Source organism: Acidithiobacillus thiooxidans ATCC 19377, from assembly GCF_009662475.1.
In the GTDB taxonomy this organism is placed as follows: domain Bacteria; phylum Pseudomonadota; class Gammaproteobacteria; order Acidithiobacillales; family Acidithiobacillaceae; genus Acidithiobacillus; species Acidithiobacillus thiooxidans.
Genome location: NZ_CP045571.1, coordinates 1,974,278 through 2,087,716, shown reverse-complemented (window position 1 = coordinate 2,087,716; position 113,439 = coordinate 1,974,278). Strand labels below are relative to the sequence as shown.

The following is a 113,439-nucleotide window of genomic DNA, read 5'->3' as shown; positions in this document are numbered from 1 at the left end:
ATTACGTTTGTAGTCGTGGGTCATCGTTTCTGCGTGGTCAATTCTACCAGACGGGCCACATCCACTTTCACCTCGCAAGGCTCGACTCAATTCATACCCTCAACATGGAGCTATTTTATCCTCATTAACCTTAAGTTTCATCAAGAATGCAACACTACACCAGGTAAAGCGATGCCCCTCTTATCCGAACTGGTTTTTGCGCATGGCCCAACTCATGATCAGCATGCCTAATCCAAAGGCGGCCGAGAAACCGATGATGATCCAACTGTATATGGACGAACCGGCTTGTGGAGCCAGTGCGAACAGAAACTGGAGGGCTACCGCCAGAGCCAGATAAGCGCCAGAGCCTATAATCAGCACGAGTTCCTTGTTTTTAATGTTGCGGATCACCCAGACTCCTTCGAGAATACCCGACAAGGCCACCCAGACGAATACGGTCAGAAGAATGTAGAGGGTGGAGCCTGCACTCATATCCCAATAGATGACGATGATGCCTGCGGCAATGCCTAACAGACCTTTAAAAATCACGGCCAGACGGGTCCATAGCCCATCAATTTGCTGACCGGCGGCCACCCGGAGGGCGTAAGCACCATCAAACAGAACGTAAATGGCAAAAAACCAGACCAGTAATGGAATGGTTGCCTTGAAATCGGCCAGGGCCACCAGCGCATACACCAATGCGGCTACTCCGCGAATGGCCAGCAGTGGCCAGGAATAAAAACCGCCACTTTTTTTGATAATCTGTACTGAAGAAGTTGCTGTAGTCATATTTCACCTCCTGGATGTAACTTGTTAGATCAAAATCAAAGCCGACCGCCGTCGGTCATCCATAAAACATAGCAGACCTAATCCTCGCTGGAATGAATGTGATCACCCACCCAAAGGGCCGCCATCAGTACAATGACGGCGATACTCATGGTCAATACGGACATCGCTTTGAGATGATCGACATCCACCACCAGATAGCGGGCGATGGCCGTCACGGCGACGTAGATCAGAAAGCGCACGGGCAGTTTTCCGGTTTTGAAATAAATGCCGGTCATGGCCCCGATTTCCAGATACACAAAAAGCAGCAGTAAATCCTGCAAGGTCGCATAGCCACGATGAATCAGGTGGACATAAAAATGCGTAGCAGACCAGATGATGCTGGCACCAATGATGAACAAGGACAGCGATTTGAAAACCTCGACCATGGTGCCACCCGTGCGATGTGCCCGTTTGAACATTTCCAGTATGCCGGCATTGCGAGTCATCACCCGGCCGTCTTTTTTTTACCGGATGCATTCATGGTTTTGAGGACCCGGTAAGCGATGGAGATGACATTGCGGAGCACATAGATCGTTTTTCCGGACAGCACGAGGCGTATTAGGGCAAAAATCCCGCCACTGCCTGACCCGCCTTTCTGCTCCGCATCGTCCAGGCCATCACGGATGGAGCAGACCAGAGCCCGCGCACCTGATGCCATGTTGCCTCCCCCACAGCGGGCGACCATCGTCCGGGCTTCAATGGCGACCGAGGCCCAGACACCAATCGCTTTTTGCAAATCATTCAGGTTCTTGTGAAGCATCTCATCCTGCATGACCTCCGGCAGGGTCGCAGCCAGGGTTTCCCAGGCGACTACCAGTTCTCCCGACCAGCGGCTGGCATCGTCTACCAGTCCCGAAACGCGTGCCGTCAGGGAAGGTGAGGCACCCTGGATAAGGCTGGTTATCCGTTTCAGGATATCGGTCCATTCTACGGTGGCCATGCCCAGCTGCTGCATGGTGCCGGATTTGGCCAGATCGCCGAGCACTTCCGGCAGGGTTTCCATCAGCGTACTCATGGCGACCAGCAGGGGTTCCAGCATGCGGACGCCGGATTCGACCCGCGCCTCCAGGTCGGCGGCAGAATGCACACCGGTGACCTGCGCCAGTTTTTGGGTGGCCGACCAGAGGTGGCCTGCTTCACAGGCGATATGCAGGGCAGCACTGCGGACATCGGTATCGGCAGTTACCTCGTCCAGCATGGCGTATAGTAAACGCAACTGATCCTCGATGGCATGGCTGAGGTCCAGCACCTGCGACCAATCCGGCGTTTCCGTCGGGTTATTGACGGCTTGACTCATTTCGGCAGCACTCATCACATTTGTCCTCCTTTGAAAAGATAACGGCCCCTGGCGCAGATCTGCAGACAATCTGCGCCAGGGGAGTGCCCTCAGCCCACTTTGCGGAGATGGGCGGGTTCGTCACTTTTCAGACGGGAAATGCCGAGCATCTGGAAGACCAGTTTTTCATAAAAAGGCTCGGAAACCCCGGCTTTCATTTTGGCGAGGAAGTATTTTTCAAAGGCAATCTTGGACCAATGCACCCAGGGCCCTTCTCCGAACCAGTCAACACGCCGGGGCTTGAATTGGGGTAAGGCCACAAAAGCAGCGCCGCTCGTGCCCATGTCAGCCAGGCAGATGGCGTTCCAGGTGCCCATTTCGGCAGTGGGTGCCTTGCCCTGAATTTCTGCCTGAATGTTGTGGACGAGGGCGGTGACCATGGATTCGATCATATAGCCGGTTTTGGGCGCCCCGGTGGGTACCGGAGTCTGTTCTACCGGAGGAATGGCAATACAAACGCCCGCCGAGTAAATGTTGGGATATTTGGGGCTGCGTTGATGTTCGTCGACGATGACAAAGCCCTTGGGATTACAGAGTTCCGGCACCTTGGCTACGGCATCTACGCCCTTGAAAGAAGGCAGCATCATCGAAAAACCGAAGTCATGGGTGCCGACGCCGATTTTTTCGCCTTTTGCATTCAGGTGCTCGCAGAACATTTTGCCATCATCCACTTTGGTGGTGTTCATGTTGGTGTGTACCTGAACCCCCATTTCCCCAAGGCCCCGGGTCAGAATTTCCTGGGAGTCCCCGACGCCACCCAGACCCAGATGGCCGACATAAGGCTCGGAAGTGATGAAGTGGAATTCCTTGATTTTGTTGCGCGCCCCGCGTTTTTCCAGATCACTGAGGACAATCATGGCGTATTCATAGGCGGGTCCAAAGCAGCTGGCACCGGGCATGGCGCCGATGATAATCGGGTCGGGATTGTTGGAGTCCAGCAGGTTCATGTAAGCCGCATAGGCTTTCTCGGCATGATCGACCGTACAAATGGAATGGGTCGGCTTCTGATGTCTGGCATGGGGACCGGATCCGGGAACGGCATCGAAAGCCAGAGCGGGTCCCGTGGTGATGATCAGATAGTCATAATGGACACTGGAACCATTGGCGAGATCAATGTTGTTGCGTTCCGGATCAATGCGGTCTGCGCGCTGGGCAATAAAATTGATGCGCTTGCGACTGGTATGCGGCTCAATATCAAACACGATTTGCTCCCGCTGCCGCCAGCCCACACCGACCCAGGGATTGGAGGGAACGAACTGAAAATAAGGATTTTCGCTGATCAGCGTCACCTCATGTTTGGGGCCGAGCAGATCCCGCATTTCATAGGCGGCGGGCATGCCGCCAGTTCCTGCGCCTAAAATCACTACATGTGCCATGGTCAATACTCCTTTATTCAAAGCGAAAACGAACAGCTGACGAACGACGGATCAACATCCGCTAAAGATAGATTTTCAATGCCCACCGTATGCGGCTTTTTTGCTTAACCTCCCCCGAAAGACCCAAATCTGATACCAGTTGTACATGATCATGACCGGCACAAATCCCGTCATGAACAAGGTGAAGACCGCCAGGGAGTTGGCTGGATTGCCGGATAGGGCGATGGGCCAGGTTTCTGGCACGACATAGGGATACATGGTGGCGAACATGGCCATCCAGAGAAGTGCCACCACACCCTCGCCCCAGAGCAGGGCGGCAATATCCCGCTGCAGGGAATGATTGATCATCGATTTGTAGGCAAAGAACAGCACAATGACCAGCCAGATCGCCCAGATCCACCAATGGGCACCGCTCCATTTGGCCGCTGCCCAGGGGAAAATCGCGTAGGACCAGATTAAGGTGACGAGAATGGCGATCAGCGCCAGAAAGGAAAATACGGTAGTCCACTTGCGGGCGCGTTCATGAATGGGGTCTCCCGGTATGAAGCGGGCACATAAATACAGTCCACCGGCAAGGCCTGCCGCAATGACGGCCCCGCAACCGACCCATATACTGAAAGGACTTAAGAAGGTGAAGGCCTGTCCGGAATAATGGAGTACCGGATCCGTGGAAGCAGGGAGACCGTGTCCCTGTATTTCCAGGGCCCGTCCGGCTTTCAGGGGGAAACCCTGCAAGGTGGCACCCAGGGATACGCCAGCAAAAAAGGGAGCGATCAGACTGCCGAGAGCAAAGGCCCAGCCCCAGAATCGTTTGCTGCTGCGCGCATGAATATGAAATTCAAAAGCGACAGCGCGGGAAATAATCCCCCACAAGGCCAGCATCAACGGGATCATGAGATAGTTCAAAGCAGAGCCGTAGACCACCGGGAAAGCCCCGAAGAGGACCCCGCCGGCAACCACCAGCCAGGTTTCGTTTCCGTCCCAGAATCCGGCCATGGAAGCCATGACCGCCCCGCGTTCTTCCTCGTCGTGCGAAAACAGGGTGTAAATGCCAGCCCCCAGATCGGCGCCATCCAGCATCACGTAAAGCATAAAAAACAAGGCGAGAATCAACCACCACCAGGTGGACAGGGACACGGCAATTCTACCCATGAGATCGGTCATGATGGGTTCTCCTCAATCTCGGTGTGGCAATGCTTTGGTAAAATGGGGGGACACATGGCCACCTCCACTGTCGATGGTTTCCGGTTTGTCCCAGAGATGGGTGGAATCCGGAATGTCATTCACGCCTTTTTGGATGACGCGGCTGAAGAAGTACCAGGCGCCCGACCAGACGGCCAACTCAAAAATAATGTAGCCCACGAACCAGACCACTTCCTGGCCCAGCGACATGTGGCTGACTCCTTCGTAGGTGCGCATCATGCCAAAGACTACCCAGGGTTGCCGACCGATTTCGCGCACCCACCAGCCCGTCCAGATCGCCAGATAGGGTAAAAATGCCGAGAAAACGACGGCCCGGAGAAACCACGGGTGTTGGCGTAGAGCCGTCGCATTCAGCTTGCCCCGCAGGCGTAGCCAGTTACCCCAAAGAGCGACGAGGAACAGGAAAAAGCCAATGGCGACCATGATCCGGAACGCATAGAAAGGCACCCAGACATCCGGACGATCACGGGCAGGGAAGCTGTCCATGATCGTCACCTTGCCGGTCAAGGTATGGGTTTCCAGCAGGCTCAGGACGTAAGGAATGGTAATCGCAAATCGGGTACCGTCATTCTGGCTGTTGGGTATGGCAATCAGGTGCCAGCCGGTATTGACCTGGCCATTGGGGAGATACGTATGGTAATGCCCTTCCATGGCGGCCAGAGAGGTGGGCTGTGTCTGGGCGACGTCCCGCCCCAGCGTATCCCCCAGATAAATCTGCAAAGGGGTCACAATCAGCAGTGCCAGGAGCGCTGGTTTGAGCAGCTTTACAAAAAGTTCAGTGTTGCGGTTCTTAAGGATGAACCAGGCACTGACGCCGGCAAAAACAAAAAGAGCCAGCTCTACGCAGGCGATCCACATATGCGGAAATCCCCAATGAAAATTGTCGTTATAAATGGCGCTCCACCAGTTGCTGACCTGAAACAGCCCATTTTTAAAGACGACTCCGTCGGGCGTTTGCATCCAGGAATTCGCCACCAGAATCCAGCCGGCCGATAAAGTGGAAGAAATGCCGACATTGAAGGTGGCAAAAAGATGCATGGTTTTACTGATTTTTCCCCAGCCGAAAACCATCAGACCAATAAATCCCGCTTCATACATGAATGCGGTGATGGTTTCAAAGCCGAGAATGTTGCCGAAAAAGGGGCCGACTGCCTGAGAAAATGGCCCATACAGAATCCCGAAGGCCATTTCCATGGTGACACCCGTCGCCACCCCGGCACCGAAATTGATAATGAATATTTTTTCAAAAAAACGATTGAGTTTGTACCAGCGCTCATCCCCGGTGCGGAGCCAGAGGACTTCTATTCCGAAAAGCAGCCACGACATGCCAATCGTCATGGGCGTCCAGAGAATATGCAGCGAGGTAATCCAGGCAAAATCGAGACGGCTGAGTAAAACGGGTAACGTATTTTCGATCAACATAAGGTTGACTCCTGGTTGTTAGTTATTCCGTATAAAGTGAAGAAGGATGAAGTCCTGCTCATCAAAATTTGAGAGTATATAAGCATTTTATGTGCCAAAATCGAGTTCTCTGATTTTTAAATGATTTTTAATTTATGGAAATGCACTGTGAAACGGTTGATGATAATGAAATTATTTATCCATTTGTTATTTAATAATTTTTTAATGCAACAATACCGGTGAGCGCGTGCAACCCTAGAATAATAAGATATTTATTTAATAATAATAATCTGAAAATTCTGGAATTGTTGTGGCTTCATGCGTTGCTGATGCAACAGGTTGATGCATTATTCATCCTATTGTTTTTATTGAATATGAAATAAAAAGCGTTGCATTGACAGAAAGTATCATTACGGTGATTTCATTGTAATCAACCAATTACAAATTGGCATGATTTATGCCCACCTAGTGTAGTGTTGCATTCTGTTTGCTGCTTAAATGGCTGTTGGCGCGAATGACTTTTTGCAGGATGTCGCGGGCGGTTTTGGTCCAGATGAAAGGTTTGGGATGGGTGTTGTGGTGGTCGATGTACCCCTCAATGGCCTGGATGAGTTCAGGCACACTGGTGAACACCCCACGACGTAACCGCTGGGTCGTGATATCCCGAAAGAAACGCTCGACCATGTTGAGCCAGGATGCCGAAGTGGGCGTGAAGTGCATGTGAATACGCGGGTGCTTGTCGAGCCACGCCTGTACTACCGGGTGTTTATGGGTCGCATAGTTGTCGGCAATCAGATGCAGAGCCTTGTCCCTGGGCGTCTGCCGATCAATTTTCTTCAGGAACTTCAGCCATTCCACATGGGTATGGCGCTGTTGACACTGTCCGATGACCTGACCATCCAGCACGTTGAGGGCGGCAAACAAGGTCGTAGTGCCATTACGTTTGTAGTCGTGGGTCATCGTTTCTGCGCGGCCCTTTTTGAGGGGGAGTCCCGGTTGGGTCCGGTCCAGGGCCTGTACCTGACTTTTTTCATCCACGCAGAGCACCAAGGCATGCTCCGGGGGAGACATATACAACCCCACAATATCTTCCAGCTTTTCCACAAAATGCGGGTCACGTGACACCTTGAAACCACGCAGCAGATGAGGCTTGAGGCCATGCTTGCGCCAATGCCGTGACACACTGGCGGCACTGACACCCAGTTCTGCCGCCATCCTACGCGTACTCCAATGCGTCATCGCTTCCGGCTTACTCTGCGTGGTCAATTCTACCAGACGGGCCACATCCACTTTCACCGGAGGGGCGCCGCGCGGTAAATCGCGTTCAATGCCCGACAAGCGGTGTTCCAGATAACGCTTGCGCCAACGTGCGACTTGCAGGCGATCCACCCCCAGGCGCTCCGCAATTTCTTTGTTCTGCAAGCCCTCTGCCGCCAGCAATATCATCCGTGCCCGTAATGACAAGCGGACACTGCTTAATCGGGAGGCGACTATACGGGACAACTCGGACCGCTCTTCGCTGGTTAAAGTGACTGTGGGCGCAACTCGCAAGGCTCGACTCCATTCATACCCTCAACATGGAGCTATTTTATCATCATTAACCTTAAGGTTCACCAAGAATGCAACACTACACTAGATGGTTATCGGATTCACTTTTTTGAAGGAGATAGTCCTCATGGATAGTCATTTTCTCGATGAAGCACGGGAGTTACCTTCAAAGGTGCACGCATCCCGGTCTGGAAAATCTGGTATGACCCCCACGGAGCGGGTCGTTGCCTGGTCAGTTTTTCGGACCCGCGCGGAAGCGGAGCATCTGGTTGCCCATGTGCATTTGGCCCCCGGCCAGCATCTGGTCGGTGGACATGGCCAGGATAGCGTGGCCCCTTTCTGGTGGGTCGGAGTACAAGTGAGTGATCTGGGGGAATGGGGACATAGTGCTGCCATCAATAAGCGAGGGCGGCATGGAGACTGATCTGCGTACACCTTTGGCGGATGTTCTCGAAAAATATCGCCACTGGAATTGTCAATCCTGCCAGGACTTGAAGTCACAATTTTTGACGAGGGACCCGACATCCTGAGAACCGCTTTTTGGTGCGGGCGTGCGCCCGCAAATTTTTGTTCACCTGTATTAGGAGGTATTACCCGTGGCAGATTTATTTTCACCCGCCTGGATGGCTCGTTTTGTTGAGGAATGGAACAAGGATCCCGAGCTTTCTGACGCTCTTGCCCAGATTGGCTTTAATTCGGTCATTGCTTATGGTTATCCGGAAGAAGAAAAACCCCGTGCTTTTCTGGTGGTACAAAACGGCAAGGCAACGGCTTCCGGTGTTTATACGGACCAGCCTTTAAACTGGGATATTCGCGCCCAGCATCCGCAGTGGCTGAAGTGGATAGAGAAGTCTCCGGGTATGACGGGCCTGGGCATGGCGTTTACCACCGGAAAAATCAAATTCAAGGTAGGAGACTACGCGAGTATGCTCAAAGATCCACGGATGGCAGGACCTTTTGTCAAAAGTTTTTCTGCGATGTCAAAAATCTAGTCCGCAAGGTAACGACGCTGGGGCTTCTGGGTTATTCAGAAGCCCTGTGTCCGTCAATGCCCGAGATGACTGCTACCCTCTTTTCCGGAAATGCCCAGGCGGGACAAATGCCGCCACAGGGTTACGCGATCAATCCCCAATTCACGAGCGGCGGCGGCACGGTTGCCCCCGTGTTTATCCAATAACTGCAAAAGACTTTCCCGATCATAAATGGCTTCCGGATCGTTTTCTGATCGGCTGGAAGTAACGGCCGACCCCAAGTGCATTCTGTCCAGGAAGTCTTTGGGAAAATCACTGTCACTGATTTCCGGTCCGGCACTGCAGATGGCCACATATTCCATCACGTTGCGGAGTTCACGCACATTTCCCGGCCAGGGGTAATCCAGGAGTAGATGTTTGGCCGCCGAGCCCAGCCTTTTCTTGTGTCCTCCTGTAGTAATTTTCAAAAAATGTTCGGCCAGGAGCATGATGTCCGAGGGCCTTTCCCGCAGTGCCGGAATGCGGATAGGGATCACATTCAACCGATAAAACAAGTCACTGCGAAAATCTCCATTTTCTACCAGTTCCTTGAGATTGCGATTGCTGGCAGCAACCACGCGCACATCGACCTGATGGGTTTTGGTGCTGCCGACCGGTTCATAGCGCATGTCTTCCAGCACCTTCAGCAGTTTGGCCTGATGATGTTTGGGCAGTTCGCTGACTTCATCGAGGAAGAGTGTGCCACCATCTGCTGCCGCAAAACGGCCAATGCGATCTGTCACTGCTCCCGTAAATGCTCCCCTTACTGAACCGAAAAACTCGGCTTCAAATAAATTATCGGGTATAGCGGCACAATTCACTTCCACCAGGGATTTTTTGGAGCGGTTACTTTGTTGATGCAGCAGGCGGACCATCAAGCCTTTGCCAGACCCCGATTCGCCTTGAAAAATGACGCTGGCATCGGTGGCTGCGACCTGCTCAATCAATTCGAGGGCATCGCGCATGTGCGGATCATCCGTAATAAAACCCACACTGCGGGTGCCACCCAGAATCCGCTCGGCATGACGCAATTCAGAGACATCTTCGATGAAAAAAATGCGGCGTTTATGTTGTTTGCGCTCTACCAGTCGGGTTCTGATCTGCAGGACCTTGTGCTCGCCTTCGGCAACGGGAAGCAGATGATCCCAGCGGACGCAGCCGGTTTGCGGACGACTCACCGCATCTTCCTGACCGGCGGCAATGGCCGCTCGCACCAGTTCTTTCTGGACGCTACCTCCAGGTATGCTGCGCAGGTGCTCCAGTGGGTGCGTGTTCAACAGGATTTTGGCGGCGGCGTTGCAGAATTCAATTTTTCCCTGAATGTCGGTCAGCAGAATGCCGGCGTCCATGGAATCCAGTAATTCTGGCAAAACCTCGCAGAGGGTTTCCAGTTCAGTGCTCAGCGATGCCATTTTTTTCTCCTTGGCCAGCACCTCGACATCAGCCTCAGTGGTTGCCATAAGCATTCCCCTGATACGGATAGCCACTTTGATATTGCGGATTATATCCCGGTGGAACTCCATCATAGGCTTCTTGGCGGGGAGGGGGTAGAGGGGCTTTGGGCCCATAGTCCGGATCATTGTGATTGAAGGGCAACATGCCACTCAGAAAAGAAAAGGGTGGGGTGATGTTACGGTTCAGGCTCCAGAATTCAGCCTGCATTTGTCCGGTGGCCCGGGCCATGTAGTTGGTCGAATGGGTCATCTCTGCCATGTTTTGTGACATGCTGTTCATGTTGCGTTGAATGTTGGGACTCATTTTCTGGAACTGTTTGGTCATTTCATGAAGGTCATGCGACATTTCCACGGCCAGATAAAACTCATAAGCGGCGAGGACCAGAAATGCGACGAGGGCCGCGTAGACGATCAGTCTGAGCTGGCGGTCAGAAAGGCCGGCGATATGATGCTGAGACTGCGAGTGTGTTTGCGTAGTCGGTTGTTCCGCCATGATGGTTTGTCTCCTGATGATTTAATTGGATCGTCAGCTGATAGGCTGCATTTGGATTGATTTGTGCGACGATGGGAATCAGTGTGCGGGCACCACGCAAGTTTTTCTCCCGGATCAGATTTCTAACACTATGAATGTAATCATTTCCCGCCGCGTAAAATGCGCCTATCCGGTAATAAACGTTGCCCTGTTCTCCATAGAGATCTGCCAGATACCGCTGGGGGGCATGATGAATTAATTGCGCATATTCCTGAATGGCGCGCAATGGGTTGCCTTGCCAGTAGGCTTGGCGTGCCTGCATCAGCTGCTGAATGTAATGATGGTTCCATCCGGATTTTGGACGCGACAAAGCGGATGTAACCCCGGCTTGTGCAGCCGCCATGCAGACTGTAAACCCGACAGATAGCAGTGTTACTGTCCATCGGGTGGGTTTTGTGCAGCTTACCATCAGGCCGGTGGCATCCCGGTTTCGGCTTCGGGTGAATGGGACAGCGCCTCCTGCACTTTTTGTGCTTCCGCAGGATCCAGACGTCCAAGAATAGGAATCAGCGCGGCACCATCGGCATAACGTCCGGCATGAATCAGTTGCATGGCTGCCTGGCCATAAGCGTTGCCCGCCTGGTGATAGTGACCGGTCATGTACAACACATTACCCATTTCGCCATAGGCAGCAGGGGAGTCAGGCGCTTCCTGAATCAAATGATGATAATCCGCAATAGCACCGGCATAGTCGTGATGCCAGAAAGCTCCGCGTGCCTGCATGAGCAACTTGGTCTGATCGGCGGTCAACGGTTTGCTGTTTTGGGTGATGGCCGCAATGCTGGGGGCACTGGTGACATGCAGGACTTTTTGCGCGGGTTTGGCGGCAACTGCTACGTGGGTATTATCGGGCTGATTGGCGGTGATGGCCCAAATAAACAGAATCACAATGATGATCAGCAAGATCAAAATGATCAGTGGGTATCCCCAAAAGCGGCTCAAAAATCCTGCTTTTTGTGCAGGAGGGGGAGGGGGTGGAGCGTAACTGCTATAACTGGAACTTGACGCCGCAGCGGCTGCTGCAGCGGCGGCCGCTGCTGCCGCTGCAGCTGTGTCCGCATCCGAATGGATTTCAGGCCGGTCAGCTTCATGATGGCTTTGCGCAGTCTCGCTATATGTAGTTTCCGTTGTGCCGTGCAAGTTGGCTTTTGTTTCTGCGGCATATTCTGTGCCGCTGGTCGGGGCATCTTCTGAATGTAACTGCGGTTCTTCTCGGATGTCACTCATAATTCATTACTCCTTATGGTTAACGTGCCAGTGCCTGGCGGATGATGGTGGCCTGATTCGGGTCCAGAGAACTGATCAGGGGTAATAATGCTGCGGCAGAAGGATATTGATGCGTTGCAATTAGCGTTCGGGCAGCACCGGAATAGGCCTTGCCAGCAGATAAAGGATGACCAGTCTGGTAATAAATGTTGCCTAATTCGCCATACAGTTGCGGTACTTCAGGCAGTTGATCAATTAATGCCTGATAATCGGCAATGGCGGCTTTCACGTCATGTTCCCAAAACGCCCGTCTTGCAGCCATTAACAGAGCATACTGAGACCCGGTAAGGTTTTTCGGAAAGACGATTTTAACGTGCGGGGTAACCGGGGTTGCTTGCTGCACAGCCACGCCCGGCTGTAGTTTTGGTGCGGTGGCTGTGATCGGCACTGTTGCAGGATGTGCTACCGGAGTGGGTTTGCTTTCCTGTTTTTCCCACCAATGATGCATTGCCTGCCATTTTTGCACCGTATATTGCCGTGTCGTCTGCCAGTCATGACGCCAGAGTTGCGGATCCTGGATGGCAGCAATCACTACCAGCACAATGATCACCAGAATAATAAACCCAATGATTCTACCCAAAGTTCGTTTCATGGTTGGCCTCTTTTGGCACCTGTATTTTTGATTTCACGGCAATATTGGAACCCTGCAGGCATCGCGGTGCATCTGCAGCCCGCAGGATTTTCGTCCATCATGGATATCCGTAACCGGGACGGTAGGGTCCGGGTGGCGGGGCATATTGCTGGCTGTTGTTAGCGTATTGCGGTGGTGCTGAAGGAGCGTTGTAAGCATTATTATCGGCATTGTTATAATTGCCGTATTGAGGATATCCGGATTCTGCGGGTGGAAAGGCATTTTCAGGGGCTGAATCCCGATAGCCGTAACCATTGTAGGCTCCGCGACCATAACCACCGCCGTAATACCCGTTATATGGCTGGCTGTAGCCACCCCAGCGACCACTACTGAATTGCATGGGGCCGCCGTGCGGTCCATTAAAACTCATGCTGCCCATGTCCCAGGGCCCACTATTGCCCGTAAAGGGGCCTCCATAACCACTGAAAGGGCCGCTGTCGCCGGAAAACGGGCTACTGTAACCACTCCAGGGCATGTCATTCCAGGGTGCCCATCCCCAGGCAAAAGCAGGCGAAGCTGTCAGTAAACCTGCACATCCGAGTGTTGCTGCCAAAGCGGCTACTTTTCCAAAATGTTTTGCATTCATCACATCTGCTCCTTGATCATTTTGCGCCACAAGCCTTGCAGTTGGCGCCACTGCAATGTCACTCCCCAAACTTGGGAATTATGGTGTTACCAGGTACTCCAGGGGCTCATGGGACCCATTGGCGACATGGGGTTCATGGAGGACATGGGACTCCAGGGCATGCCGCCATCACCCCAGGGCATGCCACCACCACCCCAGGGCATGCCGCCACCACTCCAGGGCATACCGCCACCACCCCAGGGCATACCGCCACCACCCCAGGGCATACCGCCACCCCCGCCCCAAGGCATACCGCCACCACCCCAGGGCATCGCATCTCCGGACCAGGGGCGTCCGTAGCCGCCAAAGGGACTGCCATTGAAATTCATCGGACCCCAATGGGGAAAAGTCATACGGAAACTACCCATACTCCAGGGACCACTATTACCTTGCCAAGGACCTCCATAACCGGACCATGGTCCGGAATTCCCTTGCCAGGGATTGGAATAACCGCTCCAGGGCATGCGGTTTTGCCAGCCGGACCAAGGCATTTCGCCTCCCCAGGGCCCCCAGGCATAAGCAGCAACAGGTATGGAAAGTGTTCCCATTGCGGCAGAGAGAATGGCTACCTTTAACCATTTTGCTTTTTGCATTGCGTTCTCCTTTTTTCAGGCGGATCTATATCCCGATATTTCCGTTTATGGATAACCATAACCAGGCTGCGGGCCATAAGACTGAGGTGGCCGGGCTTCGGGAGGGGGTCCATAGGGTGATGGCCCGTAGGCTGGTGCCCCATAATCTGGCCCAGCATATTGTGGGCCGTATTGAGGCGGGCGGGCGTAAGGATTAGGCCCGTAAGGTGATGGTCCGAAAGCCGGTGCACCATAACCGGGTCTGGGCGCGTTTTGCCAAGGCATGTTGGGGCCTTGCCAGGGCATGGGTCCCATAGGGCCAAAGTTTGGTCGGCCATAAGAGGGCGCACCATAACCGGGTCTCGGCGCGTTTTGCCAGGGCATGTTGGGGCCCCGGTAGGGCATGGACTCCATGGGGCCAGCATTCGGACCACCATAAGCTGGTCCTGGGGTATATTGGGGTGCGTATCCTTGCTGGGGGGCATATCCCTGTGGCGCCATCGCCATCGGGGAAGAGCTTGGCGGCGTAGTATCTATGGCGCCTTCGTCAGGCCCATTGGGGTAGGGACCCGGAGGTGGGGGAACCCAGTCCGCTACTTCGTTGAATGTGGCTGTAGGCATGGCAGCTTCATGGTTGCTCCAGCCTGGAGCGGGTGGCGTGCTCTGGGGGGCTTGTTGTTCTGCGCTGTTCCAGGCGCTGTCTGCATTTTCAGTTGGTGCAGGCCAGCCGTTGGTCTCGTAGGGATAGCTGGATGTACGGTGCGGGGCATATCCATGCCACTCGGCATAGGTGGAGTCTGCTGGCATTGGCGCTGGCAGTGCTTGATCTGGACGGGTCTCCGACCAGCCGGAAGACGTTGCGCTATTGGCCATGTCAGGACCCGGCATTCCCGAATATGGGCTGGAGTAGGGCGTGTCCACGGACGCCAGGGCCTGGGCTTGCATGCCCAGTGCCGTACAGACCGCCACCCCCAGCCAGAACAGGCGCTTGTGGCTACGGGGGGAAAGGGTTGTTGGGCTTGTCATGGGATTAATCCTCCTTTTTCGGTTTGGAACCGGATGACCGTAAATGAATGCCACGCGCTTTGGCGCGGGGTGAAGGTGACGCAGTGGTTTCAGCGGCTTTGGTTGCGACGGGATTGCTCTGCCCGCTGACCGGACTTTTGGCCGATCCGCTGGTACTTTCTGAAGTTGAGGCGTGAGGATTCGTTGGCCCTTGCGATGATCCATCCGGCCCCTGAGGGGGGCTCACGGGCCCTGAAGGCGACTGCGGACCCGGCGCTTCAGGCTTGTTGTGGGCGGCCGGGCGCTTCATCAGCCAGGTCCAGAGTTGTCCGAGCAAAGCCAGCAGGATTTTGGTAGTGGCCCGGAAAAAGGCGCGAATATCCTGTCCGATCATTTCCAGGGTCATGGTCAGGGGACCAGCATCTTTGGGTGGCGTATCCTGAACCAGTGCTGCAGATTGAATATCGCTTCGCGCCAGACTATCCCGGGGAGACAGGGAGACCTGCATGCTGGCGGGCGCAAACGGGAAGGGGGGCGGATTGTTCGGCTGCGTGTCACCCAGATCCATCCCCGCCGGGCAGAACGCAGCACGACCGCTGACACAGCCTAAAGGAATGACCAGCAGGGTAAGAATGGTCGAAATCATGACCCCGAAGAGCAGGGAAATACCCATCCCCCGGAAAATCGGGGAGGTGATGATTTCTGCGGAACCGAGCATGAGTGCCAGCGCCGTAATCACAATGGGCCGGGTACGGGTCGCGCACGCTTCAATCAGGGCATCCATGACCGGCATGCCTTCGGCTACTCTTTGCTGGGAGTAATCCACCAGCAGAATGGAATTGCGCACGATGATGCCGGCCAGAGCAATGAAACCGATCATGGATGTGGCCGTAAAGCTCGCCCCAAACAGCCAGTGACCGGGTAAAATCCCGATCAGGGTCAGGGGAATGGGCACCATGATAATGGCGGGGATGACAAAATTCCCGAATTCCCAGACTACCAGCATGTAGATGAGGACAATGGCCACGGCAAAGGCAATGCCCATATCCCGGAAGGTCTTGTAGGTCACGGTCCAGGCACCGCCCCACTTGATCGTGGCATGATTACCGCTGGGAACGCTGATCCAGTCGATGCCCAGCGGGTGTCCGTCGGGGGTCAGATAACCGGACAGGGCATCTTCGACTTCCAGCATGCCGTACAGCGGGGCGTCCAGACGTCCCCTGCTGCCTGCCGTCACATATTCAACGGGTTTGAGATCCTGCTGGTAGATGGGTTGTTCCGCTCTCTCACGATTAAAATGCCCCAGCGTATAAAGAGGTACGGCGCCATAACTGACGGAGGGTACGGGAAGTGCCGCCAGACTATAGACATTACTGCGCAGGGCCAGAGGGGCCTGCAGTACGGCCGGTACCGCAAGATTCTGACCATAGGGCGTAAAGTTACCCAGCTTGTAGCCACCGAGGGTCATCGCCAGGGTTTCGTTGAGGGCGCTGGGCCGCACACCGGCCATGCCCGCCTTGATGGCATTCAGATGAAAGTGCCAGTAGTCATGGGGGGCTTCCAGGGTGTTATCCACCTCGGTGAGGTTTTTGGCCCGGGCAAATTCGGCCGTCACCTGCCGGGTGACCGCGTCGCGGATGGCGGCAGAAGGGCCATAAACTTCGGCCACCACCGGCGCCAAAACCGGTGGCCCCGGTGGACTTTGCACGACGACAATATGGGCCTGGTGTTGTGCCGCGATGGGCGTAATCAGCCGCCGCGCGACGACAGCGAGTTCGGAACTGGAGGCGCTGCGTTCGGCTTTGTCCAGTAACTGCACATGAATCATGGCCTGCCAGGGCTGGTTGCGCAGGTAGTAATGCCGCACCATGCCATTGAAATCATACGGTTCCGGCGTGCCCACATAACTTTGCAGCGCCCGGACATCCTTCATCCCCTGTAAGCTCTGTACCACCTCGGCCGTCACATTGGCGGTTACCGGCATGGCGGTACCCGCCGGCATGTTGATGACGACGTTAAAGGCACTGGAATTACCATGGGGCAGCATGGTGAAAGGCACCCACTCGACCAGAAACAGCGCCAGACTGGCAAAAAACGCGACCACAATGCCACCCAGAAACAGGCGACCATAAAATTTGCGGCGAATCAGCGGAATCAGGGTGTTCCGGAAAAATTTGCGCAACCAGGTGGCCTGCCGGTGTTCGCCCTTATGCATACGTTCCAGGGTTTTCAGGCTGGGTTTGAAGCGCAGCATCAACCAGGGGGCCAGAGCGAAGGCCGTGAACAGGGAGAAAAGCATGGCCACGGAACCCAATACCGGAATGGGAGCCATGTAAGGGCCCATCATCCCGCCCACAAAACCCATGGGCAGCAAGGCGGCAATGACCGTAAAAGTCGCCAGAATGGTGGGATTACCCACTTCGCGCACGGCATCAATGAGGGTTTCGGTGGACGTTGTTCCTTCCTGCAGCCAGCGGCGATAAACGTTCTCGACAATCACGATGGAGTCGTCGACGAGAATACCGATGGAGAAAATCAATCCGAACAAACTGACCCGATTGATGGTGATCCCCAATAACCAGGCCGAGAACACGGTAATCAGCAAAATCAGCGGGATGGTGATGACCACGACAGCCGCCGCCCGCCATCCCAGGGCCAGTAGAATCAGCAGGGTGACGGCTGCCGTGGCGACAAAAAGCTTGAAGAGCAGGGAATCGACCTTGGCGTTGGCTTTTTTGCCGTTATCACGGGTGATGCTGACATGCACATTACCGGGAATGACCGTTCCTTCCAGGCTGTGCATTTTCTGGATGAGTGCCCGGGCGACCGTCACGCCGTTGCTGCCGGCAATTTTGGCCAGGGCAATGGTGACCGCCGGAGCGCCATCCACTTCGGGCTGATTTTTGCCAGCCTTCTGGTAATAAGTCACCAGACTGTGGGGATCGCTGGGGCCGAGTCGGACCTGCGCCACCTGAAACAGATACACCGGTTCTCCTTCATACACCCCGACCACCAGATTGCGGACTTCTGCCGGCGTGCGCAGAAACTGTCCGGTGACAATGCGCATCTGCATGTTTTGCACATCGGTCCGCCCGGTTTCCGTCTGGGCATTGGAAGCCTTGATCGTTTGTGCGACCTGCTGCGGGGTGATGCCATAAGCGGCCAGGCGGCCCGGATGAATATCGACGGTCAGTGTTTCCTGAGGACCGTGGACAATAAAACTCTCCCCGGTCTGGGGAACCTGCTTGAGATGCTGCAACGCGGTGCGGGCAATTTCGTTGAGGGTGGCGGGACCGACCTCCCGGGACCAGAGCGTAAAGGTCATGAAGGGGACGCTGTTGATGCCCTTGGCACGGACCAGAGGATGGGTGGCTCCCGGCGGAATCCGGTTCATGTTGGCGGCGAGTTTGTTGTAGACCTCCACCAGGGAGGGACCCATCCGTCTGCCCACCTGAAAGCGCACGGTGACCATGGATTCGCCGCGATTCGACACCGAATACACGTGGCGCACGCCGGGCAGCTCGCTCATCATGCGTTCCAGAGGATCACTGACCATGCGCGAGACTTCGGCAGGGGAGTGCCCCGGATAACCCACAAAAATATCAATCATGGGCACGGAGATTTGCGGGTTGGAAGCTCTGGGCGTGGAAATCAGGCCGAGAATGCCCGCCGCGAGCAGCACGATCAGGAGCAGGGGCGCCAGCGGCGAACTGACAAAAATCTTCGCGATAGAACCGGCCAATCCCAGACTGCGCGAGGGTCTGGTTTCCGGGGTTTCCGGCTCAGGGGTTTGGCAACCGTTATGCATGGCGCTTACTCCCCGGAAGACGCGCTGGTCTGGAGCTGATAACCGGACCCGATTCCGGCGGGGGGATCATTGACGATGATCTGACCCACGCGCAGTCCGGCCAGCACCTGAATCTGCCCATCCGGCAAGGGTCCACCCAGGCGCAGCACATGCATTTCAGTCACTCCGTGATGATCCACCAGCACCGAGGGCAAAGAAGTCCCGGGAATGAGGGCGCTACGGGGAATGGCCGGTTCATTCTGGGCAGAGCTGCCGTAACTGGGCAGACTGATGGTCGCGTACGCCCCGACGCGGATGGCGGCATTGCGGGGCAGACTGACCTTGACGGCCACCGTATGGGTTTGGGGATTGGCCTGGGGGGCGACATGAACGACCCTGCCACTCACCATGCCCGCGTTATCGCCCAGATGGACGGGCAGGGATTGTCCGGGGTTCAGATTGCCAGCCAGACTTTCCGGCACCTTGACCAGCAGTTGCTTGGGTCCACCACTGCCCAGCACCATGAGCGGCTGACCGGGCTGCACAATATCCCCCGGATTAACCTCTTTTGCGAGGACTACGCCCTGAAAGGGGGCGATGGAAACCGAGTTGTTCATCTCCGCCTCAATCTGACGGATTCTCCAGGCTGAAGCCTCCAGCTGGGTTTGCGCCTTGAGGGCGGTAGCTTTCCGGTTTTCCAGATTGGATTGATAGGTGGCCCAGGGATTCTGGCTGTTGCCCATCATGGCCTTGAAGCCCTGGCCCATCCAGGTAAAAGGGTTCATGAAGGAGGGGGGGTCATAACTGTACAGCTGATATCCGTACTGGGAATAACCGTTGTGCAGGGCGACTTCATCGGCCTGATAGGCCGCAATGGCCTGGGCTTTCTGGGCAAGCAGCTGATCGTCATCCAAAGCCACCAAAGGCTGGCCCGGTGCAATGGGCATTCCGGCTTCACCCGCCACAAATTTGACCCGGCCTGGCAACTGGGCACGCAGGGTGACCGTAAACGCCGGGATGACCCGGCCCCCCAGTACGGGGCCAATGCCGGGCGCTGTTTGCACCGTTACGAGGCTCGGCGCGGCCGCCAGGGCCGTGCCAAAACCCATGCCCAAAAGGAGCGGGCCGCAAACTAATGCATAACGCCAGGTGTTTGTTTTCATGGACAGGTTCCTTGCAGGTTTGATGAGCTTAAGCAACGCCCAAAGTGTTTGCCTGTCTATTAGCAGAAACTGTGCCAAATAATAAGCGCATGTAAAATATGGTTTTTATAAAATCCCTAAAAATCACTGCAACAATTTAATTTTTTATCTAATTGTTAAATATGTATTTTATTATGTTGAATCGTTGCAACGGAGTGTTGCAGTGCTATGCGGCGGTCAGGTCGTCCTTTTGCTGATCAGAGGATGCACTGGCTTTGATAGCGATGGGCAGGAAAAGGCTAGGACTGGTCGGGCGACCCCACCGCCTGATATGGTTGACGATTAACAGGCAATGATTACGGGAATCCAAAACGTGACGAATAACCTATCCTCCAGCACCTTGAGAATCGGGCGAACCGTACAACATGCACCAGCCGTGGATATGGCAGCTATTCAGGCAGATTTTTCACCGTGCCGTACCTGGCGGTATGGATTGAGCTTGCCATTTCGTGAGCGTAAAGGCGCTATGATGACGGTTTTTCTCAAAAACCCTTCCAGTGCCAGTGAGCTCTCCGCAGATAAAACCGTACGCACGGCCTCGGAATATGTATGGCGCAATTTCCCGGAAAGTGGTGGGGTCCACATTTTGAATCTTTTTGCGCTCAGGGGTACAGACAGTAAAGAAGTGGGGAAAGCGTTGCTTGCGAAGGGTGCGGCGCATGTAGTCGGCCCGCAGAATGACAAGGTCATCAAAACAACGCTTACGGCAAGTTCGGGAGTGATTATCGCCTGGGGAGGGCATGCCGGTATTCCGGCCTCTGCCTATGATCAGCGGGTGTGCAGTTGCCTGGAGTTACTGGTAGAAAGCGGATTGCCGGTATGGCGTAATGCTCGCAAAGGATCCGAAAAATACCCCTTTCATGCCTGTTATTGGGCTTATCAGGATGCATTGATTCCGCTTTCCTGATTTTACAGGGAAACCCGAATAATCATGACCGCCAGTGCGACGGTAATACCAAATAAAATAACGCCATAAAGACCATACAGGAATTTATGGACATGGTAGCAGCCTTCATCTACCTTCTTGACGGTGCGAATGAAATTGATACCACCGATCATCAGGTTGGTGATTCCCAGGACAATAAATATAATGCCCATTCCTGAGAACCCTTCTCCCATAACCAGCTTGGTGTGGAGCATGATAGAAAGCTGTTCCAGAAAAAAATCGAACTTTTCGATGACAAAGCCAAAAGCAATCAGACCGATACCCGTTCGTACCCATGCCAGAAAAGTACGTTCGGCGGCCATATAAATACGCGGATCAATAATCTCTTTTGCTGCCACGGGGGGTCCTTTTTCAATATGTTGCAGATCAAACATAAAATTCAAGCCTACCACAAAAACCAGAGCAATGGCTGGCCAGGTCAGTACATTGAAAAGCTCGGTAAAAAAATGGCCCAGTTTTGCGTAATGTAATGCCAAAAACAGTACGGCAAGACGGGCTGAAACCAATCCTGTTCCGATCGATACAAACAGTAGCTTAAAGTAACCTAGATACGTGCGTTCCAGCGCCATGTACAATCGTGGTTCTTGTACGGTTGGCAGGCGTTTCAGGAACATCATGGCTGGGTTCACCGAATGATTGGATGGGCAGGATCAGGACGTTAAATTATGGCGTGGGGCAGTCTATCGCGAAATACTCCGACCGTGAAGCGGTGTTGAAACATCATCCTGAAAATGCCCCACAGTTCTTGACGCGAAGCAAAGGGAAGGCTAGGATACGCCCACTTTTCCCCGGTAGCTCAGTCGGTAGAGCGGGTGACTGTTAATCACTAGGTCGGCAGTTCGAGCCTGTCCCGGGGAGCCAAAAGAATCAAGCATCCAGGTTATAGCCTGGGTGCTTTTTTTGTTTTATTGACTATTGCCCATATAATTCCCAAGCTGTGCCCATTTTAGGCATCAGAAATGGGGGAAAAATGGTTGCGGTTCGTACGGATCAACCTCAATTGGCAAACAATAACGGTAAAGACAAATCCCTCGAATCTTGGATCTGGGACGCCGCGTGTTCCATCCGTGGTGCCAAGGACGCGCCGAAATACAAGGACTACATCCTCCCCCTCATTTTCACTAAGCGCCTTTGCGACGTCTTTGACGATGAGCTGAATCGCATTGCCGCTTAGGTTGGCTCGCGCAAGAAGGCCTTCCAGCTCGCCAGGGCCGACCACAAGCTCGTCCGCTTCTATCTTCCCCTTGTCCCTGACGATCCCGAGCAGCCCGTCTGGTCTGTCATCCGCAAGCTCGCCGACAAGATCGGCGAAGGCGTCACCACCCACATGCGGGCCATCGCCCGGGAAAACCCGCTCTTGCAGGGCATCATCGACCGCGTCGATTTCAACGCCACCACCCACGGCCAGCGCGACCTCGACGACGACCGCCTCTCCAACCTCATCGAAGCCATCAGCACCAAGCGCCTCGGGCTCGACGACGTCGAGGCCGACATCATCGGGTCGGCAGTTATGGCGTGGGCGGTTTGGGCGAGATGGTCGCGATCAACGGTAATACCATCGAGCTGATCAAGAACAAGCAGGGCGGGGATGGCACCAAAGTCATCAACTTGATCAAAAGCATCGAAAAGCTGGCCGAGGAAAACAGCGACGACCCTTACCTTATCGCCATGGCGGAACGCGCGCGGGCGGTGCAGGAAAGTTTCGAGGCGCGCCAGACCAGCACGGCCGAAGCCCTGGCCGAATTGCTGCGTGAAGTGGAAGGCAACGAAACGCGGAAGAAGGAACAGGCCGAGAAGTCTTTCGATGGCCTGACCTATTTTGTCTACCGCAGTCTGCTCGACGCGAAGGTTCAGAACGCCGAGACGGTCAGCCGGAAGATTCGCCACGCCTTCACCGAGTTTCCGAACTGGAAGCGCAGCGAAAACGCCCTGCGTGAACTCCGCAAAAAAGTGACCTTCGCCCTCTTCGCCGAAACGGAGGACCTGGACCGGGTGACGGCGATGGTGGATGAGTTGTTTACGCTGCTGGAAAAGGCGGATCGGATTTAGCGCAATGATGGCAATCGATCACAAAGGCCAGTTCAAGCAGCGCGTCCGCCACTGGGCCGACAAGCTGGACGTCAAGATTGTCTGGCTGGGGGTGCGGCCGATGCGCAACAAATGGGCCTCGTGTTCCACCGCAGGTCATTTGAATTTCAGCGACGAACTGCCCGCCCTGAAACCCGAGCTATGGGACTACGTGATCGTTCACGAGCTGCTCCACTTCTCGGTTCCCAACCACGGAAAACTTTGGAAAAGCCTGATGCGTGTGCATCTGGGAGAATATGAGGTACAAGAGGGAGAGTTAAGGCGCATCGCGGGCAACCAAGCCCCGCAGCATACGCGCTTCGATTGAATTTCTATGGCATCTTCAAAATGCACAAATCTGCGCCCAAATTTTGCCCAAGTGAACATCTTTCAGTTCATCTGCCTGGAATCATGATGAGATGTTCCTCACGGGCGGAGTGCAAAACCTTATGCTGAATGCGCCGGTCGAAGGTCGCAAAGCATCCATCATGGTCCACCGCGAGTGCGAGCAGATAGACATCAGTAATTTGGCGGTGACCGATTACCTTAGTCCAGTCCAGTGAATTGTTGTGGAGCAGGTCGAGACTGTCGGGCCAGAAAGCGTGAGACCGGGAATCGGTGGCATCGGTTAGCCGCCCGGCGATATCCGCAATAGGCAAAGCTCCAGGATAGCCGGGTTGTGAGAGGATGCGCAGGCAGCCGTTGACGGTGATCGGGCAGGTGGCCCAGCCATCACTCTGCTGTGCGAGCCAATGATGGGCAGCGCGGTGGTGGATGTGGGCGGCGTCGAGCAGAGCAATCAGTACATTGACGTCGAGCAGGGCGCGCATCAGAGGCCAGATTCATCGCGCAGCCGGTCGATAAGACTATCGGTGACGAGCCGGTTATTAGCTGGAATGGGGCGGAAGCCATTCACTACAGTGGTTTCTGGCGGCGTTGTGGATATGGGGAAATGGCCGGTAAACGCGACACGCAAAAGTCGGGATACTGCTGCACCTGCACTGATATGCTCACGCCGCGCCAGTTCACGTGCGGCTTCAAGCACATCGTCTTCGATATCCAGTGTAGTACGCATGAGACAGTCCTTCGTCGTGTTGGATGATATGATGTTTTGATGCTATATCATCGCCTCCGAAGTCGTCAATAATAATCATTAAACACTTCAGAGCGACACCGGCATCAATATCCCGGTTCAATGCGGTTACTTTCCCTCTGCCTTCTGGCGCTCGGCCGCACGCAATGTCGGCGCGATTTTATGACGCTCCAAAATGCAGTTTCAGGCATAATGGAAAAGATATTTCAGACGAGGGCAGCATTTTGACGGATCGTACTCAATCCGTGCAGCGTTGGTTACCCATTTTACTGATTGCTGTTGCATTGATTTGGATATTGCAGGATTTTTGGTCAGCCTTGGCCTGGTCGGCGGTGCTTTCTGTGGTTTTCTGGCCTTTTGTGGCGCGCATACCGGGGCGATGGCGACCTTTGGGCGCATTGTTTTTTGCACTGACTGCGGCCAGTTTGATTCTTTTGCCGCTGGCCTTTGTGATTTTAGAAATGCTGCGCGGTCTGCATTTGCTCGGGCCATGGATTTCTGGGGAAGAACTATCGCACTGGGCTTTACCCGCCTGGATGAGTCAGCATTTGCCGCTGATTTTACTGGATCCGTTGCGGCATTTGTGGCGCGTTGCTACGGGTTGGCTTGGCGCATTTTTACCAGGAATCAGTGCAAAAAGTGTTCTTTTGGCCCCGCATTTTACGGGATTGCAGGTTCTTAGTGGCTCGGATGCGTTGCTGGCGCATGGGCAAATGGTGCTGAATGTTCTTGGGGGTGCCGAAGATACGGCTTTTAATGCCAGTCTGGCGTTGCTGCTCCTGTTTTTCTTTCTGTTGCATGGCGAAACGTTGGCTCAGGGACTGGCCGAACGGGTGACCGGACTGGCTGGTGCTGAAGTGTGGAAAGTCGTTTCCCGTGGTCTCGATATTTTGCGAGGCACTTTCTGGAGTGTCGTGATTACCGGTTTGTTTGAAGCGCTGTTGTTTTGGGCCTTATATGCCGCCTGCGGAGTACCACATGCCTTGATCTGGGGGACGGTATCCGGGGTGTTTTCCGTGATTCCCTTTGGTGCTTCGGCAGTATTTACCGGGGTGACCTTATGGGTCTGGTTGGCCGCATCTGAACCGCTGCTGGCCTTGGTGATATTTATTGCCGGTAACATTATTACCACCTTGGCAGATAATTTATTGAAACCGTTACTCATCGGTGGTCGTTCAAGAATGCCTTTCATGCTGATTTTTATGGGACTTATTGGGGGGCTTTCGGTGCTGGGTATTTTGGGCATTTTTGTGGGCCCGATGCTGATGGGCATGTTGATGGCCTGGTGGCAGGGGTGGAAGCGTGATGACGCAGAGCAATCGAGCTGATATGCAGGACATAAAACCAGACACTACCGATAACGAAAAGAATTTTCAGCTGGATTGGTCGGCGTGGCTGATGTTTGTAGCTATTCTGTCCTCCATTTTTCTCGCGGCGATGGATCAGACTGTTGTTTCGACCGCCTTGCCGACTATTGCTCGTGACCTGAATGGCTTGGCTAAATTGCCCTGGATTGTCACGGCTTATCTGCTGACCTCCACGGTCTGTTTGCCGGTGTATGGCAAACTCGGTGACTTGCTGGGTCGCAAATATTTGCTGCAATCCGCTGTGTTATTATTTCTGGCCGGGTCAGCCCTTTCGGGATTGGCCCAAAATATTGATGAACTCATCCTGTTTCGTGCCTTACAGGGTATTGGTGGTGGCGGTTTACTGGTAACCGCCATTGCCTCTATTTCGGATTTTATACCGGTAACTCAAAGAAGCCGCTATCAGGGGCTAGTCGGTGCTGCTTTTGGTTTAGCTACTTTAATTGGCCCTTTTCTGGGTGGGTTTATTGTGGAGACGTTGAGCTGGCGCTGGATTTTTTATATTAATGTGCCCATTGGCATATTTGCCTTGCTGGTTATTGGCACCGCCTTTCCCAAACCTCTACGTACGGCTGAATGGATTATGGATGTCTGGGGGACCGTTTTGCTGATTACGGGATTAAGTGCGCTGGTATTATTTGCCAGCGTGGCAGGTCCGATATTGGCCTGGAATTCTCCCGAATTATGGTTGATTTTGGCGATAGGCTTGGGTAGTTTCGCCGGATTTTTCATCTTTGAAAAACACCATCCTCAACCATTGCTGCCACTGTCTTTTTTTAACTTCCGGACGTTTACCTTGAGTGTCATCCTGTCTTTTTTTGTGGGCCTGGCCATGTTGGGTTCCATCAGTTTTTTACCCATTTATCTCCAGGATGTTCGCCATTTTTCACCCACCATGTCGGGACTCGAATTGTTATATCTTTTGGTCGGAATGTTGTCCATGTCCATTATGGCCGGGCGGCGGATCAGCCATAAACAGCGCTATCGGGAGTTTCCCATTATCGGTGCGCTGCTGATCACGGTTTCTTTGGGTTGGCTTTCCAGACTCGGTGAGCAGACCCCGATGTGGCATATCGACGCTGCCTTGGTGTTGTTGGGCCTTGGTCTTGGCATGACCATGCAGGTATTGGTGTTGTCCGCACAATTGGCGATTCCGCATAAAAATCTCGGAGTGGCTACTTCGACGGTTACCTTGTTTCGCTCCATGGGCGGAACCTTGGGCGTAGCTGCATTTGGTGCCGTTTTTTCCGGATTAATGGCCGGTGTGGCGTCATCTGCTGAACACGCTGCCATGATTGTTCAGACCTTGCGTACAGATTTTCTGATAGCTGCCAGTTTTAGTCTGGCGGCATTTGTCGGTGCCTGGTTTCTGGAAGACATGCAAATTCTTTTGAAAAAACGTCAGAATTCATAAAACGAAACCGATGATATTTCCAACGTATTTTATCGAATCAATAGTTCCTCTGATGCAATCAGGTTGGCTAATGTGATCCCCGCAATGGCCAGTGTCGCGGTAGTCGGTGGTGCTGCCATGCATGCCGCCTGGAATGTCGGGATTCGTGGTGGTCCGGATCGCCGCAGGGCAACAGCTATGCTCCTTTTGAGCGCGGGTGGCATTGGCGTGATGATGCTTCCTTTTCTGATGCCGCCAGCATCTGCTTCGTGGTGGCATTTGGGTATTTCCATACTTTTGCATGTTTTGTATTTTAATCTAGTAGCCGAGACCTACCTGTTAGGTGAGGTCAGCCTGACTTATCCAGTAATGCGTGGTATGGCACCGGCGTTAGTGGCTATCATCGCTGTTTTCATATTTGGCCGCTACATGGACCAACTTGCTTGGGTTGGCCTGATGCTTATCAGTGGCGGTGTACTTTTACTCGCGCGCCGTAATGGCAAAAGCGGCGAATGGCATGCCATAGGCTTTGCTGTCTTAAATGCGCTGGTAATTGCTTTGTATACGATCAATGATGGCTTTGGGGTACGTTTGTCGCATTCACCCGTTGCTTATGCTCTCTGGACTTTTGTGTTGCCGGCAATACCCGCCGCGTTGATTTTGTTGCGCGGTAAAGTAAGAGCGCTCTGGCAGAGCCATGATGCTCTTGCAGCATGGTTAAAAGGTGCAGGAGGAGCGGTTTTTTCGGTAGCCGCTTATACCCTGGCTTTGTGGGCAATGACGCAAGCACCTATCAGTGCAGTGGCCGCCCTGCGCGAAACCAGTCTGCTTTTCGGATTGATTTTTGCTTGGTGGTTTCTTGCCGAACAGCCCGGAATGCGCAGAATTGCAGGTGCTGTGATTATTTTGCTGGGCGCTGTCCTGATAGAAATCGGTTAAGTTGGACAGCACAGAGATTTATCCTGCAGAGACTTTACTGGCTTTGGGTGCCTGTTCCCAAAGTGAGCGCAGCCTTTTGGTGAATCGTCCCTGGGGATAGTTGGCATGTAATATGGCCGCTGTGGTCCGTGCTTGCTGGTTCAAATCCAAATGCAGGTAGGATTTAGTTAAATAATAGAGCGCTTCTTGACGAGCCGGGCTGAGTTGATAATCAGTGATGACCCTGCTGCAGCGATTGGCGGAAGCCACATAAGCATCGCGAATATAATAAAACTTGCAGATATTCAGATTACGCTGGCCGAGAATGTCGATAATTTTGGCAATGTGTAGTCGGGCACTGACTGCGTATGGTGTCTTGGGAAAGGTTTTGGCCAGATAGGTGAACGTGTTTAATGCTTCATAGTCGGGAGTAGGGGTATATTCCGGACCCTCAATGCCTTCATATTCGGCAAGAGCCTTCAGATAATAAGCATAAACAACATGTGGATTTGCGGGATGTGCCTTGATAAAAGCCGAGGCCGCTGCCGCTGCCGCTTTGGAATCGCCAGACCGGTAATAAGCGTAGGCAGTATCCAGTTGGGACTGCTCTGAATAGGGGCCGTAGGGATATTCTGTCTGCAAATTTTCAAATTGCCGGATGGCTCGATCGTAATCGCCCCGATGCAGAGCTTCCTGGGCCGGTCTGAACATTTGCGCAACGGGTGCTACGTGTATGTGCTCGCCCTTTTTATCGGGTGTGCTGGCGCAACCGGACAAAGACAAGGTCATCAGCGCAGAAATAAAAAGAAATGAAGATAACGTGGTTTTGTAAGTACGAATGGTAAGCGGCGGCATCTCTGGTTCACTATTATTCAGGATCAACCAGTATGACGCCGACAATCTGCCAGAAGTTCCCCGGCTGCCTTAAATGGGTGCAGGCTCTTGGGCAGAAGCGGTTACCGGAACCATGGATTCAGCGGCATCAATGACGCCACGTTCGGTTTCGAGTACATCTCCCTTGGCGCGTTCCCGTTCTACCAGATTAATCAGACGCGCCACCTGAGCCGGTTTGACGGCCAGATATTCGGCAATGGCCTTCATGTCTTCTTTCAACTGTGCCTGAATGGAATTGATGCCTTCCCGGCGGTTGATGATGTCTTCAATGGCCTCACGGGCCTTGTGATCAAGTTCCAATGTTTTCCTCTGCAAATGGTGGATGGTAGTCGCGCAGCAGTTTATCACGATCTCATATTTGTGGACGCTGATCTTGGGGCGTGACGGGATCTTGTGCGCTGGCCGGTAGATACTGCACTTGCTGGACTGCGACAGTTTCCATAACTGAACTTGGGCCGGGCTGATAGTGCTTATCCTGATGGCCGAGCCAGACTCCGATGAATGCCCCGAAGACAATGATTCCCATGGTTTTAGTCCAGAGCTGCAGAGTAGAATGATGCGTAATCATGATAAGCCTCCTTACGGTTACTGTATATAAATACAGTAACCCGATAAAAAGGAAAATGCAAGCCTTTCTGATGACGCCAAGAACAACAGGCGAGGAACAACGGAGAAAAATGCACCCACGGTAACTGCTGTTTTTAGGATTATGGACTACAAACTTTTGAAGCAGTCGGTGCTGTGATCATTGACCATGCCGACAGCTTGCATATAGGCATACATGATGGTCGGACCGACGAAACGCATACCGCGTTTTTTGAGATCTTTGGATAGGTCATCCGATATTTCGTTACGGACGGGTACTTCAAGCATACTGCCGGGACGGTTGATCAGGGGTTGACCATCGACAAATCGCCAGACGTACGCATCAAAAGAGTCGAATTCTTTTTGAATGGTGAGGAAAATACGAGCGTTATCGCGTGCTGCATAGACTTTCAGGCGATTGCGGATAATTTCCGGGTTGTTTAAAAGCGTTTCCAGCTCTGTGTCCGGCATCCTGGCCACCGCTTCAGGGTCAAAGTGGTGAAAAGCCTGACGATACGCCGCCCGCTTTTTGAGGATTGTGTACCAATTTAGCCCGGCCTGGCTGCCTTCCAGAATGAGCATTTCAAAAAGTTGCCGGTCATCATGGACGGGAACACCCCATTCCAGATCGTGATATTGCACATAATCTGCTTTGTCGAGAGGTACCCACGCACAGCGTTGCATACAAAAATCCGTTCGGGGAGAAACAAACAGCATCGTCTCCCGCCGAACGGTTCGCGTCAAATGCCTTTAATGAGCGGCGATTTGTGCGCTTACTTCCGCTTTCTGACCATTGATGTTCAGTACTTGCAACTGATAAGGACCGGAACTGGTATTGATAAAGCCCGTACTGCTGACCGGCAGATGCAACATGGCTTCTGCACCCAGACCTGCCTTCAGGCCCAGAATTTTATCTGGAGCAATTTGCTGGTAGGCAAAATCATTGTGAATGTCTTTGGGGTTCAGGTGGGAAAGCTGCTTGCCATCCCAGGACTCTACAACTTTGCCATTATAATCCAGCAGACGGATGGCAATAATATGCGCCGGTACGGAAGCCGTTCCTGCATCAATATACATATGCACATCCACGCGACCATTGGGCAGAACCCGCACATCGGTCATTTTGACATGGTGGGCCTTCACGCCGGTAGGATCGCCATGGAAGGGGGTGATCACTGAGCCACGATAGTAAGAATAGGTGGCGACAATGAAAATAACCGCAATCCAGAACAGGGTCAGGGACAGCTTTTTGAAAGCGCCGTCAGACAGGGGCAGGGGTAAGCTGCCTCCCAGCCAGCGAAACCAGCCTTTCTGGGCCAAGGCCGGATTGCGTTTCATCATCCAGTTGTCAATGGAGTATGCACCACCGCCAACGAGGAGCAGGGTGATGCCCATGCCGAAGTTGGATGCCGCCATGGTCCATTCATCAATACAGGTAGCCCCTTGCCATCCGAACATCAGCATCAGTGAGAAAGAAAGACCCAGGGTTAAAAAAGCCGCGAGGCGGGTCATGAAGCCGGATAACAACATCAATCCGGAAATGAGTTCAACCGCGCTGAAAATGATGACTCCCGCATACAACAGGACAAAGTGGTGTAGTAAAAAGGCTATCAGATGATTCAAGCCAAGAATCGCTCCCGGCATGGCGGTTTGAAACTTATAGGCCATCCAGTGTCCGGCCGGATTGATTTTCTGGGGGCCATAAATGAAGCGGCGGGAGCCACCACCCCAGTAAATCCAGCCCTGGACAAAACGCACGGCGAGCATGCCAATGGCCAGTATGCGCCACGAATGTTGCGTGGCTTGATCGGTTGCTGCAGATTTCATGGTCGTTGCCATTCTTGACTCCTGTTAAGCCTTGTTGGCGTTGAATTGCGGGTTGACGTCCTTGACCGGTACGGCGTTGATCCAGTCCCACGAGTTACCCAGGTACATGGTGCCTCCGACAATGGTGGGATTCACGATGCCGAAGCGACCCCCGACATGATATTCGTGAACCATCTGCCCCGTTTTAGGCTGAATGGCATAAATATCCGGTCCGGTAGAAATATAGAGCATATTTTCATAGTACGTCGGTGCACCACGTCCTGCTCCGGCAGGACCAGGATTGGGTACGTGCCAGGTCCAAGCCACTTTACCGGTATGCAGATTCATGGCCTCATAGGTCGAGGTGACAGGAGAACCGACATAAACCATCCCATCATGAATCATGGGAACCCCGCCTTTGAATGCCGGAATCTTGGGGCCACGTCCCATATTGTTTGTCCACAGAACTTGTCCGGTATTGGCATTAAAAGCCCGAACCAGGGTTTCCATGGTGGGTTTGCCATCTACCATTTTGGGGTTGGCAACGGTGTCCATGACGACAATACCGTTATCCACAACGGGGGATACATCGCCCATGCCGGTGTTGACGGCACCGGGAATTTCACCCTTCCACAACACCTTGCCGTTATTGATATTCAGTGCATAAAGACCGGGGATGACGGACATGGAGACATAGACATGGTTTTTCCAGACTACGGGGCTGGACATGTTGGCTATGCCCCCTACATGGGTTTTCCAGATGGCCTTTCCATCTGTGGAGTGAATCCGGTAAATATTGCCGTCGCCGGTGCTGATGAAAAGCGAGTGGTCTGCATAGGCCGGGGTGGGCATGGCATCACCCTGGGTCTTGAAACTCCAGAGTAGCTTGCCATCTTTACGATCCAGGCAGAAAATCCCGTTATAGCTGATATCCTTGCCGCGTCCGGCCTGCTTGGGATGCTTGGAGTACTCCATGACATTGGCAAAATTGAAAGACACGCTACCCGCTGATAGATATACCTTTTTGCCGACGACCAGAGGATTACCCATGAGGGTATTGGCTACCGGGCTGCTCCGCCAGATCAGCTTGCCAGTTTGAGCATTGACGGCGTAAGCGAACATATCATCGCTTTCCGCATACACGACCCCTTTGACCACCGAAACGCCCAGAGCATTTCCATAAAACTGGGTTTGTACCGGGAGTGCTTCCTTGATGCCATCCACTTTTTCGCCGTAGGGATGGTTATCATTGAGCGGCCAGGCCCGGGCTTCAGGAAAATTCCAGCGGACGCCATCACGAATCCAACGGGGCGCGTTGTGCGCAACAGGGAATCCGGCATTGTGCTGAGGGTTTCCATAGGCGTGGGTCCACTCTGAAGGACCGACCTGATCATTGGCCTGTGGCGCATTTTGCGGTAAATATAGCGTCGCAAAGGGACTTTGGGGGTCCAGGGTATTGTTAATGGGATCCTGGGGAACCTGATTGGTCTGCGCCCAGGCGGTCCCGGAAATCAAGATGCTGACTGCTGACCATATGACTATCTTGCGGAATTTCATCACTTCTCCTCGCGCGTTGAAAATGTGAAACAACCTCGCTGTAAATTCTCTCATGAGGTGTGCTGAATAATTAGAAAATTCTAATTTGTTAATGAATAATTCAGTATCATCATTGAGTTACTGAACCCTAAACCTCTCGATATAAGATATCAATAATATAAATGTAAAAAATTGAAACATGGTTACATATGATTACACTTGATATCTTAAAAATAATTTAACGATGGTGTTTTTTGTGAATTAAAAAAAGGGGTCTTCTTTTGAAGAAAATATGCAAATAAAAAAGCATCACCTTCGGTGGATTAGAAGGTGATGCCATGACCGTTGAACAAAAGGGTCAGTGGGTTTATCAGCCTGCCAGGGCGAGCATTAACTGGTTGAGACGGGCCACAAAACCAGCAGGATCATCCAGTTGTCCGCCCTCGCTCAAAATCGCCTGATCCAGTAACAGAGATGACCACTCCGCAAAGCGTGACGCATCTTTTTCACTTTCTATGCGGGTTAACATAGGATGGGTAGGGTTGATTTCCAGGGTGGGCTTGGTACTGGGTACTTCGTGTCCAGCCTGCTTCAACAATTGCTGCATATACAGGGCCATGTCCCGTTCGCCCAGGACCATGCAAGCAGGAGAACTGGTCAGCCGGTGGGAAACCCGAACCGCTTCAACCCGATCACCCAGCGCATTTTTGATACGCTCCACCAGACCTTCTGCGGTTTTCTCGATTTCTTCCTGAGATTTGCGTTCTTCTTCGGTTTCAATGCTACCCAGATCAAGCGTGCCTTTGGCTACAGAGCTCAGTCCCTTGCCTTCAAATTCATGCAGGTGGCTGGTCAACCATTCATCCACACGGTCACTGAGCAGTAATACTTCAATACCTTTTTTACGGAGAAGTTCCAGCTGCGGGCTGTTTTTGGCAGCAATAAAAGTATCCGCAGTAATGTAATATATTTTGTCCTGACCTTCGCGCATACGGCCAATATAATCAGCCAGGGAAACATTCTGGGTTTCAGTGTCTGAATGGGTGCTCGCAAAACGTAATAATTTCGCGATTTGTTCGCGATTGGCAAAATCTTCACCAGGACCTTCTTTCAGTGCCCGTCCAAACTCATTCCAGAAGTTTTGATATTTTTCGGGTTCTTTTTCAGCCATTTCTTCCAAAAGGCCCAGTACCCGTTTGATGGAGCCCGAGCGCATCTGGTCAATGACCCGGTTGCCCTGAAGAATTTCGCGGGAAACATTCAGGGGGAGATCGCTGGAATCAATGACGCCGCGTACAAAGCGCAAATAACGGGGCAGAATCTGGTGTTCGGTATCATCCATGATGAAAACGCGCTGCACGTAAAGCTTGATGCCGTGCGTTTGATTGGGTTCCCAAAGATCAAAAGGCGCCTTGCCGGGAATGTAGAGCAGAGAAGTATATTCGAGGCGACCTTCCACCCGGTTATGCGCCCAGGCCAGTGGATCAGCATAGTCATGGCTGACGTACTGATAAAATTCCTTGTATTCCGCATCACTGATTTCAGACTTGGAACGTTGCCAAAGTGCAGAGGCTTTATTGACAGTCTCCCAGCTATCGCCGGGCTTACCATCTTCGCCCGCTTTACGCATCAGAATGGGTAGGGGAATATGGTCTGAGTATTTGTTGATAATGCCGCGCAAGCGCCAGAGATTCAGCAGGTCCTGGCGTTCATCTTCGCGGATGTGCAGCACTATCTCGGTACCGCGCTCTGGCAAATCGACGGTTTCGAGGGTGTAGGCACCTGTCCCATCAGACTCCCAGCGCACACCATGTTCTACTTCCATGCCGGCTCGACGGGTACTCAGCGTTACGCGGTCGGCGACAATAAAGGCAGAATAAAAACCGACGCCAAATTGACCAATCAGTTTGGCATCCTTGCTTTGATCGCCACTCAGTCTCTCAAAAAATTCTTTGGTTCCCGACTTGGCAATGGTTCCAATATTGGCAATGACCTCGTCGCGGTTCATCCCGATGCCATTATCGCGGACAGTTAAGGTGCCTTGTTCGGCATCAAAATCTACCTCCACTTTCAGTTCGCTGTCTCCCGCAACCAGACTGGGATCCGCCAAGGCTTCAAAGCGCAGTTTGTCACAGGCATCAGAGGCGTTGGAAATCAGTTCACGCAGAAAAATCTCTTTGTTTGAATACAGAGAATGAATCATCAGATGCATCAGCTGATTGATTTCAGTCTGAAATTGTAGAGTTTCCTTGTTGGTGGTCATTATCTCTCCTTCGTATAGACAAGTAGTCTGAGCAGCTATCATTTCAATAGACAGACTGGAAGTGGGGCCTGCTTCATCGAGAATCAAGAGTACTTATAGACTGTTCTGCCGGGGCTATGGACTTTACGCATTGAGCTTGCCGCCTCGACAGGCATAGGGCCATCCTCTAATATTGATGAAATCTCTCAACATTGTAGGTTGTTTATGTCAGATCCAGTCCTGTTGACGGCTATTGATGGATCACAAAATGCCTTGCTGGCGGCTGCTGTGGCGGCGCGGTTTTCACGTCTTCTTGGAGCACGTCTCGGGCTGGTGACTTCCCTGCATGTGGCCAAGGATCCACTGGGTTTTGGCGGGGGACTGTTTTCTCGTGACCTGACGGATCGACTACTGGCAGAAGCCCGTCTTGAGGCGGAGAGTAATCTGCGCGCTGTTGCCGAACGTATCGAAGAACATTGTGATATTGGGCTGCCAGAATATTTTCTGCTGGAAGGGGATCCCGAACAGGAAATTCCGCATCTGGTCCAGAGTCTTCCGGAAACAATCATGGTGGTGGTAGGGCAGCGTGGTTTTGGCACGGAAAGTAAACCGCGAGGGTTACCCCATCTTCTGGGGGGACTCGGTGCAAAACTGAGTCTGGCATTGGCGGTTCCGGTATTGCTGGTGCCGCCTGATACGAACATCGATCAACTGTGTTCTGCGGTGTTTTGTTCCGATCCGTCGCAGGGAGACCGCTGAGTGGAATTGTTCCTGCCTATCGCGCATATGGACGTGAATATCTGGCTGATTGTCAGCTTTGGTTTGGCGGTGGGTTTCCTGTCAGGATTGACCGGAGTGGGTGGAGGTATTTTGATTACGCCTCTGCTGATTTTTATCGGGGTCCCGCCGCTGGTTGCCGTGGGTACCGGGGCGGCCCAGATTGTCGGTGGGTCGGCCATTGGCAGTTATGCACACTGGCGCATGGGTAATGTCGATATGCGCATGGCTTTTGTCCTGTTGGCAGGGAGCTGGACGGGGGGGCTGATCGGTGTACACATTGCCCGGATTCTGGAAGCGGGTGGCCACTTCAGTCTGGTGGTGACTTTTCTATATGTCATTTTGCTGGGTGTCATCGGTACTTCCATGTTGATTGAATCGCTGCTGGCTTTGCGTGGTCGGCATGGGCATGCATCCCAAAAAAACCGGACAAAAAATCAGTCCATTCTGCAGCGCCTTCCGGGACAAATGGATTTTCCGGTTTCAGGGCTGCGTCTTTCCTTTCTGACCCCGGTTTTACTGGGTTTTGGCGTGGGCTTGCTTACCGCGCTGATGGGGGTTGGAGGTGGTTTTGTGATGGTGCCCATCATGCTTTATGTATTGAAAATGCCCACCAAGGTGGTAGTAGGTACCTCATTGTTTCAATTGCTGTTTACCACGGCTGAAGTAGGTATTTTGCAGGCGGGAATGAATCATGCCGTAGACCCTTATCTGGCTCTGGCTTTGGTTTTAGGTTCTATTTTCGGCACGCAATTCGGGGCGCGGGCCGGAGCGCATATGAAGGGGGAACAGCTGCGTCTGGTGCTGGCCCTGGTGGTCGTGGGAGTGGCTATCAAGATGGGGTTGGGATTATTTATTGCGCCCGAACACATTTTCAGCATGGCGCGGGTTGTTTAGATGCTTTATCTGCGCCTGATGCTCATGCTGCTGACTATGGGTGCTGCCATGCTGGCCGAAGCGTCTACGCCCCTGGTGGTGGCTACCAGTACGGATAAGGTGAACGTGACCAGCCATTTTGTCGGGGAAAATCTGCTGGTGTATGGTGCCATCACGGGTCCGGGGCAGGTCATTGTCATACTGCGTTCGCCCGACAGCACTGAAGCCATGCAGCAAAAAACCCGAACCGGACCAATCTGGCTGAATGGTGCAAAGGTAACGGTGACCAAGGCTCCGGGTATCTGGCAGCGGCTTTCTTCGGCCCCGGTCAGGCACATTCTGCCTGATGATACCCTGCAGAAACTGGGATTAACCCTGTCTTCGCTGGTAGATAAAGCCCGTTTTGATCCCGAACCCGATCATTTGGATACCTGGCAAAGAGCCTTTCTGGATGAGAAAATTCGCTACCGCAATTACGTGGTGGATCCCGCTGGGGTCACTCTGAAGCAGGGGTTATTTTCGGCGAAAATCAGGCTGCCGGCGTCATTGCCTCTGGGTCATTATCAATTGCTGACTTATTTGGTCCGGCAGCAACAGGTGGTTGCAGTCCGCAAGCAGCAGATTGATGTCCGCCAGGTCGGTTTTCAAGCGTGGATTGCCCGTTTTGCCAGAGAGAACAGCTGGGTCTATGGCATTGTTCTGACTATTATTCTGGCAGGATTGGGCTTTGCTCTGGGTATCCTCATGCGTCGCCGTTCAGCTTAATGCTTCAGCCTAAAACGGCAACTGCCGTTTTTAGGGTCAGTTGTCTGCATGTTTTTGCGCCAGAAAAGCCACGCCATCCAGTACCTGATAAAAGTCGTGGGCGAAATAATCCGGCTGAATATCGTTGTAGGATTTGGCCCCCTGGTTGGAATCTACAAAAATGGTTTTCATCCCGGCCTGCTGCGCGCCATAAATATCCCGAAACATGTCGTTACCCACATAAATGGCCTGATGTGGCGCTACTTCGAGTTGTTCGGCAGCCATTTGAAATAATCGGGAATCAGGCTTGCGATATCCGTAATCACCGGAAATGATGCGAATGTCGAAATACTTTTTGATATTCAATGCGCGCATTTCGGGCAGAGCAAAACAGCGTTGGGCATCGGAAATGAGGGCAAGCTGGTACTGTTCCTGCAAGCTTTTGAGCGTTCTTTTGACGCCTTCATAACGTTCCAGGCGGGTTCTGGAAATGCCACGATGCAGCCGCGCCAGTTCCTTGGCCAATTTTTCCCTGCCATTCAGTGGCTTGCTGTTTTCCTGAATAAGAATGGTATGCCAGATGGCTTCTACATCAATTTCCGGATAGCGTTCGGTGGATTGGCGTTTGCGTTCTTTCATGACGGCGAAATAGCGTTCGCGCACTTCCCGACGATTCATGAAAACCCGGTGATACGTCAGATAATGAGAAATTCCTCGATAAATTTCCTCCATGTCTTCATTGGTTTCTATGTTGATCAATGTGCCATACAAGTCAAAACAGACAGCGCGAATAGACATGAGATTACCTCCTTAGAACAGAGAGTGCAGCATGAACCAGAATTTGACTGTAACGCCAGTCCAACCAGGAATTACGGGCGATGCGTAACAAAGTCATGCCCATGTAAAAGGGAATTCTCCGGGTGATGGCTGCAAATGCCGCCTGTCGGTCGGGGAAATGGGTGCTGTATTCCCAGAGAAAATGACCGATGAAGGGCTCGGCCTGCTCACCATGATGGTTGTTGCGCAGGAAATGGTGTTTGATTTCACCGGCAATCATGCCCAGGTCGTAGACGCGGTCAGCGCGCTTCATGCGCTCGAAATCAATGGCAATAATGGTTCTGGGGTGCGCAAACAAAAAATTGGATGGAGTGGCATCGCCATGAATCAAAACCGCCTGATCGCTCCACATACAGGGAGACTTCTGCCACTGATCGCGAAATCCATAAACTTCGCGCATTTGTGCTTCGGTAATGCGGTGGCGACGCTGCAGACGCGCCACGATTTTATCAAAGTAGGGAAACTGGGTATGAAAGTGAACTGTCTCAGCGCCGGCCGTGTGGTTATGTAACTTGGCCAGAAACCAGGCGAGATCAGTGAGACGGGCATAAAGCAAATCTTCATGGTGTTCAGCAAGACTCTGACTCATAACACTCGATAATGATTGACCGGGACAATATTCTTCCACGACCAGACTATTCATGTGGCGGGCGATGCCAAAAGCCTGAGGAATATGAAAATGCTTATGATTAAGACCGATGTTGCGCAAATAATGCAGATTTTGCCATTCATTCCAGGCTCTTTCCCAGGCGTTTTGAGGATCTTTACCCGGACGCTGAAAAAATTTCCCGATCACCTTTTGCTGAGAATGAGTTTCTTCATACAGAAATACTTCATTGGAAGCAGGAAACTGAAATACCCGAAAATTGCGGACCTGATCATTTGGCAGTATTTGCGGATATACATCATCGCGTAAATAGGCAAAAAGTGGATCCTGAGGATTCAGTCGTCCGAGATATTTCACAATATCTGCTCCATTCTATTGCTCTTACAGTTCATGGCGGTGGCTCCTGAAGGGCGGGATGCAGCTCTATGTGTTCAATAGTCCAGCCTGGTTCCAGTCTTGCCAGGGTTGGGGCGATGTTGTCCATGATCTGACGACCCAGATCTTTCTGTACCGTCGGTGAATGTGAAACCTGATTCAAATCTGGAAAGGCCATGAAGGGATTGGCAATCAGGCTCTCAAAATGGTTTTGGGCGTCATGTAGAGGCTGCCAGGGTCCGTGCCCGTGAAGGATGGCAACAGGATGAATGGTCAATGCTTTTTCAGAACCATCAGCACTGCGCACCATCACCCCGAAAGAACCCAAGTCCAGAGTTTTTTTCATCGGCCTGGGGATATTTGTTTTTTCGGGTACCGGTTTTTCAGGAGTTGGACTGACGGCTTGCGTGGATAGCGGAATATTGAGGGCAATGCCAATGACAATGGCTGTGCTTATCAGCGCGATAATGACCACCAGAATCCAGGTTTTTTTCCTGGAAGGGGCGGGTTTGCGTGGGGCCAATGTTCATCACTCCTTTGCGGAATACCCGGATGTTCCAGGCTATCAACTGATTTGTATCATGGTCTGCGGCCTGAGACCAAACCAGACAATACGACGTGCAGCCTAAAGTTGCTGAAAAGTCCCCAGGTCAACCGTAGTTTTTAGTTTTAAGCCTGTATTTATCGTTTCTTTTGGCCCCCCTCAATGATCTGCACGATGGGTATGACATGAAGGGCTATGAACAGTCCTGCGCTGTGTCTGGCTTGGGTAACTGAGACCAGTTACACTGATTCAGGATAATAGTCGCCAAAAAACACTCAGTGCGTGGAGAACCATGATTCCAGAAACTGCCGTTTTGTTACTGTTCGTGGTTGCCTCATTACTTTCGTTAATCGCCAACCGTTTACATTTACCTTATACCGTGGCCCTGGTGCTTGGCGGCCTGGCGTTGGGTGCGTTGCATCTTTTTCATACCCCGGTACTTACCCATGACCTCGTTTTCAATCTTTTTTTGCCCGGTTTGATTTTTGAGTCAGCCTATCATCTTTCTGCCAGTGCGATGTGGCGGGATCGTCTGGCCATTTTTGGTTTGGCTGTACCCGGTGTGTTCCTGTCTATGGTAGTTACTGCCTATGTATTTCTTTGGGCTTCTGAATACTTGCCGCACCTTTCCGGTGCTGTCATCCCTCTGGCCGTAGCCTTGGTGTTCGGTGCGGCTGTAGCCGCTACGGATCCAATTTCCGTAGTGGCCATTTTCCGCAAGTTGATGGCACCAGAACGGCTGACCTTCATGATTGAAAGCGAAAGTCTTCTCAATGATGGAACCGCCATAGTTTTTTTTAGTCTGTTTCTGACCCTTGCCGAGGGAAAATCCATCTCCATCACCCATCTGGGCATTGATTTTGTCAGTGAAGTTGGCGGAGGGGCGCTGCTGGGTTTGATCGTCGGCTGGCTCAGCTCGGAAATCATCAAACGTATTGGCGATGGAATGGTCGAAATCACCATCACTATTTTGGCCGCTTATGGCAGCTTTCTGCTGGCAACCCAGTTGGGTTACTCGGGTGTGATTGCCACAGTCGTCGCGGGACTGATATGTGGGAACTACGGGGCGCAAAAAGGCATGACGGCATCTGTCCGGATGGCTGTCAATACCTTCTGGGAATATATAGGTTTTGCACTAAATTCCCTGATTTTCCTGCTGGTCGGTTTGACCATTAATCTGCTGGATTTAATGCATATCTGGGCGCTTGTGCTGGCAGCCTATGTCGCTGTAACCATTGCCCGAGCTGCCGTGGTCTATGGTATGGGCGCGTTGTTGAGCCGGACCCGCGCAAAAATCCCTCTGAATTGGAATTTTGTACTGATGTGGGGAGGGATTCGTGGAGCCCTTTCTATGGTTTTGGCGCTCAGTCTGCCTGCTGGCCTTCCACACCGGGAGTTGCTCATTAATCTGGTGTTTGGAGTGGTATTATTAACAATCCTCGTGCAGGGATTAAGTATTTCTCCCTTGGCCAGAATGTTGAAGGTGCTGGGCAAAAGCGGGGCAGATCAAAATACGGAAATACAGCGCCTACGGATTTTTTTAGCAAAGTCTGATCTGCTTGAACTCAAAAAGCTGGGAGAGGAGGGGCTTCGGGATCAGCGCGCTCTGAATGTATTGAAAGTCGCCCTTGAAGAAGAGCAGAAAGAAGCTACAGAACAATTACGGCAACTGGACAAACCGGACAACAACATTATGCAAGGCGATTTTGTGCGCTTGTATCGTCGCATTCTCCTTGCCCGTAAGGAAAAAATAAATCAAGCACAGAGAGAAGGATTGTTGAATGAAATCAGTGCAGAACAATTACTTGTCGATATTGATGCGCAGTTGCTGGAAATAGCTTCTCAACCGGAAACAGTATTTGCGCGGATGTCTGTTGTGAAGGAGGAAAGCTCAGTTGCGTGAAGAGTTTTTCGCAATATCGGTAGACGCCCTGCTTATTGCTGCCGGCTATTGCGCCAGGCCAGCCAGAGCAGTGGGATCGCCCATAGGGCGGAAAAAGTATAAATCTGATTCAGTGAAATGAAATGTTGCAGTGGTCCCAGTCCGGTAGAGCCGATGCCTTCGCCAATCATCAGCGCTCCAACCAATAGTCCAGCCATTTGCGTACCTTCCTTGCCGTGTGCGGCCACTCCGAAAGCCATGCTGTAGGGGTAGTATATACCGCAAGCTGCACCGGCGAGGGCAAATGCCAGTAACAGCGCCGTTGCACTGAGCAGATGGGGGATGATGATAAAGCAGGCTGCCATACCGATAGGCGCCAGGCGATAAACCCAGCGTCGGGAAAGAAAGCGGTCGGGAATACTGCCCAAAATGAACCGGGCAACGGTCATGCCTCCCCAGAACAGTGACAGGGCCAGGGCGCCGGTCGCGGCGGGAAGATGGCGGTCGACACTGACCAAAACATTGGCCCAGCTGCCAAAGCTGCCTTCACAGATCGCATAAATCACTACTGCAAAAGCGAAGGGCATCATGGAGCGTCTCCAGGCACGTAAGCCGCCCAGTTCGTGCGTATCTGTATCCTCCGCGAGTGGAAATAAGAGTAGAACGAACCAAAGCAAAAGAATGAGGGCAGGCCAGGCCACCCAGCTCAACCAGCTTTGTGCGCCAGTCAGAATCATGGGCGATACGGCAGTTGCTCCGCCAATGACGGCATTCAGAATGGTGACGGCCGCCGCCGCAGCGCCCGCAAAGAGGAGCGACGCAGCCCGATTGATGGCAGCATTAGTCAAGCCGAACCCGATACCGAGCATCAGTGTTTCAGCCAGCAGTAACAGCACAACGAACAGCCCGGAACTGAAAAAAGCCGCTACCAGAAAAGCCATGGCAACGGCATTGATAAGGGCTCCCAGACGAAACAGCCCCTTGCTGCCCAGGCGTTTATGAATGGCCCCCGCACTCAAAGCCGCCAATATGGCGCCGATGATTTCCGGAAAATACAACATGCCGTAAGTGGCATTACTCATATCGTAAGGTGCGCTGCGCAGGGTGGTACCCAGTGCTGGAATCAGCACAAAAGCAGCTCCCTGCAAAAAACCGGCAATATAAACGGCACTGAGCCCGCGTTTCACAGGCCGCCTTTGGCGTGCTGAATAATATGCGCACTGACACGCAAGGCATTGGCCATGATGGTCAGTGAGGGATTGACCGCACTAATCGAGGGCATAAAGCTGGCATCCACCACATACAAATTGTCCAGATCATGCGCCTTGCAATGAGGATCAAGAACATTGTCGGCAGGATCTTCGCCAAAGCGGCAGGTTCCGACCTGATGGGCGGTGGCAGAAATATCCATGGCCTGAAAAAATACGCCCATGAACCCGGCCTTCTGCAGAATCTCCCGCCATTTCTGGCAGAGGCGGCGATGACTTTCGCGGTTTTTGGGGTTCCAGGCCAGACAAATGTTGCCATCGGTATCCAGAGTCACCCGGTTGTCGGGATCAGGCAGGTCTTCGGTGGTCAGCCACCAATCTACGGAATGACTGGCCGTCCAGGCGCTGATGGGAATCGGCATGAGCGGCCGCTGCGCATGGAGCAGGGCCGGTGTGACCTTTCCCAGCCCCTGAATATGCCCCAGTGGATAAGGATAGTCCGGGTCTCCGGAGTCTTCATAAAAATCGTTCAAAGCCAGGGTTTTCTGAAAAATGCTGCGATTTTCCCGACCCGGTTTAATAGCCATGCAGGCGCTATTGAGATGGCACATATAATTGCGCCCAACCTGATCACTATGGTTAGCCAGTCCGGAAGGATATTTTTCCGATGCAGAAGCCAGCAGGAGAGCCGCACTATTGACCGCTCCTGCAGCCAAAACCACCAGCCGGGCCGTAAAGCTTCCCTGATCAGTCTCGACAGATTCCACCGTTTTGCCATTTTTACCATGGATCAGACGGCGCACCCGATGGCCGGTCAGCATCCGGACATTACTGTGTTGCAATGCGGGGCGGACACCGCACAGTTCCGCATCACCCTTGGCATGGAGCATACAGGGAAAGCCATCACAAGTCGGGCAGCGCACGCAGGGGCTTTGTTCAGGTTCATCGGCCAAACGGTGGAGTGCCAGGGGCAGGGGAAAGGGGTGATAGCCCATCTCGCGCAGAGCCTTATCCACCAAAGCGATATCTTCATCATGGGGAAACGGGGGGTAGGGATAAGCTTTGCGGGGGGCTTCAGTAGGATCGGCACCGGCCTCGCCGTGCGTGAAATACCAGGATTCGGCCTCATCATAAAAGGGTGCCAGATCATTATACGTGATGGGCCAGGCTCGGGTATCGCCACCCTGATGCTGGCGAAGCGCAAAATCCTTGGCGCGGCGACGTAAAACGGCTGCCCCGTAAAACTTGGTGTTGCCACCGACATGATAGCCGGTGACCGGTGAGAAGGCTTTGCCGTCCTGATCATGCCACTGTTCATCGGTATGATAGCGGTGTTCACCGAAAACTGTCTGGGGATCCCAGTTTCCCCATTCACGGGGTAAATAATCGCCGCGTTCAAGAATCAGAATTTGTAAACCAGAGTCCGCCAGGGCACGGGCCAGTGTTCCGCCACCCGCACCGCTGCCGATAATAATGACATCGGCATCCATAGTGTCATCCTCCGTGGCGGAAATCCGGATAAATCAACATGCCCCCATCTACAGCAAGGGTGGTGCCGGTGATGTAACTGGCGAGATCACTCGCCAGAAAAGCCACGACATTACCAATTTCCCGGGGCTTGCCGAGGCGACCCATGGAGATTTTTTTGTCGAGATCTTTCAACGACTGAGGATCGCTCCACACCGATTCGTTGATGGGTGTTTGAATGGCACCCGGGGCAAGGGCCACCACGCGAATGCCTTTGTCTGCGGTTTCCTGGGCCAGGGTTTTGGTGAACATGGATAATCCCGCCTTGGCGCTGGTGTAGGCACTATAGCCTTCCCAGGGAATGAATTCGTGCACCGAAGTAATATTGATGATGACCCCGCCCTGGAGTTTTTCCATGCGCGGAATGGCTGCCCGGGCACAATAATAAGGACCGAGCAGATCAACGCTCAGTACTTTCTCCCAGATTTGCGGGTCATCATCTCCCACCAGGGCACGCGGCCCGTCCATACCAGCATTGTTGACCAGAATATCCAGGCCCCCAAAAGCCTGCTCGATTTGCTGTACCAGTTTTTCCACTGCGGCCGGATCAGAGATGTCGGCCTGGAATGATTGCGCTTTGCCGCCTGCCTTGTTGATGCTGTCGACCACGGCATAGGCCTCATCCTTGCCCTTGCGATAATGGACCGCCACTTCTGCGCCCGCTGCCGCCAGAGTTTCCGCAATAGCTCGTCCCAATCCACCACTGGCACCGGTGACTAAGGCCCGTCGTCCCTGCAAATCAAGATGAATCATGCCAAAGCTCCTGTAATATCCAGATGAAAATTTTCTCCAATCCAGTCTCCGCTTTCCTGCCAACGGATGGTGAACTGAACACTTTCTCCCTCGCTTAACGGTTTCAGGGGTAAAATGGCTACATGGCCCAGTTCCCAGTCTTCCGAGTGGAGATCTTGCACATCCTGCCAGCCGTTAATACCCCAATGAACCGTAAAAGGAGCGCGAAGCAGCACACGTAACTCCTGACCTGCCGGTAATTGCCGGGGCCTTTGCCGCAAGCGCCAAAGGCGGTAGTCAATATCCGGTTTTTTCCCTTGATAGCGTTTCCAGGTGGCTGCAGGCCGGTCTACGGGCTCCCCTTTTATGAAGCTGTGACACAGTTTGATATATTCACCGTGGGCCCAAACCAGTGGCATGGCGGAACCACTGGGGTGGCCCGGTTCCAGGCCTTTTTCCGGAATCGGGTCGGCTTCCCAGATTTGTTCGGGGAGTAGGCCACCTTTCCCGGTCATGGCGGCCATGGCTTCAATGTAGGGCAGGGCGCTTTCTCCAGCGGCCAGCGCGTAATGGCCGCGCTCTCCAACCAGCAATGGCCAGCCACGACCAATACCGGTGCCATCAAAAGGGCTGCCATCCTGGTGTTCTCCGTAGCCATCGCCATTATAACGATGCCATACCGGACCACTGGGGGTGTCGGTTTTGAGCAGGGCATCCATCACCCTGACGGAGGCAACAATGTGAGGATCTGCTGCGCTGCGCAGTCCATAACGCACCAGTTGCAGAAAATCATTGGCTACCTGCTCGCTGGCGGGAAGATGCGGATCATGCGCCCGGTTTTTGATCAACACCCACTCATCTTTGGCGCCATCCTGAACCAGCACATCTTCCGGCGTAATCCGCACAAAATAACCGGGTACCTGATACTGTCTGGCCAGATCCGTATCCTTGACAAAGGTCCAGTCTTCCAGCCGTGCATTCCAGTAGTCCGCCAGCATCAGTGCACATTCAGCGGTTTTACCGCCCATTAATTCGGCACCTTCTACCAGCGCTGCAATGGCGACTGCCAGCGTAAAAGTATTGACCCCGCCATCTTCTTCCCAGCGATCCTGTCCGGTTACCGGGCCTTCGTGGGCAATAAAGTGCAGGGCACGCTGGACCATATCGGTTACGGCAATGTCTTCCAAGGCGTCATGCTGGCGGAGCAGCGCGGCCAGTAAAACGGGAAACCCGGTTTCATCCAGTTGGACACCTTGCCAAAATGGTTTGCCACCGAGCCACTGGTTTTGCAACCAATGACCATCAGTCTGCTGGGTGCTGATGAGATAAGTCAGCACCTGTCGGGCTTCTTGGGTAGCCCCCATGGCGACCAGGGCTCCGGCGCTTTCGACCAGGTCCCGGGACCAGACCAGATGATAGCCGCCGCGACTGGTACTGGCTTCACCCCAAGGCACCGAAAGGCTGGCGACCAGCGCGCCGGGAAAAGTCCGGTCTTCATGGACCTTCAGAATATTTTTGGAACGGGCATAAAGAGTTTTGGCCGTATTGGGAAGTTTGCTGGCGAAATTGCGGGGGCGGGGATGCTTTTTGTGCCAGGCCTGCCACAAATCCGTATAACTGGATGACGTGGCCTGGAAACCATTCGCCAGCGCGCTCCAGGCATTGGTCGCGGCGGCTTCTTTGCTGGAGCCCAGTCCTAAAGCCAGAGTACCCTGACGGGGCATTTGTCCGGCCAGGGCAACTTCACCGGGTCCGGCTTCCCCGTATTCCCAGAGCATGCGTCCATGCTCATGAAAATCCTGCCACAAGTCGCTGGCGCCGACTTCCCCAACGCTGCAGCGTTCCAGCGCCGCGTAACCGGCGGCATTCCGGCAGGCGAGAGCCAGTCCGAACGGACCCTGTTCTGCCCACAGTACCTTGCGACCTTCCCAGTTACCGACCCAGGCCCGATTGTTTTCGGCATCTTCCCCGAGTCGCGCTGAACACAACAGATAGGGGCGGAGACTGGAATCTCCTTCCAGCTGAAAATCGATGAGCAGCACATCGCGGTCAGGATCAGCACAGACCTTGATGGTAAAGTCAAAACGCGCGTGATGATGGCGGATGATCGGTAGCGGTACCTGCGGATCATCCAGTTCCAGAGCCGGCTCTGGCAGGGTTTTCAGTTCCTGCCAAAAGCCTTGATCATCGGCAATGATAAATCCGAGATCACGCACCTGCGGAATATCAATGCGCGGATAAAACACTTCGGTAATGATGCCACTGCCGGTGGTGAACCACAGCTTGCTGGTGCCCAGTGCTGTCCCTACACAGGACTTCCGGGCGGTAGACCATACCGGATGACGCCATTGTGCTGCCGGTGCCTTACTGACTGATTCCATTTAATCACTCCTGGATGGATGAATGTCTGCAGATTTCTAGTACCGGCTGGTGTTATTTAATGATCAAAATGCGTTGTTCTTCCGGTACCCTTTCCTGAAACAATAAAAAGATTAATCTTTGTGCTTGGGCAGAACACCCGCTTTTTCGAGATAAACGGGCAATACAGCGACCACGCGCATACCCCGTTGAACATCGGGATCCTTGAGCATGTGATACAGACCGGATAGTCCTCCGGCTTTGCCGGTGGCCTCATGTTCGGCAGCATCCGCAAGGGCGGCAGCCATTAATTTTCCGCTTTGCATCAGGCTCGCGGCGGAATTGACCAGCGGATTGCCTTGGCTTTTCTGCACGAGTTGCCCCAGTAAGCTTTCCAGATCAATAGTTTCAGCAAAAAGACCGATCTGACGACTGAGGTCTGCAACGCGCTGCAGGTTGCCATCGTCCTGCATCTGTTTCAGCAGGCGCAAAGCTTCGACAATGGTGGTATCAGCTGAGGTTTCCTGCCAGATATCACCCAGTTTCTTGATTTTGGCCACCACAGCACTACCTGCGGGCCCCTGGAGAAAGTCCATAACGGCATTTATTTTCGGGATGATTTCGCCAAACATCTGCAGGGCAGATAACCATTCCGCCAAAGGCATTTCATGGAGTTTACTCAGCAGACCGGGGATGAAAGGCTTCATTAATGCTATGCTTTCGGTCACAAAAGCGGCATTTTCACGAATGAGCGACAAAAGACCGCTTTCACGCAGGACTTTAAGCGTATCAAGCAACTCTTCAATGCTCCCTTCCAGATCATAGCGTTCATTCCATGTGCCGGCTTTGAGCGCCAGGTCCATGGGCAGGTTTCCTGCCGGGCTACCCATAAAGCTTTCGCTACCATGGGCAAGGTCGCCCAAGCGGGCAAGACCTGCCCATTGTTCTGGTGTGAGTTGAGGGGTGAAAGATTCTTGTGCTGCCATAATGCATCTCCCTTGATTTATATCATGCCAATAGTAAAAGAGGGCCTCGCGGCCCTCGTTTTTCAGGCTGCGAAGAGTTTTTCGGCCAGTAATTTAGAAGCATCAAGCCCCCATTCCGGCATTTTACCTTTCGTCTTGAAGAAGAGATTTTTGTACTGCATTTTCAGCAAGAAGGGCATATGGCCCATTTTCAGAACCTGATCAGGACCACCAAACCAGCTGTTGGAACGAATATAAAAGGCCTGATTATTCCCCATGTCACCAATACAATAGACTACGGGTTCCAGAGGCTTGTCGGCTTCCGCCGGAGCCATTTTCCCCAGATCCTTGGCGATTTGCTTGGCGACAATTTCGCTTTGGGCGTGACCAATTCCGCCCAGCTTCGGCACCGTAATGGCAGCCGCGTCACCCGCTGCAAACACATTGGGATACTTGGGATTACGCATGGTCACATCGGTTACCACAAAGCCTTCATTATCACTGATGGGCAGTCCCTTCATGAAATCATGGGGAACCCAGTCCGGGAAAACCAGTTTCAATTCGGCTTCAATATTTTTACCACTGGCCAGTTCAATACCGTCCTTGGTTATCCGGGTAATATCTTTGGCTTCATTGACATAATTAAAACCCATGCCCCCGGCGATTTCGAGAAGCTTGCCCACTACTTTTTCACCAGCATCTTCAGCAATCAGGGAAGCTGGGGTAAACACCGTGACTTTATCGGGACCACCCTTGCCGTGCTGACCTAACCAGGTAGCCATGGACAACATGGTTTCCACGGGCGGGCCTTCACAGGCGGCTTCGGCAGTGGGGAAAGCATGACCACCATATAACTTGATGTCTTTGGTCCCATCGCCTTGATGGAAACGGGCAGAACCAATGGCTACCGGACCACCTTTGTATTCATGGGCCAGGAAGTGACGTAATTTGTTACCGTAGTAAAAATCGCTGACCGTATGGCCGTGTTCGGCAAAGCCTTCGATTTTATCATAGGCCAGACGATTACCTACGGCGACAACCAGATAGTCATAAGACATGCTTTCGGGCGCAGCACCGGGACGCTCATTCGGTACAAAATCCACACGCTTGGCATCCGGATCAATGGCTTTGATTTCGGCCTGAATAAAACCAATATCATCTTCATCCAAAGTGCTCGGGATATCCATCGCCAGGGTTTTACTGGGATCGCGTCCCTCAAATACTTCGGCGGGCACATTAGGCACAAATAACAAGAAATTCTTACGATCAATAACGGTGATACGCACCGATTCTCCACAAAGTTCACGCACTTTTTGTGCTGAAGCGAGACCGGCAAAATTACCACCAAGAACGACAACATGAGGCTTCATAGATGTTCCCTCCGTTTTTTCGTCATGAAATTGCAATAATCAACATCCAAATTGAATGAATGTCTCCTTATTGAGAGTAGTAGATAATCTCAAAAGTTCAACTAAAAACTTTTTGGATGGTTTTCCGGTTAATTATATTAATACGGTTTTATATTTTTATTGGATTATAAATTATCAGATTTTGCCAGATTATTTTTCTTCAGCTTCTCGAAAATATCCAGGGCCTGCTGTCTGGCTTCATGATGATCAATCAGCCGTTGAGGATAATTGCCTCCCAGAACCACCCCTGCCTTTTTAAGAAGGTCCTGATCTGCCGCCCAGGGCTGGTGAATAAAGCGATCGGGCAGAGCGGATAATTCCGGAATCCAACGGCGCAGATATTTGCCTTCGGGATCAAATTTTTCTCCCTGTAATACCGGGTTGAAAATCCGGAAATAGGGAGCTGCATCTGCGCCCGAACCGGCAACCCATTGCCAAGAGGCGCTGTTATTAGCCAGATCCGCATCTACCAGGGTATCCCAAAACCAGGCTTCTCCCTCTTGCCAGGAAACCAGAAGGTCCTTGATAAGAAAGCTTGCGCAAATCATCCGGACCCGATTATGCATCCAGCCACTCTGCCAAAGTTCGCGCATACCTGCATCGACAATCGGATAACCCGTTTGTCCAGACTGCCAACGTTCCAGCAAAAGCGTATCTTTTTGCCAAGGAAAATCGGCAAATTCCGGACGCAGTGGGGTATCCGGCAACTGCGGAAAATGAAACAGTAAATGCCAGGAAAACTCGCGCCAGCCCAGTTCCCGCAAAAAATGCTCCCCTTCATCCGTAAGCTCGGGATGTTGCCGCAAGTGAAAATGCGTTTCCTGCCATATCTGACGAGGACTGATTTCACCATGACTCAGGTGCGGAGAAAGTCGGGATACGGAATTTTGGGCAGGAAAATTCCGCCCCTCACTGTAGTTCACCAGTGATTCATCCAAAAATTGCTGAAGTCTGTTTTTGGCGCCGGTTTCACCAGGGGCCCAGAATTCCGAAAAGCGTTTAGCCCAATTGGGCTTTTGTGGAAGCAGATGCCACTCTGCCAGAGTTTCAGTTACCAGGTCTTGGGTCAGTTGATGCGGTAAAGCCGAAAAATCGGGTTCTGGTAATGCTGGCGCAATGCTGAAGCGAGCCAGGAGGCTTTTCCAGAAAGGTGTAAAAACCTTATAAGGTTTCTCGTCATGATGATGCAGCCAGGGTTCAACCAGGCAATCACCCGTAAAAGAGCGCACAGCAATACCCTGGCTGCGCAACTCGGCCTTGATGGCGGTATCCTGAGCTATTCCAGCAGGATCATAGCGGCGATTCCAGAAAACCGCTCGCGCCGAAGTTTCAGCAATAATTTCCTGCAAAATCTGCAGAGGTTTCCCGCGTCTGAGTATTAAAGGCAAACCATACCGGGCAAGAGATTCCTGTAATTGTTGCAGACTATGATGCCGCCACCAGAGCTCGGCAGCGCCAGCCTGCTCATCCGCATCAAGAATATACAGCGGTATGACTACCCCCTCCTGGGAGGCTTCCCACAAGGCCGGATGATCAGCGAGACGAAGATCCCGGCGCAACCAGACAATCGTAATGGTCATCCTGTAGCCCCATAGAGTAGATAAACCAAGCCGCTAACCAGCAGATAAATTATCGTCTGCTGCAAGCGGCGTTCCTCAGAAAAGGTTCTTGATAGTATCCATCAATTTACTCCCCGTATCCGTTCCTGCACCGCTACTGGTTGAAGCCGTGGAAGAAGTGGGCGCAATGGGGGGGTAACCCGCCAGATAATCACTGACCCCGATGACGTTGCTGCCGCCACTGATAGTGGGCCCGGTGACCGAAGGAGGACGGAAAAAGCCCGTCGCCGGATATCCCGCCATAGCGGTACGCATGTAGTGAATCCAGATCGGCAAGGCTTCACGTGCCCCGGCTGCCCAGCGTCCCATGGTATGGTTGTCGTCATAACCCACCCAGACGCTGGTGGTCATGCGTGGACTGAAACCATTGAACCAGGCGTTGTTTTCATTGTTGGTGGTACCGGTTTTGCCGGCAATATCATTACGTCCGAGGCTTTGCGCTGCCACACCCGTACCAATTTTAATGACCTGCTGCATCATTTGCGTCATCAAATAGGCGACGCCTGGCGGTATGGCTGTCTGTTGGGGTGGGGGAGCATAACCCATGGGGCAGTTCAGTAAGGAAATCTGGGTTCCCCGACCATTGACGATTTTGGTAATAAGATAAGGGTGGGGTAGAAAACCACCGCTGGAAAATACCGAATAGGCTCTGGCCATTTGCAGCGGGCTGTAATCTCCGGCACCCAGAACCATGGAAGGTACCTCTGGAACCTGCTTGGCAGGAAACCCGAAACGCTGCACATACTGGGCGGCGTAGGGGATGCCAATATCCATCAAAATGCGGACACTGGGCACGTTGTGGGAGTACGCCAGATTGGACCATACCGGTATGGGCGTGTTCGAGAACTGCTTGCTGTAGTTGGTCGGCGCATAAACCTGCCCATCGGGCAGGGTGATGGACAGAGGGGTATCCGGTATGGGGGTCTGGGGCGTCATGTAAGTGCTTTGACCGGATGCTAGCAGTGCCGGTGCATCCATGGCTGCTGCATAGACAAAAGGTTTGAAGCCTGAGCCGGGTTGCCGATAGGCAAATACCGCACGATTGAAGTGGCTGAGTTCGTAGCTGAACCCGCCCACCATCGCGTGAATAGCGCCGTTGCGGCTATCGAGACTGACCAGCGCGCCCTGTACCTTTGGAATCTGGGTAAGCTGCCATCCCGGATCCTTTCCAGCGGAAGACCAGACATTGGCACCCCATTCCTGCCCGGCACCAGCGGTCATCGCATGAACGTAGGGACGCAGCCAGATCAGGTCGCCACTATGTAAAACACTATCGACCTGACTGGGCAGGGGACTGTTGAAACGCAGACGGGCCCAGCGCACATCACGCAGGGTCATGTTGATGTTTTTCTTGCCCTCCAGTGAAACCGTAGCCGTTTTGCTATTGGCAGTGATGACTACCCCCCATTTCAGGTTGGCCGGGTCATGAGGCGGGAGGGCATCGGGACGCTTTCCGGTAAGGGCCGTTTGCAGGGCATCGCCACTCAAACGGGCAACAGGCCCACGATAGATTTTCGGGTCCATGCTGGAAAGTCCCATATCGTAGTTTTCCAGTCCTACGGCTACGGCTTCGTTGGCGGCAATCTGATCTTTGGGAATGATGCTGGTATAGACCTTGAGTCCTGAGCGATAGGTGAAATCACTGCCAAATTGCTGGGTCAGCCAGCTTGCGATCCAGTCGGTGACGTAAGGAGCACTATCCGAAGCCTGGGCATGGAAACGGGATAGAACAGGTTCAGCATTGGCCTTGGCGGCTTCAGCCCTGGTAATATAACCGCGATTGACCAGACGTTTCAGAACATAAGCGCGGCGTTTTTTGGCAAGATCCGGATTCATGACTGGATTCAGTACCGAGGGTGCTGGCGGGAGTCCGGCAATGGTGGCCATTTCCCCCAATGTCAGTTGTTCGACACTCTTGCCGTAATACGTGCGGGCGGCAGCCTGAACGCCGTAGGCCCCCTGACCCAGATAAATTTTATTGAGATACAGTTCCAGAATCTGTTTGTGACTGAAGTGGTCCGCCAGTTTGTAAGCCAGTAAAATTTCCGCAATTTTACGGGTGATGGTTTTTTGTGGTGTAAGGTAAAAATTACGGGCAACCTGCTCGGGGATGGTGCTGGCCCCCTGTACAGGAGACATATGGATCAGGTCGACCAGCGCCGCACGTATGATGCCCGGATAGCTGACCGGATAGTACAGTGGATTATTACTGTAAAAACGGGCGTTCTCTGCAGATATGAAAGATTCCTGCAATTTGACCGGAATCTGGTCAATCGGCAGGGCATAGCGCATTTGCGGACCGACTTCCTGGAGCAACGACCCGTCCGCCGCATAAATCCGCAGAGGTTCATCGGGATGCCATTCTTTCAGCTCATGAACGGGCGGCAGGGTTTCCCAGATGCGATACACATAAATGCTGATCCCAATGAAATTATTGATGATGATCAGCGCGATGATTAACAAAATCCAGCGTCCATAACGAGGACGTTTGGGTGCCTTGCCACGCGCACGGGGGCTGCCAGTTTGAGCCATGCTATTTCTTCCATTTCCTGAATGCTTGGCAAAAGAGAGAGGAGACTGCCTTTTACCAAGTATCCTGTTGCCGTTTTGTCATTGCGAGACGGCTTATGGCGCAATACTATACCACCATGAATCTCAAGAGTCGCTTCGCCCCCAGCCCCACCGGCTATCTTCATCTGGGAAACGCCCGCACCGCCTTGTTTGCCTGGTTGGCAGCACGAGCTGTTGCGGGTCGTTTCGTTCTGCGGCTGGAAGATACAGACCAGTCCCGCTCACCGCAAATTTATGAAAAAGCCCTGTTGGAAGACCTGCGCTGGCTGGGTCTGAACTGGGATGAAGGCCCCGACATAGGCGGCCCGGTGGGTCCTTACCGGCAGATGGAACGCCTGGATATTTATCAAAAATACTACGAAGCTCTGCTGGAAACAGGACAGGCTTATCCTTGTTATTGCAGTGCCGAGGATCTGGCCGCAGAACGGGCGGTGCAACGGGCTTCCGGCAAGTCACCGCGCTATGGCGGACGTTGTCGGCATCTGAATGAGGGGCAGCGCAGTGATCTTGAAGCCAGGAGTATTCAGCCGGTGTTGCGCTATCGGGTGCCCGACTCGGGAATGTTGACCGTGCCCGACCGGGTCTGGGGTGAGCGCAGCTATGCCTTGGCTGATCTGGGTGATTTTGTCATTCGCCGCAGTGATGGCAGTCCGGCCTTTTTCTTCGCCAATGCGCTGGATGACGCCCTGATGGGGGTAAATCTGGTGTTGCGCGGAGAGGATCATCTCAGCAATACCCCGCGTCAGATTCTGATTTTGCAGGCGTTGGACTTGCCCGTACCCGAATATGCCCATCTGCCCCTTCTGCTGGGTAGTGATGGTCAGCCGCTGTCCAAACGCCACGGCGCGGCCAGTTTGCGTGATCTGCAATTTTACGGCTATCTTCCGGAGGCGGTGCGCAATTATCTGGCCCGTCTCGGTCATCATTATGCGGAAACTGACTTGCTGGATGATCAGGCTCTGGCTGCGGGCTTTTCGGTGGAAAAAATAAGCCGCGCGCCGGGGCATTTTGATGTCGTTCAGCTTCAGCATTGGCAGCGTCTGGCACTGCAGGCGTTGAGCGACACACAGCTATGGGAGTGGCGGGATCTGCAGTATGCGTTGAACGATGCACAGCTATGGAAGCGTCTGCTTGCCGCCAACCTATCCGATATTGAAAATGGATTACGGGAAAAAATTTTGAAGGCTGTTAGTGAAGATGAAAATCTGCAAATACAGTTTGTCGCCGCAGTGCGCGCCAACGTGCTGTTTCCCGAAGACGCCGTGGATTGGCTAATACGTTGTTTTGCCGATGAGGCATTCGCTGCATTGGAAAAAGAAGACACAGCAATTGCCGCCCTCGCGGAAACCCCGGCGGAATTCTGGCCTTTGGCTGCGATGCTCCTCCAGCAGTCAGCCGGAGATTACCGGATCTGGACCAAAACCCTGCAGCAGGAAAGTGGATTAAAAGGGAAATCCTTGTTTATGCCCCTGCGGGCAGCCTTGACAGGACGCAGTCATGGCCCCGAACTGGCAGCCCTCCTGCCTTTAATCGGTATGGAGCGCGCCCAACAGCGCCTGCATACTGCCGCCAGCGTATTATCTGAAGCGAGAAATTAATGTCGCCATCCCTGCCATCTATTACTCTTTACGACTCCCTGCAGCGTGACAAGACCATTCTGGAACCGGCAACGCCGGGGCAGGTGGGTATTTATGTTTGTGGCATGACAGTCTATGACTACTGTCATCTGGGTCACGCCCGGGTCATGGTCACTTTTGATACGGTGGTGCGTTATTTACGGGCACGGGGCATGAAAGTGACCTATGTACGTAATATTACCGATATTGACGACAAGATTATCCGTCGTGCTCTGGAACAGGGCGAGTCTATTCAGGCGCTGACCGCGCGTTTCATTGAGGCCATGCACGCCGATGAAGCCGCCTTGCTCTGCCAGAAGCCGGACCTGGAGCCGCGTGCTACGGAGCATGTAGGCGCCATGCAAAACATGATTGCCGAGTTGATTGAACGGGGACATGCCTATGCAGCTGCCAACGGCGATGTGTATTACGCCGTGCGCAGTTTTCCGGAATATGGAAAGCTTTCGGGCAAATCCATTGATGAACTCATTTCGGGCGCGCGCGTGGAGTTGGGCGAAGATAAACGCGATCCCCTGGATTTTGCCCTCTGGAAAGCGGTCAAGCCCGATGAACCCTCCTGGTCTTCACCCTGGGGTGAGGGTCGGCCCGGCTGGCATATAGAGTGTTCGGCCATGTCTGCAGATGCCTTGGGCTGCACTTTTGACATTCATGGTGGCGGCGCCGATTTGCAGTTTCCGCACCATGAAAATGAAATTGCCCAATCCCAGGGGGCAGGCTGCGCTTTTGCCCACTATTGGATGCATAACGGCTTTGTGCGCATCAATGACGAAAAAATGTCCAAGTCCTTGAATAACTTTTTAACGGTGCGCGAGCTTCTGCCTCTTTTTTCAGGCGAAGTGCTGCGCTTTTTTATTCTTTCCAGCCAATATCGCAGTCCCTTGCATTACAGTGAAGAAGGGCTGGAGCAGGCCCGTGCCGGATTGACGCGCCTGTACACGGCGCTGCGCGGCATGCCAGCACGTCACATTGTGACTGAATTGGGCAGTGAATGGCGGGAGCGTTTTCATAACGCCATGAGTGATGATTTTCATACGCCGGCGGCGCTCGCCACCCTTTTTGATCTTGCCCGGGAAGTCAATCGCTTGCGAGATGAGCAAAGCGAAGTGGCAGCACCCTTGGCCACCCTCCTGCGCGAACTGGCAGCCATGCTGGGAATATTGCAGGAAGACCCGGAAAGCTATTTCCGGGGTTCCAATGAAAGCGATAATGCCTGGATTGAAGAGCGCATAGCGGCCCGCCTTGCCGCCCGCCAGAAAAAAGATTTCGCGGGTGCAGATGCCATTCGTGCGGAATTGGCTGCTGCAGGGATTATTCTGGAAGATGGCCCTGCCGGCACCAGTTGGCGACGGCAGGGAGCCTGAATTGCCGAGCAGTAGCCGCTTTACGAATTAATCGTCGTTAAGTGGCAGGGACTGCTGACCGGGGTCTTCAACACTTTCTGCAACGTCCCCTACTGAAACAGCCGCTGTTGCTGCCGTTTCAGTAAACAGCGGCAAATGCCAGTCTTCAGGACTGGTTGCCGTCGCTGCTGATGAGGAGCTCCCGGTGGCAGAAGGTTCCGCCAGCGCAGTCACTGGCTCTGCAGAGAGCTCTGCTGCTTCAGAATCAGAGGACTGGACGGACTCTGTTATGGAGCTCGTGGTTTCAGGGGCTGAATCAGGCTGTATCTCCACTGCTTCCAATGTTTCCGCCCGGGTTTCTTCATGAGCTTCCGCTGGCGCTTCCTCGGCAGCTGCAATGCCAGCAGGCTCGGTAGCGAGACTCTCACTAAGCACTGCTGTGCTCACCGGAGTGGCTACCAGCATTTGATGCCAGTCGTCCGTGGCAGGAACCGGCCCGGGATAGATCAGCAGTTCACGCGGCGCCGGCTGTTCAGGCTTTGCCGGCGTTTTGGCTGCTGCTTTAGGCGCTGCATGAGTGGTTTCCGGTGTGGTTTCCCCGGCCTCCATTTCCTGAGCGTTTTCGTTCTCTCCTGGATTACCCTGGGTCGAACGCCGGGCTCTGGCCCGCCGACCTCCGCGCCGCCGACGGCGGCCCCGGTTTTCTTCGCCGGAATTTTCTTCGACTATTTCCTCTTCAGGAGCAGGCGGCGTTTCGCCGCCATTACTTTCTGCCAGAAAGGTAGCTGCGTCCACCGGGACATAACGCGATACCAAAGCGCGTACCAGACGGGCGAGAATCCCCTCTTCGGGCGCGGCAGCCTTGTTGCTGCTGCCAGTATTTTTGCTTTTGGCTGCTGGCGCCGGAGTGCGGAGCGGGGGAAGAACGTCGGGCGGTGGTGGCGCAGTCAGCGGACTGAGCGCCGCAGATTCGGTACCAGGGCGGCTGGGACGTGCGGGTAAAGCATTGTTCAGGTTTTGTGGCAAAGTCCGCGTGGCGCTCGCCTCCATGCGGGTGCGCTCAATGTTGTAGTGCGGGGTTACCAGCTCCGGCTTGGGAATGATGACAATGCGGGTTTCTGTTTTTGCCTCAAGTTCGAGAATCGGCAGACGTTTCTCGTTGAGCAGATAAACGGCCACATCCACCGGTACTTCACACTGCACTTCAGCAGGACCGGGTTTCATGCATTCTTCCTGCAGTAAGCGCAGCACATGCATGCTGGTCGCCTCACAGCCGCGAATCTGGCCCGTACCATTACAACGCGGGCAGGGTTCCGTAGAAGCTTCTTCCAGGCTGGCTCCCAGCCGCTGCCGGGACATTTCCATCAAACCAAAGCGGGAAATACGGCCGAGCTGTACCCGCGCCCGATCCAGCTTGAGGGCTTCCTTGAGCTTGCCTTCCACTTCACGTTGATGTTTAGGAGACTCCATATCAATGAAGTCCACCACAATCAGGCCACCCAGATCCCGCAGACGGATTTGCCGGGCGATTTCTTCCGCCGCTTCCAGATTGGTGCGGAAAGCGGTTTCGGCAATATCCTGACCCTTGGTGGAACGGCCGGAATTGACGTCCACGGCAACCAGCGCCTCGGTATGATCAATGACAATGGCCCCGCCCGACTCCAGCCGCACTTCCCGACTGAATGCCGATTCAATCTGTTGTTCAATTTGATAGCGGCTGAAGAGGGGCACGTCATTATCGTAATGTTTCAGGCGGTGCACCATTTTCGGCATCATGGCGCCCATAAACTGCACGGCAGCGTTATAGGCGCCTTCCTCATCAATGAGGACTTCACCAAAATCTTCCGAAAAGTGATCGCGCAGGGCCCGGACGACCACATTCCCTTCCTGGTAAATCAGAAAAGGGGCGGCACGGGGTGCGGCCGTATCGACAATGGCCTGCCAGATTTGTTTCAGGTATTCGAGATCACGATGCAGCGCCTCAAGTTCTTGACCAATGCCAGCAGTACGGGCAATAACACCCATATTTTCGGGAATGTCGAGAAGTTGAAGGTGCTGACGAATCTGGGTGCGATCATCGCCCTCAATGCGTCGGGAAACGCCGCCCGCCCTGGGATTATTGGGCATCAGGACCAGATAGCGACCAGCCAGACTGACAAAGGTGGTGAGGGCGGCCCCCTTGCTGGAGCGCTCTTCCTTGTCCACCTGAACAATGACTTCCTGACCTTCGCGAATCAGCTCTTGAATACGCTTGCGGCCCTGGCCGGATTCCTGTTGCTGGAAGTATTCCCGGGCAATTTCCTTGAGCGGCAGAAAGCCGTGACGCTCGGCCCCATAATCGACAAAAGCCGCCTCCAGACTGGGCTCTACGCGGGTGATTCTGCCCTTGTAGATGTTGCTCTTTTTTTGTTCCTTGTAGGCGCGTTCAATATCCAGGTCGAGGAGTTTTTGACCATCTACCAAAGCCACCCGCAACTCCTCTGCATGGGTAGCGTTAATCAACATCCTTTTCATAAGTTCTTCTTTCTCCGGCGCTCAACCCACATGCTCAATCAAGCAGGCCGGGGAGCGCAGCGTTTGTAATTGGGACCGAAAGGCTTGCCCTTCGATGCTAAAATGGGGGCCGCACTCTGTTAGCGCAGCGTCCTCAGTCGCAATATATGCCATAAAAGAATAGAATCGCAATCGAAAAAATGCAGGGGCGGTGAAAATATGGCGGAAAACGGAGTGCGACAGTGGCTGGTGACCGATGCGGATGCGGGCCAGCGTCTCGACAATTTCCTCCTGCGGGTCATGAAGGGCGTGCCCCGTTCCCACATCTACAAAATCCTTCGTAGTGGCGAAGTGCGGGTCAATAAAGGCCGGGCGCGGCCGCATTACCACATTGCTGTTGGCGATGTGCTGCGCCTGCCGCCGGTGCGCGTTGCTGAGCCGAGTGATCCGGCCATTCTTCCTGCCCATCTGCGCGGACAACTGGAATCGGCGGTTCTTTTTGAAGACAGCCATGTCCTGGTACTGAACAAACCCAGTGGCCTCGCAGTTCATGGCGGTTCCGGTTTGAGCTGGGGCATTATTGAAGCCCTGCGCCAACTGCGGCCTGAAGCCCGCGAACTGGAACTGGTGCATCGCCTGGATCGCGACACTTCCGGTTGTCTGGTACTCAGCAAAAAGCGCTCGGCACTGCGGGCGCTGCATGAGGCAATGCGTCAGGGGCAGATGGAAAAACAATATCTGGCCCTGACCCTGGGTGACTGGAAAGACAAGACGCGCTCCGTGCGCTTGGCCTTGCGCAAAAATACCCTGCAATCGGGAGAACGCATGGTGCGGGTGGATCCGGTCGAGGGCAAACCCGCACATACGCGGTTTACGTTGCTGGAGCATTTCCCGGGTGCGGCTTTATTGCAGGCCGATCTGGATACCGGGCGCACTCACCAGATCCGGGTTCATCTACAGGCCATAGAACACCCGGTGGCGGGTGATGAAAAATATGGCGACGCGGCTTTCAATCAGCGCATGCGCAGTCTGGGTTTGCGCCGCCTGTTCCTGCACGCGGTCAGCATTCGTTTTACGCATCCTCGTGATCAGCAGCCCATGCATATCCAGGCCCCGTTGCCTGCAGAGCTGGAAGGATTACTTCAGCAATTACGTCAGGAGTCCAAATCATGAATCCCGTGCTGCAGGATCGCCGTCTGATTATTTTCGACTGGGACGGCACTTTGATGGACAGCATTCCCACTATTTGCCGATGCCTCGCCCATGCATTCGCTTATGCCGGACTGGCCGATCGCGGTGAAGAGCAATATAAGGAAATTATTGGCTTAGGCCTTGGTGATGCGCTGGCGGTTCTCGCCCCCGATGCGGACGAAAACTTGCGTTCCCGCATTCTGGAGGGGTACCGGAATTGCTTTTTTGCCACCCCGGCAGTCGATATGCCACTTTTTCCTGGCGTGGAACAGACGGTCATTGCCCTGGCGGATGCCGGTTTTGAAATTGCCGTGGCAACGGGCAAGGCGCGCCGTGGTCTGGACAAGGTGCTGAACGAAAACCCGCACCTGGCGGCACGCATCAGTGCCAGTCGTTGTGCGGACGAAACCCGTTCCAAGCCCGATCCCCTGATGCTCGAACAGCTCCTGGATCATTACGCGTTGCCCCCCGAAGCCGCCGTCATGGTCGGAGATACCGTCCATGATATGGAAATGGCCGTAGCTGCAGGAGTGCTGCCTTTAGGGGTACTTTGCGGCGTTCATGATACCCAACGATTGACTCAGGCAGGTGCGGCGCTTTGCTTGCCTGATCCGAGTTTTTTGCTGCGTGAGGTTGGTTGAAGCTTTATTCATGCTATTCATTAAACGCTTTCAGGTCGGGCAAGATCGTATCAAGCGCAAGCTGGAAGAAGTCGTGACCCGTTTAGGTTCCTTGGAGGTCAGTGTTGCGAGTGTGCGCCGGGACATTGCCCATAACAAAGAGAACACAGCCACCATCAGTGTGCGCGTGGATCGTCTGATTGAACGCTTAGACCGCATCGAGCGCCGCCTGGAGCTGTCTTGAGCCAGCACAAAATGAACGGTTTCTGATTTTGCCTCATAAGGGCCCGGACCAGGCAGCAGGCTGGTCCGGTTCAATCAATGGGTTGAGGACTAGACCAGTCCGGCCCATGAGACACAATGATGCATTGCGTCTGATAAAAAGAGTTAATAATATCAACGGGTAAAAGGGTGGAAAGTGTTTGATAAAAAATTCAAGCATTCATTTTCTCTGGCGATCAGCGCGGGATTACTTTCATCCTTATTTTTCAGTGTGACCTTTGTACTGAATAAAGCTCTGGACAACGCTGGTTACAGTTGGCAATGGTCTGCTTCCCTACGTTATTTGATCACACTGCCCATTCTTTTGGTTATATTCCTGTTTGTAAAAAATAAGCGACCGTTGCTGGATTCACTGAAAAAGCGCCCCATACTTTGGATGCTTTGGGGAACGGTGGGTTTTGGTCTTTTTTATGCACCTTTGACCTTAGCCGCTTTTTATGGGCCAGCTTGGTTAGTTGCGGGATTATGGCAAATTACGATTCTTGCCGGAATGCTCTTGGATGGATTGATCAGTCGGAATCACGATTCGGAAACATGTCCAAGACGCTTTCCCTGGCGTTCTTTTGTCATATCACTGGCAATGCTGTTTGGGGTGCTATTGATTTTGTGGGATCATCTCATGACAACGACTTTTCATGATAGCTTGTTTATTGCTCTACCGGTACTGCTGGCCTGTTTTGCCTATCCCTTGGGTAATCGGATGATTATCAGCAGAATAGATCCGGCTGTGGGTTCCATGGACCGCATGCTGGGGATGACCATCGGCAGTCTGCCATTTTGGTGTGTTTTGGGTATTTGGGGGCAGACTGAGTACGGCTGGCCCCCGTTGCAGCAGGTTGGCCTTGCTGCGCTGATTGCTGTCAGCTCTGGTGTCGTGGCTACGGGGCTGTTCTATTATGCAACCCGCTCAATGTACCCTTGGCCTGATCGTCTTGCTGCCGTGGAGTCTACCCAAGCTGGGGAAGTATTGTTTGCGGTTTTAGGATCGATATTTTGGCTGGGTGAGGCGCTTCCAGGCACATTGGCACAATGGGGTTTAGTATTGATTGTTCTTGCCATGTTGGGTCATGTTCTGCCTTCTGAGTTATTCCGCCTGGGTCGAAACTAATGTCGCAAGCTTTCCAGTAAATCTTCCGCCAGGACGGCTCCGGCTAAATCAATTTCCAGATCGCGGGCGAGGCGGCGGTTCAGGCTTGATTTCATGCTCTACATGGCAGGTTTTGAGAACACGTGACCAGTCGCGCCTTTTCGTTACTCTGTAACGACTATTATTCAGACCATCGGATTGACAACCCGCTGGTCTGATCAACTCAACCTCCAGCAAATAAATGAATTGCAGTGCTGGTTGCACACTGATTTCTGGCACTTTGCCCAAAACTCGCCCAAGTGAACTCCAAAAACCTCCTGTTGGTACCCCGTCACCACAAAGTAATGTATGCAGTCGAGCTAAGGCCCTGTTAGTCTTGCTTCGCGAAATTTTGTTATTCGAGATTCCCTTTACTTAACTTGTCTGTAAGTTGCAATAAAAACGACCAGTCTATATGCTGGTCTGTATTCGCGGGAGGTTTTTCATGAACATCGAAGTCGGATCCTATGAAGCAAAGACAAAACTGCCGGAGTTGCTGCGCGGCGTCCAGGCTGGTAACCGCTACACCATTACTTTACGTGGCGAGGCCGTAGCTGATCTTGTGCCCGCAGAATGCAATTTGCATCAGGATACCGTGACCGCTGTCGATGATATGCTCTCCTTTATGCAGACCAATAACAACCTGGTTGGTGCCGTTGATGTTAAGGCGCTCATCAACGAGGGTCGTGCGTGAGTATTGTTCTGGATGCTTCTGTCGCCATGCTCTGGTTGGTGCCTGAAACTAATCCGGCGGGTGTTGATTATGCCCGTGCGGTTCTCAGGAGACTGAAGGAATCGCAGGCTCTGGTACCCCCATTATGGTCGCTTGAAGTGGCTAATGTCATCGCCAAGTTAGAGTCCAAGGGTATAGTCACCGAGGTGAACTCGCGATATTTCATTGCCATCCTGGAGCGGCTCAACATCGTGACAGATCAAGCGATGGTGACGCACGCTTTGAGCGACACTTTAAATCTAGCCAGACGCTTCAAGTTGTCTTCCTACGACGCCGCCTATTTGGAATTAGCTTTGCGCAAAGGCTTGCCCTTGGCTACGCTGGATAATGATCTGGCGAAGGCAGCGAAAATTGCTGGCCTATCAAATATGGACATCTCCTGAGATGGATTACATCCAAGGGTACTTCTGAAAAAGTGAGTTATGGACTGGGCCAGCAAATCCTACGTCCATCCTGAGGGAGATACGTCCGCATAGACTGATCCGCCCAAAGCGCGCTTCGTCCTGGTATATGACGCTCTGAGGGCGGGCAGTTTTTTGACTGGCGCGGCTAACCCTGAATTTGGTGCGAAAGGGGAGACTCGAACTCCCACGCCGTGCGGCGCTGGAACCTAAATCCAGTTGAGGGTATTTTCCGGACATTTTGAAATATAAGCATTTTTCATACATATGTATTATCAGTAGGTTATGTTTTTTAGTATCCCACGTTACCATAGGGTGTCCCTGCCTATCCCGTTGTTCAGTGCAGCGCTAGTGCAGCGCGAAAGGAAGACTTTTTGTTGAAAACCAAGCCGCCTCCAACTGAAGTGGAATGTGATGTTTTAGGCCCAGCCAGCTGGGATATGGGTGAAAATAGGCCTCTTTGGTAAACTGACTCCCCTCGTCTGAGCTTCCGAATCATGACGAAAAATCCTCCATATTGGAGTCGGTTTCTTCCGTGGCATCCAGAAAAGTCTCATGATCAACATCCTCAGTCCAAGGCTGAGGGTTCGACCCAATGTCCGGCTGCCATCTGTCCCATTCCTTTTTTAGCATGCTGTCGAGGTAAGTCGTAATGCTGTAGGCAATACGTTGGGCAAGCTTTATCCCACCATTTTTAGGGGTTGCCTCCAGCAGTTGGGTGAATTCCTGCACTAAGCGGGCACGCGCCTGCGAACTTAGCCGCAGTTGTCCGTCTGTTAAACAGATACCGTCTTGATGACGCCCATGCAAGAGCTTTTTCAGGGTCGAACGGCTGACCGGATTTGAGGACGCCATAGGTGATATGCAGGAGCTTGCGCATGGCGGCAATGATCACCTGCATAGGACATTTACCCCGTGACAGTAACCGATCGCAAAAGGCGGCGATCGCTGGATTGTAACGCTTGGCCACTACGGCTGGCAGGTACAGCGCCTTGCGTAGAAGAACATTGCCTGCCTTGGCAATATGGCTTTTACCGGCCCACTGGCCCGACTCACGAATACGCGGGTTGAGTCCCGCATAGGCGACGACCTGTTTGGCGGAATGAAAGCGCGTGAGTGGACTGAGGAAAGCCAGTAGCATAGCTGCGGTAGCCTCGCCGATGCCGGGAATACTCAGCAGAAGCGCCTTTTGGGATTTCAGGTCCGGGTGATCATCCATATGATCCTGGATTTGTCGGCGGACGGCGTCAATTTGCTGATGGATGGTAAGCAAAAGGGCTTCAATGGACGCGCGAGCGGCAGGCTCTGCCATTTCGAGGCGATTGTTTTCCATATTCTGCATACCCAGAAGGTCGTCCAGACGCTGCACCAAAGCCTGGAGAGTCACAATGGCTTCTGCCGGTGGCACCCAAGGGGCAGGTCGGTGCATCTGGCAATAGCGGGCAATGAGCCGAGCATCCGCTTTGTCTGTTTTGGCCCGGGAAAGCTCGGTTTTACCAAAGGCGTGAATCAAGGCAGGATTCATCACACTGATAACTAACTGTTGCTGCGCCAGAAAGCGCGCCAGGCTTCGGCCATAGGCGCCAGTCGTTTCCATGCAGAGATGAGCCTTGAGGGCCTCCTGCTTCTCCAACCAATCCAGGAATTGCCGGAACCCCTCAGAATTATTGGAAAAGACCTTGCTGCGATATTTACCATTGGGTTTCAGCAGGGCAACATCGAATTTGGCTTTCGCTACGTCAATACTAACACAGGAAACTGGTTTCACTATAGTGGTCATGGCCCATGACCTCGTCGATTCAAGAGGTCGCGGAGAGCGTTGAGGACCATCAAACGGCAGAGATTCTAAATGCCCTGGGCGTGCAGCATACCCCGGAGTATCTGTTTGATAAACCCACTTATAAATAATGAGTTGCAGAGCCTCAAGCGGACAAATCCGAATGCATCGTCGATAACGCCTTTCGGAATGCTTCGTGCTGCTTTTGCAGTGCTTCGCGCAAGGCCGGCAAATCTGGTGAATCTTCTTGCGTCGCCTGCAGGAGCTGAACAGCTAACTGATGAATCTGCTGATGCGGGACGGCCAAGTCCTGAAAACCACGAAGGGAAGCAAACTGCATCCGGCCGGTACCATCGTACCATTTCCCCAGACGGCAGGCATGAGAATCCATGGGCAGCGGCAGGTGATCTGGAGACAGTGCCTGGGTGCCCTTTTCGGATTCGCGCAAGGCCACCTCGACGAAATGCTGGTGCGTCTCCTGTGTCGCTTCAAACTGTAATCGCGTGGTCATCTTCCGCAAATGATGCGACTTGTCCAATAAGCGCTGCACGACAGAATCGACGCCAGCCGTCTGCTCCTGAACTGCGCTGTTTTTCTGTTGCATGGCTTTTCCGGAATCTGCAATCTGTTCCATGCTCTCCCGGATTTCGACGGTTGCTTCCTGAACATGGGCTGCCAAGCTGCGTACTTCATCAGCCACCACTGCAAACCCCCGCCCATGTTCTCCTGCCCGCGCTGCCTCAATGGCCGCATTCAAGGCGAGCAGATTGGTTTTATAGGAAATATCCTTGATAGTACCCACGACCCGACTAATTTCCTGAATCTTTTTGAGCAGCAACTGCACCGAAGACACATTATCCGTAATGGCCGATTTAACCTGACCAGAACTTTGTTGCACTTCCTGCATGGCTGTTTCAATATCCGCCGCCGCCCCATCCACATTGACGGTAACCGCCCGCAAGTGCTCCACCAGTTGATGGGTTTTTTCCTGTAAACCCAATACTCGGGAAATCATGGGTTGCGCGAGGGCTTCAAAGTCGGGGTGCTCAACAAGGATCTGCTCAATACGCGGCCCATCACCTTCCAATTGGGCCTCCAGATATTCCAGTAATGCCCGTACTGCCTGACTTTCTTCTGCCACAGTTATCTCTCCTCGCTATTTTTTATCCACTGCATTAAGCACGGTCACTGATCTCAGGACCCTGTGGACGGGTAATGTCATGGGTTCTCGCTGCCGACATATCCGGAGCACCAGAGACCCCCGTGCTGCGATCAACGCAATAGCCCAGGAGGGCCTCCATGAGGAGGATATCCAGCATCCGTTCCGCCGACAGGCCAGAATCCCCGATCAATAGGGTGAGTACCCTTTTCTGAAAAGGCGTGATGCTTTCTCCGGACAGGGAATGGATTTTTCTAGCAATCTTCATCTGGCATACCCCCCATGATCGTCCCACGCAGACCGTTTCCTTTGAGGCCCGGTAAAGAGCACCCACCTACCGAACATGGGGATGCCCCAGAAAGCGGTGTAACACATCTATCAGCTGGGCATTGGTTTCCAGCAGCTCCTGAGCTAATTGCCGCGCTTGCGGACTGCCCGGTGGACCGACATGATCTCTTAGCAGTTGGTGCAGGCGGTGATGGAGCTGATCCACGTCGACCGGCAAAGCGGCGCGGTCGGGCAGCTGGTTCAACCACAGGGCCAGATGACAATGTTCTGCATCATCGCGGCCCAAGATCCGCTCCGGCAGACAGCCCTTCCCCTGGAGGTACTGAATGGATTCTTGTACGCGTATCTGGTGCGCGCCCAACAGCCCTGTATCCGTGATACCCATGAGGTGATTGCGTGGTGCAGCAGAATTACCGATGTAATTTATTATGTTAAACGCCTTTACCCAGGCTGGCACGGCCTCTGCGGGCATCGGTTTGGCAAACAGATAGCCCTGCAGGGCCGGGCAGTCCAGAGCCTCCAGCAACTGTAAATGCCCGACGGTTTCCACGCCTTCGGCAATGACCTCCAGACCCAGCATGCGGGCGGTCATTACGACGCCAGCAACAATGGCAAAGTCACGAGGATCATTGAGCATGTCCAGGACAAAACTCTGGTCAATCTTGATGGTCTGGGCAGGCAGTTTCTGCAGATAGCTCAAGGAAGCATTCCCCGTTCCGAAATCATCCAGGGCGATGCGTAGACCCAGGGCATTACAGTGCTGGAGTGTTTCCTGAGCCTTCTGAAAATCCAGCATGGGGGCACTTTCGGTGACTTCAATTTCGCAATACGCCGGGGCTATCCCGGGATGTGCAGCCAGAGCGCACTGCAAGTCATTCAGAAACTCGGGATCCAGCAGATGCCGGGCGCTGATATTCAGCGACAGGCGTAAGGGAAGCCCGGCCTGGTGCCACTGTTCTCCCTGGGACAGGACCGCATCCAATACAAAGCAGCCAATCCGACGGGCCAGGCGGGGATGGTCCAGCGCTTCGGCGAACACAGCGGGCGTGAGCAGCCCCCGTTGGGGATGCTGCAAGCGGATCAGGGCCTCAAAACCAATCACGCCCTGCTCCGGTGACGCAGAAGGGGCAGGCCGGGTCACTACGAGCTATAGTCAAATCTGGTGTATGAGCATTTTCTGACATAGATCAGGCGGCGGTCTGTTGATCATCCGGCAGGGTGAGGTTAGCCGGTAAGCCATCGATAAATTTCACCCCTGCAAAAAGCTGCAGGACTTTCTCTGGAGCATAAATCCCAATCCAGCGTTTTTCAGCCTGCTGCAGCATCTTGAAACCCAATCCCAGAAAGCTGCTGCGTGATACACAGTTCTTCGTCCGGGTAGTCCGGTGGCGTACCGTAGCGAAGGTGGACTCAATGGCATTGGTGGTCCGGATATGCCGCCAGTGTTCGGCTGGAAAATCATAGAAAGCGAGCAATTCAGCCCGATCTTTTTCCAGTTTAGCCACGGCCTTGGGATACTTTGCCTGGTAATTGCGCACAAACACGTCCAGTGCTTTTTCCGCAGCCTGGCGATTGGCGGCCATCCAGATTTCCTGCAACGCTGCCTTGGCTTTGCTCTGTTGGGCTTTGGGAAGTTCGTTGAGAATGTTGGCGGTCTTATGCACCCAGCAGCGTTGCTGACCAGTTTCGGGATAGGCTTCATCCAGTGCGGCCCAAAACCCCATGGCACCATCCCCAATGGCGAGCAAAGGGGCCGCCTCCAGACCGCGCGCCTGCAGGTCACGCAGAATCTCCAGCCAGGAAGCTTTGGATTCGCGCAGGCCGTCACTGACACTGACCAGCTCTTTCTTGCCCTCTGCCGTCACGCCGATAATCACCAGCAGGCAGATACGCGGATCCTCCTCCGCACGGAGGTTCGTATAAATACCGTCTACCCACCAGTAAGCATAGCGCTTTCCCTGTAGGGAGCGGTGTTGCCAATGGGCATACTCTTGCGCCCACTCCGCCTTGAGACGTCCCAACACCGCAGGTGAAAGTCCCTTGGCCTCATCACCCAGCAAAATGGAAAGGGCTTCCTGCATGTGGCCGGAAGACACCCCATGCAGATAGAGCCAAGGTACTGTAGCGGCTACTGTTCGTGATTTGCGTACATACGGAGGCGCCAGTACCGAATTGAATTTGATCCCCGATCCTGAGCGGTCCCGCACCTTGGGTACTTTGACGGGTACCGGACCCAGAGCGGTCATGATCTCGCGCTCCGGCAGATGCCCATTACGCACGACCGCCTGACGCCCATCAACCATCCGCACCGTCGCAAATTCTTCCAGCAATACCGCCACCTCTGCCTCTATGGCCTGCTCAATCAGAGAGCGTGCCGCGCGTCGAAGTATCCCTTCAATGCCCAGACCCAACTCTCCCATCCCACCTGCTATTACGGTATTCTTTTCCACGGCGTACTCCTTATGTTGCTCTTTGAGTCGGAAACCCTTTGTAGCAACAGTACGCCACCTCATTCAAGCCAGTTGTAACGCGCCCGTACACCACTTTCGAGCATAGCTCGGTCACTACCGGCTGGTAGTACATGACCAAGTTCTGGGCTTCAAGCGCTTCCTGGGTCATCGCCAACATCTCCATCAGCTGTTCTTGTTCAACATCCAGGGTTTTTTCATAAAAACAATACTGATTGCGACCCCGGGCTTTGGCCGCGTAAAGCGCGAGATCCGCATGCCGCAATATCTGCGGGGCATCACCCGTATCCCCGGGGAGAATCGTCCATCCGATACTGGCTGAGACGTTCGCCACCTGCGTGTCCATCTCAATAGGCTGGTTCAACGCCTGGATCAGCCGGTGGGCGAGATGCTGGGCGTCTTCCAGATCGTGCATATGGGGCAGCAGCAGCCCGAACTCATCCCCGCCCAGGCGGCTGACGCTATCTTCAGGCCGCAGCGTTTCACGGACCCGTTGTGCTACCGTACAAAGCAGTTGATCCCCTTGGTCGTGTCCCCAGCGATCATTGACCTGTTTGAATCCATCCAGATCGAGAATGCCAACCAGGAGGAGGTCTCCCGGCAGGGGCTGCGTCTCTGTGGCCTGGCGGAGCTGCTCCAGAAACCACTTGCGGTTGGGCAAGCCGGTCAAATCATCGTGATGCGCCTGATAAGCCAGGTGCTCGGTCAAACGACGCCGTTCCGTGACATCATGAAAGACCAGTACGGCGCCCAACACCTGACCATCCCGTCCGTGAATCGGTGCTGCAGAATCTTCAATGGCGATCTCCTGACCATCCGCGCGCAGGAGAACCGTATGGTTGGCCAGCCCCACGATCCGGCCTTCCTGCAAGACTCTGCGGATGGGGTTTTCTACCGGAAGGTGATCCCCCTCATGGGCGATGTGGAAAACCGTTTCGAGCGGTTTCCCCAGAAGGTCTGAGCGTGCAGAACCCAGCATGGATTCAGCTACGGGATTGATATCTGTGACCCGACCTTGGGTGTCGGTCGTTATCACCCCGTCACCAATGGAATGGAGGGTGACTTCCGCCCGCTCCTTGGCCTCCCACAACCTCAGATCATGGGCCGATCTTTCACGCTGCCGGTCTTCGCCGATGCGGCGAAAGGTCCAATAGCCGAAGGTAGAAAGCAGCAGCAGAGCCAGCATGGCCGCGAAAGGTCCGGTCATCCGATTCCACCAGGCGGCCAGCAGAAAGGAACGTGGCAGCCCCACACCGGCTACCAGCGGATAGCCTCGCACCTGGTTCCAGGCCCCGAGACGCCATTGATTGAACGCCGTAGCCAGGCCATAAAAGCTGGCAGAGCGGGCCTGGGGGTGCGCCCGGATGGACTGGACGGCAATGCCGTTTTGGCGTGTACCAAAGGGGCTTTGTGTGGGCAGCGGATAGAGGCTTTCCAGAAAGCCATCCCGGCGCAGCAGAAAGACCGAACTCAAGGCAGGAAGCTGCAGATTGTGCCAAAAAGGGAATTGGCCGTGCTGCAAGGGCAGCAGGGCCACCATGTTGGTCACTACGGAATGTCGGTAGGGGATCCCCTTGTGCCCCCAGGAAAAGCGGTACCACCCAGTGTGGATGTTGGGGGTGTTCCGGATTACGCACCGCCAAAGGAGGACCGACGCAAAGGTCGGAAGCCTGTCTACAACGCTGGATCAGTTGCCGCTGCTGGTCCGTAATCCGGGATCGGGCATCCGGCGATGCCGGAAGTGAAAGCAAGGTCCGCAGCAGTCCCTTGTCCATCCCGGCAGCCACCACTCCGTCACCTGCCGTACGCACACCGACACTGTTGAAATCGGGATTGAGGACCAGGTAGTCCTGCAATTTTTCGTGAATCGCCAGAGGCGTGCCATCGGCTCCTGTGCCCGTGTCCTGACCCAGCATGGCCAATGAAGACTGGGTCCCCTTGAGAAATAAATGCGTGCCATCCGCCACAGCGGCTGCCAGCACCCGCAAGTTGGTGCTGTATTCCTGACAAACATCCTGCCATGTTTCATAAGCCAGGCCTTCTCCAGCCAGCACCACAATGACCACAAACAAAAGCCAGGCACGCAATAACCAGGGTAGCATCGGTATCAATCCACCTTGGAGAAGCGGACATCATGAGTAAGCACTTTCTACGGCATCCTTTCACATGCACGAGTAATGTTTCATAAATAGTACAGGTTGGGGAATTTACCACGAAACCCGCCGCACCTTATCCTGCGTTTCTGCAGTAATTGTCATACAGGCTTTTGCAAAACCAGGGGGGACGCGGTGCTCCACTCGTTGCGGTAACAATAAATCCATACCGGCGCTTAGCGCTTAGTCCGTTATTTCCGTGGCATATAGGTAAAGGGCATGGCGCGCCAGGCGGCCTACCGAACTGGGATGACCACTCAAAAGCCGCCACTGACGCAACGCCCAAAAGCGGTTTTGGGCGATTCCGCGACCCAGGTACAGGGCCTTGCCATAGTAGTAGCGTGACCAGCGACATCCATGAGGAAAGGCGGCACACCAGCAGGCAACTGCCCGTTCCGGCTCTTTCGTGCGAAACCAGTAGACCCCCAGGTAACGCTGGGCATTGACATGCCCAGCGCGCGCCCGTCGCTCAAGGGTGGCTAAGGCCGTCGCATCGCCTTTGCGCGCCTGGTAAAGGAGCCCGCGTATTTCAGTGTCGCTATACTTGGTGATCAAGTTGCTGCTCATGCCATCAGAGTGCCTCCATGAGGTAGCGGTAGCGGTTTCTATAGGCAAAGAGGACGGTCAGTTTGCCCTCTCCGTCTAAAATCCCTTACAGTTCCATGCTATCGGGGTGGAGTGCTTCAGATGACCGTCCTGTTTTTGGCGGTGATAAGCCACAGGCCTAAAGCTTGTCACCCCGACCTTGCCATGGGTGGCTACCCATCAGACGTCGTTCGTGAACGGATTTAAACCGGAGCGAATACCGACAAGCCACGCAGGATGCTGCTGTCGCTCACGGCATGTCCAGATTATCCCATTGATTTTCCCGGATGATACGCACGAGATTGAACAAGGTTCCTCGCAAGAAATCCCTCTGTATGCCCTTTTCGGCCGTTCCATACAAAGTGACCCGGAGGGATTCGCGATCCGGCTCTTGCCGCAATGGGTCCACAGTCTCCAGTAGAGACTCCTGCACGATAGGATACCGCCGGATCTGTAAAACCGGCACCTGCTGACCCGAATGGAGAGTTCTGCATCATTATCAGGCGGAAGGGATCATTCTGGTGTGAGTGCCCGGCCAGTATCTGAGGCTTTTGAAAGACGCCTCAAACTCCACGGGGCCGTCTACCCCGCCTGGGCTGGCCATGTTCTTTCAATAGAGATTCCCCACGCGCCTGCAGAGCCTCCGCATCTTCCTGAAGGGCTTTTTCGATGGCGGCGATAAAGTGTCGAGCGTCCCATTCCGGAGCCAAGGCCTGTGCCGCCCGTATAAAGCGCTTGTCCTGCTCCATTCTGTCCTTACGGGCTGACGGGGATTGCAGCAGTCGTTTTTTCGCGGCCTCAATTCTGGCCAGCGCCGCTTTCTGACGTTCCAGAATCGCTGCCTGTTTTTTCTCCAGATCCGCGATTCGCTGTTCTGGAGTCCGACGCACCCGTTTTTTACTTTCTGTCATGTTCTCTCCTTCAGTGATTTACTTTATCAACAAACTCTTTCCCCGCCTTGAACTTGATACTTTTCTTGGCAGGCACTTCAATTTCTTGCCCCGTAGCCGGGTTCCGCGCTTTACGCGCGGGTTTATCGACGATCTCAACAGAACAAAATCCCGGGAGGGTGATTTTTCCTGCGACCAGCAATTCGGTCTCCAGAGTGTGTCGAAACACCTGATAACATTTTTCTGCGTCCGCTTTGGACATGGCGCCATGCAGGGCCAGTGCGGCGACAAATTCGGATTTATTCATGAGAGACCTCTTTCAAAAATACGCATCTTCGGAATGTAGAGGAATGTCATAAAATGCGCAATGCAGTGTATGGACAGGTGCTGCGTGGTGGATAGTAGTCCCCCGAAGAAGTGATGTCGGTGATCAGTGTCATTTCATCAAAAGCTACGATTGTTCTGATTGACTTTTACGCGCATCGCCGTACCGGGCTTGAAATGCACAGTCCGTTTCTCGGGGACATCCACCGATTTCCCCGTCTTTGGATTACGTCCCGCGCGGGCCGCAATAATGTGCAGGGTAAACGCCCCAAAATCCCGAATCTCAATACGCTCTCCCTCAGCCAAGGCATGGGCACAATGATCGAGGATCAATCCAACGGCCATAATGACATCCTGTCGTGACAATTCTTTGTTTCCCTGATCACGTAACTGTTGATAGATATTCTCCATTATTGTTGATTTATTCATCGTTCTTTCTCTGGCTTTCTGTAGATTGGTTATGCAATCGGATTGCTAGGCTAGATAATATGCCATGCACATAAAAAGTGCTATCCGACTTAATTCACGGCCTACTTTTGCCGACCCGATAGTTGAGGGAAAGATACGAGAGATATGTATTGTTTTAATAAACTGGAACCAAAGCATACCCCTTTTCTTGGTAGGCGATGGTAGAGATGAAGCCATTTTCCACAGGCGTTACGCTCGGAATCAGCATGCTCGGAGATACGTCCATACCGTGTAGCGCCACGCCACAAGCCTGAAACTGGATGCCTTTGTGGCTGAGCTTCAGGATTTCTCCCTGAATCCCCGCGATATCCCTTTCTTCTGTGTAAGGTATGCCCCGACGATCTTTGGTCAGAAATGCGACATCTGGACCGATAAAGACCACGATGAAGTGCGGCGTCACCTTTTGTTGCAGAAGTTGCTTGCGGGTCAAACCGATGACTCTGACCAGGTGATCCACAGCCGCCGGGTTACGCATATTCACTAAAAACACGGCCTTTGCATCATGTAAGCCGGATAGTGCCGGAGTGTCATTGAGCTTTTCAGCCTGGGCAGTGGTGAACAGGCAGCCAAGTGACAGAAACAGAGCGGCCAGAATAAAGCGTTGCATGGGAATATCCTCCTTAATGAGCAGGCTACTGAACGACAGCCCCGGGATGTTTTTGAATCTGTGCCACGTAAGCCGGATTCATTTCCTGCTTGGAGAAAAAAGCCTTCCAAGTGGTGATCGGCAACAATTGCGTCGGCGGCGGAGCAAAAACCAAGTCTTGATGGCGGACCAGTACGTGACAGGCGATACAGCTGCCCACTTTGCCATAAGCCAGGACTTTACCGGTGGGATCATAGGCAGCCATGATCCAGTTGCGGTCTGAAGGATCAAATTTAGCCGCCTTCAGCATGGCGGTAACGCCCACTAACTGCTTGTGGGCATTGTAATTTTCTTTTACTACCAAGCTTCCGTTACTATAGCGGTTCACTTTCAGTATCCCACCGGCTTTTTCTATACTGGATATTGCCAAAGGGTTGGCCAGGTCCACGGTGTAAGGATCCACAGTCCGAGATCCCACTTGATAAGGCACGCTTCCGGGCATGATGGCGTGCGTTTTTTGCAAAATTTGCACTTCTTTCCACAGAGCTTCAGGGCTGGGTCCGGCTGTATACGCCCAAGCTATAGAAGAAAAACAACTGGTTATGGTGAGCAGCATAACAACATTCAGTTTTGGCATGATCCGGCTCCTATAAGTTGAATGCCACCTAGTCAAGGGTGTATGGCAATTTTCTTAAGGAAACTAATCTATCCTAGAATTTTCTCTAATGGTATAGCTTCCATATATCCAGAATTTGAGCCAATAAAATAAGTACCACCTATCATTACCCCGTTTTGAGGCCCAAAGCTACCGAGCTTGTTATGGTATACATGAATTATGGAACCATTCTGGCAATTCAGCGTATAAATATCACCATTACCGATAGGCTGAATTAATTTATTTTGAACTACCATTGGAGCTGCTTTCATTCTTGCTGAAAGTGTTTTATGCCAAAGAATTTTCCCACTTTGCAGCTGTATGGCATATTCTGTATGTGTTACTGGGCTTCCAGTATATATTACGCGGTTCACAATGGTTGGAACCGCATCCTTGTTTCGCGGAGGTGTTTTACCAGAACCCAAATTTCGTGACCAAAGAACTTGTCCAGTTTGTCCATTGAGCGCAAGTTCTTCAGAATCCGATGTTCCTTTTGTCTGATTGGGTTTGCGCACATCTATTTGACCAATCAAAGTATTGCCACGTGCCGCCCAAGTGCCATCACCACCACTGCTGGAAAAAATACCTTCAGGGTGTACAGACCAAAGTAATTTCCCGGAAGAGCTGTTAATAGCATAAATCCGACTTGGGTTGGTACCTCCCATAACAACGATTTTGCCATCGTCTACAGGGGTGGCTGATGACATACTGACAAAAGAGCGGATACCAGTTTTCCAAATTAAAAAACCGTTTTTGGCATTTAAGGCATACACATGGCCATCCCCGTTACCAAAGATCAGTTTACCGTTAATGTAAGTAGATGTGGGCATATCTTCGCCCTTAGTGTGGTATATCCACTCCAGGCGTCCCGTTTTTTCGTGGAAAGCTTCTATAGCTGATACGTCCGTACCACGCGTAACCTTGGCACCTTTAACGTTGAATAATTTGGCATGACTATAGGAAAAAACGGAATTTCCTGCACCCACAAAAACAACCTTATGATTATCTACGGTTGCCACAATCGGAGTTGTCATAATTTGATTGTAGACATTAACACTCCAAAGCAAGCGCCCATTTGTAGCATTGATGGCATATAGATAGCCATTGTCATTGGGCGCAAAAACTATTCCATCAGCTACCGCAACACCAATCGGAAAGCCCACGAGGTCTCTAATAGTTGTTAATTTTCGTACAATCTTACGATTGATTGTGTTTGCTCCTGGTACACTGAATGTCCAGGAGATAGATGGGAAGGCGGACTGATACACAGCATTGTGACCGGCACTCATTGCGTATGTGAGCCATTGATCCGGTGTCTGATCTGGACTGGCCACGGCTGAGATACTACATAAGCCGGTTAAGGCCATTATCAGGGGGAAAAGTAGGCGTGCTTTGTGATTCATGGTTGCTCCTTTATCACTGCTTCCTGTTGCGTTACTTTGTTATACGGCACAATCTTCTTCTGCGAAGTGCGGAAAGATTCCATTTCATTAAAACCAGCCAGCTAGTCCGGAAACCAAAAGCATAAATTGTGCCATTCTAAGGACGATCATGGGTGAGTTGCACGTGAAAGATACTCTGGACGTCCAGAGACTGGATGAAGATTTTTTTGAGGTTGACATCGGAAAGTCCAACAGTATGGTTGCAGAAGATCAACGAAGTGTTTTTCGTGAAAGAGCATCCAGATTGACCCACCTTCTCAGTAATGGAAAGGGCGGGTCGATTGTGTAAACTTTTAATGAGATGAATGACTACTTAGACGCAGCGCCGGGAATGCTTCTCAAAGCCGCTATGACTAGGTGATCAATCTTTGCACCCACCTTGCTAGCAGCAGTACCGTTTGTAAATGCGGCGCGCTCTGGATAAGCAATGGTTGTCTGGTTCCCTTTTCCATAAATCGTCAAATTTAGCGGACATACAGCAGCTGAGCGCCAGTTTGCACTCAGTAGATCACTGAAAAGTACCGGATTGCAAAACACCATGGCCTGTACATCCTGGAATTTCTCGGGATTGAGGTTCTGTATGTGCAAGATGGATTGCTTGGCCTCAATCCGTTTCAGGATATCAATATGCATCACCACCTTGAAATGGTGCGTGGCAAGGGCTTTCTGTATCTCACCTGAGGCTTTGCTCATGGGTACGGGTAGCGTTTCCACGTACATATCAGCGGCGCTTGCGCTCAAAGTTCCAACAACCAGCAAAGCAAAAAGGGAAATAACACGATATAGACGAGTAATCACCAGCTTCTCCTTGGATTTCATAAGTTAAAAATAATATTCATAATAACTGCCGTTCTGAATGGCGCACCTATAGGCTTTAATCTGCGCTTATCTGATCAAGATAGCTGCTTTTTTGGTCTATCGGCGTGGAACAGATTTTGCTTGAAATCTCCACTGAGATCAAACAGTGAGTATACAAAAAAAGGAGACGAGGAAAAATGCCAATAAAAAAATTCCGTAGAGGCAAAAATATTATTAAAGCATTAACTATAGCCTGCTTAGCTGCTTATGTCCCCACGGCCACCGCCGCGAACTGGTTCAAGCTGCAAGATTTAAACCCCAAAAAGGTTTCGCTTTTTTCAGGATTTATAGAGCCCGATCTGTATGTGATGGCAGGAACTCCTGCTGGAATATATAATACTGCGCTCAAACGGTTTATTTATGCTACACCTCATGTGAATCTGATCGGCCCTAATTTTGGGCAAAGCACCACGTTCCTCATCCAGCGAGCACGATTAATGGTGAGAGGATGGTTGAATCCACACATCTCCTATTTTTTTGCGGGTGAATTTGGAAATAATGCAGCCACTAATATTCGTGGCCAATATACCCCGCAACTGCAAGATGCACACGTAGTATTCAGTTACATACCGGCAGCCCGTGTTGAAGTAGGCATTATCCGGGCACCAAGTGCAGAGGATGCCATGAATGGCTACATGGCCTATAACTACGTGGTTTTCCCCACGGTCATTAATCAACTCATGCTTCAACCTTTTTATGCCTCTCAACCCAGCCGGCCGTATGCTGTAGGTCCATCCGGATCCGTCTTGGTGCCCGGGAATGAAAGTTTGGGCGTCAATGCATTCCGATATCCCGGAGTCCAGGTTTTTGATTGGAAAAACTGGGGCCACTGGCAATTTGCCTATGGGGCTATGGTTGGCATGTTTGGGAGCGTATCGGCGGGCAATCAGTCCAGTAGCCCTTTATATGCCGCACGTGTCCAAGAGTCCTACATATTTGGCGGCCATGGCCCCTTCCGTAGTGATCTTACAGGGTGGCTCTGGTATCAGTATGCCCAACCAGACTATCTAGGGCATAGTTATGCAATGCAAAGAGAGGGTCTGGGTTTCCAGTACCTACAAGGTTATATGCACCCTTGGGGTCGACAATTAAAGTTTGAATACATGCGTGGCAACGGATGGATTGATGCCCCCTCCGCATTTAGCCAGCAATTAGGCTTACAACCTGCGCTTTATCAGACGCAGCTTTATCCTAATGTCAACAACTCTGCTTCTGGGTACTATGTTGAGGGTGGTTTATTCTTGACCAAGCACATCGAAGCAAACATCCGATATGACTATTATGATCGCTTGCCTAATCTCGCCTCTGTAGGGCAGCAGCGTATATTCAAGACATGGGCACTGGCGCTCCAGTATCATATCACGCCAATTACCAAAATTATGGCAGGCTATTATTTCCGCACCGTGGATGCACCCCATGTTGCTTCTAATTCGCCGGGTGCGGCAGTTAGCAAGGTGGTGGATAATGAATTTGCCATGCAAGCCATGATTTCATTTTAACCGTAACAAGGAGATTTTTCTGTGTCTATTTGCACTTTACGCCGTATGATTAGTTCTTTTTTGATTCCTTTGGCCATGCTGCTTGGTATGGGCGTTGCCTCAGCCAATGTTTCCATGTTGCATGATTTCAACTTTGCGCATCCCAAATTTATACATGCCTTACCTTTTGCAACGCATAAGTTGGTTGTTCAGGTTAGTCAGGACAACCCGGCACGCTGGACTCTGGTATTGAACACTTCGCAGAACCTGCTTAATTTCTTTGGACAGCAAAAAATTCAGATTGTTGTAGTAGCCTTTGGTCCGGGACTTAAAATGCTTGTTGCAAACAGTCCTGTGGCCAAGACTATTGCTGCTATGAATGCGGAGGGTGTAGAGTTTGATGCCTGTCACAATACCATGTTGCAGATGGCTAAAAAGCTGGGTCATTTACCTAAACTGGTTCCCTCTGCGGTGATCGTTCCGGCTGGCATCGTGCGCATCATGCAGCTAGAATCTCATGGCTTTGATTATGTGAAACCTTGACTATTTTTGGCGGCCCCGTGATCTTTATAAATCGGGCTGCCAAGACTCAGGCTAGGCCTTTCGAGTTAAGGAGAAATTGGTTGATGCGCCTGATAAGCGCTGCTGTGTGCACTTTTTTAAGGTAGACATGAAAACACGAATACGGGTGAATCAACAACATATTCCCCTATAGATTGTGGTTGATGCCTAGAATGATTGTCGCCCACGCCAAGTAGCGGGTATTTAAATATCCTTAATATGCGCGGATTGAATTGGGTCTGATGATATAGATCCCCATTTCTGGTTGAGTGTGGTAAAATCGTATGTACATAGCACTCATCAGGCGCAGTATTTTAATTTGGTTGGATCATAAACTTATAGCAGGAGATTAACTCATGTTACAAGAAGATCAAGAACTCGACGCACGAGGCTTGAATTGTCCATTACCCATTTTACGCACCAAGAAAGTCCTCAGCTTACTTAATTCCGGTCAGGTGTTGAAGATCGCCGCTACTGACCCAGGTGCCGTAAAAGATTTTGAGGCCTTTTCCAAGCAGACGCTAAACCCTCTTCTGGAGCATGCAGAAGTAGACGGTGAATTTATCTTCTTCATTCAAAAGGTTTGACTGAAAAAACTGTGATAAACAATGCCTATCTAGAGTTACAAAGGAGTTGAAATGGACGAGAAAAAGTTAGCTATTGTCGCGACAAAAGGTACCCTGGATTGGGGATATCCACCCTTCATCCTGGCCTCCACTGCTGCAGCCCTGGGTTACAGCGTGGAAATTTTTTTCACCTTTTATGGTCTGCAATTGCTCAAGAAAGATCTGAGTCATCTGCGCGTCAGCCCTCTGGGTAACCCAGCCATGCCGATGCCTGTTCCTATTCCTACCCTGATGATGGTGTTGCCGGGCATGGAAGGACTGGCTACCTCCATGATGAAAAGCAAAATGAAAGCCAAGGGCGTGGCTAGCCTGGATGAATTGCGTGGGCTATGCCTTGAGGCCGAGGTACGGATGATTGCCTGCCAAATGACGGTCGATCTTTTTGAATTTGATACTGCTGACTTTATCGAAGGTATTGAACTGGGTGGTGCCGCCGCCTTTTTTGAATTTGCTGGTGAGTCTGATGTCACACTTTTTATCTAACGTCCATTGCGACTCGCGCCACCTCAGAGAAATATAAAGAGAATCAGGGCGGATGGCAATGGGTTGAGATTACACATGTTTTTGGTGACTGGATCCCGTATCTAACTTCATGACGCCGGCACTTTCCAGGAATAGCCCCCTATGATGTTTCTCATCATACTGCCCAAACCTGAGGCATTAGCCACGGTAAATTTGTTCTAATTGTAACTAACTGATTATCTAGTGTAATGTTGCATTCTGTTTAATAATCCATGGGTTCCGATTCTTGATCTGGCGATTCACGACTGCCCGCGCTCCGTGGGTGAGCAGCTTTCGCAGATAGCTGTCTCCGCGTTTACTGATACCCAGCAACCGGACCTTGCCACCGGTCCCACTTTGGCGGGGAACCAGCCCCAGAAAAGCCGCAAACTCCCGCCCTGACCGAAAGGATTTCATATCGCCCACGGTGGCGATGATGGCGGGCACCTGCGCAAGAAAATCTTCTTTGTGTTGACATAATTGTGCCGCCAATGATTCGGATTTGAAAATCGTCCCATTCATAATCATAGGTGGTTCTCCTCTTCGCTATGATCACAACCCAATCCGGGCTCGGCCTTTTTCAACATATCCCGAATACGTTCTTTGGCCTCGTGACTCAGGTGATAGGTGTTCCATCGGTCGGCGATAAGATGAAACACCTGGTCTATCCACCCGATTTGTCGGGCATAGTTGCGGCAGGAAACGCAGAAAAAAAGATGTATTTTGAGTGCCCAGCGTTCGCGAAAACGCAATGTTTGTTCCTGACCTTTAGACAAGAGCTTTGAGGCATCCTGGCAGGTTAGCATAAGACGCTTCTTCACTGTTGTTCTCCTCCTGCAAATCGAAACTCCAGGCAGCGACTGATCTGGAGTCGTGCGCGATGGAGCAAAACCGAGAGATGATTGGCGGTGACAGCCAGAGTTCTTGCACAAAGAGCAATCTCTTCGCCATACCATTCACGCAACATAAATGCAGAACGCTGCTGCTCTGGGAGCTCATTTAAACAGCCCTGGATAATACGCAGGAAGTCTTTGGACTCCGCAGCCTCTTGGGGGTCACGACCCCATGCGCCGGGTTTATTGGCCCAGGCACCATTACTTTGAAACGCGGACTCTTCAATGTCCGAATCCAGATCATCTACTTCCAGATTGCTGATCTTTGGGGTCCTCGCGTTCAGGCGATAATAATCCTGAATTTTATGTTCCATAATGCCATACAGCCAAGTACGTTCTTGTGCTGCTCCTGAAAATCCTGCGTACCCCAGCCACGCCGCCAGTAATGTTTCCTGCACAATGTCCTCAGCAACCGCCATATTACTTGTACGGAAAAGGGCTTGACGGTAGAGTCCATCTCCATATCGATCCAGCCAGTGTTCGGGCTGACAGGCATGCACCTGATCATTCCGATCTGGTGGCATTTGATGCTTCGTATCGCCTAGATTGGCCGTCATATGTGGTTAAAATTCAGGCAGGGTGATACCCATGCTCATGGTTGGCCAACGGCCTGTTGGCTGAAAACTCCCAACAGATGCTGCATTTTGCGGATTAATCGGACATGGCCGACGACACCACTCTCATGGACCATCTTTTGAGGATTACGATACCCCACCCATACCTGACCATGAGCATCCCTCCACACCAGTATTTTCATCGGTGGTAGGTACAGTCCGGCGGTTTGACGCGATTCAAGTAGCTGGGTACCCAAGCGAGGATTACCAAAAATAAGTAGCTGCGTAGGTCGCAAAGGCATCCCCACCAATTTGGCGCCATGTGCAAAATTAATGTCCGCAAATATGGTGGCACCCTTGGCCACAATAACCTGTTTTAAGCGTTTAACGGTGATAGACACGCTGTGGTGACTCTGAATACGTGTCATCGATTGTGAGGTAGCCGAGGCCATAGGACTGATCCAGAGTGCTGCCAGTCCAACCATACACAGGTACTTTCTCATAATCTTTGATCTCCTGATTCAGGGGAAATTTTTTAAATAATTCCTAGTCATTACTGGATTCTACTATTCTCTTCAGTGCTGCGAGCAATATAGACAGAGAAGGCAGATTACCCATCTTGATCTAGTGACCCTGTGGATACCAACTGGCGTGGAAACCACTTTCGCACATTACCATGACATCAAATTGCTGGGTGTTGTCGCATTTTCCAGCACTTCCGCTATTTACTATGCGTGTCCAAATAGACACAAGCAAACAAAAGAGCTCTTTACATTTGTCCATAATCCGTACCTCCCTCAGGGCTGTTGTATGGATCTGCCTGGCTTCAGCTAGCTGCCTTCATTTTATGAGTCGTAATTTCTCCGGAATTCTTAACAAATTACATGCCTCTTAACCTTTTTCAGCTACCAATCGGACAGGGATATGGTCCATACAGGCATTGAGCAGGCGCAATGGCAACTCAGGCTCCCAAAAGCGTCGGGTGAAGCGATAGATGAACTCATCCAGGTATTCCTGCAGATATTTGCCGGTGACTCCATGGTAAGTTCCCAGCAAGAACGCTTTAAGGTTGCCAATAGCGATGTGTACCCAGGGCAGCCATTCATCTAACTGTTCTGGCGGTGTAACACGGCCTTCATGGTGCTGGGTTTCTCCCAGAACGCGCAATGCCATCAAGCCATCCGTGCGGGTAGTCTGCCAGGGGAGCAAATGACGCTGAACGAACTGACGGATATTTCCAGCGGATACCGAAGGGATGGTTTCCATAGCCATGAAACCCGCCTTCTTATCCCGGCTTTCAATAGCTACCAGGATCGGTGTTTTCCCTTCTGCACCGCGTCCGCTTTTGCCTCCGGATCGACGTCCGCCCACGAAAGCATCATCCAACTCAACCAATCCACCCAGGCGGTAGATACTGTCCCGGTCCGCCATGGCGTGGCGCATCTTGCGCAGCATCAGGTGAGCAGTAATCCAGGAGACCCCGATCTGCTTGGAGAGGCGCAGGGCCGACAAGCCACCTTTGTCGCAGACCATCAGATAGATGGCCAGAAACCACTGCACCAAGGGCAGATTGGTGGAATGAAAGAGGGTGCCAGCCGTTACAGAGGTCTGGCGTCGGCAATGATTGCACTGGTAGACCTTGCGAGACACTACCCAGTGGCCTTGATCGTGCCCACAATGCGGGCATTGAAAGCCATTGGGCCAGCGCTGTTGTTTCAGCGCTTCGGCACATTTCTCTTCCGTACCAAACCGCGCCTGCCATTGCAGCAAATTCATGGCTTCTGCTTTCATTTATGCACCTCCAACCATATGACTTATATGGAATTAGGCAATTAATGATGAGAAAGGTTCAGAGGCATGACAACTTATGAGATGATCTCCATGATTTTATGCAACCCATGGCTCCCCAAACCATGTTGTAGTTCCCACTGCCCATGTTTGTTCCGGTAGAGTAACGTGGGCGTTGCTTCCTCACCCGTACGGATAAGCAGCCGGGTATTATTGCGCACGGCGCGACGTATCAAGGGCGGAGGATTGGGGGCTGGACGGATCCCGCCTTCTTCTGTTTGGGTATTGAAATGCGATTCATCATAGGCCAATGCCTTGGCTGGATTATTCGCCATCAGGATGGATGCGGCCTTGGCCGGACTGGAGGGCTTCAGAAATCCCACCAGAACTACCCGCAACCGCAATTTTTCAGCCCCGATGATGGGCAGAGCTTTCTCATACAATCTATGGCACCAGATACAGTTAGGGTCCATAAATGCCGTTAACTCAGGCCCCTGATGCCCGACCAGAAAAGTGTGTGCGTGGGTTATCGCTGCAGCAATAGCACTTGGAGGAAGCGCCTTGGGATTGGCGTGTTGGGGCTTTGTCATTTCCTGAAAAAGCATGTTCTCCTGGGCAGGTGCAGCCGTGGCCGCCAACGGAAGTGTGATCAGCCATCCAGTCAGCAGCCATCCTGACAACCTTCTTTTCTTCATAGCGCACTCCTCAATAACCCGTAGGTAATGGTCTCTTGGGCGAACAATCTCCGGTGACGCTTCCTGGAAGGGAATGACCCAATAGCCATCCACGTTCCTATAATACTCACCGCAAATGCGGCAGCAGCCCGGAAAGCTGTTTTTCAGAAATCATGCCGGGGATGCGGCCAATATGACCATTTTTGAGACGATACAACATGGCGGGCGTGCCATTGAAACCCAATGCACCCATCATTTCCAGATTATGCTTAAGATCCTGGGTTGTTTTTGCTGTGGGTGTGGCTTTGGGAAGGCTGCGATAGTCACCGCTCTGTAACGCCGGACCAACAATGGATTCAAAATGTTTCAATGTTGTCAGAGGATGGGAAGATTGCAGCCAAGCGGCGGCTTCTGCCGGACTTTGTGGCGTCAGGAAGGCCACGGGGACATAACGGACCGTCAATTTTCCGCCCTTAATCAAGGCGGCCTCATGGTTGTACATCACATGGCAGTAAGGACAATTGGGATCCTGAAAATCATAAATGATGGGACCGTGGTGGCCTTCCTGAATATAAGTGAGGTGATGCGCCAGAATATGCTTCCAAAGAACATTCGCCGTCAGTTTTTTTGGCGGTACCGCTGTAGCCGTTCCCGTTGCTGTCTGCGCTTCAGCGAAAGTCGTGCCAAAAAGTAATAGACTACTGCCGAATAGCCCGATTCCCAGCCATTTCAGCCAGCGGGTTCTCATCCTGTTTTCCATGTCGCGCTATTCTCCTGGTATGCAGATTATTTCAGATTCGGAATGATGGTCAGCAGTTCCCCGCGAGATACCATGCCGGGCATTAATCCTGTTGTGCCATTTTTGCGTTCATACAAAATGGCGGGTACGCCCATCGAGTGGGCACTTTGCAGTACAGCCATGTTCACTTTTAAAGCGTGAAGCGTCTGTGGAAGTGCTTTGGCTTGCGGCAGACCAACAGGCCCCTGGGGTCCCATAGGTGCCGCGAAACTCTTGGCAGCCAATCCCTCAAAATGTTGCAGCGCCTGGACCCGATGCGGGGATTGCAGAATAGCGGCAGCTTCAGGGGTGCTACTGGGCATGAGATAAGCGACCGGCACATAACGTACGGAGAGTTTTCCGGCTTTGATTAGCGGTTGTTCCTCATCGTACATACCGTGGCAATAAGGACAATTCGGATCAAAAAAATCATAAATGACCGGTCCTTTATGCCCTTCCTGGATATAGGTCAGTCGCTGGCCGATGTCCTTCCAATAATTGTTCTGAGCCATTTTGGGTAAAGGCGGAAGTTCTGTGGCTGCCAGGGCAGATCCTATGCCCAAGATGCCGATCAGCATGCCGGTTAAAACGGTCAGTCTTGTGTTGCAGTTCATAGCGATCTCCTCAATATAATTTTTATAACATCAATGATCAGTCATCGTATGGCCCAGCTTCTGCTGCAGGTGCTGCAGGAGCGTTTCGGGTCCTTCATAGCCTTCATATTGGGCAACCAGATGCCCTTGCGCATTGACCAGCAATACTGCCGGTGGCCCAAATAACTGGAAATGATGAAGCAGGTGGCGCGATGCGGCATCACTTGCTGTCACATTCACCCGAATTAGCGTGAGTGGTTGCAAGGCCTTTTCTACATGGGGATTGTCATAGGTTTCGACATCCATACGCTGGCACTCTACACACCAGGTTGCCCAGAAATCCACCAATACCGGGTGCCCTTTTGCTGCGGCCAAAGCCGATTGCAGCTGGGGAAGGCTGCGAACCACGGTAAAATGGAGGGGATGATGCTTTTGAAGTGCATGGTTTTGTAGAGGGGCGACTGAAACCTCTTTTGCCACGAAAGGGGCCAAAGGTTCAAGCACCAGAGAAGCACCCGCCGAGGCACCGACTCCGAGAACCACACCATAGACAACAGCCAGTATGCCGAGTCCCTGGAAGAATCGGGGCCATCCTCCGGAATTGGCTGCAAACGCCCCCAGAAAAATACCTGAGAGGATGGCGAGCGCTGACCATAAGGCCAGCGTAACCGGTCCCGGCACAATTCGTGACAGGAACCAGATGGCCACTCCCAGCAGAACCACGCCAAAGACGGCCTTTACGCCATTCATCCATGCGCCGGATTTGGGCAGAAAATGTCCGGCAGAAGTCCCGATGATCAGCAGGGGGACCCCCATGCCCAACCCCAGAAGGAACAGGGCCACCCCCCCCAGAACTACGTTGCCGGTGTGGGCAATGAACAGCAGAGCCCCCGCTAATGGGGCCGCGACACACGGTCCGACGATCAGGGCGGACAGCACACCCATCACGAAGGCGCTGAGAAAGTGTCCGCCCTTCCCGTAACGGGACAGGCGCGATTGTATGGCATTGGGCATCTGCAATTCGTAGAAACCGAACATGGAGAGCGCCAGTACGACAAACAATGCACTGAATCCACTGAGCACCCAGGGATTTTGAAAAAAGGCCTGCAGATAGGATCCAGTGATCGCTGCAAGAACCCCGGCAACCGTATAGGCCAATGACATACCCAGCACGTAGGCCAGAGAAATCCAGAATGCATGCCTTCTGGACTGTTTCACGGTCAACTGAGTGTTCCCCTGACCGACCACCAGGGAGGACAGAATGGGAATCATGGGGAAAATGCAGGGTGTGAAGGCTAGTCCAAGGCCCGCCAGAAAGAAAAGCAGTAGCGTTAAGAGGACTTGCCCGCCGGCTAATCCCGCTGCGAACTGCCCATATTGACCGGCCACCACAGAAGGTTGAACCGGCTTCTGCAGAGCAGGATGCGTGTCGGCCAAAGCCGGAGCATGCCGTACGGTGCTGGCAATAATTCCCGTCGGGCTTAGCGTATAGCTTTTCGTGATGACTGGGTAGCAGACACCGGCATTGGCACATCCCTGAAAACTGCTGGTGACTCGAAGTTGCTTGGGGGGCGTGCCCGTGAAATGTACGGGCACCCGAATCGTGGTGGTATCGCCCTCATAAACAGCCAGGGTTCCGACCCCCGGTATATCCATCGGTTTGCCCGGTGGCAGGGTATAAGGCGCCAAATGGGCAGAACGAGGGCTTACCTGTAAAGTGATCCGATTGCGGTAGAGGTGATAATGAGGCGCGGCGATCCACTGGAGGACCAGGGTATCGTTTGGTGCCATGCGCGCCTTAAAGAGGAAGGCTTTGGCCGGTGCCAGAAACGGTGAGTGATGCACGCTATTGGTGGACGACATCAATGACGAAGCATTGAGACTCGTTATTGAAACCAATGAACTGGCAAGGGCGGATGGAGAGAGCATCAGCAACAATACGATGAGCGGTGCCCACAGCCCAAAAAAGGCATTTCCCGCTAGTCTGATGAGATGATCTCCTCGTTCCTGAGAGGTGCTGCTCATAACTGGATACTTCATTCGTGTTCGCTACCTCAGTGTTGTTGTTGTAAAACCCCATCACCGACTGCTGTTTCCCCGTACAACATGGGGTCACAGTCCGGTTCAACTGTTCGGGCGGCAGCAGTGGCCTGATCGGGGGTATGTCCTTCCAGTAAGGCCCGATACCAAGCCGCCTCGCCCGGGGACAAGCTGCGCATCAGTACGTCTTCCTGTGGGCGCACAACCAGGACGCTATCACCACCAAGTGCATCCAAATCCAGCGTGCCTTCCTCATTGGGGTGCTGGCACAGTTGCCAGAGCGCCATCAGCGGATAGCTCGACTCCACCAGATGCAGGGAAGCATGCAATCCATTAACGATGAAGTTTTCTGCTGCAGAGTAAGCTTCATGACTGGCCCATTCCAGCCGTGCCATATCGGGTAAATAGGCGAGTTTCCGGGTGAGAGGATGGTGGGCAAGAAAGGCAGGCATGTGCTCGCCATAGGCGTTGCGGTCGCCAGATAATGAGGGAATGGAGCGAGCATAGGAATAAGCGATTTCACGAAAACAATCCTCTCCAATCAGCACGAAGATCGCACCGTAAACATTTTTGAGGCTTTCGCTGAAGCCTTCCAGAATATTGTTGCGATAAATGGCAGTTGCAACAGCCGCAGAAATTGATCCGCTCAGTCCGGGAATAACGCGGCCCTCTTCCGGTGACAGGACGGCAGCTACAAAGGATTTTTGGTAGTCCAGCGCATCATGCATGGATCCCCTCCAAAATATGCTGTGCTTTTTGAGCTTCCTCCAGCAGAATAGCAAGTGGCGGAATGTTCGTATCCCATTCAATAAGTGTGGGGATTGGGCGGCCGATAATCTGCAGGGCCCGTCGATAAAGCGTCCAGACTTCGGGCCAGACTGCCTGGCTGTGCGTATCGATGAACACTTCCTGACCTAAAGCAGTTTCTATCGAAAATCCTGCCAAATGAATCTCATGGATGGCATTGGCTTGGAGATTTACCAAATACTCATCACTATTTATTCCGAGATTCCGGCTGTTGACGTACAGATTGTTGATATCCAGCAATAACCCGCACCCCGTACGTCCTACCAGGGCATTCAAAAAAGCCCATTCTGCCATCTGATTGTCGGCAAAATGCAGATAGGCCGAAACATTCTCGATCAGGATTTGGCGCTGCAGAACATTCTGCACCTGGTCAATCCGATCACTGACATGCTGCAGCATGCCTTCGGTATACGGTATGGGTAATAAATCGTGCAGATAGCGTCCTTCCGATGACACCCAGCAGAGATGTTCGGAAATCAGTCCCGGTTCATAACGGCTGATCACTTGCTGCAGTTGTTGGAGGTGTTCCTTATTCAACGGGTCCGCACTTCCCAGAGACAGACCGACGCCATGCAGACTCACGGGATAATGACTGCGCACCTGGTGCATCACTCTATGAGGCAAGCCACCCGCAGCAAACAGGTTTTCACTATGCGCCTCGACCCAGGCCGTTGGCGGTTTGCCGTTTTGGAAATCGCGATAATGGCAGGCACGTAGGCCAATCCCTGCAGCTACTGGGATCTCCCTGGATAAGGCACCAGTGTGAATTGCTGTAGTGTCCTGGATCATCAGCGTGTTCTCCTGGCTACCAGAATGCTCAAAAAAGGTTTTTTCAGCATTCTAAAAAATATGCCGAGGCCAGTGAGACCTCGGCCCCCCTATTTATTTCTTAGCAGGGGTTTTAGTGGGGGTCTTTCCGGGGGTCAGGCTGCCACCCACGATTTTCAGGCAAACCCCTTTCGGTACGGCCAACCAGGCATCGGGGTTACCATTGGTTTTTGCGGAACCGCGCGTAATACCACCTATGGACATACACTGGTTTTGATGAGCACGGGCAATGCCGTAACACTTGACATAGCCCTGTGGCATCATCCCCGCCATCGCAGTCCCGGCAAAACCCACTCCAGCCATAGCGACAGCCCCAGCAAGCAGTGCACGCTGGAACGTATGTTTGCGATTTGTCATTTCCTTACTCATGATTAACTCCTTTTTCATAACAACCACGTGGTTTTCCCCAAAGGGAAATATGTCTTACACCCCAATGGTGCGAGACAATGCTTGATCAGACAGATTTATGGACGGCAGGTGGCGTACTTTTCCAGATACGACTCAAACCATAATCCAAAGAAAAGAGGCTAGGACCATAAACCGTCGTAAAAAGCAGGAAAATGGCCCAAGGCACCTGATCCATCATTCCAGCAACACCCATTTGCGGATAAGAAAGCACCGTAATGATATTGTAGATGAATAAAAAACCGGCAGCAAAACGACCCGCCAGACCCAACGCCAACAGTATGGGAAAAAAGATTTCAATGCCCGTACCCAGATAGGCTGCCCACACGGGAGGAAGCAATGGCACGTGATACATAATATCTGAACAGGGCGACAGTAGCTGTCATGCTTTGCAGTTTGACCATGCCTGCCATCCAGAATATCCGCGCCACCCAGAGTCGTGCTGACAGATCGGCCACGGGTGCGAGATAATGCAACCAGCGCACAATACGTTCGTACCATTTTTCCATTTTATGGAAAGCAATAGAGCAAGTAGCCATGCAAATTCCTCCTGATGAAAACTTCTCGTTTTTCATTGTTCACCCGCTGCTTGTTGATCCATCAGCTCAAAAGCGGAATGCATGAATAGAATAGCGGTGGATGATCTTGTCTTATTTGCCAGGCGTCAGACTACCTCCGACTATTTTTTGGCACAGCCCTTGAGGGATCAGTAGGAAGGAATATTTGCCCCCATTATGGATAGATTGGCCTGCACAGGAATGGGTGGTGGTGGCACAATCATTCTTGTGCGCTCGGGCAATACCATAACATTTGACCCAAGGGGCATGACTGGCGAATGCCGGAGTTGTCGCCCCGACAGTCCCGGCAAGGGCCAGCATACCAGCCATAATCAGTTGCTTAGACAGATGATGATCGTTATTTGTGGAATTCATTGTAGCCTCCTCTTTAGAGATTGAAATAATGGTCCTCAATCTCTTAGTCGTGGCTATGCTTAAATTCTTACAGAGTTGTGGAATAAAATTTGTTCACCTGGTGTGGCATTCTGTTTGCTGCTTAAGTGGCTGTTGGCGCGAATGACCTTTTGCAGGATGTCGCGTGCGGTTTTGGTCCAGATGAAAGGTTTGGGATGGGTGTTGTGGTGGTCGATGTACCCCTCAATGGCCTGGATGAGTTCAGGCACACTGGTGAACACCCCACGACGTAATCGCTGGGTCGTGATATCCCGAAAGAAACGCTCGACCATGTTGAGCCAGGATGCCGAAGTGGGCGTGAAGTGCATGTGAATACGCGGGTGCTTGTCGAGCCACGCCTGTACTACCGGGTGTTTATGGGTCGCATAGTTGTCGGCAATCAGATGCAGAGCCTTGTCCCTGGGCGTCTGCCGATCAATTTTCTTCAGGAACTTCAGCCATTCCACATGGGTATGTCGCTGTTGACACTGCCCGATGACCTGACCATCCAGCACGTTGAGTGCGGCAAACAAGGTCGTAGTGCCATTACGTTTGTAGTCGTGGGTCATCGTTTCTGCGTGGCCCTTTTTGAGGGGGAGTCCCGGTTGGGTCCGGTCCAGGGCCTGTACCTGACTTTTTTCATCCACGCAGAGCACCAAGGCATGTTCCGGGGGAGACATATACAACCCCACAATATCTTCCAGCTTTTCCACAAAAATGTGGGTCTCGTGACACCTTGAAACCACGCAGTAGATAGGGCTTGAGGCCATGCTTGCGCCAATGCCACGACACACTGGCGTGTTAAACAGCGCTTGAGATTTATCAGTTTTTAGCAGAAAACAGCGTCAAAATGGTTTGCCCTTGACCTAACATGTATTCCACAAAATATGTCAATCTATCACGTGGTTAAATATTCATTTTTAACTAAGTCGCATGGTAAATGCATGATGCTGACATATGGTAAAAGATGACGCTGATTAACAACCCACCAGTAAGCATAGCGCTTTCCCTGTAGGGAGCGGTGTTGCCAATGGGCATACTCTTGCGCCCACTCCGCCTTGAGACGTCCCAACACCGCAGGTGAAAGTCCCTTGGCCTCATCACCCAGCAAAATGGAAAGGGCTTCCTGCATGTGGCCGGAAGACACCCCATGCAGATAGAGCCAAGGTACTGTAGCGGCTACCGTTCGCGATTTGCGTACATACGGAGGCGCCAGTACCGAATTGAATTTGATCCCCGATCCTGAGCGGTCCCGCACCTTGGGTACTTTGACGGGTACCGGACCCAGAGCGGTCATGATCTCGCGCTCCGGCAGATGCCCATTACGCACGACCGCCTGACGCCCATCAACCATCCGCACCGTCGCAAATTCTTCCAGCAATACCGCCACCTCTGCCTCTATGGCCTGCTCAATCAGAGAGCGTGCCGCGCGTCGAAGTATCCCTTCAATGCCCAGACCCAACTCTCCCATCCCACCTGCTATTACGGTATTCTTTTCCACGGCGTACTCCTTATGTTGCTCTTTGAGTCGGAAACCCTTTGTAGCAACAGTACGCCACCTCATTCAAGCCAGTTGTAACGCGCCCGTACACCACTTTCGAGTATAGCTCGGAAAAAAGGGTCGGCCAATGAGAAGCGTTTTAGGCTTTTCGGAATCACTGCCATGTCCTTTCAGCGTCTCGTTACCCTCCGCCTTTCAGAGTGGATTACCTACTTTCTCGCGGCCGTGCCGCCCCGCTCGCGGCGCAGCTTCCTCGAACTGCTTTGCGGGTGCCTGATCTCCCCTGATGGCTGGGTCACCCGTGCCCTCAGCCATATTTTACTGCGCTGCCATTGGTCCACTTATTACAAACCCCTGGAGCGTGAATCCTTGCGGACCCAGGTTCTGGCCATCGCTCAAGTCCGTTGGCTCCTGTCCGCTTTGCCGCCACTGCCGATCGTTGAGTTGATCATCGACGATACGCTGGTCCTGCGACACTCTAACAAGGCCCCAGGCGCGACCATCCACTTCGATCACAGCCATAAGCACAACCGCCCCCGTTATGTCCTCGCCCAGAACTGGGTAGGGCTGGCGTTGACCCTGCGGAGCCGCTCCGGCAAAGCCCTTTCCTTTCCCATTCGCTTGCGCCTCGTGCCCCGCACCGGTAATACCCACAAGCTGAAAATCGCCGGGGCATTACTGCGGGCCTTTATACCCCACATCCCCGTACCCGTCCGCTTGCTCACCGATGCCTGGTTCATGCGCCGCCGCCTGCTCTTGCCCCTGCTGCGTCAGCGCGGCCAGTTCATCGGCCAGGTGCGCCAGGATACCGCACTGTATCGGCAGCCCCCGCCCAAACCCGCCAAAGCGCAACGGGGTCGGCCCCGGAAATATGGGGACAAACTGACCCCGGAAACCCTGACCTCACTCCCCACGGAGATCCTCACCCTGTTTGTTTATGGGAAATGGCAGAAAGTCCGTCTTCAATCCATCGTCGTCCAGGCACGCTTCCTCAACGGCCATCCCGTCCGGGCAGTCTGGAGCGCTCTCTACGATGCAAAACACCATCGATGGTCGCCCACACGCCTTTATCTCGCTTCCGAAACCGATCTGACCGCCCCTGAAGTCGTCACCCTCTATGGCAACCGTTGGCAGATCGAACCCCTCTTCCATAACCTGAAACGCTGGTGGGGCATCAATAACCTCTGGCAGCAAAGGCGCGCGGTTCTCGAACGCTGGATGCAAATTCGTTGCATTGCCTGGTCCATGGTGCAGCTCCTCGCGGAAACGGTCACCGAGGACTTTCCCATGACCGCCATAGCACCTTGGCGTATCGCTACGCCCGTCACTGCAGGACTCATGGCCCAATGGCTCCATCTGCATTTTCTGCGGGTTCCCTTCTGGACGGGCTATGATCCAAAGTCCGGGAAATTCCAGTGCCCAAATCCTGACTTTTGGGCCGATACTGATGAACCACCCCGCAAAAAGGCTGCTTGACGCACTTCTACCCCAAATTTACTGCATCATATCGCCACTCACTGAGACAGGCGAGGAAGCTGAATGTCTAAACTTCAGGCTTAAAATTGATCATGATAAAACGGCTCCATGTTGAGGGTATGAATGGAGTCCAGCCTTGCGAGTTGCGCCTACAGTCACTTTAACCAGCGAAGAGCTGTCCGAGTTGTCCCGTATAGTCGCCTCCCGACTAAGCAGTGTCCGCTTGTCATTACGGGCACGGATGATATTGCTGGCGGCAGAGGGCTTGCAGAACAAAGAAATTGCGGAGCGCCTGGGGGTGGATCGCGTGCAAGTCGCAGGTTGGCGCAAGCGTTATCTGGAACAACGGTTGGCGGGTATAGAGCTCGATTTACCGCGCGGGCCCATCCGGTGAAAGTGGTGGAGGCGGTGGTGAGATCTCATCGGTTGATAGCAAAACCAGCGGTGTCGCCATCAACCTACCCCATGCCTCTGATGTCTCTTGCTCGATTCGCGGGATGCTTGTCCCCTTGGCCCACCAAACGTTGGATACAGCCAGGATAATATCCGTATTCTGAATGAGTGCCTCCAGCCATACCCATGGTAATAGCTGGTCATAACAGATGTTGGCGAAAACTGTTTTTCCGGCAACGGTTTTGCTCCTTTCCCACCATGCCGCTGAATACCCTTTTGACTGCCATGGATGCCACATGGAAACCGGCACAGGAAAGGCCGCACGTAAAAGGGGAAGATGGGAAGAAAAACCATCATCACTGATGGGCACCAGGGCATCCCAACGTCGGCCATCAGTTTCCCAAACCGATGCGCCGATCAGCCATAGCTGGCCATGAGGGACGCTGTTACGGAATTGAGCGGCCGTACCTGTCCACCAATATCCTGCCACCGTTTCGGGTAGTACAACGATTCTGACACCTGGACCTTTACGAATCACGTCCCTGATCAATCTGCCGTTGCGCTCAATCACCGCCAATGGATTTTCGGGAACCAGACCAGCATCCGTATTTATCCCCATTGCTCAGCGACAATTATCTTGTCCGGCGTGTTGCCTCACAGACAAACGCCAAAATCCTTTGGAAATTCTGCGGCTGGATCAGAGCTTTCTGGTGGATCAGGGCCTGCAATGGGGAAAAGCTCAAGCATTGCGCTGGTATGTCGATCCGGCGACTGGAGACAAATGGCTGGTTAAAATAAAAAAACACAAGGCTGTGGGCTGCCGGAGGCTTTTGCCACCGATACAGCGGGGCAATGGGTCTTGATGCTGCGGGGGGAATCATTGCGGATTGGCCGGACGGAGACCAAAGGGGAGCCGGTTTTGGGCGAAGTGCTGGCTTCCATGCGGTCAGAAGCCTCTCATGTCGCGAAAAAAAGTACTTGGTGAATACACAGTGGATCCACTTGATGCTCAGTCCGGAGCCTCATTGTCACCAGTGCTATGACTGGCGCCAATCAGGATGTGTAGCGTCTCCACTTCGTCACCATTCAGTACACGATCAATTGACAACAAGTTCACAAGAGATTTGCAGTGCTCCATTCATTTTCGTTAGAGAAGGGTAAAGAAAATTTCTGCTGTTTTTGAGTAGTTAATGATCTATCAAATGAGGAAATATAGATTACTCCGGTCGGAGATCTCTGTAGGTTTCTTTCGATTCATGCCGATGCTGGAATCTGATCAGCGAACCTCAAATGATAAATTCATCTCATTGAATATATTATTTTTAAGTAAAATTTATTGAAACGATATAAGGTGAATATACAGTTCGAGTTAACCCGGATAAAAGCCAGATGTTCAGTTTCAAGATGTGGTTCCAGTGCAGGGCTTGCTGAATCAACCTGCTATTGTTAAATAGGTAGGTAATCCAATAAATGATCTCTTCCGTTCGGTCTAGATATCTGATAAATTTCATCTGGTATAGATTTTTAATAGCGTATATTATTGCTGTTGATGAGAATGTGAAGGAACAAAAGATGAAAACACAAAAACCCACGATTCGTGGCCTCTATATCACGGGAAGCATTTATCTGGCTGGAATGCTTTTTGTGATTGTGATGGGCGCTCATTTCCTCCATTTACACCTCCCGCAGTGGTTTGGCTGGATGGGTTTAGGTATTTTTGGCAATTTCATTGTTGCTTATCCAGCTGGTATGATCTGGCATGTATTTAGAACCAAGCAGTTTGATTGGGAGATTAATAATGCCACCAATGCTTATTGGGTTTACGCGACCAAGATCGCCAGAGCAGCAGTAACTTTACCTGGATCGATGCGAACGCTTCATGAGCAAACGTTCCCTAAAGGCCTGCTCCAAAAAGGTTCGGTAGGTGTTCGACTCAACGGTTCCCATGCCCAGGGCCGCCAGTCCGGCATAAAACGCCAGGGTGGTGGACAATCGGCCAAAAAAGCCAGCTCCGATGACCCTGGAGGGGATGCGGGCGGAGAGCCGCCTCGCGCTATCATCGTTCCTCCATGCTTTCTGAGCTTTGCCGATCTCGCGCACCGATGGGCCTGTTCGGAAAAAACCCTCCGCAATCAGGTTTGCCTGGGCAAACTCCCCACTCCGCATAAACTCCCAATCGGTCCCCGATTCCCCATTGGGTTGATCGAACAGATTGAACAAAGCGCCCTCACTGCAGAGCGTTTCTCCCAAAATGCTCTTCCGTCATATTCGCAAACTCCCGTAGTGCCCAGCCCACGCCGACGTGGCCGTCCGCGTCTCATTTCCCGAAAAAAGGGAGGTGACCTATGAGGATGGGTAACATCATTGTGTTAGGCGTTTCAGGCGCAATGCTCCGTCCAACCATGGGCTACAGACGAGGGACCGCTACTTTCCCCATATTGGCCGCTCAGTTCTTAAATGGTGTTCATACCCCGCTCAGCTTTTACGATATTCCTGGAGATCTTTCCTGGTCGGACATGATGGTGCGGTCATCCGGTGGCTTTCCCCCCGGCGCCGATGGCGCCGACCCCCAAGGGTATTACCGGCGGGGAAGAAGAGCGAACGGGCAACAGCGCGACATTGCCAATCCCCATGGCGATTCCAAAGCACAGAAAGACAGGCGGGCAGATTCGGTGATCAGTGGGTGGAAGGGATGCACCCTCAGGGATAGTGAAAAACATCTTTTGCAAGGAATCGGTCTGTTCGCATTGGGGGAATCGTTGAGAATGCGGGGGTATTCGGTGAGGAGCGAGCCATGTTATCCCCCCGCGCACTACGTTTGCCGGGTGATAACGTCTCGCAATGGGGTGAACCCCCTTGACCCCCGCCATCATCTTTACCTGCGCCCTCCGGTTGCAGGGTCGGCGATGATGGCCACGGAGGTTTTGCCATGACGGATGAGATTCAGAATCCGATCAAAAAGCGTGGGGGTCGTCCTCGATTGCCGGATGATGTGCATCGGACGATCAGGCGCGAAGTCTGGCTTTCTCCGATCGAGCTGGCCGACCTGAAAGCCAAGGCCGCTGCGCAGGGATTGCGGGTCGGAGAATACATGCGGCTCTGTATTACGGATGCCAAATTACCCGCCCCGCCAGTGCCGCCGATCAATCTTCAGGTATGGCAAGAATTGGCAAGGTTGGCGGCCAATGCCAACCAGTACCAATGGGCCATCAATGCAGGCCAGGCCCATGCGTGGGACCGTGATTTGATTCCGCAGCTGATAAAGGCAATTCGTGCCGTCCGTTTGGCTTTGCTGGGCGTGGAGGCAGACGATGATTGAAAAAATCATCAAAGGCACCGGTGCACGCGGATTGGCGAACTATCTGCTGGCTGAAAAAGACCATAACGGCGACGTGCGGCCAAGGCATGACCTGATCGGCGGCACGCTTTCGGGACGTAGTGCCCGAGAACTGGCGGCAGAAATAGGGGTTTTGCGCCGGATGCGCCCGAATCTACAGAAAGCCGTGGGACATGTTTCCCTACGGGTTCCTGAAGGGGATCGGGTTTTGTCTGACCGGGAATGGGCCATGATCAGTGATCAATGGTGCTCAGATATGGGTATGGATGCCTACGCCACCGTCTGTCATGGCGACCATATCCATATCCTGTTTTCCCGCATCAACAGCGATGGTTCCGTGGTTTCCGATTCCAACGATTACCGACGTGGAGAGGCCGCTGTCCGGAAAATAGAGCAGGATTTCAATCTGGTGAAGGTGGAACCTTCCTCTTTACTGGAGCCAGAAAATGCCCTCACTCACAAGAAGGCCCCGACCAAAGGGGATTTCATCGCGATAGAAAAAGGCGAGATACCTGCACGCCTGTTCATGCAGCAGGCTCTGGATGCGCTCCTGGAGAAAAAGCGGACCGTGACGCAGTTCATCGAGGATCTTGAAACGCTGGGCGTCATCGTTCAGCCGAACCTGGCCACCACCGGAAAACTGTCCGGCTTTGCCTATCACTACGGTGATTATCGCTTCACCTCAAATAGCCTCGGCCGTGGTTATAGATTGAGCAATATGCAGAAGAAGGGGCTTTCCTATGAGCAAGACAGAGATATTGAAAGAATACGCGCAGCAAAAGACCGAGCAGCACGTTTCCTTGCTGATCGATGCGCCGGAGATGATCCGGCAAATCCAGCAGATGCGGCAGGAGCTATCGCGGTTGCCGGAAGCGATGGCGAATCAAATAGACGAGAGCTTGGGGCCGATGGAGGAAATGGCTCAAGCCCTGGATCAGGGTTTGGATACGCAGAGAGCGATCATGCAGCCTCTGATACAGGCCGCCGTGGACGCCATCCAGAAAGAGATGCAAACGCTTTCGCAGGACAAAGTGAAACGGTCGGTGAAAATGGCCAGGGAATCTCGCCAGAAAGCGATGCAATCGAATCGGGAATTGAATTACTGGAAGCAGGAAGCAAAGGCTTTACGGGAGGAGATTCAAAAGATACGGCAACAGTTCTGGATAGCGGCAGGATCAGCGGCGATACTGGCAGCGGTCGTGATAGGGATGATTCTGGGATTGTTACGGTAACGAATTGGAATGATCGCTTCAAAAAAGCGTCTGCGGCAAAGCGTCGGGCTAAAGAACAAAAGCAAGATTCACCTGATATACAGGCTGATTATCCAAGTTTGCGTGATGCCGCCCACATGGCTGATCTGGTGGCGTACCTGCAGTCTATTGGCTTGCCCATCAAAAAAGACGGGGTGAAGGATTGGGTGGTGGATGACCGTTACCGCGTAACACAAGAAAAGGATGGTCATTTTGTCTGGTGTGACTGGGCTGGTGTTGATGGTGGTGATCCCATCGATTTTTGCGTGAAAGAGATGGGATTGAGTTTTCAGCAGGCTTTGGCCGATCTTTCAGGTTCAACGATCACGAAAAAAGCGGAAAAAAGAACGGTCCTATCTCATCAACTGCCTGTTGCTCCACCGGTCTGTCGGAATTCTGATCCGGTCATGCACTATTTGCAGGAACGCGGTATTAGCCAAAAAACCATCCGGTGTGCCCAAGGGGCAGGGTTCCTGCGCTTTGTGGATTACAAAGGGATCCCCTCTGCAGCCTTTTGCGGCAGGGGGGATGGTCAATTGCGATCCATGACCCTCAGGCTGACCCAATCTATTCCGTCCTGGGATGGGAAGAAACCACTGACAAAGTTGGACGTAAAGCATTCCGATAACTCCTATCCAGCCATCTGGCATGGGGATAATCGAGGTTCTGTCTGGGTTGTGGAAGGCGGTATGGACGCGCTGGCTGTTATCGATTGGTACAAGACCCGTCGGAAGCCTATCCCTTGCGTCATTGTCTCTGGCGGGGCGAATGTCCGCTCGTTAGACCGGACGCATGTGCAGAAGATGCTGAAAGAGGCAGACACAGTTTATGTGGCTATGGAACGCGAGAAAAATACCAAAACCCAGGCCAAAACCGATGCCGCCCACGAACAGCAGATCGATAAAATCTGGAAGCTCGGTTGCGAAAAGGTGTTTGCCTGGATGCCACCAGCCGGCACCAAAGACATCGCCGATGCATGGAAAGCGGGGGCTTTGTCGGATCCGCATGATCCGTTGGTGCATATGCGGAAAGAGAGTGGGGATGAATCCGCATCAATTTCGCTACCAGCACCTGCGATTGTGTCAACGTTTGATTGGGAGTAGGGAAAAACCACCCGGCGACCATACAGAAGTTGAGCGCGATATTGAATCACTCCAGCAACTTCGCCAGATCTTCTGCCCTCAAGTGCGTATAGCGTTTCAGCATCTGCAAGGTCTTGTGTCCAGTGATGGCGGCAACCTGCACAGGATTAAGTCTTTTCTCAAAGAAGCGACTGGTGGCCTCGTGACGGAGGTCGTGGAAACGCAGATCTTTTATTTCAACGCGTTTGCAGGCGGCGGCAAATGAATGGGAAATATCTGTGCCTGGAAAAACCTTGCCGTTGATGTTGCGCGGTAACTTTTTCAGGACGGCAATGGCGCGGCTGGACAGAGGAATGAGCCGATCTTCCCCATTTTTAGTGTCAAGTAGTTGGGCAGTACATTTGGTAAAGTCAACATCTTTCCAGAGTAACTTCTGTATCTCCCCCCGCCGCATCCCGGTTTCCAGAGCGAATAGGATGATAGCCTTTAATGATGGAGTACATTCGCCCAATAGTTTTTTTTCTTCAATAGGTGACAACCGTCGGTCCCGTGCCTTACCTGGCGATGGTTTTCGCACTGACAATACCGGATTGCGTAACCCTTCCATACGCCACTCCTTCATGGCGACCGTGTACAGATTGGAGATGATGGCGAGTTCCAGGCGAACGGAGCTATCAGAAAGACCCGCCTTCAATCGCCGATCTCGATATTCTGCGAGGTCAGCGCCGCGAATTCGTGATAAGTGCAGTTTGGCGATTTTGTCTGTCTTGAGGTTGCCGATACGGTACAGTTCAATCTTGCCTGATTTCTTCAGGCTAGAAACTTCTCTTCCATAACGATCCAAAGCATCAGCCAGCGTTGTGCTGTCCGCATCGCTCTGATTCTGCCACAACCCGCGTTCCATAGCAGATTCTGTAAGCCGTGCCCACGCTTCCGCATCCCGTTTGGTCCGAAAAGTTTTCGACTGGCTCGGATACCCCTTTTTGCGCACGATGGCTTGCCATCCAATCGTGACGCCATCCTGGTCTTCCCGTGAATTTATAGTCGCCATGCTGCACTCCCGCTGCAATCAATCCGGAAGCTTAGTGCAGCATATGTGCAGCGTAAAATCAATTTGAATTTGCGAATTGACTCTAAGTATTTGGTGCGAAAGGGGAGACTCGAACTCCCACGCCGCGCGGCGCTGGAACCTAAATCCAGTGCGTCTACCAATTCCGCCACTCTCGCTTACGCGCTATCTTATGCGGAATAGTCCCGGACGACAATCATCGGAGTATCGAGCATGAGCAAGTCACAGCAACCCCATCGGTTACGCCGTTTGCTGGCAGTGGAGTCGGCGCGGATCATGGCGGAGGAGGGCGTCGTGGATTTTCGGGTAGCCAAGGAAAAAGCGGCGCGGCGTTTGGGTGCGGGGGGGGATGCCCAGCACCACTGGCCGAATAACAGTGAGATAGAATCAGAATTACATGCCCGCCTGCAGCTTTTTCATGGACCTGCCCATGCGGTGGATTTGCGCGAACTGCGCGAGCGGGCGCTGAAAGCCATGCAGTGGCTGGAGGTGTTTCAGCCGCGTCTGACCGGCCCGGTGTTGAATGGTACGGCTACGCGCCATGCGGCAATTACCCTGCATTTATTTGCGGATGCCCCTGAGACGGTCATTTTCTTTTTGATGGATCAGAAAACGCCCTATGAAGAAAGCTGGCAGCGCCTGCATTTTGGCGATGCCCCGGCGCAAGAATATCCCTGCCTGAAAATTGACTACGCAGACACGGAGATTCGTCTGGTCATTTTTGCGCTGGATGAAGACCGGCGCAGTCCCGCTTCGCCTGTGGATGGAAAACCAGTGAAGCGTGCAACTGGTCAGCAATTGCGCAAAATGCTGGAATAAGAGCAGACGCGAAAGGGACTTTAACATCCAAAATTTTCGATTTATTCCTGACCCGTTGGCAAAATAGCGTTTTCCTGTTCACGGGGGCGCAGGTGTTGCCAGCTGACCAAAGCCAGTGCGACAAAAATGCAGACCATTCCCACACCTTCCCAGCCTCCCGGAGTTTCTCCCAATTGCAGCCAGGCGGCAACGACGCCAATCAGCGGCGCTGCCAGGGTGCCCATGCCCGCGATTCCCGAGGGCAGTTTCTGCAAGGCGTAGGCCCAGAGAAAATAGGCCAGAGCAGTACCGGGAATAGCATTATAAAGCAGGGCACCGACAAATACGGGTGTCCAATGAACCGTCAGCGGGTCAATAAACAAGGTCATGACAATCAGCCCGAGTCCGCCGAAAATGGTTTGCCACAAAGTACTGTTGAATAAATCCATGTCGGGGGGCGCATAACGCTTTTGCCAGAGGGCGGAACTGGCCCACAAAATGCCTGAAATCAGTGCAATCACGCTGCCAGTCCATTCGCCGTCGAAACTCCAGGGCTTCAGAATGGCAATCAGACCCAACAGGGCCAATAGCACGGCGGGCCATTGTAATCCGTGCAATTTCTCACCGAGTAGAGGCCAGGCAAACACAATCAGCCAAAGCGGCATCATGTAGACCAGAATGGCCGTTTTTCCGGCGCCGCCATATTCCAGCGCCCAGAGGGCAAGCCCAATAAAACCGGTGGTTTGCAACAGGCCGAAGGGAATGATATAGCGGGCTGAGGGCATCCGCAGTGGTCTTTTCAGCCAGATGATCAGGGGAATCAGGACGATGACACTTAGCCAAACGCGCAGAGTGGCAAACAGCAGGGGTGGGCAGTCGCTTATGGCGACTTTCATGACGACCCAGTTATATCCCCAGATTATGGACAACAGGGCCAGTGCAGCCAAAGGCCAGAGTGTCACCGGTTTTTTGGGGGAAGGCATCAGTCTGTGGCTCCAGAATGTAAAAACCGGGATGGCAACCCATCCCGGCGATTCACTTAACCCCTCCCTGTGGAGAGATAAGCGACGTTTTAGCGCAATTTGGCCCGATCGTATTGTTCTGGCCAAGGCAAGTCTACTCCCAGTTCACGGGCGGCGTGCAGGGGCCAGTAAGGATTGCGGAGTAATTCCCGGGCAAGGGCGATACCATCGGCTTGTTCTGTAAGCAGAATATGTTCGGCCTGCATGGCTTCGGTAATCAGTCCGACGGCAACAGTGGGTAATCCGGTTTGTTCGCGTATTTGTTGTGCGAAGGGCGTCTGAAAGCCAGGGCCAGCCGGAATGACCGCATCAGGGGTCATTCCGCCGCTGCTACAGTCAATAACGTCCACAGCTCTTGCCTGCAACTGCTTGGCCAGGGCGACGGATTGTTCCAGATCCCAGCCACCGGGTACCCAGTCTGTGGCCGAAATGCGAACCCACAGAGGCAGATGGTCGGGCCAGACCGCGCGCACGGCATCGGTGATTTCCAGAGGCAGACGCATCCGGTTTTCGAGGCTGCCACCATAGGCGTCATCCCGATGATTACTGATGGGCGAAAGAAAGCTGTGCAGGAGGTAACCATGGGCCATGTGCAGTTCGAGAACTTCAAATCCGGCATGGAGCGCTCTTTGTGCAGCAGCCACAAAATCCTTGCGGACCTTTTCGATATCCTGAGCAGTCATGGCCTCGGGTACCGTGTGAGCCGGACTGAAAGGCAGCGGGCTGGGGCCATAAGGTTGCCAACCCTGTTCTGCATCAGGCGCGATAGGTGCGCCGCCGGCAAAGGGGGCCTGAGTAGAGGCCTTGCGTCCGGCATGGGAAATTTGTATGGCAGCTACGGCCCCCTGTTTTTTCATGAAGCGGACGATGGGTGCCAGAGCTTCGGCTTGGGAGTCGTTCCAGATACCCAGATCGCGCGGAGAAATGCGACCCTCGGGACTTACAGCGCTGGCTTCGGCCATGACCAGTCCGGCGCCACCCACCGCGCGGCTGCCGAGGTGAACCATGTGCCAGTCACCGGCTACCCCGTCCGGGGTGGAGTACTGACACATGGGGGCGACGACAATGCGGTTGCGCAGCGTTATGCTGCGCAGGGTCCAGGGTGTGAACAGTTTGTGACTCATGCCTGCCCTCCAAGATGCTGACTGAAATGATCCAGGGTAAGGCGCCAGCCTTCGGCGGCAGCTTCGGGACGATAGCTGTCACGCGGGTCGGCAAAAAACCCGTGAGGGGCACCGGGGAACAGCGTCAGGGTATAACGCTTTTTGGCGGTGCTGAGGGCTGCGGCAATGCGTCCATGTTCTTCCGGGGTGATGGATTGATCTTCGGCCCCGTAAAGGAGTAGCAGCGGGGCGCGCATCTGCTCGACCAGATGCAGGAGCGGTTGGCGTCCGGCCGGATCCTTATCCGGGGCAATGCCACCGCCATAAAAGGCGACGGACGCGCCGATTTTGTCGGCATGTACGGCATTGGCCATGAACGCAAAGCGGCCGCCCATACAAAAGCCGACAGCGCCGATGGCGTGCTTCATGACTTCGGGACGTTTTTGCAGTTCGGCAATGGCCAGCCCCGCTTCCTGCATGGCCAGATCATCTTTCAGGGTTTTAAGGTGCGCGATGGCATTTTCAAAGTCGGCATATTCGTACACCTTGCCATGATACAAATCTGGGACGATGGCGCAGTATCCCGCCCTGGCAAATCGTTCGGCTACTTCCTGAAAATGGCTGTTTACGCCAAAAGCTTCAATAAATATGACGACGCCAGGATGCGGGCCGTTGCCGCCGGGGCGGGCGTACCAGGCGCGGGGACCATTTTCCAGTTGTAGCCATTCGGAATGAATTTCAGACATCACTCTACCTCCTTATTCGAGCATGAAAAAAGGGAAGGGGGGATTATTACGGGATCAGACCGCTAAAGACTGAATATAAACTTGTAGTTGCCGGAGGCAACGTTGGTAGGCATCGATGGATTGGGCGTTTTTGCCCAGCCCGACACAGCCTTCAATGGAAGCAACAATATAAAGGGCGATATCCTCGGGATTCGAGTCCTGACGTACCTGACCTGCGGATTGACCTTCCTTGAGTGCCTGTGTGACGACTTCTACCCAACGTTCAATGATTTTTTGCAGACCCTGCCGAAAGGATTCATCCAGAGGACTCATTTCCTGAATCAGGTTGTTGAGCGGGCAACCATAGCGAATGACGGATTCATCCGCTTGGGAAATTTTTTCTGCAATGAGGTTGTACAGACCAATGATGGGATTATCGTGTTGGGCGAGCATGGTAAACCAGCGCTCTTCCAGTTGCGGCCCGATCACTTCTTCAATGACCGCGAGCCCGAGATCGCGCTTGGTACCAAAATGATGATAAAGCGCCCCTTTGCTTACGGAAGTGTTAGCGAGGATACGCTCCAGACTCGCAGCCTGAAAGCCGGATTCCAGAATTTCGTGGTAAGCAGCATCCAGAAGATCGTTGCGGGTCTGTTCGGGATTGCGCGTTTTACGTTGGCTCATAGTCATCATAAGCTTGGAAGATACCGACCAAACGGTATCTTGTCAATAAAGCATACGTCCGGTTTGGGAAAATGAGTTCAGCGCGTTAAACTGACAAGCAGTGTTTGAAGGCGAATCGGGGTGGTGGATGAAAGCATCAATAGATTTTCAGCGGCAGGGTGACAAGCAGAATTCGGCTTTTTTTGAAGAATGGTTAGGGCGCCTGTTGGAAGATCGCGATCGCCAGGGGCTTACGGAAAATATTGGCCGCATCGATGCGCTGATGATTACGGTAGAGCCGGGACATTCTGCCGCTTATGTGCATGAATTGTGTTTGATGACGCCTTACAATTATCTGGTCACCCTCGAAACCGATCAGCATTCCACCCACATTCTCCGCATTGATATGAATGCGCCCGATGTGTTGGTTCGTGAAGTGAAAGATCCCAATCTGCATGGTATTTTCCGCAGCCTGAACGAGGTGTATCCAGTGGGGGCCAAGCGTCCCAACTCGCGATACATGGGAGAAGTCTTTCAGGTCAAAAATCTCCATGAAGTAGTTGTCGTACAAAAAAACCGCGAAGTTCGGTTTTTTAATCAGGAGCAGGTGCGGCACCTGGAGTTGCCGGGCAATATGGTTATCGTCAAACCTTCTCCCTATACCCACAATATTGTCGGTTACTGGGAACGGCCTGATGATGACATCCGCGTTTATTCCCTCGGCGTGTCTTCCATTCGCGATGATATGCAGGTGGCTTTTGAACAAGCCAAAGTGTTACGAGAACAACTGGGTCTGGAGCAATTACTGCTGCCCATCGATCATCTGGCAACCCGGGTATACAGTCAGAACCGGGAAGCCGCCATTCTCGAATATCTGACTCTGTCCAGTTATTACTACTGGGGTTCTTACGATATTCCAGACCAGAACTCTTCTACCAATGTTACCAAAAGCGTGCATTATGAAAATGTGTTGAATAGTCCTGCCAAGGTGTTTACCGCTGCCAATCATCCTTATTTTTGCAATCATTTGATTGGTCAGCCTTCACCCACCGAGGCCTTTGTGCGTAATTTTGGCCCCCGCCTGCATCACATTGCCGTGGGCGTGCAAGACGGACGTACTCAGGATCAGATCAACATTGATTATGTGGTGGACGCTCTGCGAAATTGCGGGCAGAAGTTTCTGTTGCAGGTCATCGGTTCGGAGCAGGAAGGCTTGAAACAGATTTTTTCCAGTGCTTCTGAGCACTCTTCCCTGATTATTGAATACGTGCAGCGTTTTGGTGGTTTTCAGGGATTTTTCACCAAGGAAAATGTCGCTGATCTGACCGCTGCTGCTGGCGCTGATGAGACGCTGCGCAGCCTGGATGCAGAAGCCCGCGCCTGAGCTAAAAATAGCGCAGGGATAAATCCAGGCTCTGTAAATTCCGGGTAAGACTGCCGACAGAGATAAAATCGACGCCGGTAGCGGCCACAGCGGCTATGTTGTGGATGCCCATATTCCCCGAAGCTTCCAGAGGAATTTTTCCGGCCACTCTCTGCACGGCCTGGCGCAGGGATTCCAGCCCGAAATTATCGAGCAGGATCATGTCCGCCCCTGCCACCAAAGCTTCTTCGAGTTGTTCCAGATTTTCCACCTCAATTTCGGTGCGGGTCAGGGCCGGAGCAAGGGACCTGGCAGCACTCAGCGCCGCCGTAATGCCACCACAGGCGGCAATGTGATTTTCCTTGATGAGAATCCCGTCAAACAGCCCCAGCCGATGGTTGTGCCCGCCACCCACACGCACCGCATATTTTTGTGCCTGACGTAAGCCGGGTATGGTCTTGCGGGTGTCCAGCAGGCGGGTCCTGCTGCCCTTCAGCAATACTACAAAATGATACACGGCCGTTGCGGTGCCCGACAGGGTCTGGAGAAAGTTCAGGGCGCAACGCTCGGCGCTGAGGAGGGCGCGGGCTGGGCCTTCGAGTTGGCACAGCACCTGATCGGCGGTAACGGCGCTCCCTTCGGCAACTTCCCAGTGTAGCTTCAGTTGCTCGGAAACTGCGGCAAACGTGGCCGTGGCGTAGGGTTGTCCACAGAGAATCCCCGGCTCACGACTGATGATGCGGGCCTGGAGTGTCTGCGCTTCGGGAATGAGTGCAGCGGTCAGATCACCGCTCCCGAGGTCTTCGCGAAGGGCCTGTTTGACGACATCTATGAGGTCTTCAGGAATCATTCCAACTCCTTGGTTTTGCTGCCTACCCAAAACAACCAGATTAATCCTGCGCAGGCGGCAGTCAATGAAGCCAGTAAAATGCCCAACTTGGCTTCTTCTACCAGCAATGCATCTTTAAAGGCCAGGTCACTGATAAATAGAGACATGGTGAAGCCGACCCCGGCCAGACCGGCAGCACCAAGAAGATGGGGCCAACTCACCCCGCTGGGCATGCGGGCCATTCTGATTTTGATGGCCAGCCAGCTTGCCAGGGAAATGCCGACAAATTTCCCGAGCACCAGTCCCAGAAAAATACCCAACGTGACCCGGCTGAGCAGTATTTCAATGCTGATGTGGGCGAAATTGATGCCGGCATTGGCCAGCGCAAAAATGGGAATCACGGCAAAAGTTACCCAGGGCTGGAGGCGATGTTCCAGATGTTGTTGCGGGGCAATGGCTTCGGCACTGCTGTGTTCAATGCTTTGAATGATGCCCGCGAGCTTGCCGTTGACCAGCGGATCAAGCCGTTTGCTGTGAATGATGGTATCGCGCAGGTTTTCACTGCGGGCGCTGAGGGTGTCCGCCAGTTGGTCAGGACGAACCCGTCCCCGTGCAGGGATGGTGAAGGCGAGCAGAATGCCGGCGACCGTGGCATGAATGCCGGAGAGCATCACAAAATACCAGAAAGGCAGCCCCAGAATCAGGTAAGGCAGAACTTTGCGAACGCCACTCTGGTTAAGCAGAATCAAGGCCAGCAGAATCAAGCCGGCGATGATCAATGCCGAAACATTCAGTGATGGAGTGTAAAAAATAGCAATGACCAGTACCGCGCCAAGATCATCGGCAATAGCCAGAGCGGTCAGAAATACAATCAGGTTACGCGGGATCCGCCAGGCCAGTAAAACCAGGATGCCAATGGCAAAGGCAATGTCTGTGGCCATGGGAATTCCCCAGCCTTCGGCGGCAGGCCCGCTGGGATTGATTTGGTGATATATCAGTGCAGGTACCAGCATCCCGCCCCCTGCGGCAATAATGGGCAGGGCTGCGTCCCGTAGGGAAGATAATTCTCCTACCATAAATTCCCGTTTTAATTCCAGACCGACCACAAAAAAGAACACGACCATCAGTCCGTCATTGATCCAGTGGTGCAGACTCTGGTCGAGTATCCAATGACCCCAATGGATGCCGAAATGATTTTCCCAAAACAGGTGATAGGACTGATGCCAGGGGGAATTGCTGAGGAACAGGGTTAGCAGTGTCGCGACAATGAGAATAATTCCACCTGCTGTCGCGCGTCGCAAAAACTGCTCGAAAGGCGAAAAGACCTTGCCAAAGAGCAGTTCGAGGGGGTAGTAATGTGTTTGGCGAGACTCGGAATCCGCCATGTTCAGAGCAACTCCAGTCGTGCTGCCTGTTCCTCCAGTTGCTGCAGGGCCGCTTCAATTTCCCGCAAACGCTCTTCTTCCTTGGCGACGACTTCGGCGGGAGCACGGCTACGAAAACTTTCCTGGCTCAGTTTACCGAGGGTCTTACCCCGGTCGGATTCCAGACGTTGCTGTTCCTTGTGCAGACGTGCCCGCTCGGCACCCACATCTATGACCCCGGCCAGAGGGACCAGGACTTTCAGATCTCCCAGCAGTTGCAGAGCGGCCGGGGGGCTTCTTCGCTGTCTGACAGCCATTCCAGACTGCTTAAACGGGCCAGGGCAAACAGCCAGGGTTGGTAGTGCTCTGCACGGGTACGATCCCGGGCAACGCCGCCTTGCAACAAAACTGGCAGTAATTTGCTGGGCGGGATGTCCATCTCACCACGAACGGAGCGTACGGCGCGAATGGCATTGATGAGCCATTCCGTATCGGCATCGGCCTCGGGATCCACACGTTGCAGATCGGCTATGGGGTAGGGCGCTACAGCAATGCTGCTACCGCCTTTGTCGAGCATGGGTGCAATGCGCTGCCAGAGTTCTTCACTGATGAACGGCATCACCGGATGCAGCAGACGTAAACCGGCTTCCAGTACCCGCAACAGGGTGTTGCGGGTTCCGCATTGCTGCGCCGCCGTAAACGGGCTGTCTTCACGCAGCACCGGTTTGCAGAGTTCAATGTACCAGTCGCAGTAATCATTCCAGAAAAATTGGTATAGTGCGTGGGCAGCATCGGCAAAGCGATACTGATCAATGGCAGTATTTACTACTGCTTCACAGTGCTGCAGGCGTCCGATAATCCAGCGTTCCGGGGCCATCAGTTCTCTCTCGCCGTGCAGCAGGCTGATTTCGGGAACCTGTATCATGGCAAAACGCGCGGCATTCCAGAGTTTGTTGCAGAAATTACGGTTACCTTCCACGCGTTTCAAATCAAATTTGATGTCCCGACCCTGGGTGGCCAGAGCAGTAAAGGTAAAACGCAGGGCGTCAGTTCCGAAGGCGGGAATCCCCTCGGCAAATTCCTTGCGCGTGGATTTTTCGATTTTGGCAGCCATTTGCGGCTGCATGAGTCCCCTGGTGCGCTTGGCAACCAGATCTTCCAGGCTGATACCATCGATCAAATCAATGGGATCCAGCACGTTACCCTTGGATTTACTCATTTTCTGACCTTCGGCATCGCGGACCAGGCCATGGATGTACACTTCCTGGAAGGGTACTTCATCCATGAAGCGTAAACCCATCATGATCATGCGTGCGACCCAGAAGAAAATGATGTCGAATCCGGTAACGAGAACGCTACCCGGATAAAAGCGCGCGAGATCCAGTGTTTTTTCCGGCCAGCCAAGAGTTGTAAATGGCCAGAGGGCGGAGCTGAACCAGGTGTCGAGCACATCGGGATCCCGTTCGAGGACCACGGGCATCCCGTAATGGCGGCTGGCCTGACTATGGGCTTCCTCTTCGTGGCGTGCGACAAATATGTGCCCGTCGGGGCCATACCAGGCCGGAATCTGGTGTCCCCACCAGAGCTGCCGGGAAATACACCAGTCTTCAATCCGGTTCATCCAGTCAAAATAGGTTTTGTTCCAGTTTTCCGGCACAAAGCGAATCCGGCCTTCTTCTACGGCCTTGATGGCGGGTTCAGCCAGTGGTGCCACTTTTACATACCACTGATCCGTCAAATAGGGTTCAATGGCCGCCTGGGAACGATCGCCACGCGGCACCATCAGCTTGTGGGCGTCTGTCTGGACTAAAAGTCCTTCGCTTTCCAGTTGGGCCAGTATCTGCTTACGCGCAGCATAGCGGTCCAGTCCTCTGAGTGCGCTTGGAATTTCTTCGGCCGGAGTGGATTCTGCGCTGTTGAATATCTCAAGGCTGTCCCGAATACGGGCATCGGGGGTGAATACGTTGATCAGGGGTAAATGGTGACGCTGACCCACCTGATAGTCATTGAAATCATGGGCCGGAGTGATTTTGACGCATCCCGAGCCAAATTCCGGATCGACATAATGATCGGCAATGACCGGAATTTCTCGCCCCATGATGGGCAGACGCAGAGTTTTGCCAATCAGGGAGGCATAACGTGGGTCGTCGGGATGCACAGCAACAGCGGCGTCTCCCAGCAGGGTTTCCGGACGGGTGGTCGCCACCACCAGAGAACCACTGTCATCGCTCAGTGGATAACGAATGTGCCAGAGAAAACCGTCTTCTTCCTCACTGAGTACTTCCAGATCGGATACGGCGGTGCGCAGGACCGGATCCCAGTTGACCAGACGTTTGCCACGATAGATGAGGCCCTCATCGTGAAGTTGCACAAATACTTCGGTGACCGCTTGTGACAAGCCGCTATCGAGGGTGAAGCGTTCCCGCGACCAGTCACAGGAGGCGCCCAGACGGCGCATCTGTCGGGTAATATGCCCCCCTGACGCATGACGCCATTCCCAGACTTTCTCCAGAAAGGCGCTGCGACCCATCTGATGACGATCACCACCTTCCTGAACAATCTGCCGTTCCACCAGCATTTGTGTGGCAATTCCGGCGTGGTCGGTGCCGGGTTGCCAAAGTGTTTCTTCGCCGCGCATCCGGTGAACCCGGACAAGAATATCCATGAGGGTATCCTGAAAAGCATGCCCCATATGCAGGGTGCCGGTGACATTGGGGGGGGGCAACATGATGCAGTAGGGGGTTTGCCCGGGCTGAGGCTGGAATATTCCAAGTCCCTCCCAGCGTTGGTAACAGGTCTGTTCTATTTCGGCGGGGGCGAACGGGCGGTCTAAATGGTCAGTCATGAGCCTTCATCAGTCAGGTTCGGTGGGGGTGATTTGTTCCAGGCCATTATGCAGTACCCGCTGAAGAATTTCAGGTAGGGAAGCGCGCATTTCCTGGGCAAGACTTTCGCGCAATTTAATGCCTTCCAGCGCCAGCGTACGCATCAAGGTCAGACTGACCTGTTCTTTCCAGACTTTCTGCAGATGCTGAATCATCTGTTCTTCCATCTCGTTAATGACCCGTCTTTCTATTTCCTGAAACAGTAATTGCTCAAAATCTTTCAGGAAATCCAGATCAAGAGGAGTTTTTTCTGGCACAGGTGATGGCTCGGATTCCTGTACTGGATGTCCTTCCACAAATTCTTGATGTTCTTCTTCTTGATGTTCTTCGACGGATGGCTTAATTGCCGCATCTGCGGCCGTATCTGTAATGGAAGCCTCCGGCTCAACCCTGGTAGCATCTACAGTTACTTCCTCAACAGGTTCTTCGGCGGGTTCGGGATTGCTCTCTGCAGTTTCATTGATAATGTGCTCAGGTTGCAAGGCTTCAGACACTGGCGATTCGCCAATATCCTCTTCAAACCGTATTGGTTTTTCAGCGGGTTCCGGATTTATTGGTGCAGGCTTCAGGTGTTCGCTGACCAGACCGGTAATGGATTGATCTGCGAAATCGGAATCACTTTTTTCTCCAAATGTAGGCTCGGATCTGGAGCTGGTAAACTGCATGAGTCCCTGGCGCATACGCTTAAGTGCTGCTTCCAGGTCGCGGTCTTCAAAGTCCTGCTGCGGATTGGCTGTTTCTGCTGGCTGCCAACGTGCTTCACTTTGCGTGTATATTTTAGCCTGTTCTGTGTCAGCGACGGCTGTAGAGCCAGATTCAGCTTCTTCCCATTGCATCGAAAATTTATCGGCCTGTCCGGCATCAAGGGGTGCTGGTGTTTTATGGGATTCGCTATTGGGTTCCGGCATGAAAGGTGATTCTTCATGGCGCCAAAGCTGCGGAGGTAAACCTTCGCGTACAACCTTGGTAAGCAGCAAGGGCGCGTCGTCGTTGTCTTCCAGTGATTCTTCAAGCACTGGTTCCTTGCGATCAGATTGTTTATTCATTGTGGTATCTCCGGTTAGGCTTCCAGGGTATGTACCTGCAAAGTGTATCCGATGTTCTTCAATGTTTTATATCTCTCTCTTGCCAGGTCGCGAGCGTTGCTCTCGGCTGGAATAAAATCTACCAGTCTTTCACACGCCGGAAGTGGCTCAGGAAGATTCTGCAAGGCACACAACACGGCAACCACGCAGGCATCCGGCCATGGTTGTTGGTAGTGTATGCGTACAGAATACTTTGCCCCCAGTCCATGAGGAATAAAAGCATCCGCTTGAAAAGTCCAGAGCATGTCGTCCACGCTCTGAGCGGTTGCCAAATCTGCGCAGAGAATATCTGCTTCCCCAACAACTTGCCAGACCTTGTTGATGACCCGACAAATGGCGCGTAATTGTTCCTGCGGGGTCAACAGGGTGGCTGGCAGGTCATAGAAGGAAGCAGCCGGCAAGGTGCTACCCTCAGGCAGTTTGACGGGATCGGTTGAGAAGATATTCGACCAGCAAAGGGACGGGGCGCCCGGTGGCACTTTTATTTTCGCCGCTTTTCCAGGCTACGCCCGCAATATCCAGGTGTGCCCAATGATAGTTTTCCGTGAAGCGCGACAAAAAGCAGGCGGCAGTAATGGTTCCGGCCGGACGACCACCGACGTTGGAAAGATCCGCAAAAGGGCTCTTCAGCTGTTCGTGGTATTCTTCAAAAAGAGGTAATTCCCAGGCGCGGTCCATACTTTCCTTGCCAGCGCTGATCAGATCATGAACCAGCCCTTCGTGGTTACCCAACACAGCGGTGGTTTGGTGCCCCAGGGCAATAACACAGGCTCCGGTCAGGGTGGCCATGTCAATGACGACATCAGGTTCGAAGCGTTCAACGTAGGTGAGGGCATCAGCGAGAATCAGGCGACCTTCAGCATCTGTATTAATGACCTCTACCGTCAGCCCTTTCATGCTCTTGTGAAT

The 113,439-nt window shown here is 52.9% G+C and carries 114 protein-coding genes, 2 tRNA genes and 4 pseudogenes (2 of these 120 only partly in view); 34 read left to right on the top strand and 86 right to left on the bottom strand.

Annotated features, from left to right (window positions below; translation table 11 throughout):
• From GCD22_RS11020 to GCD22_RS10985, 8 genes and pseudogenes are all read right to left on the bottom strand, one after another.
• Positions 1 to 30, bottom strand: a pseudogene (locus GCD22_RS11020) (IS630 family transposase); its annotated part reaches 87 nt to the left of the window's first position; the annotation flags it as partial.
• A 150-nt stretch (positions 31 to 180) separates the two neighbouring features.
• Positions 181 to 768, bottom strand: coding sequence for a hypothetical protein (locus tag GCD22_RS11015; protein ID WP_010639856.1), 588 nt, complete (start codon positions 766 to 768; stop codon positions 181 to 183).
• Between the two features lie 77 nt (positions 769 to 845).
• Positions 846 to 1,253, bottom strand: coding sequence for a phosphate-starvation-inducible protein PsiE (locus GCD22_RS11010; RefSeq protein WP_031575148.1), 408 nt, complete (start codon positions 1,251 to 1,253; stop codon positions 846 to 848).
• Entirely contained in the window at positions 1,253 to 2,119 is an 867-nt protein-coding gene (locus tag GCD22_RS11005; protein ID WP_031575151.1) for a hypothetical protein, read from the bottom strand. The genes GCD22_RS11010 and GCD22_RS11005 overlap by 1 nt, the downstream gene beginning before the upstream one ends.
• A gap of 74 nt (positions 2,120 to 2,193) precedes the next feature.
• Positions 2,194 to 3,519 (bottom strand): NAD(P)/FAD-dependent oxidoreductase, encoded by a 1,326-nt coding sequence (locus tag GCD22_RS11000; protein ID WP_031575153.1) that lies wholly within the window; start codon positions 3,517 to 3,519, stop codon positions 2,194 to 2,196.
• Between the two features lie 75 nt (positions 3,520 to 3,594).
• Entirely contained in the window at positions 3,595 to 4,683 is a 1,089-nt protein-coding gene (gene cydB / locus GCD22_RS10995; protein ID WP_031575154.1) for a cytochrome d ubiquinol oxidase subunit II, read from the bottom strand.
• 12 nt (positions 4,684 to 4,695) lie between these two features.
• Positions 4,696 to 6,144 (bottom strand): cytochrome ubiquinol oxidase subunit I, encoded by a 1,449-nt coding sequence (locus GCD22_RS10990; protein WP_081577427.1) that lies wholly within the window; start codon positions 6,142 to 6,144, stop codon positions 4,696 to 4,698.
• A gap of 444 nt (positions 6,145 to 6,588) precedes the next feature.
• A complete protein-coding gene (locus GCD22_RS10985; protein ID WP_065972780.1) occupies positions 6,589 to 7,674 on the bottom strand; it encodes an IS630 family transposase in 1,086 nt (361 codons plus the stop codon).
• A gap of 124 nt (positions 7,675 to 7,798) precedes the next feature.
• On the opposite strand from GCD22_RS10985, the gene GCD22_RS10980 reads away from it, so the two are divergent.
• Complete coding sequence (locus GCD22_RS10980; RefSeq protein ID WP_010639862.1) at positions 7,799 to 8,095, top strand: hypothetical protein; 297 nt, start codon at positions 7,799 to 7,801, stop codon at positions 8,093 to 8,095.
• 172 nt (positions 8,096 to 8,267) lie between these two features.
• Positions 8,268 to 8,663 carry a hypothetical protein gene (locus GCD22_RS10975; RefSeq protein ID WP_010639863.1) on the top strand — a complete coding sequence of 132 codons (396 nt, stop codon included), beginning with the start codon at positions 8,268 to 8,270 and terminating at the stop codon, positions 8,661 to 8,663.
• 53 nt (positions 8,664 to 8,716) lie between these two features.
• On the opposite strand, the gene GCD22_RS10970 is transcribed toward GCD22_RS10975, so the two are convergent.
• From GCD22_RS10970 to GCD22_RS10925, 10 genes are all read right to left on the bottom strand, one after another.
• Positions 8,717 to 10,141, bottom strand: a complete 1,425-nt coding sequence (locus GCD22_RS10970; RefSeq protein WP_176212014.1) for a sigma-54 interaction domain-containing protein — start codon at positions 10,139 to 10,141, stop codon at positions 8,717 to 8,719.
• On the bottom strand, positions 10,128 to 10,628 hold the full coding sequence (locus GCD22_RS10965) for a hypothetical protein (RefSeq protein ID WP_010639865.1): 501 nt from the start codon (positions 10,626 to 10,628) through the stop codon (positions 10,128 to 10,130). Before GCD22_RS10965 ends, GCD22_RS10970 begins: the two co-directional genes overlap by 14 nt.
• Complete coding sequence (locus tag GCD22_RS10960; RefSeq protein WP_010639866.1) at positions 10,564 to 11,010, bottom strand: hypothetical protein; 447 nt, start codon at positions 11,008 to 11,010, stop codon at positions 10,564 to 10,566. The genes GCD22_RS10965 and GCD22_RS10960 overlap by 65 nt, the downstream gene beginning before the upstream one ends.
• 65 nt (positions 11,011 to 11,075) lie before the next feature.
• On the bottom strand, positions 11,076 to 11,894 hold the full coding sequence (locus GCD22_RS10955; RefSeq protein WP_051690745.1) for a hypothetical protein: 819 nt from the start codon (positions 11,892 to 11,894) through the stop codon (positions 11,076 to 11,078).
• 19 nt (positions 11,895 to 11,913) lie between these two features.
• Positions 11,914 to 12,525, bottom strand: coding sequence for a tetratricopeptide repeat protein (locus GCD22_RS10950; protein ID WP_051690746.1), 612 nt, complete (start codon positions 12,523 to 12,525; stop codon positions 11,914 to 11,916).
• A 97-nt stretch (positions 12,526 to 12,622) separates the two neighbouring features.
• Positions 12,623 to 13,150 carry a hypothetical protein gene (locus GCD22_RS10945; RefSeq protein ID WP_024892823.1) on the bottom strand — a complete coding sequence of 176 codons (528 nt, stop codon included), beginning with the start codon at positions 13,148 to 13,150 and terminating at the stop codon, positions 12,623 to 12,625.
• An 86-nt stretch (positions 13,151 to 13,236) separates the two neighbouring features.
• The gene (locus tag GCD22_RS10940) at positions 13,237 to 13,782 is read right to left on the bottom strand and encodes a hypothetical protein (protein WP_051690747.1); all 546 of its coding nucleotides are present in this window, start codon (positions 13,780 to 13,782) and stop codon (positions 13,237 to 13,239) included.
• Between the two features lie 45 nt (positions 13,783 to 13,827).
• The gene (locus GCD22_RS10935; protein WP_031575178.1) at positions 13,828 to 14,787 is read right to left on the bottom strand and encodes a hypothetical protein; all 960 of its coding nucleotides are present in this window, start codon (positions 14,785 to 14,787) and stop codon (positions 13,828 to 13,830) included.
• 4 nt (positions 14,788 to 14,791) lie between these two features.
• Positions 14,792 to 18,574 (bottom strand): efflux RND transporter permease subunit, encoded by a 3,783-nt coding sequence (locus GCD22_RS10930; protein ID WP_031575181.1) that lies wholly within the window; start codon positions 18,572 to 18,574, stop codon positions 14,792 to 14,794.
• 5 nt (positions 18,575 to 18,579) lie between these two features.
• Complete coding sequence (locus GCD22_RS10925; protein ID WP_051690748.1) at positions 18,580 to 19,716, bottom strand: efflux RND transporter periplasmic adaptor subunit; 1,137 nt, start codon at positions 19,714 to 19,716, stop codon at positions 18,580 to 18,582.
• 352 nt (positions 19,717 to 20,068) lie between these two features.
• Between GCD22_RS10925 and GCD22_RS10920 the strand changes: the two genes are divergently transcribed.
• Entirely contained in the window at positions 20,069 to 20,662 is a 594-nt protein-coding gene (locus GCD22_RS10920) for a DUF1643 domain-containing protein (protein ID WP_237747511.1), read from the top strand.
• 2 nt (positions 20,663 to 20,664) lie between these two features.
• Here GCD22_RS10920 and GCD22_RS10915 read toward each other — a convergent pair whose 3' ends face one another.
• Complete coding sequence (locus tag GCD22_RS10915; protein ID WP_010638524.1) at positions 20,665 to 21,318, bottom strand: YidH family protein; 654 nt, start codon at positions 21,316 to 21,318, stop codon at positions 20,665 to 20,667.
• Between the two features lie 168 nt (positions 21,319 to 21,486).
• Here GCD22_RS10915 and GCD22_RS10910 point away from each other — a divergent pair.
• The 5 genes from GCD22_RS10910 to GCD22_RS10895 all read left to right on the top strand — a co-directional run bounded on the left by GCD22_RS10910 (position 21,487) and on the right by GCD22_RS10895 (position 23,096).
• Positions 21,487 to 21,562: transfer RNA gene (locus tag GCD22_RS10910), tRNA-Asn, on the top strand.
• A gap of 109 nt (positions 21,563 to 21,671) precedes the next feature.
• Complete coding sequence (locus GCD22_RS18995) at positions 21,672 to 21,875, top strand: type I restriction-modification system subunit M N-terminal domain-containing protein (RefSeq protein ID WP_404813607.1); 204 nt, start codon at positions 21,672 to 21,674, stop codon at positions 21,873 to 21,875.
• A 153-nt stretch (positions 21,876 to 22,028) separates the two neighbouring features.
• The gene (locus tag GCD22_RS18990; protein ID WP_420313677.1) at positions 22,029 to 22,268 is read left to right on the top strand and encodes a hypothetical protein; all 240 of its coding nucleotides are present in this window, start codon (positions 22,029 to 22,031) and stop codon (positions 22,266 to 22,268) included.
• Positions 22,217 to 22,750, top strand: a complete 534-nt coding sequence (locus tag GCD22_RS10900) for a hypothetical protein (protein WP_031575192.1) — start codon at positions 22,217 to 22,219, stop codon at positions 22,748 to 22,750. The genes GCD22_RS18990 and GCD22_RS10900 overlap by 52 nt, the downstream gene beginning before the upstream one ends.
• Before the next feature lie 4 nt (positions 22,751 to 22,754).
• Entirely contained in the window at positions 22,755 to 23,096 is a 342-nt protein-coding gene (locus tag GCD22_RS10895) for a M48 metallopeptidase family protein (RefSeq protein WP_031575195.1), read from the top strand.
• A 67-nt stretch (positions 23,097 to 23,163) separates the two neighbouring features.
• Here GCD22_RS10895 and GCD22_RS10890 read toward each other — a convergent pair whose 3' ends face one another.
• Both GCD22_RS10890 and GCD22_RS10885 read right to left on the bottom strand, forming a co-directional pair.
• Positions 23,164 to 23,598, bottom strand: a complete 435-nt coding sequence (locus tag GCD22_RS10890) for a TA system VapC family ribonuclease toxin (protein ID WP_031575198.1) — start codon at positions 23,596 to 23,598, stop codon at positions 23,164 to 23,166.
• Positions 23,598 to 23,843: a hypothetical protein gene (locus GCD22_RS10885; protein WP_031575201.1), complete on the bottom strand. Its 246-nt coding sequence runs from the start codon at positions 23,841 to 23,843 to the stop codon at positions 23,598 to 23,600. Before GCD22_RS10885 ends, GCD22_RS10890 begins: the two co-directional genes overlap by 1 nt.
• A gap of 242 nt (positions 23,844 to 24,085) precedes the next feature.
• Here GCD22_RS10885 and GCD22_RS10880 point away from each other — a divergent pair, with 242 nt between their 5' ends.
• The 3 genes from GCD22_RS10880 to GCD22_RS10870 all read left to right on the top strand — a co-directional run bounded on the left by GCD22_RS10880 (position 24,086) and on the right by GCD22_RS10870 (position 27,560).
• A complete protein-coding gene (locus tag GCD22_RS10880) occupies positions 24,086 to 25,189 on the top strand; it encodes an AI-2E family transporter (RefSeq protein WP_024894929.1) in 1,104 nt (367 codons plus the stop codon).
• Positions 25,167 to 26,642 carry an MDR family MFS transporter gene (locus GCD22_RS10875; protein WP_226859295.1) on the top strand — a complete coding sequence of 492 codons (1,476 nt, stop codon included), beginning with the start codon at positions 25,167 to 25,169 and terminating at the stop codon, positions 26,640 to 26,642. Before GCD22_RS10880 ends, GCD22_RS10875 begins: the two co-directional genes overlap by 23 nt.
• Positions 26,643 to 26,714: 72 nt before the next feature.
• Positions 26,715 to 27,560, top strand: a complete 846-nt coding sequence (locus tag GCD22_RS10870) for an EamA family transporter (RefSeq protein ID WP_202806245.1) — start codon at positions 26,715 to 26,717, stop codon at positions 27,558 to 27,560.
• 18 nt (positions 27,561 to 27,578) lie between these two features.
• On the opposite strand, the gene GCD22_RS10865 is transcribed toward GCD22_RS10870, so the two are convergent.
• The 7 genes from GCD22_RS10865 to htpG form a co-directional block, all read right to left on the bottom strand.
• Positions 27,579 to 28,394: an outer membrane protein assembly factor BamD gene (locus tag GCD22_RS10865; RefSeq protein ID WP_031575212.1), complete on the bottom strand. Its 816-nt coding sequence runs from the start codon at positions 28,392 to 28,394 to the stop codon at positions 27,579 to 27,581.
• A 69-nt stretch (positions 28,395 to 28,463) separates the two neighbouring features.
• The gene (locus GCD22_RS10860; protein ID WP_010638546.1) at positions 28,464 to 28,733 is read right to left on the bottom strand and encodes a hypothetical protein; all 270 of its coding nucleotides are present in this window, start codon (positions 28,731 to 28,733) and stop codon (positions 28,464 to 28,466) included.
• Positions 28,734 to 28,785: 52 nt separating this feature from the next.
• Positions 28,786 to 29,001 carry a hypothetical protein gene (locus tag GCD22_RS10855; protein WP_010638548.1) on the bottom strand — a complete coding sequence of 72 codons (216 nt, stop codon included), beginning with the start codon at positions 28,999 to 29,001 and terminating at the stop codon, positions 28,786 to 28,788.
• 146 nt (positions 29,002 to 29,147) lie between these two features.
• Positions 29,148 to 29,702 carry a DNA-3-methyladenine glycosylase I gene (locus GCD22_RS10850; protein ID WP_031575215.1) on the bottom strand — a complete coding sequence of 185 codons (555 nt, stop codon included), beginning with the start codon at positions 29,700 to 29,702 and terminating at the stop codon, positions 29,148 to 29,150.
• Between the two features lie 66 nt (positions 29,703 to 29,768).
• A complete protein-coding gene (locus tag GCD22_RS10845; protein WP_031575217.1) occupies positions 29,769 to 30,857 on the bottom strand; it encodes a TQO small subunit DoxD in 1,089 nt (362 codons plus the stop codon).
• A gap of 12 nt (positions 30,858 to 30,869) precedes the next feature.
• On the bottom strand, positions 30,870 to 32,381 hold the full coding sequence (locus GCD22_RS10840) for an outer membrane protein assembly factor BamB family protein (RefSeq protein ID WP_031575220.1): 1,512 nt from the start codon (positions 32,379 to 32,381) through the stop codon (positions 30,870 to 30,872).
• 349 nt (positions 32,382 to 32,730) lie between these two features.
• Positions 32,731 to 34,623: a molecular chaperone HtpG gene (gene htpG, locus GCD22_RS10835; RefSeq protein WP_031575222.1), complete on the bottom strand. Its 1,893-nt coding sequence runs from the start codon at positions 34,621 to 34,623 to the stop codon at positions 32,731 to 32,733.
• A gap of 204 nt (positions 34,624 to 34,827) precedes the next feature.
• Here htpG and GCD22_RS10830 point away from each other — a divergent pair, with 204 nt between their 5' ends.
• Genes GCD22_RS10830 through GCD22_RS10820 form a run of 3 tightly spaced genes read left to right on the top strand, consistent with a single transcriptional unit; the run spans position 34,828 to position 37,020 of the window.
• Positions 34,828 to 35,361 carry a universal stress protein gene (locus tag GCD22_RS10830; RefSeq protein WP_010639871.1) on the top strand — a complete coding sequence of 178 codons (534 nt, stop codon included), beginning with the start codon at positions 34,828 to 34,830 and terminating at the stop codon, positions 35,359 to 35,361.
• A complete protein-coding gene (locus GCD22_RS10825) occupies positions 35,362 to 36,276 on the top strand; it encodes a sulfite exporter TauE/SafE family protein (protein ID WP_031575225.1) in 915 nt (304 codons plus the stop codon).
• Entirely contained in the window at positions 36,277 to 37,020 is a 744-nt protein-coding gene (locus tag GCD22_RS10820; RefSeq protein ID WP_031575227.1) for a TIGR02186 family protein, read from the top strand. It begins immediately after the preceding gene.
• Between the two features lie 36 nt (positions 37,021 to 37,056).
• Here the strand turns inward: GCD22_RS10820 and GCD22_RS10815 are convergent, their stop codons facing one another.
• Genes GCD22_RS10815 through GCD22_RS10805 form a run of 3 tightly spaced genes read right to left on the bottom strand, consistent with a single transcriptional unit; the run spans position 37,057 to position 39,341 of the window.
• Positions 37,057 to 37,797 carry an HAD family hydrolase gene (locus GCD22_RS10815; RefSeq protein WP_010638561.1) on the bottom strand — a complete coding sequence of 247 codons (741 nt, stop codon included), beginning with the start codon at positions 37,795 to 37,797 and terminating at the stop codon, positions 37,057 to 37,059.
• Positions 37,798 to 37,801: 4 nt separating this feature from the next.
• Positions 37,802 to 38,800 (bottom strand): aminoglycoside phosphotransferase family protein, encoded by a 999-nt coding sequence (locus GCD22_RS10810; RefSeq protein WP_031575229.1) that lies wholly within the window; start codon positions 38,798 to 38,800, stop codon positions 37,802 to 37,804.
• Between the two features lie 31 nt (positions 38,801 to 38,831).
• Complete coding sequence (locus tag GCD22_RS10805) at positions 38,832 to 39,341, bottom strand: hypothetical protein (protein ID WP_031575230.1); 510 nt, start codon at positions 39,339 to 39,341, stop codon at positions 38,832 to 38,834.
• A 313-nt stretch (positions 39,342 to 39,654) separates the two neighbouring features.
• On the opposite strand from GCD22_RS10805, the gene GCD22_RS10800 reads away from it, so the two are divergent.
• Entirely contained in the window at positions 39,655 to 41,265 is a 1,611-nt protein-coding gene (locus tag GCD22_RS10800) for a cation:proton antiporter (RefSeq protein ID WP_031575232.1), read from the top strand.
• Positions 41,266 to 41,297: 32 nt separating this feature from the next.
• On the opposite strand, the gene GCD22_RS10795 is transcribed toward GCD22_RS10800, so the two are convergent.
• From GCD22_RS10795 to GCD22_RS10760, 8 genes are all read right to left on the bottom strand, one after another.
• Positions 41,298 to 42,431 carry an MFS transporter gene (locus GCD22_RS10795; protein ID WP_031575235.1) on the bottom strand — a complete coding sequence of 378 codons (1,134 nt, stop codon included), beginning with the start codon at positions 42,429 to 42,431 and terminating at the stop codon, positions 41,298 to 41,300.
• A complete protein-coding gene (locus GCD22_RS10790; RefSeq protein WP_031575238.1) occupies positions 42,428 to 43,942 on the bottom strand; it encodes a GMC oxidoreductase in 1,515 nt (504 codons plus the stop codon). Before GCD22_RS10790 ends, GCD22_RS10795 begins: the two co-directional genes overlap by 4 nt.
• A 4-nt stretch (positions 43,943 to 43,946) precedes the next feature.
• On the bottom strand, positions 43,947 to 44,732 hold the full coding sequence (locus GCD22_RS10785; protein WP_031575241.1) for a glucose 1-dehydrogenase: 786 nt from the start codon (positions 44,730 to 44,732) through the stop codon (positions 43,947 to 43,949).
• Positions 44,729 to 47,092 (bottom strand): glycoside hydrolase family 15 protein, encoded by a 2,364-nt coding sequence (locus GCD22_RS10780; protein WP_031575245.1) that lies wholly within the window; start codon positions 47,090 to 47,092, stop codon positions 44,729 to 44,731. The genes GCD22_RS10785 and GCD22_RS10780 overlap by 4 nt, the downstream gene beginning before the upstream one ends.
• 111 nt (positions 47,093 to 47,203) lie before the next feature.
• Entirely contained in the window at positions 47,204 to 48,055 is an 852-nt protein-coding gene (locus GCD22_RS10775; protein WP_031575247.1) for a DUF1641 domain-containing protein, read from the bottom strand.
• Between the two features lie 62 nt (positions 48,056 to 48,117).
• Positions 48,118 to 49,404 (bottom strand): NAD(P)/FAD-dependent oxidoreductase, encoded by a 1,287-nt coding sequence (locus GCD22_RS10770; RefSeq protein ID WP_010638587.1) that lies wholly within the window; start codon positions 49,402 to 49,404, stop codon positions 48,118 to 48,120.
• 164 nt (positions 49,405 to 49,568) lie between these two features.
• Entirely contained in the window at positions 49,569 to 51,023 is a 1,455-nt protein-coding gene (locus GCD22_RS10765) for a cryptochrome/photolyase family protein (RefSeq protein ID WP_031575250.1), read from the bottom strand.
• A 75-nt stretch (positions 51,024 to 51,098) separates the two neighbouring features.
• Positions 51,099 to 53,594, bottom strand: coding sequence for a penicillin-binding protein 1A (locus tag GCD22_RS10760; protein ID WP_031575252.1), 2,496 nt, complete (start codon positions 53,592 to 53,594; stop codon positions 51,099 to 51,101).
• A gap of 95 nt (positions 53,595 to 53,689) precedes the next feature.
• On the opposite strand from GCD22_RS10760, the gene gltX reads away from it, so the two are divergent.
• Entirely contained in the window at positions 53,690 to 55,231 is a 1,542-nt protein-coding gene (gltX, locus tag GCD22_RS10755; protein ID WP_031575257.1) for a glutamate--tRNA ligase, read from the top strand.
• Entirely contained in the window at positions 55,231 to 56,631 is a 1,401-nt protein-coding gene (gene cysS / locus GCD22_RS10750) for a cysteine--tRNA ligase (protein WP_031575260.1), read from the top strand. Before gltX ends, cysS begins: the two co-directional genes overlap by 1 nt.
• 27 nt (positions 56,632 to 56,658) lie before the next feature.
• On the opposite strand, the gene GCD22_RS10745 is transcribed toward cysS, so the two are convergent.
• Positions 56,659 to 59,124, bottom strand: coding sequence for an Rne/Rng family ribonuclease (locus tag GCD22_RS10745; protein ID WP_226856085.1), 2,466 nt, complete (start codon positions 59,122 to 59,124; stop codon positions 56,659 to 56,661).
• 198 nt (positions 59,125 to 59,322) lie between these two features.
• Between GCD22_RS10745 and rluC the strand changes: the two genes are divergently transcribed.
• The 6 genes from rluC (at position 59,323) to GCD22_RS10710 (ending at position 63,438) form a co-directional block, all read left to right on the top strand.
• Entirely contained in the window at positions 59,323 to 60,276 is a 954-nt protein-coding gene (gene rluC, locus GCD22_RS10740; RefSeq protein ID WP_031575273.1) for a 23S rRNA pseudouridine(955/2504/2580) synthase RluC, read from the top strand.
• Positions 60,273 to 60,935: an HAD family hydrolase gene (locus tag GCD22_RS10735; protein ID WP_031575276.1), complete on the top strand. Its 663-nt coding sequence runs from the start codon at positions 60,273 to 60,275 to the stop codon at positions 60,933 to 60,935. Before rluC ends, GCD22_RS10735 begins: the two co-directional genes overlap by 4 nt.
• Positions 60,936 to 60,945: 10 nt before the next feature.
• Positions 60,946 to 61,158, top strand: coding sequence for a hypothetical protein (locus GCD22_RS10730; RefSeq protein ID WP_035211420.1), 213 nt, complete (start codon positions 60,946 to 60,948; stop codon positions 61,156 to 61,158).
• A 174-nt stretch (positions 61,159 to 61,332) separates the two neighbouring features.
• Positions 61,333 to 62,304: a DMT family transporter gene (locus tag GCD22_RS10725; RefSeq protein WP_080707870.1), complete on the top strand. Its 972-nt coding sequence runs from the start codon at positions 61,333 to 61,335 to the stop codon at positions 62,302 to 62,304.
• Positions 62,305 to 62,767: 463 nt separating this feature from the next.
• Entirely contained in the window at positions 62,768 to 63,016 is a 249-nt protein-coding gene (locus tag GCD22_RS10715; protein WP_010638602.1) for a type II toxin-antitoxin system Phd/YefM family antitoxin, read from the top strand.
• Entirely contained in the window at positions 63,013 to 63,438 is a 426-nt protein-coding gene (locus tag GCD22_RS10710) for a type II toxin-antitoxin system VapC family toxin (protein ID WP_031575283.1), read from the top strand. Before GCD22_RS10715 ends, GCD22_RS10710 begins: the two co-directional genes overlap by 4 nt.
• Before the next feature lie 712 nt (positions 63,439 to 64,150).
• On the opposite strand, the gene GCD22_RS10705 is transcribed toward GCD22_RS10710, so the two are convergent.
• The 15 genes from GCD22_RS10705 to GCD22_RS10640 form a co-directional block, all read right to left on the bottom strand.
• Entirely contained in the window at positions 64,151 to 65,236 is a 1,086-nt protein-coding gene (locus GCD22_RS10705) for an IS110 family RNA-guided transposase (protein ID WP_211371665.1), read from the bottom strand.
• Between the two features lie 142 nt (positions 65,237 to 65,378).
• The gene (locus GCD22_RS19070; RefSeq protein WP_153940781.1) at positions 65,379 to 66,374 is read right to left on the bottom strand and encodes a methyl-accepting chemotaxis protein; all 996 of its coding nucleotides are present in this window, start codon (positions 66,372 to 66,374) and stop codon (positions 65,379 to 65,381) included.
• Between the two features lie 34 nt (positions 66,375 to 66,408).
• Positions 66,409 to 66,660 carry a hypothetical protein gene (locus tag GCD22_RS10695; protein WP_031573920.1) on the bottom strand — a complete coding sequence of 84 codons (252 nt, stop codon included), beginning with the start codon at positions 66,658 to 66,660 and terminating at the stop codon, positions 66,409 to 66,411.
• A gap of 66 nt (positions 66,661 to 66,726) precedes the next feature.
• Positions 66,727 to 67,782, bottom strand: coding sequence for an EAL domain-containing protein (locus GCD22_RS10690; protein ID WP_244947522.1), 1,056 nt, complete (start codon positions 67,780 to 67,782; stop codon positions 66,727 to 66,729).
• An 85-nt stretch (positions 67,783 to 67,867) separates the two neighbouring features.
• On the bottom strand, positions 67,868 to 69,100 hold the full coding sequence (locus tag GCD22_RS10685; RefSeq protein WP_306670500.1) for an IS256 family transposase: 1,233 nt from the start codon (positions 69,098 to 69,100) through the stop codon (positions 67,868 to 67,870).
• 40 nt (positions 69,101 to 69,140) lie between these two features.
• Positions 69,141 to 70,355 carry a diguanylate cyclase domain-containing protein gene (locus GCD22_RS10680; protein WP_170286740.1) on the bottom strand — a complete coding sequence of 405 codons (1,215 nt, stop codon included), beginning with the start codon at positions 70,353 to 70,355 and terminating at the stop codon, positions 69,141 to 69,143.
• Positions 70,261 to 71,250, bottom strand: coding sequence for a hypothetical protein (locus tag GCD22_RS18010; protein WP_170286739.1), 990 nt, complete (start codon positions 71,248 to 71,250; stop codon positions 70,261 to 70,263). The genes GCD22_RS10680 and GCD22_RS18010 overlap by 95 nt, the downstream gene beginning before the upstream one ends.
• 234 nt (positions 71,251 to 71,484) lie before the next feature.
• On the bottom strand, positions 71,485 to 71,868 hold the full coding sequence (locus GCD22_RS10675; protein ID WP_075322000.1) for an SEL1-like repeat protein: 384 nt from the start codon (positions 71,866 to 71,868) through the stop codon (positions 71,485 to 71,487).
• A gap of 581 nt (positions 71,869 to 72,449) precedes the next feature.
• Positions 72,450 to 72,797, bottom strand: a complete 348-nt coding sequence (locus tag GCD22_RS10670; RefSeq protein ID WP_065973787.1) for a hypothetical protein — start codon at positions 72,795 to 72,797, stop codon at positions 72,450 to 72,452.
• Positions 72,798 to 72,807: 10 nt separating this feature from the next.
• On the bottom strand, positions 72,808 to 73,083 hold the full coding sequence (locus GCD22_RS10665; protein WP_153940778.1) for an HU family DNA-binding protein: 276 nt from the start codon (positions 73,081 to 73,083) through the stop codon (positions 72,808 to 72,810).
• A 137-nt stretch (positions 73,084 to 73,220) separates the two neighbouring features.
• The gene (locus tag GCD22_RS10660; RefSeq protein ID WP_153940777.1) at positions 73,221 to 73,529 is read right to left on the bottom strand and encodes an HU family DNA-binding protein; all 309 of its coding nucleotides are present in this window, start codon (positions 73,527 to 73,529) and stop codon (positions 73,221 to 73,223) included.
• 154 nt (positions 73,530 to 73,683) lie between these two features.
• On the bottom strand, positions 73,684 to 74,175 hold the full coding sequence (locus GCD22_RS10655; protein WP_153940776.1) for a DsrE family protein: 492 nt from the start codon (positions 74,173 to 74,175) through the stop codon (positions 73,684 to 73,686).
• Between the two features lie 25 nt (positions 74,176 to 74,200).
• Positions 74,201 to 74,791, bottom strand: coding sequence for a cytochrome P460 family protein (locus GCD22_RS18230; RefSeq protein ID WP_176211975.1), 591 nt, complete (start codon positions 74,789 to 74,791; stop codon positions 74,201 to 74,203).
• Positions 74,792 to 74,859: 68 nt separating this feature from the next.
• Positions 74,860 to 76,212, bottom strand: coding sequence for an outer membrane protein assembly factor BamB family protein (locus GCD22_RS10645; protein ID WP_081577212.1), 1,353 nt, complete (start codon positions 76,210 to 76,212; stop codon positions 74,860 to 74,862).
• A gap of 348 nt (positions 76,213 to 76,560) precedes the next feature.
• Positions 76,561 to 77,070: a DUF302 domain-containing protein gene (locus tag GCD22_RS10640; protein ID WP_065968090.1), complete on the bottom strand. Its 510-nt coding sequence runs from the start codon at positions 77,068 to 77,070 to the stop codon at positions 76,561 to 76,563.
• Between the two features lie 176 nt (positions 77,071 to 77,246).
• Between GCD22_RS10640 and GCD22_RS10635 the strand changes: the two genes are divergently transcribed.
• The 4 genes from GCD22_RS10635 (at position 77,247) to dsrE2 (ending at position 80,257) form a co-directional block, all read left to right on the top strand.
• On the top strand, positions 77,247 to 78,608 hold the full coding sequence (locus GCD22_RS10635; RefSeq protein ID WP_153940775.1) for a putative porin: 1,362 nt from the start codon (positions 77,247 to 77,249) through the stop codon (positions 78,606 to 78,608).
• Between the two features lie 21 nt (positions 78,609 to 78,629).
• The gene (locus tag GCD22_RS10630; RefSeq protein WP_010641821.1) at positions 78,630 to 79,130 is read left to right on the top strand and encodes a DsrE family protein; all 501 of its coding nucleotides are present in this window, start codon (positions 78,630 to 78,632) and stop codon (positions 79,128 to 79,130) included.
• 374 nt (positions 79,131 to 79,504) lie between these two features.
• Complete coding sequence (locus tag GCD22_RS10625; RefSeq protein ID WP_153940774.1) at positions 79,505 to 79,735, top strand: sulfurtransferase TusA family protein; 231 nt, start codon at positions 79,505 to 79,507, stop codon at positions 79,733 to 79,735.
• A gap of 51 nt (positions 79,736 to 79,786) precedes the next feature.
• On the top strand, positions 79,787 to 80,257 hold the full coding sequence (dsrE2, locus tag GCD22_RS10620; RefSeq protein ID WP_024895456.1) for a sulfur carrier protein DsrE2: 471 nt from the start codon (positions 79,787 to 79,789) through the stop codon (positions 80,255 to 80,257).
• 246 nt (positions 80,258 to 80,503) lie between these two features.
• On the opposite strand, the pseudogene GCD22_RS10615 reads toward dsrE2, so the two are convergent.
• The 17 genes and pseudogenes from GCD22_RS10615 to GCD22_RS10540 form a co-directional block, all read right to left on the bottom strand.
• Positions 80,504 to 80,716 (bottom strand): annotated as a pseudogene (locus GCD22_RS10615) (transposase); the annotation flags it as partial.
• 83 nt (positions 80,717 to 80,799) lie between these two features.
• Complete coding sequence (locus tag GCD22_RS18225; protein WP_081576952.1) at positions 80,800 to 81,096, bottom strand: anti-sigma factor family protein; 297 nt, start codon at positions 81,094 to 81,096, stop codon at positions 80,800 to 80,802.
• Positions 81,093 to 81,692 (bottom strand): sigma-70 family RNA polymerase sigma factor, encoded by a 600-nt coding sequence (locus GCD22_RS10605; RefSeq protein ID WP_226856217.1) that lies wholly within the window; start codon positions 81,690 to 81,692, stop codon positions 81,093 to 81,095. Before GCD22_RS10605 ends, GCD22_RS18225 begins: the two co-directional genes overlap by 4 nt.
• A gap of 68 nt (positions 81,693 to 81,760) precedes the next feature.
• Positions 81,761 to 82,225 carry a DUF302 domain-containing protein gene (locus tag GCD22_RS10600; RefSeq protein ID WP_081576950.1) on the bottom strand — a complete coding sequence of 155 codons (465 nt, stop codon included), beginning with the start codon at positions 82,223 to 82,225 and terminating at the stop codon, positions 81,761 to 81,763.
• A 388-nt stretch (positions 82,226 to 82,613) separates the two neighbouring features.
• Positions 82,614 to 83,513, bottom strand: a complete 900-nt coding sequence (locus GCD22_RS10595) for an IS1595-like element ISAth1 family transposase (RefSeq protein ID WP_153940773.1) — start codon at positions 83,511 to 83,513, stop codon at positions 82,614 to 82,616.
• 74 nt (positions 83,514 to 83,587) lie between these two features.
• Positions 83,588 to 84,205 carry a thioredoxin fold domain-containing protein gene (locus GCD22_RS10590; protein WP_153940772.1) on the bottom strand — a complete coding sequence of 206 codons (618 nt, stop codon included), beginning with the start codon at positions 84,203 to 84,205 and terminating at the stop codon, positions 83,588 to 83,590.
• A 106-nt stretch (positions 84,206 to 84,311) separates the two neighbouring features.
• Positions 84,312 to 84,944, bottom strand: coding sequence for a thioredoxin fold domain-containing protein (locus GCD22_RS10585; protein ID WP_153940771.1), 633 nt, complete (start codon positions 84,942 to 84,944; stop codon positions 84,312 to 84,314).
• Between the two features lie 26 nt (positions 84,945 to 84,970).
• Complete coding sequence (locus GCD22_RS10580; RefSeq protein WP_244947521.1) at positions 84,971 to 85,576, bottom strand: thioredoxin fold domain-containing protein; 606 nt, start codon at positions 85,574 to 85,576, stop codon at positions 84,971 to 84,973.
• 30 nt (positions 85,577 to 85,606) lie between these two features.
• Positions 85,607 to 87,580: a protein-disulfide reductase DsbD gene (dsbD, locus tag GCD22_RS10575; protein ID WP_244947520.1), complete on the bottom strand. Its 1,974-nt coding sequence runs from the start codon at positions 87,578 to 87,580 to the stop codon at positions 85,607 to 85,609.
• Positions 87,581 to 87,609: 29 nt separating this feature from the next.
• Complete coding sequence (locus GCD22_RS10570; protein WP_081577239.1) at positions 87,610 to 88,323, bottom strand: HvfC/BufC N-terminal domain-containing protein; 714 nt, start codon at positions 88,321 to 88,323, stop codon at positions 87,610 to 87,612.
• Complete coding sequence (gene bufB / locus GCD22_RS10565) at positions 88,316 to 89,191, bottom strand: MNIO family bufferin maturase (protein ID WP_081577240.1); 876 nt, start codon at positions 89,189 to 89,191, stop codon at positions 88,316 to 88,318. Before bufB ends, GCD22_RS10570 begins: the two co-directional genes overlap by 8 nt.
• A gap of 93 nt (positions 89,192 to 89,284) precedes the next feature.
• A complete protein-coding gene (locus GCD22_RS10560; protein WP_153940770.1) occupies positions 89,285 to 89,599 on the bottom strand; it encodes a BufA1 family periplasmic bufferin-type metallophore in 315 nt (104 codons plus the stop codon).
• Positions 89,600 to 89,684: 85 nt separating this feature from the next.
• Positions 89,685 to 89,963 carry a DoxX family protein gene (locus tag GCD22_RS18220; protein WP_211371664.1) on the bottom strand — a complete coding sequence of 93 codons (279 nt, stop codon included), beginning with the start codon at positions 89,961 to 89,963 and terminating at the stop codon, positions 89,685 to 89,687.
• Positions 89,932 to 90,174, bottom strand: coding sequence for a hypothetical protein (locus GCD22_RS18215; RefSeq protein ID WP_211371663.1), 243 nt, complete (start codon positions 90,172 to 90,174; stop codon positions 89,932 to 89,934). The genes GCD22_RS18220 and GCD22_RS18215 overlap by 32 nt, the downstream gene beginning before the upstream one ends.
• A gap of 111 nt (positions 90,175 to 90,285) precedes the next feature.
• Complete coding sequence (locus GCD22_RS10550) at positions 90,286 to 90,567, bottom strand: BufA1 family periplasmic bufferin-type metallophore (RefSeq protein WP_153940769.1); 282 nt, start codon at positions 90,565 to 90,567, stop codon at positions 90,286 to 90,288.
• A 59-nt stretch (positions 90,568 to 90,626) separates the two neighbouring features.
• Positions 90,627 to 91,383 (bottom strand): annotated as a pseudogene (locus tag GCD22_RS10545) (IS630 family transposase); the annotation flags it as partial.
• 184 nt (positions 91,384 to 91,567) lie between these two features.
• Positions 91,568 to 92,056, bottom strand: a pseudogene (locus GCD22_RS10540) (transposase); the annotation flags it as partial.
• Positions 92,057 to 92,248: 192 nt separating this feature from the next.
• On the opposite strand from GCD22_RS10540, the gene GCD22_RS10535 reads away from it, so the two are divergent.
• Positions 92,249 to 93,562, top strand: a complete 1,314-nt coding sequence (locus GCD22_RS10535) for an IS701 family transposase (RefSeq protein WP_153940768.1) — start codon at positions 92,249 to 92,251, stop codon at positions 93,560 to 93,562.
• Positions 93,563 to 93,746: 184 nt separating this feature from the next.
• Positions 93,747 to 93,956 (top strand): helix-turn-helix domain-containing protein, encoded by a 210-nt coding sequence (locus GCD22_RS10530; RefSeq protein ID WP_153940767.1) that lies wholly within the window; start codon positions 93,747 to 93,749, stop codon positions 93,954 to 93,956.
• Here GCD22_RS10530 and GCD22_RS10525 read toward each other — a convergent pair.
• Positions 93,933 to 94,532, bottom strand: a complete 600-nt coding sequence (locus GCD22_RS10525) for a carbon-nitrogen hydrolase family protein (protein WP_170286736.1) — start codon at positions 94,530 to 94,532, stop codon at positions 93,933 to 93,935. The genes GCD22_RS10530 and GCD22_RS10525 overlap by 24 nt on opposite strands.
• A gap of 893 nt (positions 94,533 to 95,425) precedes the next feature.
• Between GCD22_RS10525 and GCD22_RS10520 the strand changes: the two genes are divergently transcribed.
• From GCD22_RS10520 to GCD22_RS10510, 3 genes are all read left to right on the top strand, one after another.
• Positions 95,426 to 96,304 (top strand): hypothetical protein, encoded by an 879-nt coding sequence (locus GCD22_RS10520; RefSeq protein ID WP_153940766.1) that lies wholly within the window; start codon positions 95,426 to 95,428, stop codon positions 96,302 to 96,304.
• A 580-nt stretch (positions 96,305 to 96,884) separates the two neighbouring features.
• On the top strand, positions 96,885 to 97,274 hold the full coding sequence (locus GCD22_RS10515) for a plasmid mobilization protein (RefSeq protein WP_081577401.1): 390 nt from the start codon (positions 96,885 to 96,887) through the stop codon (positions 97,272 to 97,274).
• Entirely contained in the window at positions 97,267 to 99,645 is a 2,379-nt protein-coding gene (locus tag GCD22_RS10510) for a relaxase/mobilization nuclease domain-containing protein (RefSeq protein ID WP_081577400.1), read from the top strand. The genes GCD22_RS10515 and GCD22_RS10510 overlap by 8 nt, the downstream gene beginning before the upstream one ends.
• Positions 99,646 to 99,691: 46 nt before the next feature.
• On the opposite strand, the gene GCD22_RS10505 is transcribed toward GCD22_RS10510, so the two are convergent.
• Entirely contained in the window at positions 99,692 to 100,675 is a 984-nt protein-coding gene (locus tag GCD22_RS10505; RefSeq protein ID WP_153940765.1) for a site-specific integrase, read from the bottom strand.
• Positions 100,676 to 100,766: 91 nt separating this feature from the next.
• Positions 100,767 to 100,851 (bottom strand) — tRNA-Leu (locus tag GCD22_RS10500).
• Between the two features lie 55 nt (positions 100,852 to 100,906).
• Here GCD22_RS10500 and GCD22_RS10495 point away from each other — a divergent pair.
• On the top strand, positions 100,907 to 101,512 hold the full coding sequence (locus GCD22_RS10495) for a hypothetical protein (RefSeq protein ID WP_031575286.1): 606 nt from the start codon (positions 100,907 to 100,909) through the stop codon (positions 101,510 to 101,512).
• A gap of 41 nt (positions 101,513 to 101,553) precedes the next feature.
• On the opposite strand, the gene GCD22_RS10490 is transcribed toward GCD22_RS10495, so the two are convergent.
• The 4 genes from GCD22_RS10490 to GCD22_RS10475 all read right to left on the bottom strand — a co-directional run bounded on the left by GCD22_RS10490 (position 101,554) and on the right by GCD22_RS10475 (position 105,025).
• Positions 101,554 to 102,474: a DMT family transporter gene (locus GCD22_RS10490; RefSeq protein WP_031575289.1), complete on the bottom strand. Its 921-nt coding sequence runs from the start codon at positions 102,472 to 102,474 to the stop codon at positions 101,554 to 101,556.
• Between the two features lie 89 nt (positions 102,475 to 102,563).
• The gene (locus GCD22_RS10485) at positions 102,564 to 103,637 is read right to left on the bottom strand and encodes an NADH:flavin oxidoreductase/NADH oxidase (protein WP_031575293.1); all 1,074 of its coding nucleotides are present in this window, start codon (positions 103,635 to 103,637) and stop codon (positions 102,564 to 102,566) included.
• The gene (locus tag GCD22_RS10480) at positions 103,634 to 104,362 is read right to left on the bottom strand and encodes a dienelactone hydrolase family protein (RefSeq protein WP_024894424.1); all 729 of its coding nucleotides are present in this window, start codon (positions 104,360 to 104,362) and stop codon (positions 103,634 to 103,636) included. Before GCD22_RS10480 ends, GCD22_RS10485 begins: the two co-directional genes overlap by 4 nt.
• 54 nt (positions 104,363 to 104,416) lie before the next feature.
• Positions 104,417 to 105,025: a TetR/AcrR family transcriptional regulator gene (locus GCD22_RS10475; RefSeq protein ID WP_010638608.1), complete on the bottom strand. Its 609-nt coding sequence runs from the start codon at positions 105,023 to 105,025 to the stop codon at positions 104,417 to 104,419.
• 127 nt (positions 105,026 to 105,152) lie between these two features.
• Between GCD22_RS10475 and GCD22_RS10470 the strand changes: the two genes are divergently transcribed.
• On the top strand, positions 105,153 to 106,388 hold the full coding sequence (locus tag GCD22_RS10470) for a hypothetical protein (protein WP_031575298.1): 1,236 nt from the start codon (positions 105,153 to 105,155) through the stop codon (positions 106,386 to 106,388).
• 1 nt (position 106,389) lies between these two features.
• Here the strand turns inward: GCD22_RS10470 and nadC are convergent, their stop codons facing one another.
• The 7 genes in view from nadC to GCD22_RS10440 are tightly spaced (at most 14 nt apart) and all read right to left on the bottom strand, a layout consistent with a single transcriptional unit that may run on beyond the window.
• On the bottom strand, positions 106,390 to 107,217 hold the full coding sequence (nadC, locus tag GCD22_RS10465) for a carboxylating nicotinate-nucleotide diphosphorylase (protein ID WP_031575301.1): 828 nt from the start codon (positions 107,215 to 107,217) through the stop codon (positions 106,390 to 106,392).
• Entirely contained in the window at positions 107,214 to 108,581 is a 1,368-nt protein-coding gene (nhaA, locus tag GCD22_RS10460; RefSeq protein WP_051690750.1) for a Na+/H+ antiporter NhaA, read from the bottom strand. Before nhaA ends, nadC begins: the two co-directional genes overlap by 4 nt.
• Positions 108,582 to 108,583: 2 nt before the next feature.
• Complete coding sequence (locus tag GCD22_RS18540) at positions 108,584 to 108,877, bottom strand: hypothetical protein (protein WP_244947519.1); 294 nt, start codon at positions 108,875 to 108,877, stop codon at positions 108,584 to 108,586.
• Entirely contained in the window at positions 108,820 to 111,405 is a 2,586-nt protein-coding gene (locus tag GCD22_RS10455; RefSeq protein ID WP_244947518.1) for a valine--tRNA ligase, read from the bottom strand. Before GCD22_RS10455 ends, GCD22_RS18540 begins: the two co-directional genes overlap by 58 nt.
• A gap of 9 nt (positions 111,406 to 111,414) precedes the next feature.
• On the bottom strand, positions 111,415 to 112,491 hold the full coding sequence (locus GCD22_RS18535) for a hypothetical protein (RefSeq protein WP_226856015.1): 1,077 nt from the start codon (positions 112,489 to 112,491) through the stop codon (positions 111,415 to 111,417).
• A 14-nt stretch (positions 112,492 to 112,505) separates the two neighbouring features.
• On the bottom strand, positions 112,506 to 112,931 hold the full coding sequence (locus GCD22_RS10445) for a DNA polymerase III subunit chi (RefSeq protein ID WP_024894430.1): 426 nt from the start codon (positions 112,929 to 112,931) through the stop codon (positions 112,506 to 112,508).
• Between the two features lie 10 nt (positions 112,932 to 112,941).
• Positions 112,942 to 113,439, bottom strand: the final stretch of a protein-coding gene (locus GCD22_RS10440) for a leucyl aminopeptidase (RefSeq protein WP_031575309.1). 1,002 nt of this gene lie beyond the right edge of the window; the window shows 498 of its 1,500 coding nt (coding positions 1,003–1,500); its start codon lies off the right edge, out of view — the gene reads right to left on this strand; it ends in the stop codon at positions 112,942 to 112,944.

What these genes read in the sequence shown, in the direction of transcription:
- GCD22_RS10765 (WP_031575250.1), bottom strand. Translation starts at nt 51,023, where the DNA reads ATGACCATTACGATTGTCTGGTTGCGCCGGGATCTTCGTCTCGCTGAT.
- GCD22_RS10695 (WP_031573920.1), bottom strand. Translation starts at nt 66,660, where the DNA reads ATGAAGATTGCTAGAAAAATCCATTCCCTGTCCGGAGAAAGCATCACG.
- GCD22_RS10520 (WP_153940766.1), top strand. Translation starts at nt 95,426, where the DNA reads ATGATCTCTTCCGTTCGGTCTAGATATCTGATAAATTTCATCTGGTAT.
- GCD22_RS10865 (WP_031575212.1), bottom strand. Translation starts at nt 28,394, where the DNA reads ATGCCGCCGCTTACCATTCGTACTTACAAAACCACGTTATCTTCATTT.
- cysS (WP_031575260.1), top strand. Translation starts at nt 55,231, where the DNA reads ATGTCGCCATCCCTGCCATCTATTACTCTTTACGACTCCCTGCAGCGT.
- GCD22_RS10490 (WP_031575289.1), bottom strand. Translation starts at nt 102,474, where the DNA reads ATGCCTTCCCCCAAAAAACCGGTGACACTCTGGCCTTTGGCTGCACTG.
- htpG (WP_031575222.1), bottom strand. Translation starts at nt 34,623, where the DNA reads ATGACCACCAACAAGGAAACTCTACAATTTCAGACTGAAATCAATCAG.
- GCD22_RS10660 (WP_153940777.1), bottom strand. Translation starts at nt 73,529, where the DNA reads ATGAATAAATCAACAATAATGGAGAATATCTATCAACAGTTACGTGAT.
- GCD22_RS10950 (WP_051690746.1), bottom strand. Translation starts at nt 12,525, where the DNA reads ATGAAACGAACTTTGGGTAGAATCATTGGGTTTATTATTCTGGTGATC.
- GCD22_RS10945 (WP_024892823.1), bottom strand. Translation starts at nt 13,150, where the DNA reads ATGAATGCAAAACATTTTGGAAAAGTAGCCGCTTTGGCAGCAACACTC.
- GCD22_RS10800 (WP_031575232.1), top strand. Translation starts at nt 39,655, where the DNA reads ATGATTCCAGAAACTGCCGTTTTGTTACTGTTCGTGGTTGCCTCATTA.
- GCD22_RS10455 (WP_244947518.1), bottom strand. Translation starts at nt 111,405, where the DNA reads ATGACTGACCATTTAGACCGCCCGTTCGCCCCCGCCGAAATAGAACAG.
- GCD22_RS10635 (WP_153940775.1), top strand. Translation starts at nt 77,247, where the DNA reads ATGCCAATAAAAAAATTCCGTAGAGGCAAAAATATTATTAAAGCATTA.
- gltX (WP_031575257.1), top strand. Translation starts at nt 53,690, where the DNA reads ATGGCGCAATACTATACCACCATGAATCTCAAGAGTCGCTTCGCCCCC.
- GCD22_RS18540 (WP_244947519.1), bottom strand. Translation starts at nt 108,877, where the DNA reads ATGGCTGTCAGACAGCGAAGAAGCCCCCCGGCCGCTCTGCAACTGCTG.
- GCD22_RS10715 (WP_010638602.1), top strand. Translation starts at nt 62,768, where the DNA reads ATGAACATCGAAGTCGGATCCTATGAAGCAAAGACAAAACTGCCGGAG.
- GCD22_RS10770 (WP_010638587.1), bottom strand. Translation starts at nt 49,404, where the DNA reads ATGAAGCCTCATGTTGTCGTTCTTGGTGGTAATTTTGCCGGTCTCGCT.
- GCD22_RS10790 (WP_031575238.1), bottom strand. Translation starts at nt 43,942, where the DNA reads ATGGATGCCGATGTCATTATTATCGGCAGCGGTGCGGGTGGCGGAACA.
- GCD22_RS10785 (WP_031575241.1), bottom strand. Translation starts at nt 44,732, where the DNA reads ATGATTCATCTTGATTTGCAGGGACGACGGGCCTTAGTCACCGGTGCC.
- GCD22_RS10760 (WP_031575252.1), bottom strand. Translation starts at nt 53,594, where the DNA reads ATGGCTCAAACTGGCAGCCCCCGTGCGCGTGGCAAGGCACCCAAACGT.
- dsrE2 (WP_024895456.1), top strand. Translation starts at nt 79,787, where the DNA reads ATGGACGAGAAAAAGTTAGCTATTGTCGCGACAAAAGGTACCCTGGAT.
- GCD22_RS11005 (WP_031575151.1), bottom strand. Translation starts at nt 2,119, where the DNA reads ATGAGTGCTGCCGAAATGAGTCAAGCCGTCAATAACCCGACGGAAACG.
- GCD22_RS10625 (WP_153940774.1), top strand. Translation starts at nt 79,505, where the DNA reads ATGTTACAAGAAGATCAAGAACTCGACGCACGAGGCTTGAATTGTCCA.
- GCD22_RS10970 (WP_176212014.1), bottom strand. Translation starts at nt 10,141, where the DNA reads ATGGCAACCACTGAGGCTGATGTCGAGGTGCTGGCCAAGGAGAAAAAA.
- GCD22_RS10605 (WP_226856217.1), bottom strand. Translation starts at nt 81,692, where the DNA reads ATGCCACCAGATCGGAATGATCAGGTGCATGCCTGTCAGCCCGAACAC.
- GCD22_RS10885 (WP_031575201.1), bottom strand. Translation starts at nt 23,843, where the DNA reads ATGCGTACTACACTGGATATCGAAGACGATGTGCTTGAAGCCGCACGT.
- GCD22_RS18010 (WP_170286739.1), bottom strand. Translation starts at nt 71,250, where the DNA reads ATGCTACCCTGGTTATTGCGTGCCTGGCTTTTGTTTGTGGTCATTGTG.
- GCD22_RS10535 (WP_153940768.1), top strand. Translation starts at nt 92,249, where the DNA reads ATGTCCTTTCAGCGTCTCGTTACCCTCCGCCTTTCAGAGTGGATTACC.
- GCD22_RS10895 (WP_031575195.1), top strand. Translation starts at nt 22,755, where the DNA reads ATGATGGCAATCGATCACAAAGGCCAGTTCAAGCAGCGCGTCCGCCAC.
- GCD22_RS10570 (WP_081577239.1), bottom strand. Translation starts at nt 88,323, where the DNA reads ATGCATGATGCGCTGGACTACCAAAAATCCTTTGTAGCTGCCGTCCTG.
- GCD22_RS10680 (WP_170286740.1), bottom strand. Translation starts at nt 70,355, where the DNA reads ATGACCGGACCTTTCGCGGCCATGCTGGCTCTGCTGCTGCTTTCTACC.
- GCD22_RS10590 (WP_153940772.1), bottom strand. Translation starts at nt 84,205, where the DNA reads ATGAAGAAAAGAAGGTTGTCAGGATGGCTGCTGACTGGATGGCTGATC.
- GCD22_RS10955 (WP_051690745.1), bottom strand. Translation starts at nt 11,894, where the DNA reads ATGAGTGACATCCGAGAAGAACCGCAGTTACATTCAGAAGATGCCCCG.
- GCD22_RS10830 (WP_010639871.1), top strand. Translation starts at nt 34,828, where the DNA reads ATGTCAGATCCAGTCCTGTTGACGGCTATTGATGGATCACAAAATGCC.
- GCD22_RS10550 (WP_153940769.1), bottom strand. Translation starts at nt 90,567, where the DNA reads ATGAATTCCACAAATAACGATCATCATCTGTCTAAGCAACTGATTATG.
- GCD22_RS10670 (WP_065973787.1), bottom strand. Translation starts at nt 72,797, where the DNA reads ATGACAGAAAGTAAAAAACGGGTGCGTCGGACTCCAGAACAGCGAATC.
- GCD22_RS10890 (WP_031575198.1), bottom strand. Translation starts at nt 23,598, where the DNA reads ATGCGCGCCCTGCTCGACGTCAATGTACTGATTGCTCTGCTCGACGCC.
- GCD22_RS18535 (WP_226856015.1), bottom strand. Translation starts at nt 112,491, where the DNA reads ATGAATAAACAATCTGATCGCAAGGAACCAGTGCTTGAAGAATCACTG.
- GCD22_RS10645 (WP_081577212.1), bottom strand. Translation starts at nt 76,212, where the DNA reads ATGAATCACAAAGCACGCCTACTTTTCCCCCTGATAATGGCCTTAACC.
- GCD22_RS10730 (WP_035211420.1), top strand. Translation starts at nt 60,946, where the DNA reads ATGCTATTCATTAAACGCTTTCAGGTCGGGCAAGATCGTATCAAGCGC.
- GCD22_RS10600 (WP_081576950.1), bottom strand. Translation starts at nt 82,225, where the DNA reads ATGAGAAAGTACCTGTGTATGGTTGGACTGGCAGCACTCTGGATCAGT.
- GCD22_RS10845 (WP_031575217.1), bottom strand. Translation starts at nt 30,857, where the DNA reads ATGGCAACGACCATGAAATCTGCAGCAACCGATCAAGCCACGCAACAT.
- GCD22_RS10840 (WP_031575220.1), bottom strand. Translation starts at nt 32,381, where the DNA reads ATGAAATTCCGCAAGATAGTCATATGGTCAGCAGTCAGCATCTTGATT.
- GCD22_RS10475 (WP_010638608.1), bottom strand. Translation starts at nt 105,025, where the DNA reads ATGAGCCAACGTAAAACGCGCAATCCCGAACAGACCCGCAACGATCTT.
- GCD22_RS10675 (WP_075322000.1), bottom strand. Translation starts at nt 71,868, where the DNA reads ATGAGCAGCAACTTGATCACCAAGTATAGCGACACTGAAATACGCGGG.
- GCD22_RS10470 (WP_031575298.1), top strand. Translation starts at nt 105,153, where the DNA reads ATGAAAGCATCAATAGATTTTCAGCGGCAGGGTGACAAGCAGAATTCG.
- GCD22_RS10815 (WP_010638561.1), bottom strand. Translation starts at nt 37,797, where the DNA reads ATGTCTATTCGCGCTGTCTGTTTTGACTTGTATGGCACATTGATCAAC.
- GCD22_RS10595 (WP_153940773.1), bottom strand. Translation starts at nt 83,513, where the DNA reads ATGAAAGCAGAAGCCATGAATTTGCTGCAATGGCAGGCGCGGTTTGGT.
- bufB (WP_081577240.1), bottom strand. Translation starts at nt 89,191, where the DNA reads ATGATCCAGGACACTACAGCAATTCACACTGGTGCCTTATCCAGGGAG.
- dsbD (WP_244947520.1), bottom strand. Translation starts at nt 87,580, where the DNA reads ATGAGCAGCACCTCTCAGGAACGAGGAGATCATCTCATCAGACTAGCG.
- GCD22_RS10495 (WP_031575286.1), top strand. Translation starts at nt 100,907, where the DNA reads ATGAGCAAGTCACAGCAACCCCATCGGTTACGCCGTTTGCTGGCAGTG.
- GCD22_RS10925 (WP_051690748.1), bottom strand. Translation starts at nt 19,716, where the DNA reads ATGAAAACAAACACCTGGCGTTATGCATTAGTTTGCGGCCCGCTCCTT.
- GCD22_RS10775 (WP_031575247.1), bottom strand. Translation starts at nt 48,055, where the DNA reads ATGGCAGCACAAGAATCTTTCACCCCTCAACTCACACCAGAACAATGG.
- GCD22_RS10745 (WP_226856085.1), bottom strand. Translation starts at nt 59,124, where the DNA reads ATGAAAAGGATGTTGATTAACGCTACCCATGCAGAGGAGTTGCGGGTG.
- GCD22_RS10585 (WP_153940771.1), bottom strand. Translation starts at nt 84,944, where the DNA reads ATGGAAAACAGGATGAGAACCCGCTGGCTGAAATGGCTGGGAATCGGG.
- GCD22_RS10665 (WP_153940778.1), bottom strand. Translation starts at nt 73,083, where the DNA reads ATGAATAAATCCGAATTTGTCGCCGCACTGGCCCTGCATGGCGCCATG.
- GCD22_RS10965 (WP_010639865.1), bottom strand. Translation starts at nt 10,628, where the DNA reads ATGGCGGAACAACCGACTACGCAAACACACTCGCAGTCTCAGCATCAT.
- GCD22_RS18995 (WP_404813607.1), top strand. Translation starts at nt 21,672, where the DNA reads ATGGTTGCGGTTCGTACGGATCAACCTCAATTGGCAAACAATAACGGT.
- GCD22_RS10505 (WP_153940765.1), bottom strand. Translation starts at nt 100,675, where the DNA reads ATGGCGACTATAAATTCACGGGAAGACCAGGATGGCGTCACGATTGGA.
- GCD22_RS10580 (WP_244947521.1), bottom strand. Translation starts at nt 85,576, where the DNA reads ATGAACTGCAACACAAGACTGACCGTTTTAACCGGCATGCTGATCGGC.
- GCD22_RS10705 (WP_211371665.1), bottom strand. Translation starts at nt 65,236, where the DNA reads ATGACCACTATAGTGAAACCAGTTTCCTGTGTTAGTATTGACGTAGCG.
- GCD22_RS10935 (WP_031575178.1), bottom strand. Translation starts at nt 14,787, where the DNA reads ATGACAAGCCCAACAACCCTTTCCCCCCGTAGCCACAAGCGCCTGTTC.
- GCD22_RS10915 (WP_010638524.1), bottom strand. Translation starts at nt 21,318, where the DNA reads ATGATGTTCCTGAAACGCCTGCCAACCGTACAAGAACCACGATTGTAC.
- GCD22_RS10960 (WP_010639866.1), bottom strand. Translation starts at nt 11,010, where the DNA reads ATGGCGGCTGCACAAGCCGGGGTTACATCCGCTTTGTCGCGTCCAAAA.
- rluC (WP_031575273.1), top strand. Translation starts at nt 59,323, where the DNA reads ATGGCGGAAAACGGAGTGCGACAGTGGCTGGTGACCGATGCGGATGCG.
- GCD22_RS10780 (WP_031575245.1), bottom strand. Translation starts at nt 47,092, where the DNA reads ATGGAATCAGTCAGTAAGGCACCGGCAGCACAATGGCGTCATCCGGTA.
- GCD22_RS18990 (WP_420313677.1), top strand. Translation starts at nt 22,029, where the DNA reads ATGCGGGCCATCGCCCGGGAAAACCCGCTCTTGCAGGGCATCATCGAC.
- GCD22_RS10820 (WP_031575227.1), top strand. Translation starts at nt 36,277, where the DNA reads ATGCTTTATCTGCGCCTGATGCTCATGCTGCTGACTATGGGTGCTGCC.
- GCD22_RS10850 (WP_031575215.1), bottom strand. Translation starts at nt 29,702, where the DNA reads ATGCAACGCTGTGCGTGGGTACCTCTCGACAAAGCAGATTATGTGCAA.
- GCD22_RS10515 (WP_081577401.1), top strand. Translation starts at nt 96,885, where the DNA reads ATGACGGATGAGATTCAGAATCCGATCAAAAAGCGTGGGGGTCGTCCT.
- GCD22_RS10560 (WP_153940770.1), bottom strand. Translation starts at nt 89,599, where the DNA reads ATGAGTAAGGAAATGACAAATCGCAAACATACGTTCCAGCGTGCACTG.
- GCD22_RS10980 (WP_010639862.1), top strand. Translation starts at nt 7,799, where the DNA reads ATGGATAGTCATTTTCTCGATGAAGCACGGGAGTTACCTTCAAAGGTG.
- GCD22_RS10855 (WP_010638548.1), bottom strand. Translation starts at nt 29,001, where the DNA reads ATGATTACGCATCATTCTACTCTGCAGCTCTGGACTAAAACCATGGGA.
- nadC (WP_031575301.1), bottom strand. Translation starts at nt 107,217, where the DNA reads ATGATTCCTGAAGACCTCATAGATGTCGTCAAACAGGCCCTTCGCGAA.
- GCD22_RS10640 (WP_065968090.1), bottom strand. Translation starts at nt 77,070, where the DNA reads ATGAAATCCAAGGAGAAGCTGGTGATTACTCGTCTATATCGTGTTATT.
- cydB (WP_031575154.1), bottom strand. Translation starts at nt 4,683, where the DNA reads ATGACCGATCTCATGGGTAGAATTGCCGTGTCCCTGTCCACCTGGTGG.
- GCD22_RS10735 (WP_031575276.1), top strand. Translation starts at nt 60,273, where the DNA reads ATGAATCCCGTGCTGCAGGATCGCCGTCTGATTATTTTCGACTGGGAC.
- nhaA (WP_051690750.1), bottom strand. Translation starts at nt 108,581, where the DNA reads ATGGCGGATTCCGAGTCTCGCCAAACACATTACTACCCCCTCGAACTG.
- GCD22_RS11015 (WP_010639856.1), bottom strand. Translation starts at nt 768, where the DNA reads ATGACTACAGCAACTTCTTCAGTACAGATTATCAAAAAAAGTGGCGGT.
- GCD22_RS10485 (WP_031575293.1), bottom strand. Translation starts at nt 103,637, where the DNA reads ATGAGTCACAAACTGTTCACACCCTGGACCCTGCGCAGCATAACGCTG.
- GCD22_RS10990 (WP_081577427.1), bottom strand. Translation starts at nt 6,144, where the DNA reads ATGTTGATCGAAAATACGTTACCCGTTTTACTCAGCCGTCTCGATTTT.
- GCD22_RS11010 (WP_031575148.1), bottom strand. Translation starts at nt 1,253, where the DNA reads ATGACTCGCAATGCCGGCATACTGGAAATGTTCAAACGGGCACATCGC.
- GCD22_RS10480 (WP_024894424.1), bottom strand. Translation starts at nt 104,362, where the DNA reads ATGTCTGAAATTCATTCCGAATGGCTACAACTGGAAAATGGTCCCCGC.
- GCD22_RS18230 (WP_176211975.1), bottom strand. Translation starts at nt 74,791, where the DNA reads ATGCCAAAACTGAATGTTGTTATGCTGCTCACCATAACCAGTTGTTTT.
- GCD22_RS10930 (WP_031575181.1), bottom strand. Translation starts at nt 18,574, where the DNA reads ATGCATAACGGTTGCCAAACCCCTGAGCCGGAAACCCCGGAAACCAGA.
- GCD22_RS11000 (WP_031575153.1), bottom strand. Translation starts at nt 3,519, where the DNA reads ATGGCACATGTAGTGATTTTAGGCGCAGGAACTGGCGGCATGCCCGCC.
- GCD22_RS10875 (WP_226859295.1), top strand. Translation starts at nt 25,167, where the DNA reads ATGACGCAGAGCAATCGAGCTGATATGCAGGACATAAAACCAGACACT.
- GCD22_RS18215 (WP_211371663.1), bottom strand. Translation starts at nt 90,174, where the DNA reads ATGGCTACTTGCTCTATTGCTTTCCATAAAATGGAAAAATGGTACGAA.
- GCD22_RS10940 (WP_051690747.1), bottom strand. Translation starts at nt 13,782, where the DNA reads ATGCAAAAAGCAAAATGGTTAAAGGTAGCCATTCTCTCTGCCGCAATG.
- GCD22_RS10685 (WP_306670500.1), bottom strand. Translation starts at nt 69,100, where the DNA reads ATGGGAGAGTTGGGTCTGGGCATTGAAGGGATACTTCGACGCGCGGCA.
- GCD22_RS10510 (WP_081577400.1), top strand. Translation starts at nt 97,267, where the DNA reads ATGATTGAAAAAATCATCAAAGGCACCGGTGCACGCGGATTGGCGAAC.
- GCD22_RS10655 (WP_153940776.1), bottom strand. Translation starts at nt 74,175, where the DNA reads ATGCAACGCTTTATTCTGGCCGCTCTGTTTCTGTCACTTGGCTGCCTG.